Annotated in this window: 117 protein-coding genes, 1 tRNA gene, 1 other RNA gene and 7 pseudogenes (1 of these 126 running past the window's edge); 109 read left to right on the top strand and 17 right to left on the bottom strand. The window is 34.8% G+C overall.

From position 1 onward, the window contains the following. The 11 genes from hisA to ACQCPR_RS14410 all read left to right on the top strand — a co-directional run. Positions 1–571 carry the 3' portion of a 1-(5-phosphoribosyl)-5-[(5-phosphoribosylamino)methylideneamino]imidazole-4-carboxamide isomerase gene (hisA, locus tag ACQCPR_RS14460; RefSeq protein WP_090566748.1) on the top strand. It extends 170 nt beyond the left edge of the window, so only the last 571 of its 741 coding nucleotides appear in the window; its start codon lies off the left edge, out of view; it ends in the stop codon at positions 569–571. 47 nt (positions 572–618) lie between these two features. Further along, complete coding sequence (hisIE, locus tag ACQCPR_RS14455) at positions 619–1,245, top strand: bifunctional phosphoribosyl-AMP cyclohydrolase/phosphoribosyl-ATP diphosphatase HisIE (protein WP_090566751.1); 627 nt, start codon at positions 619–621, stop codon at positions 1,243–1,245. A gap of 78 nt (positions 1,246–1,323) precedes the next feature. Continuing rightward, positions 1,324–2,850, top strand: coding sequence for a tetratricopeptide repeat protein (locus tag ACQCPR_RS14450; RefSeq protein WP_090566753.1), 1,527 nt, complete (start codon positions 1,324–1,326; stop codon positions 2,848–2,850). A gap of 68 nt (positions 2,851–2,918) precedes the next feature. Next, a complete protein-coding gene (trxB, locus tag ACQCPR_RS14445) occupies positions 2,919–3,869 on the top strand; it encodes a thioredoxin-disulfide reductase (protein ID WP_090566756.1) in 951 nt (316 codons plus the stop codon). Between the two features lie 196 nt (positions 3,870–4,065). Next, positions 4,066–4,536: an NUDIX hydrolase gene (locus tag ACQCPR_RS14440; RefSeq protein ID WP_090566759.1), complete on the top strand. Its 471-nt coding sequence runs from the start codon at positions 4,066–4,068 to the stop codon at positions 4,534–4,536. A 3-nt stretch (positions 4,537–4,539) separates the two neighbouring features. Further along, entirely contained in the window at positions 4,540–5,424 is an 885-nt protein-coding gene (rapZ, locus tag ACQCPR_RS14435; protein WP_090566762.1) for an RNase adapter RapZ, read from the top strand. A gap of 4 nt (positions 5,425–5,428) precedes the next feature. Further along, positions 5,429–6,400 carry a gluconeogenesis factor YvcK family protein gene (locus ACQCPR_RS14430; protein ID WP_427137359.1) on the top strand — a complete coding sequence of 324 codons (972 nt, stop codon included), beginning with the start codon at positions 5,429–5,431 and terminating at the stop codon, positions 6,398–6,400. A 28-nt stretch (positions 6,401–6,428) separates the two neighbouring features. Further along, positions 6,429–7,370, top strand: a complete 942-nt coding sequence (whiA, locus tag ACQCPR_RS14425) for a DNA-binding protein WhiA (RefSeq protein ID WP_093495007.1) — start codon at positions 6,429–6,431, stop codon at positions 7,368–7,370. A gap of 18 nt (positions 7,371–7,388) precedes the next feature. Then, positions 7,389–7,646 (top strand): HPr family phosphocarrier protein, encoded by a 258-nt coding sequence (locus ACQCPR_RS14420; RefSeq protein ID WP_090566768.1) that lies wholly within the window; start codon positions 7,389–7,391, stop codon positions 7,644–7,646. A 359-nt stretch (positions 7,647–8,005) separates the two neighbouring features. Continuing rightward, positions 8,006–8,431 (top strand): hypothetical protein, encoded by a 426-nt coding sequence (locus ACQCPR_RS14415; protein WP_427137358.1) that lies wholly within the window; start codon positions 8,006–8,008, stop codon positions 8,429–8,431. 88 nt (positions 8,432–8,519) lie between these two features. Continuing rightward, positions 8,520–8,822 carry a hypothetical protein gene (locus tag ACQCPR_RS14410; protein ID WP_427137357.1) on the top strand — a complete coding sequence of 101 codons (303 nt, stop codon included), beginning with the start codon at positions 8,520–8,522 and terminating at the stop codon, positions 8,820–8,822. Between the two features lie 97 nt (positions 8,823–8,919). Here ACQCPR_RS14410 and clpP read toward each other — a convergent pair whose 3' ends face one another. Next, the gene (gene clpP / locus ACQCPR_RS14405) at positions 8,920–9,516 is read right to left on the bottom strand and encodes an ATP-dependent Clp endopeptidase proteolytic subunit ClpP (protein WP_090566771.1); all 597 of its coding nucleotides are present in this window, start codon (positions 9,514–9,516) and stop codon (positions 8,920–8,922) included. Between the two features lie 165 nt (positions 9,517–9,681). On the opposite strand from clpP, the gene ACQCPR_RS14400 reads away from it, so the two are divergent. Next, positions 9,682–9,753: transfer RNA gene (locus ACQCPR_RS14400), tRNA-Arg, on the top strand. A gap of 100 nt (positions 9,754–9,853) precedes the next feature. Here the strand turns inward: ACQCPR_RS14400 and ACQCPR_RS14395 are convergent. Continuing rightward, on the bottom strand, positions 9,854–10,792 hold the full coding sequence (locus ACQCPR_RS14395; protein WP_090566774.1) for a catalase: 939 nt from the start codon (positions 10,790–10,792) through the stop codon (positions 9,854–9,856). Positions 10,793–11,061: 269 nt separating this feature from the next. Here ACQCPR_RS14395 and ACQCPR_RS14390 point away from each other — a divergent pair, with 269 nt between their 5' ends. The 4 genes from ACQCPR_RS14390 to ACQCPR_RS14375 all read left to right on the top strand — a co-directional run bounded on the left by ACQCPR_RS14390 (position 11,062) and on the right by ACQCPR_RS14375 (position 13,530). Then, positions 11,062–11,220: a hypothetical protein gene (locus ACQCPR_RS14390; RefSeq protein WP_427137356.1), complete on the top strand. Its 159-nt coding sequence runs from the start codon at positions 11,062–11,064 to the stop codon at positions 11,218–11,220. Between the two features lie 65 nt (positions 11,221–11,285). After that, positions 11,286–11,864 (top strand): LemA family protein, encoded by a 579-nt coding sequence (locus ACQCPR_RS14385; protein WP_340880265.1) that lies wholly within the window; start codon positions 11,286–11,288, stop codon positions 11,862–11,864. Further along, positions 11,864–12,664: a TPM domain-containing protein gene (locus tag ACQCPR_RS14380; RefSeq protein ID WP_427137355.1), complete on the top strand. Its 801-nt coding sequence runs from the start codon at positions 11,864–11,866 to the stop codon at positions 12,662–12,664. The genes ACQCPR_RS14385 and ACQCPR_RS14380 overlap by 1 nt, the downstream gene beginning before the upstream one ends. A 419-nt stretch (positions 12,665–13,083) precedes the next feature. Further along, positions 13,084–13,530, top strand: a complete 447-nt coding sequence (locus tag ACQCPR_RS14375; RefSeq protein ID WP_427137354.1) for a GNAT family N-acetyltransferase — start codon at positions 13,084–13,086, stop codon at positions 13,528–13,530. Positions 13,531–13,658: 128 nt separating this feature from the next. Here ACQCPR_RS14375 and ACQCPR_RS14370 read toward each other — a convergent pair whose 3' ends face one another. Further along, positions 13,659–14,417 (bottom strand): hypothetical protein, encoded by a 759-nt coding sequence (locus ACQCPR_RS14370; RefSeq protein ID WP_427137353.1) that lies wholly within the window; start codon positions 14,415–14,417, stop codon positions 13,659–13,661. Further along, on the bottom strand, positions 14,392–14,916 hold the full coding sequence (locus ACQCPR_RS14365) for an RNA polymerase sigma factor (RefSeq protein ID WP_427137352.1): 525 nt from the start codon (positions 14,914–14,916) through the stop codon (positions 14,392–14,394). The genes ACQCPR_RS14370 and ACQCPR_RS14365 overlap by 26 nt, the downstream gene beginning before the upstream one ends. 165 nt (positions 14,917–15,081) lie before the next feature. Here ACQCPR_RS14365 and ACQCPR_RS14360 point away from each other — a divergent pair, with 165 nt between their 5' ends. From ACQCPR_RS14360 to ACQCPR_RS14260, 21 genes are all read left to right on the top strand, one after another. Next, positions 15,082–15,312 (top strand): glutaredoxin family protein, encoded by a 231-nt coding sequence (locus tag ACQCPR_RS14360; RefSeq protein ID WP_241599053.1) that lies wholly within the window; start codon positions 15,082–15,084, stop codon positions 15,310–15,312. 294 nt (positions 15,313–15,606) lie between these two features. After that, positions 15,607–16,644, top strand: coding sequence for a sugar-binding transcriptional regulator (locus ACQCPR_RS14355; RefSeq protein ID WP_427137351.1), 1,038 nt, complete (start codon positions 15,607–15,609; stop codon positions 16,642–16,644). Between the two features lie 12 nt (positions 16,645–16,656). Then, positions 16,657–17,664 (top strand): type I glyceraldehyde-3-phosphate dehydrogenase, encoded by a 1,008-nt coding sequence (gene gap, locus ACQCPR_RS14350; RefSeq protein ID WP_090566796.1) that lies wholly within the window; start codon positions 16,657–16,659, stop codon positions 17,662–17,664. Between the two features lie 262 nt (positions 17,665–17,926). Beyond that, complete coding sequence (locus ACQCPR_RS14345) at positions 17,927–19,111, top strand: phosphoglycerate kinase (RefSeq protein WP_427137350.1); 1,185 nt, start codon at positions 17,927–17,929, stop codon at positions 19,109–19,111. A 15-nt stretch (positions 19,112–19,126) separates the two neighbouring features. After that, the gene (gene tpiA / locus ACQCPR_RS14340; protein WP_090566802.1) at positions 19,127–19,888 is read left to right on the top strand and encodes a triose-phosphate isomerase; all 762 of its coding nucleotides are present in this window, start codon (positions 19,127–19,129) and stop codon (positions 19,886–19,888) included. Next, positions 19,881–21,419 (top strand): 2,3-bisphosphoglycerate-independent phosphoglycerate mutase, encoded by a 1,539-nt coding sequence (gene gpmI, locus ACQCPR_RS14335; protein ID WP_427137349.1) that lies wholly within the window; start codon positions 19,881–19,883, stop codon positions 21,417–21,419. Before tpiA ends, gpmI begins: the two co-directional genes overlap by 8 nt. A gap of 2 nt (positions 21,420–21,421) precedes the next feature. Then, a complete protein-coding gene (gene eno, locus ACQCPR_RS14330; protein WP_269921780.1) occupies positions 21,422–22,717 on the top strand; it encodes a phosphopyruvate hydratase in 1,296 nt (431 codons plus the stop codon). 606 nt (positions 22,718–23,323) lie between these two features. After that, positions 23,324–23,551 carry a preprotein translocase subunit SecG gene (gene secG, locus ACQCPR_RS14325; protein ID WP_090566811.1) on the top strand — a complete coding sequence of 76 codons (228 nt, stop codon included), beginning with the start codon at positions 23,324–23,326 and terminating at the stop codon, positions 23,549–23,551. A 478-nt stretch (positions 23,552–24,029) separates the two neighbouring features. Then, positions 24,030–24,776, top strand: a complete 747-nt coding sequence (locus ACQCPR_RS14320) for an alpha/beta hydrolase (RefSeq protein ID WP_090566814.1) — start codon at positions 24,030–24,032, stop codon at positions 24,774–24,776. Between the two features lie 42 nt (positions 24,777–24,818). Next, positions 24,819–27,131 carry a ribonuclease R gene (rnr, locus tag ACQCPR_RS14315; RefSeq protein ID WP_427137348.1) on the top strand — a complete coding sequence of 771 codons (2,313 nt, stop codon included), beginning with the start codon at positions 24,819–24,821 and terminating at the stop codon, positions 27,129–27,131. Between the two features lie 47 nt (positions 27,132–27,178). Next, positions 27,179–27,646: an SsrA-binding protein SmpB gene (gene smpB / locus ACQCPR_RS14310; RefSeq protein ID WP_427137347.1), complete on the top strand. Its 468-nt coding sequence runs from the start codon at positions 27,179–27,181 to the stop codon at positions 27,644–27,646. A 92-nt stretch (positions 27,647–27,738) separates the two neighbouring features. Further along, positions 27,739–28,093, top strand: a transfer-messenger RNA (tmRNA) gene (gene ssrA, locus ACQCPR_RS14305). A 150-nt stretch (positions 28,094–28,243) separates the two neighbouring features. Further along, positions 28,244–28,759 (top strand): phage integrase N-terminal SAM-like domain-containing protein, encoded by a 516-nt coding sequence (locus ACQCPR_RS14300; protein WP_427137346.1) that lies wholly within the window; start codon positions 28,244–28,246, stop codon positions 28,757–28,759. After that, a complete protein-coding gene (locus ACQCPR_RS14295; protein WP_427138955.1) occupies positions 28,741–29,211 on the top strand; it encodes a tyrosine-type recombinase/integrase in 471 nt (156 codons plus the stop codon). The genes ACQCPR_RS14300 and ACQCPR_RS14295 overlap by 19 nt, the downstream gene beginning before the upstream one ends. A 544-nt stretch (positions 29,212–29,755) precedes the next feature. After that, entirely contained in the window at positions 29,756–29,893 is a 138-nt protein-coding gene (locus ACQCPR_RS14290) for a hypothetical protein (RefSeq protein WP_427137345.1), read from the top strand. Between the two features lie 166 nt (positions 29,894–30,059). Beyond that, entirely contained in the window at positions 30,060–31,202 is a 1,143-nt protein-coding gene (locus tag ACQCPR_RS14285) for a hypothetical protein (RefSeq protein WP_427137344.1), read from the top strand. A 531-nt stretch (positions 31,203–31,733) separates the two neighbouring features. Further along, the gene (locus ACQCPR_RS14280) at positions 31,734–32,681 is read left to right on the top strand and encodes a tyrosine-type recombinase/integrase (RefSeq protein ID WP_427137343.1); all 948 of its coding nucleotides are present in this window, start codon (positions 31,734–31,736) and stop codon (positions 32,679–32,681) included. Between the two features lie 429 nt (positions 32,682–33,110). Further along, complete coding sequence (locus ACQCPR_RS14275) at positions 33,111–34,121, top strand: hypothetical protein (RefSeq protein ID WP_427137342.1); 1,011 nt, start codon at positions 33,111–33,113, stop codon at positions 34,119–34,121. Positions 34,122–34,623: 502 nt separating this feature from the next. After that, positions 34,624–34,797, top strand: a complete 174-nt coding sequence (locus ACQCPR_RS14270) for a hypothetical protein (RefSeq protein WP_427137341.1) — start codon at positions 34,624–34,626, stop codon at positions 34,795–34,797. Between the two features lie 72 nt (positions 34,798–34,869). Beyond that, on the top strand, positions 34,870–35,046 hold the full coding sequence (locus ACQCPR_RS14265) for a hypothetical protein (RefSeq protein ID WP_427137340.1): 177 nt from the start codon (positions 34,870–34,872) through the stop codon (positions 35,044–35,046). Beyond that, positions 35,030–36,340 carry a TOTE conflict system archaeo-eukaryotic primase domain-containing protein gene (locus ACQCPR_RS14260; protein WP_427138954.1) on the top strand — a complete coding sequence of 437 codons (1,311 nt, stop codon included), beginning with the start codon at positions 35,030–35,032 and terminating at the stop codon, positions 36,338–36,340. Before ACQCPR_RS14265 ends, ACQCPR_RS14260 begins: the two co-directional genes overlap by 17 nt. A gap of 202 nt (positions 36,341–36,542) precedes the next feature. Here ACQCPR_RS14260 and ACQCPR_RS14255 read toward each other — a convergent pair whose 3' ends face one another. Both ACQCPR_RS14255 and ACQCPR_RS14250 read right to left on the bottom strand, forming a co-directional pair. Next, a complete protein-coding gene (locus ACQCPR_RS14255; RefSeq protein WP_427137339.1) occupies positions 36,543–37,019 on the bottom strand; it encodes an HNH endonuclease in 477 nt (158 codons plus the stop codon). Positions 37,020–37,054: 35 nt separating this feature from the next. Beyond that, entirely contained in the window at positions 37,055–37,411 is a 357-nt protein-coding gene (locus ACQCPR_RS14250) for a hypothetical protein (protein WP_427137338.1), read from the bottom strand. A 273-nt stretch (positions 37,412–37,684) separates the two neighbouring features. On the opposite strand from ACQCPR_RS14250, the gene ACQCPR_RS14245 reads away from it, so the two are divergent. Then, entirely contained in the window at positions 37,685–38,884 is a 1,200-nt protein-coding gene (locus ACQCPR_RS14245) for a hypothetical protein (protein ID WP_427137337.1), read from the top strand. Between the two features lie 160 nt (positions 38,885–39,044). Next, positions 39,045–39,686, top strand: coding sequence for a hypothetical protein (locus tag ACQCPR_RS14240; protein WP_427137336.1), 642 nt, complete (start codon positions 39,045–39,047; stop codon positions 39,684–39,686). A gap of 240 nt (positions 39,687–39,926) precedes the next feature. Here ACQCPR_RS14240 and ACQCPR_RS14235 read toward each other — a convergent pair whose 3' ends face one another. Next, on the bottom strand, positions 39,927–40,118 hold the full coding sequence (locus ACQCPR_RS14235; protein ID WP_427137335.1) for a hypothetical protein: 192 nt from the start codon (positions 40,116–40,118) through the stop codon (positions 39,927–39,929). A 512-nt stretch (positions 40,119–40,630) separates the two neighbouring features. Between ACQCPR_RS14235 and ACQCPR_RS14230 the strand changes: the two genes are divergently transcribed. The 7 genes from ACQCPR_RS14230 (at position 40,631) to ACQCPR_RS14200 (ending at position 47,596) form a co-directional block, all read left to right on the top strand. Beyond that, the gene (locus tag ACQCPR_RS14230) at positions 40,631–42,901 is read left to right on the top strand and encodes a hypothetical protein (RefSeq protein WP_427137334.1); all 2,271 of its coding nucleotides are present in this window, start codon (positions 40,631–40,633) and stop codon (positions 42,899–42,901) included. Between the two features lie 144 nt (positions 42,902–43,045). After that, on the top strand, positions 43,046–43,204 hold the full coding sequence (locus ACQCPR_RS14225; RefSeq protein ID WP_427138971.1) for a hypothetical protein: 159 nt from the start codon (positions 43,046–43,048) through the stop codon (positions 43,202–43,204). Positions 43,205–43,372: 168 nt separating this feature from the next. Next, entirely contained in the window at positions 43,373–43,504 is a 132-nt protein-coding gene (locus tag ACQCPR_RS14220; protein ID WP_427137333.1) for a recombinase family protein, read from the top strand. A 302-nt stretch (positions 43,505–43,806) separates the two neighbouring features. Then, a complete protein-coding gene (locus tag ACQCPR_RS14215) occupies positions 43,807–44,277 on the top strand; it encodes a tyrosine-type recombinase/integrase (protein ID WP_427137332.1) in 471 nt (156 codons plus the stop codon). A 35-nt stretch (positions 44,278–44,312) separates the two neighbouring features. Further along, positions 44,313–45,026, top strand: a complete 714-nt coding sequence (locus tag ACQCPR_RS14210) for a hypothetical protein (protein WP_427137331.1) — start codon at positions 44,313–44,315, stop codon at positions 45,024–45,026. Positions 45,027–45,414: 388 nt separating this feature from the next. Beyond that, positions 45,415–45,642 (top strand): hypothetical protein, encoded by a 228-nt coding sequence (locus ACQCPR_RS14205; protein WP_427137330.1) that lies wholly within the window; start codon positions 45,415–45,417, stop codon positions 45,640–45,642. 460 nt (positions 45,643–46,102) lie between these two features. Beyond that, positions 46,103–47,596, top strand: coding sequence for a DNA cytosine methyltransferase (locus ACQCPR_RS14200; protein WP_427137329.1), 1,494 nt, complete (start codon positions 46,103–46,105; stop codon positions 47,594–47,596). Between the two features lie 265 nt (positions 47,597–47,861). Here ACQCPR_RS14200 and ACQCPR_RS14195 read toward each other — a convergent pair whose 3' ends face one another. After that, on the bottom strand, positions 47,862–48,014 hold the full coding sequence (locus tag ACQCPR_RS14195) for a hypothetical protein (protein ID WP_427137328.1): 153 nt from the start codon (positions 48,012–48,014) through the stop codon (positions 47,862–47,864). A 105-nt stretch (positions 48,015–48,119) separates the two neighbouring features. Between ACQCPR_RS14195 and ACQCPR_RS14190 the strand changes: the two are divergent. Then, positions 48,120–48,272 (top strand): annotated as a pseudogene (locus ACQCPR_RS14190) (IS66 family transposase); the annotation flags it as partial. A 326-nt stretch (positions 48,273–48,598) separates the two neighbouring features. Further along, positions 48,599–50,530: a DNA/RNA helicase domain-containing protein gene (locus tag ACQCPR_RS14185; RefSeq protein WP_427137327.1), complete on the top strand. Its 1,932-nt coding sequence runs from the start codon at positions 48,599–48,601 to the stop codon at positions 50,528–50,530. A gap of 696 nt (positions 50,531–51,226) precedes the next feature. Here the strand turns inward: ACQCPR_RS14185 and ACQCPR_RS14180 are convergent. Further along, complete coding sequence (locus tag ACQCPR_RS14180) at positions 51,227–51,376, bottom strand: hypothetical protein (protein WP_427137326.1); 150 nt, start codon at positions 51,374–51,376, stop codon at positions 51,227–51,229. 446 nt (positions 51,377–51,822) lie between these two features. On the opposite strand from ACQCPR_RS14180, the gene avs1a reads away from it, so the two are divergent. The 9 genes from avs1a to ACQCPR_RS14135 all read left to right on the top strand — a co-directional run bounded on the left by avs1a (position 51,823) and on the right by ACQCPR_RS14135 (position 62,038). Then, complete coding sequence (gene avs1a, locus ACQCPR_RS14175; RefSeq protein WP_427137325.1) at positions 51,823–53,070, top strand: AVAST type 1 anti-phage system MBL fold metallo-hydrolase Avs1a; 1,248 nt, start codon at positions 51,823–51,825, stop codon at positions 53,068–53,070. A gap of 1 nt (position 53,071) precedes the next feature. Further along, the gene (locus ACQCPR_RS14170) at positions 53,072–54,142 is read left to right on the top strand and encodes a hypothetical protein (protein WP_427137324.1); all 1,071 of its coding nucleotides are present in this window, start codon (positions 53,072–53,074) and stop codon (positions 54,140–54,142) included. After that, positions 54,135–54,623, top strand: coding sequence for an ABC-three component system middle component 2 (locus tag ACQCPR_RS14165; RefSeq protein WP_427137323.1), 489 nt, complete (start codon positions 54,135–54,137; stop codon positions 54,621–54,623). Before ACQCPR_RS14170 ends, ACQCPR_RS14165 begins: the two co-directional genes overlap by 8 nt. Continuing rightward, complete coding sequence (locus tag ACQCPR_RS14160) at positions 54,613–56,547, top strand: AAA family ATPase (RefSeq protein ID WP_427137322.1); 1,935 nt, start codon at positions 54,613–54,615, stop codon at positions 56,545–56,547. The genes ACQCPR_RS14165 and ACQCPR_RS14160 overlap by 11 nt, the downstream gene beginning before the upstream one ends. A gap of 540 nt (positions 56,548–57,087) precedes the next feature. Next, positions 57,088–57,906, top strand: coding sequence for a TIM barrel protein (locus tag ACQCPR_RS14155; RefSeq protein ID WP_427137321.1), 819 nt, complete (start codon positions 57,088–57,090; stop codon positions 57,904–57,906). A gap of 18 nt (positions 57,907–57,924) precedes the next feature. After that, on the top strand, positions 57,925–59,298 hold the full coding sequence (locus ACQCPR_RS14150) for an amino acid permease (protein WP_090566848.1): 1,374 nt from the start codon (positions 57,925–57,927) through the stop codon (positions 59,296–59,298). A gap of 88 nt (positions 59,299–59,386) precedes the next feature. Beyond that, positions 59,387–60,400, top strand: coding sequence for an SIS domain-containing protein (locus tag ACQCPR_RS14145; protein ID WP_427137320.1), 1,014 nt, complete (start codon positions 59,387–59,389; stop codon positions 60,398–60,400). Between the two features lie 62 nt (positions 60,401–60,462). Next, on the top strand, positions 60,463–61,245 hold the full coding sequence (gene frlD / locus ACQCPR_RS14140; protein WP_427137319.1) for a fructoselysine 6-kinase: 783 nt from the start codon (positions 60,463–60,465) through the stop codon (positions 61,243–61,245). Positions 61,246–61,309: 64 nt separating this feature from the next. Then, positions 61,310–62,038 carry a GntR family transcriptional regulator gene (locus ACQCPR_RS14135; RefSeq protein ID WP_090566857.1) on the top strand — a complete coding sequence of 243 codons (729 nt, stop codon included), beginning with the start codon at positions 61,310–61,312 and terminating at the stop codon, positions 62,036–62,038. Positions 62,039–62,550: 512 nt separating this feature from the next. On the opposite strand, the gene ACQCPR_RS14130 is transcribed toward ACQCPR_RS14135, so the two are convergent. After that, complete coding sequence (locus ACQCPR_RS14130; RefSeq protein WP_427137318.1) at positions 62,551–63,090, bottom strand: hypothetical protein; 540 nt, start codon at positions 63,088–63,090, stop codon at positions 62,551–62,553. A gap of 761 nt (positions 63,091–63,851) precedes the next feature. On the opposite strand from ACQCPR_RS14130, the gene ACQCPR_RS14125 reads away from it, so the two are divergent. Then, entirely contained in the window at positions 63,852–64,769 is a 918-nt protein-coding gene (locus ACQCPR_RS14125) for a DNA/RNA non-specific endonuclease (protein ID WP_427137317.1), read from the top strand. 108 nt (positions 64,770–64,877) lie between these two features. On the opposite strand, the gene ACQCPR_RS14120 is transcribed toward ACQCPR_RS14125, so the two are convergent. Continuing rightward, a complete protein-coding gene (locus tag ACQCPR_RS14120) occupies positions 64,878–66,086 on the bottom strand; it encodes an RtcB family protein (protein WP_427137316.1) in 1,209 nt (402 codons plus the stop codon). A 1,122-nt stretch (positions 66,087–67,208) separates the two neighbouring features. On the opposite strand from ACQCPR_RS14120, the gene ACQCPR_RS14115 reads away from it, so the two are divergent. The 20 genes and pseudogenes from ACQCPR_RS14115 (at position 67,209) to ACQCPR_RS14020 (ending at position 81,040) form a co-directional block, all read left to right on the top strand. After that, positions 67,209–68,735 (top strand): ribonuclease YeeF family protein, encoded by a 1,527-nt coding sequence (locus ACQCPR_RS14115; protein WP_427137315.1) that lies wholly within the window; start codon positions 67,209–67,211, stop codon positions 68,733–68,735. A gap of 11 nt (positions 68,736–68,746) precedes the next feature. After that, a complete protein-coding gene (locus ACQCPR_RS14110; protein ID WP_340880242.1) occupies positions 68,747–69,166 on the top strand; it encodes a hypothetical protein in 420 nt (139 codons plus the stop codon). A gap of 135 nt (positions 69,167–69,301) precedes the next feature. Further along, positions 69,302–70,354 (top strand): T7SS effector LXG polymorphic toxin, encoded by a 1,053-nt coding sequence (locus ACQCPR_RS14105; protein ID WP_427137314.1) that lies wholly within the window; start codon positions 69,302–69,304, stop codon positions 70,352–70,354. Between the two features lie 157 nt (positions 70,355–70,511). Continuing rightward, positions 70,512–70,949 (top strand): SMI1/KNR4 family protein, encoded by a 438-nt coding sequence (locus ACQCPR_RS14100; RefSeq protein WP_269921746.1) that lies wholly within the window; start codon positions 70,512–70,514, stop codon positions 70,947–70,949. 383 nt (positions 70,950–71,332) lie between these two features. Further along, positions 71,333–72,022, top strand: a complete 690-nt coding sequence (locus ACQCPR_RS14095) for a hypothetical protein (RefSeq protein WP_427137313.1) — start codon at positions 71,333–71,335, stop codon at positions 72,020–72,022. Between the two features lie 108 nt (positions 72,023–72,130). Continuing rightward, positions 72,131–72,301: a hypothetical protein gene (locus ACQCPR_RS14090; protein WP_427137312.1), complete on the top strand. Its 171-nt coding sequence runs from the start codon at positions 72,131–72,133 to the stop codon at positions 72,299–72,301. Between the two features lie 14 nt (positions 72,302–72,315). Continuing rightward, positions 72,316–72,732 carry an immunity 70 family protein gene (locus tag ACQCPR_RS14085; RefSeq protein ID WP_340880882.1) on the top strand — a complete coding sequence of 139 codons (417 nt, stop codon included), beginning with the start codon at positions 72,316–72,318 and terminating at the stop codon, positions 72,730–72,732. A gap of 318 nt (positions 72,733–73,050) precedes the next feature. After that, positions 73,051–73,443: pseudogene (locus ACQCPR_RS14080) on the top strand (SMI1/KNR4 family protein); the annotation flags it as partial. A gap of 368 nt (positions 73,444–73,811) precedes the next feature. After that, positions 73,812–73,892 (top strand): annotated as a pseudogene (locus tag ACQCPR_RS14075) (hypothetical protein); the annotation flags it as partial. Next, the gene (locus ACQCPR_RS14070; RefSeq protein ID WP_340880237.1) at positions 73,892–74,332 is read left to right on the top strand and encodes an SMI1/KNR4 family protein; all 441 of its coding nucleotides are present in this window, start codon (positions 73,892–73,894) and stop codon (positions 74,330–74,332) included. The pseudogene ACQCPR_RS14075 and the gene ACQCPR_RS14070, both read left to right, overlap by 1 nt. Before the next feature lie 209 nt (positions 74,333–74,541). Then, positions 74,542–74,736, top strand: a complete 195-nt coding sequence (locus ACQCPR_RS14065; protein ID WP_427137311.1) for an AHH domain-containing protein — start codon at positions 74,542–74,544, stop codon at positions 74,734–74,736. A 13-nt stretch (positions 74,737–74,749) separates the two neighbouring features. Beyond that, positions 74,750–75,316, top strand: coding sequence for an imm11 family protein (locus tag ACQCPR_RS14060; protein WP_427137310.1), 567 nt, complete (start codon positions 74,750–74,752; stop codon positions 75,314–75,316). Between the two features lie 543 nt (positions 75,317–75,859). Continuing rightward, on the top strand, positions 75,860–76,210 hold the full coding sequence (locus ACQCPR_RS14055) for a transposase (RefSeq protein ID WP_427137309.1): 351 nt from the start codon (positions 75,860–75,862) through the stop codon (positions 76,208–76,210). 108 nt (positions 76,211–76,318) lie between these two features. Further along, positions 76,319–77,410, top strand: coding sequence for a DNA/RNA non-specific endonuclease (locus ACQCPR_RS14050; RefSeq protein WP_427137308.1), 1,092 nt, complete (start codon positions 76,319–76,321; stop codon positions 77,408–77,410). Then, positions 77,407–77,877 (top strand): antitoxin YezG family protein, encoded by a 471-nt coding sequence (locus tag ACQCPR_RS14045; protein WP_427137307.1) that lies wholly within the window; start codon positions 77,407–77,409, stop codon positions 77,875–77,877. The genes ACQCPR_RS14050 and ACQCPR_RS14045 overlap by 4 nt, the downstream gene beginning before the upstream one ends. Positions 77,878–78,426: 549 nt before the next feature. Then, positions 78,427–78,705, top strand: coding sequence for a cytosolic protein (locus ACQCPR_RS14040; protein ID WP_427137306.1), 279 nt, complete (start codon positions 78,427–78,429; stop codon positions 78,703–78,705). 16 nt (positions 78,706–78,721) lie between these two features. Beyond that, positions 78,722–78,853, top strand: a complete 132-nt coding sequence (locus ACQCPR_RS14035) for a hypothetical protein (RefSeq protein WP_427137305.1) — start codon at positions 78,722–78,724, stop codon at positions 78,851–78,853. 306 nt (positions 78,854–79,159) lie between these two features. Continuing rightward, complete coding sequence (locus tag ACQCPR_RS14030) at positions 79,160–79,510, top strand: transposase (RefSeq protein WP_427137304.1); 351 nt, start codon at positions 79,160–79,162, stop codon at positions 79,508–79,510. A 111-nt stretch (positions 79,511–79,621) separates the two neighbouring features. Then, the gene (locus ACQCPR_RS14025; RefSeq protein WP_427137303.1) at positions 79,622–80,551 is read left to right on the top strand and encodes an HNH/ENDO VII family nuclease; all 930 of its coding nucleotides are present in this window, start codon (positions 79,622–79,624) and stop codon (positions 80,549–80,551) included. 18 nt (positions 80,552–80,569) lie between these two features. Next, positions 80,570–81,040 carry an SMI1/KNR4 family protein gene (locus tag ACQCPR_RS14020; RefSeq protein ID WP_269921750.1) on the top strand — a complete coding sequence of 157 codons (471 nt, stop codon included), beginning with the start codon at positions 80,570–80,572 and terminating at the stop codon, positions 81,038–81,040. Between the two features lie 320 nt (positions 81,041–81,360). On the opposite strand, the gene ACQCPR_RS14015 is transcribed toward ACQCPR_RS14020, so the two are convergent. After that, positions 81,361–81,561 carry a helix-turn-helix domain-containing protein gene (locus ACQCPR_RS14015; RefSeq protein WP_269921749.1) on the bottom strand — a complete coding sequence of 67 codons (201 nt, stop codon included), beginning with the start codon at positions 81,559–81,561 and terminating at the stop codon, positions 81,361–81,363. Between the two features lie 144 nt (positions 81,562–81,705). Here ACQCPR_RS14015 and ACQCPR_RS14010 point away from each other — a divergent pair. From ACQCPR_RS14010 to ACQCPR_RS13925, 18 genes and pseudogenes are all read left to right on the top strand, one after another. Continuing rightward, positions 81,706–82,407: pseudogene (locus ACQCPR_RS14010) on the top strand (transposase); the annotation flags it as partial. Between the two features lie 104 nt (positions 82,408–82,511). After that, positions 82,512–82,997, top strand: coding sequence for a polymorphic toxin type 15 domain-containing protein (locus tag ACQCPR_RS14005; protein ID WP_427138953.1), 486 nt, complete (start codon positions 82,512–82,514; stop codon positions 82,995–82,997). 19 nt (positions 82,998–83,016) lie between these two features. Next, entirely contained in the window at positions 83,017–83,562 is a 546-nt protein-coding gene (locus tag ACQCPR_RS14000) for a T6SS immunity protein Tdi1 domain-containing protein (protein WP_427137302.1), read from the top strand. A 426-nt stretch (positions 83,563–83,988) separates the two neighbouring features. Then, positions 83,989–84,765, top strand: a complete 777-nt coding sequence (locus ACQCPR_RS13995; RefSeq protein ID WP_427137301.1) for a recombinase family protein — start codon at positions 83,989–83,991, stop codon at positions 84,763–84,765. A 335-nt stretch (positions 84,766–85,100) separates the two neighbouring features. After that, on the top strand, positions 85,101–85,337 hold the full coding sequence (locus ACQCPR_RS13990) for a hypothetical protein (RefSeq protein ID WP_427137300.1): 237 nt from the start codon (positions 85,101–85,103) through the stop codon (positions 85,335–85,337). 1 nt (position 85,338) lies between these two features. Next, positions 85,339–85,768, top strand: a pseudogene (locus ACQCPR_RS13985) (SMI1/KNR4 family protein). 341 nt (positions 85,769–86,109) lie between these two features. Next, positions 86,110–86,610, top strand: coding sequence for a hypothetical protein (locus ACQCPR_RS13980; RefSeq protein ID WP_427137299.1), 501 nt, complete (start codon positions 86,110–86,112; stop codon positions 86,608–86,610). Between the two features lie 6 nt (positions 86,611–86,616). After that, positions 86,617–87,315, top strand: a complete 699-nt coding sequence (locus tag ACQCPR_RS13975) for an SMI1/KNR4 family protein (protein ID WP_427137298.1) — start codon at positions 86,617–86,619, stop codon at positions 87,313–87,315. A 422-nt stretch (positions 87,316–87,737) separates the two neighbouring features. Next, positions 87,738–88,271, top strand: coding sequence for an SMI1/KNR4 family protein (locus tag ACQCPR_RS13970; protein ID WP_427137297.1), 534 nt, complete (start codon positions 87,738–87,740; stop codon positions 88,269–88,271). 165 nt (positions 88,272–88,436) lie between these two features. Further along, positions 88,437–88,844, top strand: a complete 408-nt coding sequence (locus ACQCPR_RS13965) for a hypothetical protein (protein WP_427137296.1) — start codon at positions 88,437–88,439, stop codon at positions 88,842–88,844. Between the two features lie 39 nt (positions 88,845–88,883). Then, positions 88,884–89,384 (top strand): annotated as a pseudogene (locus ACQCPR_RS13960) (LXG family T7SS effector ribonuclease toxin YxiD); the annotation flags it as partial. Then, positions 89,384–89,530 (top strand): hypothetical protein, encoded by a 147-nt coding sequence (locus ACQCPR_RS13955; RefSeq protein WP_427137295.1) that lies wholly within the window; start codon positions 89,384–89,386, stop codon positions 89,528–89,530. The pseudogene ACQCPR_RS13960 and the gene ACQCPR_RS13955, both read left to right, overlap by 1 nt. Before the next feature lie 62 nt (positions 89,531–89,592). Beyond that, positions 89,593–90,728 (top strand): IS3 family transposase gene (locus ACQCPR_RS13950; RefSeq protein ID WP_427136950.1). Its coding sequence is split into 2 segments (ribosomal slippage): positions 89,593–89,818 and positions 89,818–90,728, totalling 1,137 coding nucleotides; the frame shifts between segments, so codons are not numbered across the junction. A 196-nt stretch (positions 90,729–90,924) separates the two neighbouring features. After that, positions 90,925–91,236 (top strand): annotated as a pseudogene (locus tag ACQCPR_RS13945) (SMI1/KNR4 family protein); the annotation flags it as partial. Between the two features lie 341 nt (positions 91,237–91,577). Then, entirely contained in the window at positions 91,578–92,000 is a 423-nt protein-coding gene (locus ACQCPR_RS13940) for a hypothetical protein (protein WP_340930297.1), read from the top strand. Positions 92,001–92,392: 392 nt separating this feature from the next. Continuing rightward, positions 92,393–92,830, top strand: coding sequence for a GMC oxidoreductase (locus tag ACQCPR_RS13935; RefSeq protein ID WP_427137294.1), 438 nt, complete (start codon positions 92,393–92,395; stop codon positions 92,828–92,830). 164 nt (positions 92,831–92,994) lie between these two features. Then, complete coding sequence (locus ACQCPR_RS13930; RefSeq protein ID WP_427137293.1) at positions 92,995–95,091, top strand: HelD family protein; 2,097 nt, start codon at positions 92,995–92,997, stop codon at positions 95,089–95,091. Between the two features lie 710 nt (positions 95,092–95,801). Continuing rightward, complete coding sequence (locus ACQCPR_RS13925) at positions 95,802–98,348, top strand: S-layer homology domain-containing protein (RefSeq protein ID WP_427137292.1); 2,547 nt, start codon at positions 95,802–95,804, stop codon at positions 98,346–98,348. Positions 98,349–98,542: 194 nt separating this feature from the next. Here the strand turns inward: ACQCPR_RS13925 and ACQCPR_RS13920 are convergent, their stop codons facing one another. Next, positions 98,543–99,127, bottom strand: coding sequence for a 2OG-Fe(II) oxygenase (locus tag ACQCPR_RS13920; RefSeq protein ID WP_427138952.1), 585 nt, complete (start codon positions 99,125–99,127; stop codon positions 98,543–98,545). A gap of 481 nt (positions 99,128–99,608) precedes the next feature. Between ACQCPR_RS13920 and ACQCPR_RS13915 the strand changes: the two genes are divergently transcribed. Genes ACQCPR_RS13915 through ACQCPR_RS13905 form a run of 3 tightly spaced genes read left to right on the top strand, consistent with a single transcriptional unit; the run spans position 99,609 to position 101,142 of the window. After that, positions 99,609–99,776, top strand: coding sequence for a hypothetical protein (locus ACQCPR_RS13915; RefSeq protein ID WP_340930291.1), 168 nt, complete (start codon positions 99,609–99,611; stop codon positions 99,774–99,776). A gap of 59 nt (positions 99,777–99,835) precedes the next feature. After that, complete coding sequence (locus tag ACQCPR_RS13910) at positions 99,836–100,120, top strand: DUF3219 family protein (protein ID WP_241599532.1); 285 nt, start codon at positions 99,836–99,838, stop codon at positions 100,118–100,120. 17 nt (positions 100,121–100,137) lie between these two features. Further along, positions 100,138–101,142, top strand: a complete 1,005-nt coding sequence (locus tag ACQCPR_RS13905; RefSeq protein WP_340930289.1) for an LLM class flavin-dependent oxidoreductase — start codon at positions 100,138–100,140, stop codon at positions 101,140–101,142. Between the two features lie 127 nt (positions 101,143–101,269). Here the strand turns inward: ACQCPR_RS13905 and ACQCPR_RS13900 are convergent, their stop codons facing one another. From ACQCPR_RS13900 to ACQCPR_RS13885, 4 genes are read right to left on the bottom strand one after another with little or no spacing between them, the layout of a single operon-like run. Beyond that, positions 101,270–102,043 (bottom strand): PHP domain-containing protein, encoded by a 774-nt coding sequence (locus ACQCPR_RS13900; protein ID WP_427137291.1) that lies wholly within the window; start codon positions 102,041–102,043, stop codon positions 101,270–101,272. Between the two features lie 12 nt (positions 102,044–102,055). Then, entirely contained in the window at positions 102,056–102,874 is an 819-nt protein-coding gene (locus ACQCPR_RS13895; protein WP_427137290.1) for an energy-coupling factor transporter transmembrane component T family protein, read from the bottom strand. Further along, the gene (locus ACQCPR_RS13890; RefSeq protein WP_427137289.1) at positions 102,861–104,573 is read right to left on the bottom strand and encodes an ABC transporter ATP-binding protein; all 1,713 of its coding nucleotides are present in this window, start codon (positions 104,571–104,573) and stop codon (positions 102,861–102,863) included. Before ACQCPR_RS13890 ends, ACQCPR_RS13895 begins: the two co-directional genes overlap by 14 nt. Then, positions 104,560–105,417 (bottom strand): cell division protein FtsQ, encoded by an 858-nt coding sequence (locus tag ACQCPR_RS13885; protein ID WP_340930281.1) that lies wholly within the window; start codon positions 105,415–105,417, stop codon positions 104,560–104,562. The genes ACQCPR_RS13890 and ACQCPR_RS13885 overlap by 14 nt, the downstream gene beginning before the upstream one ends. A gap of 151 nt (positions 105,418–105,568) precedes the next feature. Here ACQCPR_RS13885 and ACQCPR_RS13880 point away from each other — a divergent pair, with 151 nt between their 5' ends. The 10 genes from ACQCPR_RS13880 to ACQCPR_RS13835 all read left to right on the top strand — a co-directional run bounded on the left by ACQCPR_RS13880 (position 105,569) and on the right by ACQCPR_RS13835 (position 115,208). Continuing rightward, complete coding sequence (locus tag ACQCPR_RS13880) at positions 105,569–106,399, top strand: MurR/RpiR family transcriptional regulator (RefSeq protein ID WP_427137288.1); 831 nt, start codon at positions 105,569–105,571, stop codon at positions 106,397–106,399. A gap of 323 nt (positions 106,400–106,722) precedes the next feature. After that, positions 106,723–107,070, top strand: coding sequence for a PadR family transcriptional regulator (locus tag ACQCPR_RS13875; protein ID WP_427137287.1), 348 nt, complete (start codon positions 106,723–106,725; stop codon positions 107,068–107,070). Further along, positions 107,057–108,067, top strand: a complete 1,011-nt coding sequence (locus tag ACQCPR_RS13870; RefSeq protein WP_427137286.1) for an HAAS signaling domain-containing protein — start codon at positions 107,057–107,059, stop codon at positions 108,065–108,067. The genes ACQCPR_RS13875 and ACQCPR_RS13870 overlap by 14 nt, the downstream gene beginning before the upstream one ends. Before the next feature lie 96 nt (positions 108,068–108,163). After that, positions 108,164–109,303 (top strand): YibE/F family protein, encoded by a 1,140-nt coding sequence (locus tag ACQCPR_RS13865; protein WP_427137285.1) that lies wholly within the window; start codon positions 108,164–108,166, stop codon positions 109,301–109,303. Further along, positions 109,300–110,064 carry a YibE/F family protein gene (locus ACQCPR_RS13860; protein ID WP_427137284.1) on the top strand — a complete coding sequence of 255 codons (765 nt, stop codon included), beginning with the start codon at positions 109,300–109,302 and terminating at the stop codon, positions 110,062–110,064. The genes ACQCPR_RS13865 and ACQCPR_RS13860 overlap by 4 nt, the downstream gene beginning before the upstream one ends. A gap of 348 nt (positions 110,065–110,412) precedes the next feature. After that, positions 110,413–111,483, top strand: a complete 1,071-nt coding sequence (locus tag ACQCPR_RS13855) for an iron-siderophore ABC transporter substrate-binding protein (RefSeq protein ID WP_427137283.1) — start codon at positions 110,413–110,415, stop codon at positions 111,481–111,483. After that, the gene (locus ACQCPR_RS13850; protein WP_090566915.1) at positions 111,476–112,516 is read left to right on the top strand and encodes a FecCD family ABC transporter permease; all 1,041 of its coding nucleotides are present in this window, start codon (positions 111,476–111,478) and stop codon (positions 112,514–112,516) included. Before ACQCPR_RS13855 ends, ACQCPR_RS13850 begins: the two co-directional genes overlap by 8 nt. Next, positions 112,513–113,550 carry a FecCD family ABC transporter permease gene (locus ACQCPR_RS13845; protein WP_427137282.1) on the top strand — a complete coding sequence of 346 codons (1,038 nt, stop codon included), beginning with the start codon at positions 112,513–112,515 and terminating at the stop codon, positions 113,548–113,550. Before ACQCPR_RS13850 ends, ACQCPR_RS13845 begins: the two co-directional genes overlap by 4 nt. Then, complete coding sequence (locus tag ACQCPR_RS13840) at positions 113,550–114,353, top strand: ABC transporter ATP-binding protein (protein ID WP_090566921.1); 804 nt, start codon at positions 113,550–113,552, stop codon at positions 114,351–114,353. Before ACQCPR_RS13845 ends, ACQCPR_RS13840 begins: the two co-directional genes overlap by 1 nt. 453 nt (positions 114,354–114,806) lie before the next feature. Continuing rightward, positions 114,807–115,208 (top strand): hypothetical protein, encoded by a 402-nt coding sequence (locus ACQCPR_RS13835; RefSeq protein WP_427137281.1) that lies wholly within the window; start codon positions 114,807–114,809, stop codon positions 115,206–115,208. Positions 115,209–115,343 lie beyond the last annotated feature (135 nt).

Here is a 115,343-nt window from a genome sequence, read left to right as displayed (position 1 = left end):
TGCAAAAGACGGTGAGAAAATCCATGCTGATGAAGTTATTCGTATCGCCAAGGAACTGCCAGTTAGTGTGCAAATTGGTGGAGGAATTCGTACGAAGGATGATGTTCAATTTTATTTGAATAACGATGTAAATCGTGTAATTATAGGAAGTCTTGCTATTTCACAACCAGAATTAGTAGTGGGGTTAATAGAAGAATTCGGCGGTGATAGAATTGTCATCGGACTTGATGCAAAGGATGGAATGGTGGCTACACATGGATGGCTAGAAACCTCCACACAATCTGCCGTCGAAGTAGGACAGTATTTTGCTTCTAAAGGTGCTAAGCACGTAATTTTCACGGACATTGCAACAGATGGAACGCTTCAAGGTCCAAACTTAGTGGCAAATAAAGAACTAGCAGAAGAAACTGGACTATCTGTTATTGTATCGGGTGGAATAAGTTCCTTAGAAGATATTACAGCAGTAGCTAAATTAGCACAAACGACGACTGTTGCTGGTGTTATTACGGGTAAAGCATTGTACAATGAACGATTTTCTTTAACTGAAGCTCTACAAGAAGCGGCCAAATAAGTACACAAGCATTCGTATACTTCGAATGAAAGAGGAGTAGAACAATTATGACTAATTTAACTTATGATGAAAAAGGCTTAATACCTGTAATTGTACAGCATGCCATTACAAGAGAAGTGTTAACACTTGCTTACATGAACGAGGTAGCATATGCAAAAACAGTCGAAACTGGAGAAACTTGGTTTTTTAGCCGTAGTAGACAACAACTTTGGCATAAAGGGGAAACCTCAGGGAATACTCAAAAAGTAGTTTCTATTAAGTCAGATTGCGATTCGGATGCATTAGTAGTAGAGGTACTACCAACAGGACCAGCATGCCATACTGGAGAAGATACATGTTTTCATAATATATTAGAAAAACTAGATGACACCGTAGGATATAATACAATAACAACTCTCATCAATACTATAGAAGAAAGACAGCAGTCTATGCCAGAAGGTGCATATACGACGTACCTGTTTGAGAAAGGTGTAGATAAAATTTGTAAGAAAGTTGGAGAAGAAGCATCCGAAGTTATCATCGCTTCCAAAAATAATGATGGGGAAGAGTTGAAATGGGAGGCAGCAGATCTTCTTTATCATCTGTTAGTTCTTCTACAAAACCAACAAGTAAGCTTCTATGATCTACTGCAAGTACTGCAAAAAAGACATGATGCCAAAGCAGATAAAAAGTAAATATATGTGGTATACTGAAGGATATACTAATAAGGGACGTTTTTTTAAACGTTCCTTATTATTTTTCGGAGGATTATATTGAATAAAAAAAGTAAAAAAGTTCTTAGAGAAAATATAATTTCGTTTTTACCTACGGGTGAATACTACTATAAAAAAGCTTTAGATGAACTACAAAAAGAACAATATGAAAAAGCACATAAATATTTAAAACGAGCAGCAGAACTAAGTCCAAATGATCCCATGATATTACTACAGTATGCGATATTACAAATGGAAATAGATAATTTTGAACTAGCCCATGAGCTTTTGAGAAGTGCCCATGCAATTGACCATAACGAATCAGAAATTGTATTCTTTTTGGCGGAGGTAAATGCCCATCTAGGAAATTTTGTTGAAGCGAACAAATTCGCCCAAATGTATTTGGAGATGGATATCCAAGGGGAATACACGGAAGAAGCAATGGAGATTGTAGACTTCACGGAGCAAGAGGATGTGGTATCACTTCAGGTAGATACGCCATCTGGTGAAGCGTTGTTTTTACAAGAAAAATCGAGAAGATTGATGGAGCAAGGTAAGTTTGCTGAGGCGGTAGAATTATTAGAATCCATCGTAGTGGACCATCCAGATTTTTGGGCAGCATTCAATAATTTGGCACTTGCTTATTTTTATATTGGCGAAGAAGAGCAGGCAAAGGCTTTGCTACATGATGTACTCAATGAAAATAGAGGAAATATCCACGCACTATGCAATTTAGCTGTGATTCATTACTATGAAAAAAATGAAGAAGAGCTGGAAGAAATCGTAGGATTACTAACCAAGATAAACCCTTATTTTGTTGAACATCGCTATAAGTTAGGTGCGACATTTGCGTTAATAGGCAAATATGAACAAGCATTTAAGTGGCTTAGAAGTTTACAACGAAAAGGTTTTGAAGGCGATCCAGGATTTTATTTTTGGCTTTCCCATTCGGCTTATTTTTCTGGGCATGAAGAGATAGCTAAAAATGCTTGGAAAGCATTATTGAAGCTAGATCCGGAAAAAGCTGGATTTGAACCGTGGCTACCAGTAAAAAGTGAATCTGATGAAGCTGCATCTAAAATTCAAAAGGAATATATTTTAGAAAAGATAGAGCATAAGCATGTGAGTGAACGTATTTATGGGTTTTACTTATTAGGAAAGTCTAAGCATCGTCAAGAAATTATTTCCCATCCTAAATGGATTGTTGTAGATGACTTAACAACGATGGAGAAACTATTCCTTGCTAATTCTTTAGGACATGATTTTGATGAAAAGTCTCCTGCAGAGAAAGCTTTTTTACGTGTAATTGCAGCAACAGACCTATTGTATGATAAATATAAGCCTTTAGAGCATGAAGACACATTTCTATTTCAAATGTGGTTTGTTCTAGTAGAACGTGGCTTAGAGAAAGCCTATGGTTTCAAAAATCCACGTGCATTAGCAGCAGCAACGGAGTATATGTTTGAATCATCGCGCTCTAAAAATGTAACGAAAAAATATTATGCAGAGCAATATGGCATCACAACAAATACATTGACTAAATATATTAACGAACTTATGCAATTTTTGCCCCTTTTCGACTCCTAAGCAAAATAGTTGAAGCGTATGAAAAAATCCTATAGATTGAAGATAGTAGCAATGTAGGAGGAATCTAAATGACTGAAGATAAAATTTATGATGTAATTATAATTGGGGCTGGACCTGCAGGAATGACAGCTGCAGTATATACATCTCGTGCAAACCTTTCCACATTAATGATCGAACGTGGGATCCCAGGTGGACAAATGGCGAACACAGAGGAAGTGGAAAACTATCCTGGATTTGAAATGATCTTAGGGCCAGAGCTATCTACTAAAATGTTTGAACATGCGAAAAAGTTCGGTGCTGAATACGCATACGGAGATGTTTCGGAAATTGTTAACGGTGAGGATTACAAAACAGTTAAAGTTAGTGGAAAAGAATATAAAGCGTTAGCAGTTATTATTTCCTCTGGTGCGGAATATAAAAAAATGGGTATTCCAGGAGAAACAGAGTTAGGTGGACGTGGAGTTAGTTACTGTGCAGTCTGCGATGGGGCATTCTTCAAACAGAAAAACCTTGTAGTTGTAGGTGGAGGAGACTCTGCTGTTGAAGAAGGTGCATTCCTAACTAAATTTGCGAACAAAGTAACCATCGTGCATCGTCGTGACGAGCTACGTGCGCAAAAAATTCTTCAAGACCGTGCTTTTGCAAATGAGAAAATTGATTTTATCTGGAATACTACATTAAAAGAGATTCATGGAAAAGATGGAAAAGTAGCAAGTGTTACTTTAGTGTCTACTGTAGACGGTACCGAAAGAGAATTTGAAACAGACGGCGTATTCGTATATGTAGGGATGCTTCCATTAACGAAACCTTTCGCGAATTTAGGTATTTTAAATGACGGTGGATATATTGTAACAAACGAGAAAATGGAAACAACTGTACCTGGGATATTCGGCGCAGGGGATGTTCGTGAGAAAATGCTTCGTCAAATTGTCACTGCTACAGGAGATGGAAGTATTGCTGCACAAGCTGCGCAACACTATATTGAAAAATTGAAAGACAAAACAATTACAAACGTTTAATTTAATTTTATCTTAACCGGATTGTAATAGTCTTGAAATAAATAAAGTGTATAGTAAAGAATATAAATTGACCCCCTTTTTATATAAGAAACATTTGGACAGGCTGTTTCGCGATTTTAATCGTGAAGCAGCCTCTTTTTATGAAATTTAATGTATAATATAATTTATGAACATGAAAGATGCGGAGTGATGATTTGTGCAAAGAATAGCAAACCTACTCGTATGTAAAGATGATAAAGTTTTATTATTAAAAAAACCAAGAAGAAATTGGTATGTAGCACCAGGTGGTAAAATGGAGATGGGTGAATCTATTTTAGTTTCCGCAGTACGTGAATTTACAGAAGAAACGAATACAGTGCCTGTACAACCTCATTTAAAAGGAATTTATACAATGGTCATAGAGGAAGATGGAAAGCGTATAGATGAATGGATGTTATTTACTTTTGTCGCTAAAGACATAAAAGGAATACCTTTCGAAGTAACAACAGAAGGTGTATTAGAATGGCATTCCGTCGAAGACTTACACCATCTTCCAATGGCTGAAGGCGATAGAACAAATCTATTATTTGCAGCTCAAGAAAAAGGTACACAATATGGAACATTTGTATATACACCTGATTTTTCTTTGATAAAGGAAACGATTCAGCAATCAACGGAGGGAGAATGAGCAATGGATAGTCTTCAAAAGCACGAAACGGAAGTTGTAATAATTACTGGAATGTCGGGTGCTGGAAAGACAGTGGCTATCCAGAGTTTTGAAGACCTTGGCTATTACTGCATTGATAATTTACCACCGGAATTATTGAGTACGTTCATCAAACTAATGATAGATTCGAATAAACAACCTCGAAATATTGCAGTTGTGATGGACTTGCGTGGTGGGGAAATGTTCCATTCTTTAGCAGACTCTGTTAATGAGCTACAAGAGACAACAACTGTTACGCCTAAATTATTGTTTTTGGATTCCGGTGATGAAGTATTGGTAAGAAGGTATAAGGAAACACGTCGTTCTCATCCACTTGCTAACTCTGGATTACCTTTAGAAGGTATTAAAAAAGAAAGACAAATGCTCTCTGATTTAAAGGGGAGAGCACAATACATTTACAACACTTCCAAGATGAAACCTCGAGAACTGAGAGAAAAAATACAAGAAGAATTTTCTTCTAAAAGCAGTCAAGTATTTACTGTAAACGTTATGTCCTTTGGATTTAAGCATGGTATTCCAATAGATGCGGATTTAGTATTTGATGTACGTTTTCTTCCTAATCCATATTATATAGAAGAGCTACGCTTGAAATCAGGACTTAACGAAGAGGTATCCAGCTACGTATTAAAATGGGTTGACACTAAAACATTAATCGAGAAGCTAACGGATTTGTTCAATTTCATGATTCCTCAATACAAAAGAGAAGGAAAAACCCAACTAGTAATTGCATTTGGATGTACCGGAGGGCAGCATCGCTCTGTTACACTAGCAGAATACTTCGGGAAGTCATTGAGAGCAGAAGACAAAACCATAATTACGCATCGTGATGTCGTCATTAGAAAGGAATGAAGGAATGGAACCTACAAAACGCCGTAAAAAACTAGTTATACTCGGTGGAGGTACGGGTCTATCTACGTTACTTCGTGGCTTGAAAAAATTTCCACTGGATATTACGGCAATCGTAACAGTCGCAGATGACGGAGGAAGCTCTGGGCGACTTCGAGATGAATATGATATACCACCTCCTGGGGATGTTCGAAATGTATTAGCAGCTCTTTCAGATGTCGAGCCATTAGTGGAGGAAATGTTCCAGTATAGATTTTCTCATTCAGCCGAATTGGAAGGGCATTCACTGGGGAATTTGATGCTAGCTGCATTAACATCCATAACAGGTGATTTTGCCCATGCCGTAACTGAAATGAGTCGAGTACTAAATATTCGTGGGAAAGTGCTACCGGCGGCCAATCAAATAGTAACTTTAAATGCTATATTTGAAGATCAAACGACCGTAAAGGGAGAATCTAAAATTCCGTGCTATGGCAAGAAAATTGAAAGAGTATTTATTACTCCTCCAGATGTGAAACCGTTACCAGAAACTATTAATGTCATTCGACAAGCTGATGTTATTGTTATTGGTCCAGGAAGTTTATATACAAGTATTTTGCCGAATTTATTAGTGCAAGATATACAAAAAGCGATTAGAAAATCTAAAGCGAAGAAAGTTTATATTTGTAATTTAATGACACAGGCTGGTGAGACTGGTAATTATTCGGCGTATGATCATGTAAATGCATTGATCGAACATGTCGGTGAGAACTTCTTGGATGCTGTGTTAATAAGTAAGGAAGAAATTCCTGAAAATGTGAGATATTTGTATAAACAAGAACAGGCATCTCCTGTTAGAATAGATATTGACCAATTAGAAAAGTTGAATATTGATATAGTAAAAAAAGACATTTCAGTCGTTCATGACGGTGCTGTTCGGCACGATGCAACGGAAGTAGCGAAATGGCTTGTAGAATACGCAGACGGGTTAAACGTTTAACCGTCGAGGAGAAAGGGGGAAACGGAATATGTCGTTTGCTTCTGAAACTAAAAAAGAGATGACTCAGGAAGAGTCTGAACCTTGTTGTGCACGAGCAGAGCTTTCTGCACTCATACGCATGAATGGTTCACTTTCATTTAGCAACAAAATGTTAAGCTTAGACGTTCAAACAGAAAATGCAGCTATTGCTAGAAGACTATATACATTAATAAAATCGTTATACCCATATCAAGTTGAATTACTTGTTCGAAAGAAAATGAGATTGAAAAAGAATAATATATATATTTGTCGTATTCGCGAAGGGGCAAAAAACCTGTTAGAGGATCTTCAAATTTTAATGGATGGTTTTCAATTTGAATACTCCATTTCCAAAGAGCTTGTGCAAAAGAGTTGCTGTAAACGAGCTTATTTAAGAGGAGCCTTTTTAGCAGGAGGGTCGGTTAATAATCCGGAAACCTCATCTTATCACTTAGAAATTTATTCTTCATATAAAACACATAGTGATGCACTGGTAGATTTGATGAATGAATATGAACTGAATGCGAAAACAATAGAACGAAAAAAAGGGTTTGTCGCATATTTAAAGGAAGCAGAAAAGATTTCTGACTTCTTAAGTATTGTGGGAGCCCATAGAGCTTTACTGAAATTTGAGGATGTCCGTATCATTCGAGATATGCGAAATAGTGTAAACCGTCTTGTTAATTGCGAAACGGCGAATCTGAATAAAACAATCAGTGCAGCCATTCGCCAGGTAGACAATATTCGGTTTATCGAGAATTCTATCGGCTTAGATCAATTACCAGAAAAACTTCGTGAAATAGCTAGGTTACGAGTAGAGTATCAAGATGTTACACTAAAAGAACTAGGTGAAATGGTTTCTACTGGCAATGTGAGTAAATCAGGTGTAAATCACCGATTGCGAAAAATAGATGAAATAGCAGATGCGCTTCGTAATGGAGAGACAATTTAAAGAAATGGGGAGTAGACAATGGCAGAACAGCAGGTAGAAGTAAAATTATCTTCAGGACTTCAAGCAAGACAGGCTGCACTTTTTGTACAGGAAGCAAATCGTTATATCGCAGACGTCTATTTAGAAAAAGATACTAAAAAAGTAAATGCGAAGAGTATTATGGGAATTATGAGCTTGGCAATCAGCAAAGGAACAAAGGTAAGTTTAAGTGCTGATGGTTCCGATGCAAAGGAAGCAGTAGAAGCTCTAGCTAATTTCATCTCGAGTGAATCTTAAAAATGAACGGCCTCACTAGTCAATTTAGACGAAAGGGCGGTTTTTTTTATATTGTGCTTATTTTCGTTTCAGGTGGACGCTTTCCGCGGGCGAGGTCGAGCCTCCTCGGGCGGCGCTACGCTTCTTCCCTGCGGGGTCTCAACTTTCTCGCTTTTCCCGCTGGAGTCGCCACCTTTCACTACAATCAATTAAGTGAGTAGTATCCAAATTGAAGATTTAGTATAGCTTTGCCTTGAACTCTTAACTAAGCTGAATTATCCAATATAAAGGAATTAGAAAGTATTTGCAGAATAACTATTTACATTGGGTGAAATAAACTGCTTACCATTCATTGAAGAGCAAAATAAGGTGGTGGTTGTATGAAAAATACTATAAAAATATTCATTCTTGTGGTAATAACTCTCTTAATCTCAATTGTGTTAGTAAGAATTCAATTATCGAATAATATACAAATAGAAAACGTATTGACTGAGGAGTTTTTCAGAAGCGAAACTAGTTTAAGCATAGAGAAAATAAATAATTTAACTTTTACAGAAATTAATATATCTGAAAAAAATCAAACGGAAATTAAGGAACTATTTAAAGAATTGAAGCTAAAAAGAACGGATGATTCTTATTCTCCACTTGATGCAAAATACAGGATAGTATCAACATCGAATCCGGATGACCAAATGTATATATTTGTTGGTGAAAATAGAATTGTATTTCCCCATAAAATTAGTGCAGGGTATAGCATAAAAAATAATGATGAGCTTATAGAGGAAATAGAAAAGTTATTGAATTAAGTATTTTCATAAAAAGGGTGTATCAAAATTTAGGTGAACTTTTTATGTAGAAATGGAAGTATAACTTGTTTGTTAAAGGAGATATGGATTGGAAAATATTAATAAACCAAATATCGCACTAATTTTAAGTGCGCAAAGAGCACTTTTTCGTGCTATAACTAAAAATACAAAAGCCATTTACGCAAAAATTGAAAATAATAATCTTATTTGGAAAGTATACTTTGATGAAATTCCTACAGAGGAAGAAAAAGAAATGCTTAGTATAGCTGCGACAGAAATTATATGTGATTTTCCAGAAATATATTCTGCTGATGAACAATATATTCACCATCCAGAACCAATAAACTTTAAAGATATTAAATATTATAATTGGCCATATACACGGTATTGATTGAGGATTAGATCCTTATAGTTAGTACCTAAATGAAAAATCAAGAATTATAAAAAACTCCCAAAGGAATATACCTTTGGGAGTTTAAATCAATTTATTATGATTTTTTCATTTCGCTACGATCGATAATGTGATCGATTAAGCCGTATTCTTTTGCGCGTTCAGCTGTCATGAAGTTATCACGATCTGTATCACGTGAAACGACTTCAATTGGTTGACCAGTGCGCTCAGCCATGATGTTATTTAATTTATCGCGTAAGAATAAGATACGTTTTGCAGCAATTTCGATTTCGGTTGCTTGCCCTTGTGCTCCACCAAGTGGTTGGTGAATCATTACTTCAGCATTTGGAAGCGCATAGCGTTTACCTTTTGTACCTGCTGTAAGTAGGAATGCACCCATAGAAGCTGCCATACCGATACAAATTGTTTGTACATCAGGTTTGATGAACTGCATTGTATCGTAAATTGCCATACCAGCTGTGATACTTCCGCCTGGGCTATTAATATAAATAGAGATGTCTTTTTCTGGATCTTCTGCTTCAAGGAATAATAATTGAGCAACGATCGAGTTAGATACGTTATCATCAATACCACTTCCAAGCATAATAATGCGATCTTTTAATAATCGAGAGTAGATGTCATATGCACGCTCTCCACGATTAGTTTGTTCAATAACAGTAGGAATTAAATTCATCCTGATTGCCTCCTTCAAAGGTGGTTTAAATTAGTTAGTTACTGAGAAAGGTTCCCTCAGTTGTAACTTTATCATACACATTATGGTCAAGGAAGGTCAAATATTAAGCTTGAAAAAGTTCGCTTGAATTATATTCCTTCTATTTGTATAATAGATAAGTCGCTTGCCCTTGTAGTGTAATGGATAACACACAAGCCTCCGAAGCTTGGAATGTGAGTTCGATCCTCGCCGAGGGCATAAAGTAAAACTACCAACAGTGGGGATTTTTCATCCCCCACCTACTTTTTTCTTAAAAGTGAAGGTAGGTATAACAAGTTATGTAAAGCACCCTATATGCTTAGGGTGTTTTTTTGTTTTCTTTATTTCTTCTATCGTACGATACTGCATAAGACTCATGTCTAAAATGGAGAATTGGATCATCGGGCAATTCAATGCCTTTTCCAACGATAGTAGGGTCGAACAATAGGCTTTCTGTAGGAAATATTTTATTATTAATTGTTAATTGACCGATTAAAATCTTTTGTCTGTCTGTTGGCCAAGTATCGGTAGGATCATCTGTTGCGTCTGTATCCTCTGCTAAACGTATAAATAACTCGAATGATACAGTTCCTTTATCGAGTCGTTTCTCTAAATCCTCACTCAAATAATTAGTGGACAAATTTATGCTGCTAAGGAAGGAAGATGATTTTTTCTCCTTTAAGGGACGCCACTCGTATTTTATGGCTTGCCGCTTACCTTCAGCATTCACAAGATAGAAAGCATGTATAGGATAATAATGCAGGGCAGCGTAACTAATAGGGGGTTGCTTTAGCTGTTCCTTGAGTGCGAGTAATGTTTTTTTGTGCTCTGGGAAGGTAGTGAGAAGTTGTACAATTCCTAGACCTAGATCAATTGAATGAACCCCCGTTTTATGAGAGCCTAAAATTTTCAGCATTTCAATAAAAGTTTTTGGATCTTTTGTTATGAACATCGGAATGGTGGTACATACTTGATGACTAGTAGAACCATCTGGTTGATGAAAATGAATAGACATTCCTTTTGCCGGAGATAGGAAATCTGCTGCAGTAGGATCTGGTGGGCTATTAGAAAAACGGACTGTAGCGGGCACTGGTTCTGATTGAAGATGGGGTGCTGTTGTATAAGGAATCGCTTTCCCGTTTGGAGTAAAAACTGCTTCATAAAATTCGCCTTTTGCATGTGCACGACGATGGCCAGGGAATTTTCCTTGAAGCTGTTCCAACGTATTAATAGCATCATGTGGTAGTGTATTGCTCATCAAAATCACCTCATTTTTAGAATGAAAAGAAAGATATCATTTAATAATCATTACCACTGAATAAATTAACTAAACAATGAAGTACTGAAAAGTAGTCATTTGCAGCAAAAAGACTGCTCATCTTTGGAAAATCCAAACCTTTTTTATCTTTAATAATGTATTTACTTGCGGAAGATGTTGGCTTACTTGCGCTTAAGAAAGAGTTACTTGCACTCTTTATCGGATACTTGCGTTCTGCCTAAGTTTACTTGCTTTCAAGAGGAGTTTACTTGCTAAACGGAAATTTCATCCAATTGGTATTCACTCTTAACGATGACCACCCGTTTATTGAAGGAATAAAACAATGGATCCAATATTTAAAAGTAGTAATACATCAATTGAACATCATTACGGTAATTGAAACTTATATTTCCTTATTCCGTAAATAATATTAGGTTTTGTATTTTCGAATTAAAGGTACAATAATACTATATTTACTGAAGAGGTGAGAGAAATGAAAAAGTTACTAGTGCCAATTATTATTGTCATTGTAATTATTGCTATTATTGCAGGCGTATTTATGGCAAGCTATAACGGATTTGTTGACAAAGAAGAAAACGTTAATAATGCATATGCACAAGTGGAGAATCAGCTACAAAGAAGAATGGATCTAATCCCAAACTTAGTTAATACTGTTAAAGGTTTTGCAGCACATGAAGAGGAAGTGCTTGGGAATATCGCAGACGCACGAACTAAGTTGGCAGGGGCTGGAACACCAGAAGAACAAGCGGAGGCGAATGATGAATTGTCAGGAGCTTTGAGCAGATTATTAGTAGTTGTGGAGAATTATCCAGATCTTAAGGCGGACGCCAACTTTAAGCAATTGATGGATGAGCTTGCTGGTACAGAAAATAGACTATCTGTAGCTAGACAAGATTATAATACAGTTGTTTCGGATTACAATAAAAAAGTAAAGCGTATGCCAGGGAGTATAGTAGCTTCTATGTTTGGCTTTGATGAGAAAGAATACTTCCAATCAGCCGAGGGAGCGGAGGAAGCACCAGTAGTCGATTTTGAAGGAGATGGAGAGTGATGAAGAAAAGTGCTCGTGTCCTATCATTTGCACTTCTCCTCACTTCATTATTCCCATTATTAGCACTTGCTGAATCTAATTATCCAGCTGCTATACCTGGGGAACTATATGTCCAGGATTTCTATGATGTTCTCTCAGAAGAGCAGGAGCAGGAGATTGAAGCACTTGGACAAAACTTAGAAAATGCTACTGGTTCTCAAATTGTTGTAATGACAGTCGAGTCTTTAGATGGACAGGATGTTGCGACCTATGCAGTAGATGTAATGCGTGGATATGGTATTGGTGATGAGGAAAAAGATAATGGGGTCCTATTAATCCTGGAAATGGATCCAAATAAAAGCGGTAATCGTGATGTTTATATTGGCGTTGGCTACGGTTTAGAGGGTGCCTTACCTGATGGAAAAGTTGGAAGGATATTAGATGAGTACACTTACCCTTTTCTAGAGCAAGGAAATGCACCGGGAGCTATTTTATCTACATACCAACTTTTATATAACCAGGTAGCTACTGAGTATGGTTGGGACGGCGAGTTGGCAAGTCCGGAGGAACCTTCCCCACTTGCAGGTTCTTCAGGTGGTGGATTCTCATTTCCAATGATTATCGTCGGCATAGTTGTTATTTATTTGATTATGCAGATGATGTCTGGAGGCGGTGGTGGTACCGGTTCAGGTAGAAGACGGGTATTCGGTCCAGGAGGCTTCGGTGGAGGTTTTGGCGGAGGAGGAAGAAGTTCTGGTGGTGGCTTTGGAGTTTTCGGCGGCGGTAGCTCCGGAGGTGGAGGAGCAGGTCGTAAATGGTGAATGAAAAAAGCAATATCATTTTAGTAATTTCAGATTTAAAAACTAGCGTTAAAATTAGTTGATTCATGTTAAAAGTCTTTAAACAATAGGGCACTTCTTTCGTTTAGAATTTGGTAGTAGGATACTTAAATTTAAACAGAAGGTGTCCTTTTTTGATACTTGAAATTATGCAGGGATTTTCTTGATATAGAAGGGATAATAGTTGTCTGGAGTGAAGGCGGCGACACCCGTGCCCCCAGGAAAGCGTCCGCTGTACCGGAAAATAATGGCTAAGAAGTATAAATAAAAATAAAGCAGTTCAAATTTTGTGGGTTTTGTACCAACCTCTTTTCTTATTTTGGATCTCCGATTTATGTGATTACTTTAACTATTGTGATAAAGTAAAATAATATTAAAAAGTAATGTATGGGGGATGTAGGATGAAACTAGTAGAGATCAACAAGGATAATTGGCTAAAAACGGTTCTTTTGACGACTAATGAAGATGGGAAGGCTACTGTAGTAGAAAAATTTGTAGCTTCCAATGCGCTGTCTATTGTGCAATCGATTTATGAAACTGGTTGGAATGTTAGAGGTATTGAGTTAGATGATAAGATTATTGGCTTCACCATGTATGGATTAGATGAAGATACTAAGAATTACTGGATATGTCGATTAATGATTGATTACACCCAGCAGAGGAAAGGCTATGGTAGAAAAGTTACTCAATTGATCTTAGACGAAATGAAACAACTACATGATTGTAAATCAATTTATCTATCAACAGAGCCAGACAATGAAGTAGCCATAAAACTATACGAAAGCTTTGGATTCCAAAAAACCGGCAAGATGAATGAAGGAGAGGCCGAGTTTGTATTGAACTTATGAGTAGGATACATATCGATAAGAAAAACAAAAAAACAACAAATAAATGTTGGTTTTTTATTTGAAACCGGAATCCAATGCCGATTAACAGCACCACACAGCCATTGGAGTATGCGTCGATAAATCGCGTATTACTTCCTATTATCTCCAACAAATGTATTAAAGTTCTCTATTTTCTCTCGAAGTTCTAAGCCCCCACCATCTTTAATTCCATTATAGCTCCCTATTTTTCCAGGCTCTGATGTAGAAAATATAAATTCTTCTCTTAAAGTATGAAAAATTTTCTCTCCTTGGCTATTTGTTAGGGAGACCTCTATCGTGGGGCGATAGATATTGGGATGTTCTTTCTCCTGTGCCATTTTGATGTTTTCTAGGTGCATTTCTATATCATTATCTATCAGATAATGATTATATTTGAACACCATAACTGAATTAACTGCTTTTGTGAGCATATCTTCAGTGAAGTACTCACCAAAAGTGGTTGGATAATAATTCATTAAATCTTTATATTCCTTTGATTCTAGAAGTTGATCGTACTCTTCTTGGCTATCTGTTTTAGTTGTACTTTGAAGATTCCACCAATCGTCCATTAAGCGAGAAATCTCCATATTTGGACCATTGTATTCTCTTTCTAGCACTGCTGTAATAACTTCTTCATTGGATAGAGGCGGAGCTGTTTGTTCTGTCTCGGAGGGATTAGTAAAAGTAATGAATAGAAAGGAGGCAATGGCTACAATTGCCAATGAAATAAAAGCTGGAATGATATTGCTTTTTTTCTTTGTTTCAATTCTACCCTTTAAGGCTATCCATGTATTATGCTTTGCTTCCTTTGAGCGCTCTACATCTTTCATTTCCTTAAAAAGCTTATCGAATTCGTTTGATGGTTCCATCTTCACGTCCTCCTTCCTGATGAAATTCCTTTTTAAGTGCCTCAAGTGCTCGTGTCAGTTTCATCTTTACTTTTGCCTCTGTCCAGTCCAAAATATAGGATGTTTCTTGAATCGAACATTCTTGTATCTTGCGTAGCAACAGTACTTCCTGATAATCTTTTTTTAGTTTACTTAGTGAGTCGTACATTTTAATAAGCTGTTCCTTTTGTTCATATCGATTCTCTGGTGATAGTACCTTAGTTTCTATATCATGTTCTTTTTCGAAGGTGAAAAAATGTACCACCCTTTTCCTTCGAAAATAGTCGTAAGTGACATTACGAGCAATTTTTAATAGCCAGGTAGCAGTTGAAGCTTGCTTGTTAAAAGTGTCTAGTCCTTTATATGCTTTATAAAATGTTTCTTGCGTAAGATCTTCAGCACTTTCTCTATGCCGGACAAGAAAGTAAATATAGCTATAAACTCTATCGCTATGCTCTTTGTATAGCTGTTCCATTTCCATCTTCTGACCTCCCCTTATTGCTATAGACGAACGGATGACTGAAAAGTATCGCTATTCCTGTATGTTAAAAACTAATTTGTATTAGAGTAATCATAATAAACGAATTTCTTTGTCAAAAAGACTATAATAAGATGTATAAAATGTTTTTTTGGGAGGGATAGTAAAATGATTGTCCATTTTTACACAAGACCAGGCTGTCATTTATGTGATGATGCAAGACTAATGTTGAAGCTTGTAAGGGAAGATGTTGTATTTGATATAAATGAAGTAAATATTGAAGAAGATGATGCACTGCATGAAAAATATATGCTGATGATTCCTGTCATCGTATTGGAAGACAAAGTTATACAATATGGACAAGTAGATTACGCGACTATTCTGGAAGCATTACTTTGACGGTAGTTAACATGCTCAATCGCAAGATCTATTTTTCAAATCGCAATAAAGGAACTTATAATCGCAATATCCAAGGTGGAAACCGCAATATACGATAGTAGTATCGCAACAAAAACCATTCATAGAGATATACTAAAAGAATTTTTGGGAAAATTGAGCATTTTTAAGTTTCAAAATCTTGCTATTGGGAATATAATACTGTATTCTTAATTTAGAAATTAATTTTTTTTAAGTACATGGGACAAAAAGTGTAGTGGTGGGACAAAAACGTCACAGGTAGTTGGGATGTGAAAAATGGATTCGTTATTACAGGCTCAGTTAAAGTTAATGCCTGAGATGAGTATCTTGTTACAGAAAAGATATCGAATACTTCAAATGATTCAATTATCTGCTGGGTCCGGCCGTCGAGTAATCGGTGAACTTTTAGGGTTGTCGGAAAGAGAAACTAGAAAAGAATTAGACTTTTTGCGCAATCAAGGATTCATTGAAATATCGAGAGATGGAGCTAGTATAACTTCTTCTGGAAATGATTTATTGATAGAGCTTAAAGAAGTTGTACGAGAATGGTCTGGTAGATTGCAGCTCGAACAATCACTTGCAAGTTATTTAAATATAAAAGAAGTGATAATTGTTCCGGGAAATGTAGATACTAATACGAATACTGCGTTGCTCCAGTCAAAAGAAGCAGCAAAATATTTGGAAAGTATATTATCAGATGAGTCCATCATTGCTGTTACTGGCGGAACAACGATCGCTTCCATTTCGAATTATGTTCATCAAACTGACAAGTGGAAGCAACTATTATTTATAGCTGCAAGAGGTGGGGTTGGTAAGGATGTTCGGCTTCAAGCTAACACAATAGCCTCTCTATTTGCGAACAAAATGAATGGTTCATATCGAACATTATACATGCCAGATAGCTTAAGTGAAGAAGCTTATTCTACGATGAAAAATGAACCATTTATAAAAGAAATGATGGATTTATACGAACGTACTAATATCATCATTCATGGTATTGGGGACGCACTTGAGATGGCTCACCGAAGAAATTCTAGTGTAGAAGAAATGCAACGCTTGAAAGAAATTGGTGCAGTTAGTGAAGCTTTTGGGTATTACTTTAATCACCAAGGGGAAGCTGTACACAGAATTCGTACGATTGGTGTACAACTCAAGCAATTAGAAAATATGGAGCATCTTCTGGCAGTAGCTGGGGGCACAAAAAAAGCAAATGCTCTACTTTCATATTTTAAGCAAGCACCAGCCCAAACGGTTTTAGTAACCGATGAAGGTGCCGCACAAGAAATGATGCAAATAATTGAACAAAACAACTAGGAGGAATTTAAAATGACAGTAAAATTAGCGATTAATGGTTTTGGACGTATTGGACGTAAAGTATTCAGAGAAGCTTTAGAACAAACAGAGATTGAAGTAGTAGCGATCAATGACTTAACGGATGCTGCAATGCTTGCTCATTTACTGAAATATGATTCAGTTCACGGAATCTTCAATGCAGAAGTTTCTTCTGAAGGAGATTACCTTGTAGTAAATGGCAAAAACATTCGCGTATTCGCTGAAAAAGATCCTGCGGCATTACCGTGGAAAGAACAACAAGTAGATATCGTTATTGAGTGTACAGGAATTTTTAGTACAACTGATAAAGCTAGCAAGCATATTGAAGCTGGAGCTAAAAAAGTAATTTTATCACAACCTGCTAAAGACGATATGCCGACATTCGTTATGGGTGTAAATGCTGATCAATACAACCCAGCAACTGATCATGTAATTTCAAACGCATCTTGTACGACTAACTGTTTATCACCAATTGCAAAAGTTTTACAAGATCAATTTGGTATCAAACGTGGAATGATGACAACAATCCATTCATACACAAATGACCAACGTATCTTAGACTTACCGCATAGCGATTACCGTCGTGCTCGTGCAGCAGCAGAATCTATGATTCCGACAACAACAGGAGCAGCTGCAGCAGTAGCAAAAGTACTTCCTGAGTTGAAAGGGAAATTAGATGGTATGGCAGTTCGTGTACCAACTCCAAACGTATCAATCGTAGACTTTGTTGCTGAATTAGATAAAAACGTTACAGTAGAAGAATTGAATGCAGCTTTAAAACAAGCTTCTGACAATGAGTTAAAAGGAATCTTGGATTATAATGAACTTCCATTAGTTTCTAGAGACTATAACGGAAATACAGCTTCATCTACAGTTGATGGACTTTCTACTATGGTACTTGAAGATAATTTAGTAAAAGTATTAGCATGGTATGACAATGAATCAGGATATTCTGCACGTTGTATCGACCTAGCACTACTTATGGCTAATAAAGGACTATAAGATTTTCGTATTTGACTAGGAAAGACACATAAGATGAATGTGATTTTACGTGGCGAATCGATAGAATTACCTCTATAATAAAAGAGGGTAAAGGAGCCAGGGATTACCCCTAGCTCCTTTTTTTAACAGAATATCTGTCTAGCTACAGCGCCTAGCCCACAAGATGTGGGGAGTCAGTCATTGCGACATGATGTCACGAACATAAATTGACGTCTAAAGAGTAGGCGCTTGCGCTTTTCAGAAATATAAGGAGGCTTATCTCATGAAGGTAAAACAAACAATGAGCGATGTAGCTTTACAAGGAAAACGTGTATTTTGTCGTGTAGACTTCAACGTACCAATGGAAGATGGAGCAATCACAGATGATACTAGAATTCGTGCAGCATTACCAACGATTAATAATTTAATCGCACAGGGTGCAAAAGTAATTCTTGCAAGTCATATGGGACGTCCTAAAGGTGAAGTAAAGGAAGATTTACGTTTGACTAAAGTTGGAGAGCATTTAGCAAAACTTTTGGATAAGCCAGTAAAAAAACTAGATGAATCTATTGGAGAAACTGTAGAGAATGCAGTTTCAGCTATGAATGATGGAGACATCATATTATTAGAAAATGTTCGCTTTCATGCAGGTGAAGAGAAGAATGATGCGGAGCTAGCAAAGTCTTTTGCAAAGCTTGCTGATGTTTACGTAAATGATGCATTTGGTGCAGCACATCGTGCACATGCTACGACAGAAGGTATCGCAAAATTACTTCCTGCGGTTTCAGGGCTATTGATGCAAAAAGAGTTAGATGTATTAGGCAAAGCTTTAGCAGATCCTGAGCGTCCTTTTACTGCCATTATTGGTGGTGCAAAAGTAAAAGATAAAATCGGTGTAATTGATCATCTATTGGACAAGGTTGATAATATTTTAATAGGTGGCGGCCTTTCTTATACATTTACAAAGGCACAAGGGCATGAGATTGGTACATCTCTTCTAGAAGAAGATAAACTGGACCTTGCAAGAGGCTTCCTTGAAAAAGCAAAAGAAAAAGGTGTTTCTTTCTATTTGCCGGTAGATGTAGTAGTTGCAGATGAATTTTCAAAGGATGCTAAAACAAAAGTAGTAAATATCGATCAAATCCCTTCTGATTGGATGGGATTAGATATTGGTCCAAAAACAAGAGAGCTTTATGCGGACGTTATTAAAAATAGTAACCTAATTATTTGGAATGGACCTATGGGAGTATTCGAAATGGAAGCATTTGCAGAAGGTACAAAAGCGGTAGCAAATGCAATGGCTGAAACAGCAGGTTATACCATTATCGGAGGCGGCGATTCTGCGGCAGCTGTAGAAAAGTTCGAAGTCGGCGAGAAAATGGATCATATTTCGACTGGTGGAGGAGCTTCCTTAGAGTTTATGGAAGGTAAGGATTTACCAGGAGTTACTGCTTTAAACGATAAGTAATGGAGGAGATGTCATATGCGTAAACCAGTAATAGCAGGGAATTGGAAGATGTATAAAACACTTGGTGAGGCAAAGGAATTCGCGCTTCAGTTAAAAGAACTACAAGTGGATAGCACAAAAGTAGATGCAGTAATCTGTGCTCCAGCGCTATTTTTAGATCAGCTTGTTCAAGCGACAAAAGGTTCATTCATTTCTATCGGTGCTCAAACGATGCACGAGGAAAAAGAGGGAGCCTTCACTGGCGAAGTTAGTGGTCATCAGCTGAAAGATTTAGGAGTAGACTATGTAGTGATTGGTCACTCTGAACGTCGTCAGTATTTCAATGAAACAGATGAATCGGTCAATAAAAAAGTAAAATCTGCATTTGAAAATAGCTTAACACCAATCATTTGTGTAGGTGAAACATTAGAGCAACGTGAACAAAATGAAACAGAAACTATTGTTTCCAACCAAGTAATGGCAGCAATTGAAGGATTAACAGAAGAGCAACTAATTCAGTCCATTATTGCGTATGAGCCTATTTGGGCGATTGGAACTGGGAAAACGGCTACTGCAGACGATGCAAATGACGTATGCCAAGCAATTCGTGAAACTATTTTAGATGGTTTTGGAGAAGAAGTGGCAAGTAAAGTTCGCATCCAATATGGTGGTAGTGTGAAACCTGAAAATATTGAAGAACTTCTTTCAAAGGAGCATATTGACGGTGCGTTAGTAGGAGGAGCAAGCCTACAAGCAGATTCTTTTGTAAAACTATTGGAGGCTGGTGCAAATGCCTAAAAGTCCAGTAGCATTAATCATTCTTGATGGCTTCGGATTGCGTCATGAAACCTTTGGAAATGCAGTTGCTCAAGCAAACAAACCCAATTTCGATCGATATTGGAAAAGCTTTCCGAATGCAACACTTACAGCTTCTGGAGAAGCAGTTGGCTTACCAGAAGGTCAAATGGGTAACTCAGAGGTTGGTCATTTAAATATTGGTGCAGGTAGAGTAGTATACCAAAACCTGACACGAATTCATAAATCAATTCGTGAAGGAGAATTTTTCTTAGAACCTAAGCTTTTAGCAGCAATTGAGCATGTGAAGCAAACAGGTGGGAAATTACACTTGATGGGCTTACTTTCAGATGGCGGCGTTCATAGTCACTATACGCATTTATTTGCTTTATTGAAGCTTGCAAAAGAACAAGGACTAGAGGACGTATTTGTCCATGGCTTTTTGGATGGACGCGATGTTGGGCCTCGAACTGCGGTTGGTTATGTAGCAGAAACAGAGAAACAAATGAAGGATATCGGTATAGGAAGGTTTGCTTCCATTAGTGGTAGATACTATGCAATGGATCGGGATCGACGCTGGGAAAGAGTTTTAATAGCATATAAAGCAATAGTAGACGGGTTAGGTAGAACAGCAGAATCAGCAACAGCTGGTATATTAGCTTCTTATGAAGAGGATATTGTGGATGAATTTGTTGTTCCTTTCGTTATTGAAGAAGATGCGAGGCCTGCTGTAACGATTGATACAAATGATGCCGTTATTTTCTTTAATTTCCGCCCTGACCGAGCTATTCAATTATCGATGGCATTGAACACGCCATCATTTGATAGTCTGCCTTTAAGTGACAAGCATCCAACGAATTTAAAATTTGTTACATTTACACATTATAGTGATGATGTTGTGGCAGATGTGGTATTCGAGAAAGCAGATCTCTACAACACAGTAGGAGAAGTTCTTTCAAAGCATGACAAAACACAATTACGTATTGCTGAAACAGAGAAGTATCCACATGTAACATTCTTTATGAGTGGTGGTAGAGAAGCAACCTTCCCAGGAGAAGAGCGTATACTGATCAACTCTCCAAAGGTCGCAACATATGATTTACAGCCTGAAATGAGCGCATATGAAGTAACAGATGCGCTGTTAGATGCAATTGCCAATGATCGCTTTGATGCAATTATCTTAAATTTTGCTAACCCCGATATGGTGGGACATAGTGGAATGCTAGAACCGACGATTAAAGCTATTGAAGCAGTAGACGATTGTTTAGGTAAAGTTGTCGATGCCATTTTAGCTAAGGGCGGACATGCAATTATTACAGCAGATCATGGTAATTCTGATGAAGTAACAACGATGGAAGGGCAACCAATGACAGCCCATACGACAAATCCTGTTCCTGTAGTTGTTACTGTTAAAAATGAAACACTAAGAAGTGATGGAATTTTAGCCGATTTGGCTCCAACCATGTTACACTTATTAGGGATAGAAACACCGCCTGAAATGACAGGTAAAACACTAATCGAAACGGAGAGTTAAAAATGCCAATTATTACACAAATTCAAGCACGTGAAGTATTAGATTCACGCGGTAACCCAACAGTAGAAGTGGAAGTATTTACAGAAAGCGGTGGATTTGGACGCGCAATCGTTCCGTCTGGTGCATCTACTGGTGAATATGAAGCAGTAGAACTTCGTGATGGTGACAAGTCAAGATATCTAGGCAAAGGTGTTTTAAAAGCAGTTGAAAATGTGAATAACATTATTGCAGCTGAATTAGAAGAGAATTACTCCGTATTGGATCAGGTAGAAATTGACCATGCAATGATCGAACTAGACGGAACTGAAAATAAAGGGAATTTAGGTGCAAACGCTATTCTTGGTGTATCTATCGCTGTTGCACATGCAGCTGCAGATTACTTAGATATTCCACTTTATCAATACTTAGGTGGATTCAACTCGAAACAATTACCAGTTCCAATGATGAATATCGTAAACGGTGGAGAACATGCGGATAACAACGTAGATATCCAAGAATTTATGGTAATGCCAGTAGGCGCAGAATCTTTCCGTCATGCACTACGCATGGGTGCTGAAATTTTCCATAGCCTAAAATCAGTATTAAAAGAAGCAGGACTAAACACAGCAGTTGGGGATGAGGGCGGATTTGCTCCGAACTTAAAATCTAACGAAGAAGCTCTTTCTACTATTGTAACTGCGATTGAAAAAGCAGGATATAAACCAGGAGAAGAAGTACTTCTTGCAATGGACGTTGCTGCTTCTGAGCTATTCAACAAAGAAGATGGCAAATACCATTTATCTGGTGAAGGTGTTGTAAAAACTTCTGAGGAAATGGTTGCTTGGTATGAAGAGCTTTGCGAAAAATACCCAATCATTTCAATCGAAGACGGCTTAGACGAAAACGACTGGGATGGTCATAAACTATTAACAGAGCGTTTAGGTAAAAAAGTACAATTGGTTGGCGATGATCTATTCGTAACAAATACGAAAAAATTAGCGCAAGGAATTGAACAAGGTGTAGCTAACTCAATTCTTGTAAAAGTTAACCAAATTGGTACACTTACAGAAACATTTGATGCAATTGAAATGGCAAAACGTGCTGGTTATACAGCAGTTATCTCTCACCGTTCTGGTGAATCAGAGGATGTAACAATTGCAGATATCGCAGTTGCTACAAACGCTGGCCAAATCAAAACAGGTGCACCATCTCGTTCAGACCGTGTAGCAAAATACAACCAACTACTTCGTATTGAAGATCAGTTATATGAAACTGCTCAGTACCTAGGAAAAGAAACATTCTATAACTTAAAAAAATAATAAAACGAAGCAGTTAGCGAAAGTTGCTAACTGCTTTTTTTAATGCTAAAGAAAGTATAAAATTTCCTGAATTCAATGCTACTGCTGATTTCCGTTTCAGGTGGAAGCTTTCCACGGGCGTTGCCTCAGCCTCCTCGCTGCGCTGCGGGGTCTTCGCCTAACGCTTTTCCCGTTGGAGTCCCCACCTTTCACTTCAATCTATGTAGTGAGTATTTCTTAACGATAAGATTTATCACAGGCTATCGTTTAGGTGAATGGATTATATTAAGTCTATGTAGGAAAATACAAACTTGTAATCGTTATTGTCTTCTATACTTGTTGAAGGAGTGAAAGAATAAAAATAGTGGAAAGATTTCCCGTTTCGCAAGTAAAGTATACTTGAGAGCAAGTATTCAAACTGTGAGCGCAAGTAAGTTATGGATGAAGACAAGTAAACTTCTCGTGAACGCAAGTAACGGTCATATAAGAGCAAGTAAATAAACTACTAGCAACAATATAGAGGAGTCAGATTTTTTTAACTAAATATTTTGGCGATAGGTTGTCAATGTTCCTGTTTTTTGGTAAAATTATTTATGTTGTGAACGTTCTTATCAGGAGGTGGAATAAATGCACGCATTATTAATGACTTTACTTGTCATCGTTGCGATCGCATTAATCGTTGTTGTATTGTTACAATCAGGGAAAAGTGCTGGTCTCTCAGGAGCCATCTCTGGTGGGGCTGAACAACTTTTTGGAAAACAAAAAGCTCGAGGTATGGACTTAGTCTTACATAGAGTAACGATTGTACTTGCAGTTCTATTTTTTATATTGACTATTGCCGTAACTAAATTTTAATCCTAATCTTTTGATAGGATAATTTATTCTGGCGAGTGTATTATAGACCAAAGCCTTTTTGAATATAAAACAGATGCGAACCGCCTGACCGACTTCTGATTGGTTAGGCGTTTTCTTTTAAGTAAAATTATTTAAACATATATCAATTTAATTTTAAAACAAGTATTCCGTTGATTTACGCTTCAGGCGGACGCTTTCCGCGTGCACGGCTTCAATCTCCTCGTCACTACGAAAACATATGCTCCTGCGGGGCTTTCAGCTCGCGCTATTCCCGCTGGAGTCGCCGCCTTACGCTTCAAACAACGAGAGCCGCTTAATAACGGAAGATTACATAAATATTTGTGTTTTATTCTTAAAATAAGTATTAATTACATTACATATGAAATATAAGGCAATATTCGGGCATATTAAACTAATTAATGAAATAATTAGTATGGTGAATAATGCGAAAAGCTTATTATTGATGGAGGTTTTACATATGCGAATTTCAACTCCTAAGCCATTTTTCTTTGAAGCTGGAAAACGTGCCGTATTGCTGTTACACGGTTTTACTGGAAATTCCTCAGATGTTCGTATGCTTGGACGTTTTTTAGAAAAAAATGGATACACATCATTGGCTCCACACTACAAAGGACATGGGGTGCCACCGGAAGAGTTGTTGGAAACAGGACCACAAGACTGGTGGAAAGATGTCATGCGAGGATATGACCGACTAAAAGCAGCAGGCTATGAGGAAATTGCTGTTGCTGGATTATCACTTGGAGGAGTATTTTCACTGAAGTTAGGGTATACAGTACCTGTAAAAGGTATTGTCACGATGTGCTCCCCGATGACGATGAAAACGACGGATATTATGTTTGAAGGTGTACTAAAATACGCAAAAGAATATAAGAAATATGAAGGAAAATCCGAACAGCAAATAGAAGAAGAAGTAGAGGCTATTAGAAAAACACCGATGGAAACATTGGCTGAGCTAAGAGAATTTGTTTACAACGTCCGTGATCATGTAGATCATGTGTATGCACCGCTTTTAGTAACTCAAGGGAATGAAGATAAGGTCATCGATATTACTTCTGCCAATTATATCTTTGAACAGGCAGAGTCCTTTGAGAAAAAACTAAATTGGTATGAGAACTCCGGGCATGTAATCACACTTGGCCCAGAAAAAGAACAATTACACGAAGATATATTAAACTTTTTAGAGTCGCTCGATTGGAATGTGTAAAACAGTTCAAATGTGCACACGCTGAAAAAGGAGGGATGTTAGATGGAAAACATGAAAGAACAATTACTCGAATTACTAAACACAGAAGAATATAAACCATTAACAACAAAAGAGTTAGAACAGCATTTTAATCTGGTAGATGCAGATGATTTTAAAGAACTTGTGAAAACGCTTGTTCAAATGGAGGAGCACGGTTTAGTCGTCCGCTCTAGATCCAACAGATATGGGATTCCTTCCCGTATGAATCTAATAGTCGGGAAATTCATAGGACATGCAAAAGGATTCGGTTTCGTTACCCCTGAAGAGAGTGGAATGGATGATATATTCATACCTCCAACGGAAGTAAACGGAGCAGTAAACGGAGACAAAGTACTTGTACGAGTTTCCAAGGATTCATCGGGAGACCGCAGAGAAGGTTCTATTATTAAAATTACCCAACGTGGTATGACGCAAGTTGTTGGAACATTCCAAGACAATAAAGGCTTTGGATTTGTTATACCAGACGATAAGAAGGTCCCTATGGATGTATTTATCGCTAAAGGAGATACATTAGGCGCGATTGAAGGGCATAAGGTAGTCGTAGAAATTACGGAATGGCCGAATGAAAGAAAATCCGCTACTGGGATGGTAACGCAAATTCTAGGGCATAAAAATGATCCAGGTGTTGATATACTTTCTATTATTTATAAGCATGGAATTACGATCGACTTCCCAGAAGAAGTGATCAACCAAGCAGAAGCTGTTCCAGATCAAATTGATGAGAAAGACTTAAACGATCGTAGAGATCTTCGAAATGAAGTAATCGTTACAATTGACGGAGCAGATGCTAAAGACTTAGATGACGCAGTAACCGTTACGAAAAATTCTGATGGTACATATAAACTTGGCGTCCACATCGCTGACGTAAGTCATTATGTAACGGAAGGATCTCCATTAGACCGTGAAGCATATGACCGTGGAACGAGTGTATACTTAGCGGATCGTGTTATTCCAATGATTCCACATCGTCTATCAAACGGAATTTGTTCGTTAAACCCGCAAGTGGATCGTTTAACGCTATCCTGTGAAATGATTATTGATGGTTCCGGTATGGTGACCTCGCATGAAATTTTCCAAAGTGTTATCCGAACAACAGAAAGAATGACGTATTCGGATGTATATAAGATTTTAGAGGAAAAGGACGCAGCGTTAATAGAACGTTATAAAGACTTAGTGCCAATGTTCGAATTAATGGCTGAGCTTGCAGTGGTTCTTCGTACGAAACGTGAGAGACGTGGAGCAATAGACTTCGATTTCCCAGAAGCAAAAATTATTGTCGATGAAGATGGCTGGCCAACAGATATTGCAACAAGAGAACGTACAGTTGCAGAGCGTCTGATTGAGGAGTTTATGCTTGCTGCCAATGAAACAGTCGCTGAGCATTTTAAATGGATGGATGTACCTTTCATCTACCGTATTCATGAAGATCCAAAGCCTGAAAAACTAGAACGATTCTTTAATTTCTTAACGAACTTTGGAATAGTTGTTAAAGGTACCGGAAATGAAGTTCATCCAAAAGCATTACAGGAAATTATCGAAAACATTGAAGGAATGCCAGAAGAACCGGTTATTTCTACAATGCTTTTACGTTCATTACAACAAGCCAAATACTATGCTGAATGTCTAGGACATTTTGGTTTATCAACCGAATTTTATACCCATTTCACTTCACCAATTCGTCGTTATCCGGATTTAATCGTCCATCGTTTAATACGTACTTACTTGGTAAATGAAGACGTGTCACAGCCTACCATTAATCATTGGGGAGCTATTATGGACGATATTGCAGAGCATACGTCTAAACGTGAACGTCGCGCAGTAGATGCAGAACGTGATACTGATGCACTCAAAAAAGCACAATATATGGCTGACAAAATCGGTGAGGAATTTGAAGGTATTGTTAGTTCAGTAACGAACTTTGGTCTGTTTATCGAGCTTCCTAATACAATTGAAGGTCTCGTACATGTTACGAATATGACAGATGATTATTATCGTTTTGACGATCGTCAAATGATGATGATTGGGGAACGTGCTGGTAAGCAGTTCCGTATTGGTGATGAGGTAACGGTTCGAGTATCTGCCGTAAAACCAGAAGAAGCATCAATTGATTTTGAAATCGTAGGCATGAAAAAAGCATTCCAACGTACTAGAAAAGAAACTCCAAAAGTTATACACGCTTCTAAAAAGGGCAGCGGTGGTTCTGGAAAAAGAGAACAATCTCAACCAGGCCCGAAAAAAGGAGCAAAACAGAAGCAAAAGTTTTACGAGTCCGTTGCGAAAAAATCACAACGTCGTAAACGTCCAAAGAAAAAATAAAAGAGCGATGACTGTCGCTCTTTCTCAGTTTTTGAGGGGTGAATGAAATGGCTAAAAAGCATGACGACAAGGTACTTGCACAGAACAAAAAAGCAAACCATGATTATTATATTGAAGAAACGATTGAAGCAGGGATAGTTCTCCAAGGTACAGAGATTAAATCTATTCGTAATGGGAAGGTACAGTTGAAGGATGCTTTCATACGTATTCGCAATAACGAAGCGTGGATCTCCAACATGCATATCAGCCCGTATGAGCAAGGAAATCGTTTTAACCACGATCCGTTACGAGCAAGAAAGCTATTGTTACACAAAAAACAAATCAGTACGTTAATCGGTGAAACAAAAAAAGATGGCTATACCATCGTGCCGTTGAAAATGTACTTGAAAAGTGGCTATGCCAAAGTATTAATCGGTGTCGGTAAAGGGAAGAAAGATTACGATAAACGGGATGTCTTGAAGAAAAAAGAGGCTAAACGTGATATCGAAAGAGCATTTAAAGAACGTAATCAGTAAGACTGTAACCATAACTGGTAGAATGTCTCACTTGAATTTTGACCATATTTGATGTATAGTAAGCTATGTAACTAAGCTTACATTCCATAAACGGGGACGTTATGGATTCGACAGGGATAGTCTGAGCTTGAGTTGCGCGTCGGAGGCTCGGCTCCGTAAAAACGGAACTTATAACAACAGGCAAAACAAACAACAACTTAGCATTCGCAGCGTAAGCTCGGATCTGCTTTATCTATCCATCGCCCATGTGGCTAGGTAGAGCTCAACTTTAGTGGGATACGGTAGCCAGTGCAACTTGAGCTGTCTGCAAGAGATTTCCAAGTTAGCGTACAGGACGCCCGCTTATCGGCATAATGCTACGCGAAACTTTAAATAGGTAAGATACACGCGTAGAAGCTTAAGTGTTAGAGTTTCTGGACGCGGGTTCAAATCCCGCCGTCTCCATATTAAAAACTGCTACAAATGTAGTGGTATCAACGGTTTTAAAAATAAGGGAGTTTGAACGGGTGTTGAACTAGGGAGGAAACTCCCTAATAAATTCCCTATCGAATTTGCGACACTGACCTTCTAATTTATAAAAATTAGGAGGTTTTTTGTATGGGCAGAAAACATGGTATTTTTTCCATTCAATCAGAAGAAGCCAACATCTCAACAAAGAAAAAAGCAGTTAAAAGAAACGGTATAACTATACCACAAGCATTAGAAACCATTTATCAGCAAATGCGAATCGCAGGAAATCGAATTAGAACAATTGAAAGCTACGACTATATTATTAATCAGTTCGTACAGTTTAATAAACTGGAGTATGTAGAGGATATTACAGCTGATAGCATTTACGAGTACCTAGGTTCATTAGAAGTCGCTCAACAGACGAAATTAATACGTCTAAAATCAATTAAAGCTGTTTTAAGCAAATTTCATAATAACGGTTGGATGAAACAAAAATTCTGGAGTACGATTAACATCAAAATTGATAAGCAAATTAAAAAAGGTGCTAAATCAAATGATATTGAAAAACTAATTGAACTTATTGACCAAAACACGTTCATAGGCTTTCGAGATACGGTAGCTATACTGACAATGTATAAGATGGCATTCGTATACAAACATTAGGAGAGCTGAAAGAGAGACATATTGACTATGAAAACCTCTCCTTAAACTTAGACGGCTCTATTTTGAAGAATCATAAGTTTTTAAAACTGCCAATCGACCAAGAATTAGCTGACCTTTTTAAAATATTGATTAAACAAAATGATAAGATACGAAGCTACTACAATTCGGAGAATACAAATATTATCATTACTCAGAACGGCTTACCCATTAATAATAGTAAAACGTCTAATAACGCCATTTCCAAACAACTTAATAAATATTCCAAACGATTCGGTTTGGAAGACATCAATGCACATGCAATACGTAGAGGATATGCTAAGAAGCTACTAGAAGCAGGAGCAAGCATTGCTATAATCTCAAAAGCTTTAGGTCATTCTAACTTGGCTATAACAACACAGTATTTGGATTTAGATGTGGAAGAGGTAGCATCAAGCCTTAGGGAATTCCTATGATGATTATCAAAGAACATCTTATTTGGATAATGAAACTTTGCAATGGAACTAATAGAGAGTATTAAGCACAACACTAACAAGGTAAATTTTGAGAATCCAGTCTTTTAAAAGACTGGATTTTTTATATGTTGTTTAAGATGGCTTGTTGGAACAGTATACGGCAAAGCAAGACTAACATGTCTGGCATTGAATAACACGTGTGAAAAGGACAGGGGCAGGGTTTACAGGATAGACAATAACCACCCTAAGTACAATCCCTTGAACAGTTACCGCCAGAAAAGAGGAATGAAATATAATTACGATACGAAAGGGATTTTAAGTTTTTGCCAAAAAGAGATAACAATTCAATTGCAAAATACTCTTGGAATTACAAAGACGAGATGAAGATGATGAAGTTAAATGAATAACAGTTTACTTTTAAATTGTTATTTTTAAAAAAGCCAAAACAATAGAATTTCATTGCGTAAAGGCTCTTTTAAATTTGAGTGAACATTTTCAGTTGAGTTTACTGAAACATTTAAATTACAACTAAAGGAGCAGTATAATGAGAGATTTATTTTTGGATAAAGGTACTTTTACAGAAGAAGAAGCAATTGAAATTACTATTCGACATGGTTATGATGGTGCAGAATTTAAAACAGCGGTTTGGAAAACAAGAATCATACTAGTAGTAGCTGTATAAAATTCAATTTTTACCTAATCTAAATACCTTTGATAATTTAATATAGAATATATCGAGTTGATTATTAGAATGATACAAGTCTTGGAAATTCATATGATATAATTAATAAGAATTAATACAGTTTTGGGTTAAGCTATTTGTATTTTCAAAACAAGGAGTTGAAGTTATGATTAAAATAGGAAGAAAAATTGAAGAGGAACAAAGTTATTTAGAAAAATTTCTTTTATTAATTAATGATATAGAGATTACAAATGAGTGTGGATATATATGGTACTCTTCATTTAGCAAAGAATATGATGCGAGAATATGGGATTTACAATATGCTACATTAGCTTTTGATTTATCCTTTAGAGATGCAATGCTCGAGATTTCTAAATTAAATTTAATTTACCAAGTTGAATTTACAGAGTTAATTGATGGAGTATCAATAAAAAAAGTACAAAATAATGATAATGACAAATATGTTCTTAGTCTCGAAATAGGTTTTGATAATTTTGAAAATTGGAAAAATCCATATAGTATTCAGGAAATTGCAGATGCTTTAAGTGAGAGAATTAATAAAGATAAGAACTTAGGGTTTAAATGGAAACAAAGTGATGATGAAATAGTTGTAAATGGATGCCAGATTGTTTTTGAAACAAATGATGAGAACGAATCTATTAAATCGTTTATTAATGCTGAATTACCTACTATTAAAAAAATATATGATGAGGTAATTGAAGATTTGCTATCAGAAGAAACTGATGCTGTATTTAGCGTATTTAGTTTCCCTGAACATGTTAGCATACCATGTGAACAGTATCTATTGTATTTTGCTCAATTCCTTAAGGAATTAGGAATTGATGCAACTGCTGATATTAAACATGAAGCAGGGAATGTATTATTTTCTGTAACCCCAACATCTGGACATTCAGCACTTATGCAAATCCGACAAGCCCTTGATATTTACTTGCAGATGCCTGTAATTTTGTCCAATAGTAATTATATGCAAATACCTAATGACCCTAAAGTCCAACAACTATTGGCTAATATCCAACATTTAAACGGTCAACTCATGTTGAGTAATGCAATTCTTCAAGTAAAAGAGCAAACAATTCAGCAACAACAGGTAATTATAAGACAGCACCAACAGATTATAGATGCTACAATACTCCAAAACTCTCTACTTTCAATTAGTCAAAATGAAATGGATGATAAAGAGGATATACTAGGTGGAACAGTTTCCATAAAAAAATTTGAAGGAAAAGGCTTTGAATTAAATCTCCCAACAATTTATCGATGGGTAAGAAATTTAATAACCAAAGATTAGTTTGATTAATAATAATTGGGAACATTTACTATCTAATGGTAAATGTTTTTTTGTTTTTAGAATGATTCTTCTAAAATATTTTGATTTTTTTCATATGTAGTAAGAGAGATAAAATAGGGCCAATACATGTTTTTAACCCATGAACTTTATCTATAATAAGGAGGTTTCAGAAAAGGTTATAGATGAAAATGTATTTGAGTGAAGTATTAAGTTTGGGAAGGTTTCTATTCATTATATGATGCAGGAAAGATAGTATCTAACAATGCTAGGAATAGGTTAGACACGCTAACAAATGAAAACTTCCCTAGATACTTCGGAGGTATTACAAAAGAAGAGCTTGTTCAATTAATTTATTGATAAATGGGAAAGAGTATGACGTATGTTGGGTTTGAGTAAAATGCTCTGTAAACACTGTTATATCAATGCTTTTGTGGTAAGGGGTTCTGACAAGAGACTAGCCAAGGGGGCATCTCCCTTGTACAATTCGGTATGGAAATTGCCTTCTAAAATTATATTTTGGGAGGTATTTTAATGACACAGGTTAATTTAAGAAATTTAGTACAGTTAGATGAGACAGCTAAATTTATGAAGCAAGGAATGACTATTGAGAAAGCACTTACGATACTAAATAGGCAGATGAAGGTAAGTGGACTAAGGGAAAGAACTATAAAGGACTATAACCTATATATTAAGCAGTTCTGTTTGATTACAGGTGTTATCTATCTTTCTGACATTACCTTGGAAAAGATATATGACTGGTTAGATTCTATGAACGTATCTAATACAAGTAAACTCATCAAGTTGAAAAGCTTGAAATCAATACTAGGAAAATGTTTTGATAACGGGTGGATTGAAACGAAGTTTTGGACGGTCATTAAGATTAAAGTGGATAAAAATGTGAAAAAGGGTGCTAAGAGGGATGAAATAGATATTTTATTATCGCTGTTAGATTTAGATACTTTCGTGGGTTTACGTGATGCTGTAGCAGTTTTGACAATGTACACAACAGGAATACGTATCAATACATTGGAGCAGATTGAAGAAACACATATAGACATAGATAACCGTATGTTTACATTAGATGGCTCAATTCTTAAGAATCATAAGCTACTCCAGTTGCCTATTAATGAAAATCTGACCCAATTACTACAAGTGTTAATGCAACAAAATGATAATATTAGAAAAAAGCATAGACAAAGTAATAACTTTTTATTCATAACGCAACAAGGAACAATGTTAAAATCCAAATCAAACAACAATACTATTTCAAAACAGTTAAATAAATACTCTCATGAATTTGGTTTAGAGAATATCAATGCACATGCAATACGTAGAGGATATGCTAAGAAGCTACTAGAAGCAGGAGCAAGCATTGCTATAATCTCAAAAGCTTTAGGTCATTCTAACTTGGCTATAACAACACAGTATTTGGATTTAAATGTGGAAGAGGTAGCATCAAGCCTTAGGGAATTCCTATGATGATTATCAAAGAACATCTTATTTGGATAATGAAACTTTGCAATGGAACTAATAGAGAGTATTAAGCACAACACTAACAAGGTAAATTTTGAGAATCCAGTCTTTTAAAAGACTGGATTTTTTATATGTTGTTTAAGATGGCTTGTTGGAGCAGTAGACGGCAAGCCAAGAATAATCTGTCTGATATTGAATAACACATGTGAAGAGGACATGGGGGAGTGATTACAGGATAGACAGTAACCAACCTAAGTACAAGCGCTATAACAGTTCTAGCCACAAAAGAGGAATGAAATATATTTACGATACGATAGCGTAAAATTGATTCTCATTTTGAATACAAAGTAAAAGTTCAAGGTTTATATCTTAATCTATTTATGTTTTAATTGGAAATATAAGGTGTCGAATTGTTGGTTAGGAGGTATTGAGAAGGTGGTTAATTTAGATAAATACCTTAAGCGACTAGAGCAACAACAGAAGATGGTGGATAGGATAGCAGGTGGGAATACCATTCTGGAACGACTAGAGCAACAACAGAAGATGGTGGATAGGATAGCAGGTGGGAGTACCATTCTGGAACGACTAGAGCAACAACAGAAGATGGTGGATAGGATAGCAGGTGGGAATACCATTCTGGAACGACTAGAGCAACAACAGAAGATGGTGGATAGGATAGCAGGTGGGAATACCATTCTGGAGCGACTAGAGCAACAACAGAAGATGGTGGATAGGATAGCAGGTGGGAATACCATTCTGGAACGACTAGAGCAACAACAGAAGATGGTGGATAGGATAGCAGGTGGGAATACCATTCTGGAGCGACTAGAGCAACAACAGAAGATGGTGGATAGGATAGCAGGTGGGAATACCATTCTGGAACGACTAGAGCAACAACAGAAGATGGTGGATAGGATAGCAGGTGGGAATACCATTCTGGAGCGACTAGAGCAACAACAGAAGATGGTGGAGAAATTAATAATATCACCGATAATACAGACATTTAAAGCAGACACGTTTCAATTTAGTGATGGAATAGCAATCGTGGATAACTTTTTTGAACAGGTTCATTCAGATTTAGAATCTCAGGAAGTTGATAGTTCAAGCCAAAATAATCAAGAATTAAAAGAGTGGCTCATTGAATTTCTCGAAAACTCTATTGAACTAATTAATATTCTTAAAAAGGTATGCAATACAATAGATACAAAAAAGGCAAAAACACATTTAATTACATTGATAAGTTTGGTAGGTTCTATTTTAACAATTATTAGTTTTTTGCAAGGGAATGCCACAGAGATTTATATTCATAATGAATATGAAGATGTAAAGATTGAAATAGAATCAAGTGGTGATAAGACTGATATTTATATTAAGAAGAAAGACTCAACTACTGAAGAGGAACAAGTAAACGAAGATAAGTGGTTATCGGGTGGTGAAAGAACATAATTTAAATAAGTCTAACAACTTTACTCAGTGATGGGTAAAGTTTTGCGTGGATTCATATCTTAAATTTCATATGGTTCTTATGGTGATTTTTGTAACAGAAAATTTTTCATGTTAGCGGTAAGGTTAGACAAGTTAGCTTTATCTTGAAGCTGAACCGTATAAAACATACTTTTATCACAGGCGTATGCTAGTGGTCAAACTGACGAGTTACGAAGCTCGCATGATGTTCAAGATAGTTGAGTTGCTACTTTACCTTTTTAACTAGAATGGATTTTTAATATCGTGAAATGAGAGGTTACATTAGCACTTATACTGAATAGATATACAGATTTCTAATTAGTTATATTTGATTCTGATTGAAGGGCTTTCCAAAATGATGGAACTTACCTCGTTTTCAACACTATCAGTAATAAGAGGATTTTATTCTAACTCTCACGTTTTTTGTGAGAGTTTTTTTATTTGTCTTTTTAAATCACGTTTTATGTGAAGGAGGTTAATTTATTTGAATGATATTGAGCTAAAACAGATGTTGAAGAAGTATAAAGTACGTTATGGTGCTTCAAATGCATATATGGGAAGAAGGTGCGGTGTATCAAGAGAGCATATCAGTAGATGGGTGAATAATGATAATTATCACCTATCTAAGTCATTACAAAAGAAATTATACAAATATTAGTAAATGAATAGATAAGCAAACCTCAGTGATAGAACTGAGGTTTTTTTATTTGAGTAAAAGGAGAAATGAAAAATGAAAGTTACAGACGCACACATCGAACAATTCAATAAACTATTTGTATTAACAAGATGGAAATACATTTATCAATCACCTAAAACTAAAAGTTGGGTGACGTTTGACCATAATAAAAGCAAAAGTAATTTAAAGTTGAATGATTCATTAATAAAGAGCCATCTATCTAAATGGTAAAGGAGCATATGGAGTATTCTCTGCAAAAGATTTTACCAAATTTTTAACATTTGATGTAGATGTTAAAGACGACTTACAAAGAGCCAAATGGATTGCTTTTAGACTAGTTGGATCCTTAAAGGAAGTTGGAATTAAAGATAAAGATATCCATATTTCATTCTCTGGAAATAAGGGTTACCATGTTGATTTATATTTTAATAAACCAATTGGCAATGATATTGCTTATGAATTTTATGAAATGATGTTAAAACATTCAGATTGTACTTCAAAAGAGATTGAATTTAGACCATATATGTTAAAGTATGGTGTCAAACTTCCTTTAGGCATCCATCAAGCTACGGGAAAAAGATGTTGGTACGTGGATTACTATAATTACTTCAAGCCAATTGAATCATTTGACCACATCTTAACAATAGAACAGATGGACGTTGATATACTTTATGCAATTATGGAGAGGGAAAAAGATATTTATGAGGAGCAGGAAATTATAGATATTGAAGAAACTAGAAATATTATTGAAACTAAAATTACAGCTTTAGGCAGTTACAAACAAAATGTAGAAGAGAAAGAAACAATTGAATCTATTGAGAAGTTAGTTCATGAAGGACTACAGATTGTTAGTACAAGACATAATTCGTCTTTTAAAATTGCAAAGTATTTTAGATACCAAGGTTATGACCAAGAGGAAGCATTGGATATGTTAAACGAGTGGATTAGACAGCAAGACGAAACGAAATATTCAACCTCTCTAGAGGGCTGTTACAAGGACAATGAATTAATTGTTCAGTATATATATGAAAAAGAAGTCACTTTGACGATTGAATCGAAAACCATTGAGTTAACCTATGAAGAAATGAAGCAAATAATTAAATTAAAATCATTGAATCAGAAACTAATTGCATATTGTTTATTAATACACTCAAAACGCTATGCTAATCAGCAAGGCGTTTTTTATATGTCCTTTAATCAGATGTCGATAGCTAGCGGACTGTCTGATAAAACAGTTAGAACAAATGTAAATAAACTAGAGGAAATAGGAATTATCAATGTTATCGCTAGGAATCAAATTCTGAAGGATTCAAGAGGTGCATTCGCAGGTAAGAAACCTAACAAATACCAAATTAATATTGAAAAAGTGGTATCTGATGCATTATGTGAGATTAAAATCGAAGGATTAAATTATAATGCTTCATTGAAATTAGTCATTAATAGTCTTTTTGATATGAGTGAATTAAAGAATGTATTACCTAGACGCCAGTACGAACAGTTAAGAGCTACAGAGATATATAAATAATCTATTATAGGTAGATATGTGCAAATGATATTTACCTAAAATGTAGGTGGTCAGTTATGGGGTGCATAAACAAGTAGCCAGAAGCTGAACTACCAGGATACCAGTACCTATACGCTAGTTCCTAAATGCCAATACCAAGAGCTAAGGGCTACAGAGATATATAAATAATCTATTATAGGTAAATTCGTACAAGGGCTAGCTTTTAAATATTCATATTACTCATTGCTCGGTCACTGATTTTCTTGACGTCTTCTTCTATTTCTAAATGATGTATCTTTCTATGGCAGTTAGGACATAGAGCTATGACGTTATCAATGGAATCACTTCCACCTTTAGACAAGTAATGAATATGATGTACTTCTAAAAATGGTTGCCCATGTGTATCATGAAAGGGTGCATCCATGTCGCATAATTGACAAACCCCATTTGAAACCCTTCTTGCAAATTCTCTAATATAGACACTTCTAGAATAAGCTGTAGTTTGGTTTACATTTAACTTCCTATTTTCTTTTGATTCTAGAATAATAAGTTTTTCTGTTAAATGCTTTAACGAGAGACTATCGAAGTATTTTAGTTTTAAGTTACAATAATCTTTATAAATATCATGAAAAAACTTTCCATATTCATAATGATTTATATCTTCTCTCCATGCTTGTTGGTCACTTTTAATTTGCCACATTGAATTATATCTAGTAGACCATGTTTCAGAAAGTTCTATTCCATTTTTTTAGCTTCATTAATAATATCGATTGCTTGTGCTTCTGTTTGGGATAGTAATATTTGATGTCTAAACAAAACACTATATTTTCGTCTAGTTGTTTGTAAAATCATACTTTTTAGGGAATTACAATCATCATAATCCTCAATAAAATGTATTAGAGAGCCATTATAGAATTTAAAAGGAGGATTAATCTTAAGTTCTTCTAACTTAAGACGAAATTCTTTAACTTCCTCGTAATTCTTTAGATAATATAGCATCATCATAAGTTCTACTATTGAAGGTCTTCTTTTCTCTTTTTTTATTAAATCTAAAAATAGTAGAATTTCTGATAAATCCATTTCAATTTTCATGTGTAAACTCCTTTTTCTTTTAAGAATAAATCATTTATATTAGGAATAATAGGAAATGTTTTAGGTAATAATAAAAAAACAAAAAATAATAACTTGATAAGGAGTAATAGTTTATGAAAAGAAGTAGAGTTTTGACCAATCAAATAAAATATCTAAAAACAGGGTAGCCCGTATAGGCTACCCTGTTTTTTATAGTACTTTATTTAGCATTTGTAAAAAACGAGTACTCATTTGAATATTGCTTATTAAAATTAAAGGAGAATGTGAAACCAGATGGATAATTATCATAAGAATAACTATAAAAATAACAATAAAAAGAATACTGATGAAGATTACATTAATGAATTTGTAAGAGTTACAAGTAAATCTGGAAAAAATCTTACAAAAAGAGGATTTGATGAGGATTCACATTTATCTAGTATGAGCATTATTAAAGGATTAAAAAAGAGTTGGAAACAATTAATAGTGGAATTTAATAAGCTTGAGGAACTTTATGATTACGTAATAATTGAGTATCAAAAATATGCTTATCAGAATGGAAAGGCAAATTCGACTAACTTTGTTAGAGAGCATCATTATATGGGGCAATATTTATTTTCTGATGTTCTTGATATTAAACTTGTTAGAAAAGCAGGGGGCTTTATCAATAGTAATTACAATGGAATGTACAATGATTACCTATTGAAAGAACATTTTAATAAAGTAATGGAAAAACTAAAACATATTCCATCAGTATCAGAGTTTCTTAAACATGGAGATATTTTACCATCAATATATTGTGACTATTATGGAGTAAAAGGACAACAGTGGGATAAAGTCTTAGAAATAATGATAGAGGATGAAGCCATACTTGAAAGCTATATAAGAGAAAGGGATAGTGAATATACTATATTAGCTATTAATTCATTAAAAGAATATAGCCTTAAAAATAGGATACCAGAGGCTGTTTTAGAAAAGGAATTTAGGAGAGTTTTTGACTATTTTTATGAGAATTATGGCACTCATCCAACAAGAAGATTATTCAACAAACACTCTATTTTTAATGACATGACATATAGAAAGAGACATGAAATTAGATGGAGTGAAGTTATAAAATTTTATGGTTATACTCCAAGAGAGAGAAATGTATCGGAAAAAGTGTTTTTAGAAATATTAAAAAAAGTCCTTAATTGTGATTATCAAAGAAACAAAACTTTTCCCTGGCTATTAGGTGTAAGAGGTAAACATTTATTTTGTGATGGTTATTTTGTAGACTTAAATTTAATTGTGGAATTTGATGGAAAACATCATAGGGTTTCAATAGAGACTTTTGGAGGTTATGAAAGATTTATCAGAGTCCAACAAAATGATGCAATCAAAGAACAATATGTAAAAGTAAAAGGCTTCAAATTTTTAAGAGTTTCATCTAAAGAAAACTGGGAGAACGTTGAATATTTAAAGAAAAGATTAAGAGTATTAGATATTGATGTTTAGGCTTTATAATATTTATTACTGTTTTTTTATTTATTTATCGATTTGTTTATAAAGTTTTTGTTGATACTTTTTGCTCATTACTACTTACGAAATACATCTGTTTATAAGTAAATTGTATGGTACAATACGAAGGGTTATATTTACTAAAAGGAGTGTTTATATGGAAGAAGTATTGGAAAATAGTAATCAAATTAACTTTAATAATAAAAAAAGAAAAAAGAAAAAAAATACTATTATCTTGGTGACTATTGGGATTTTTCTTGTTATTGGTGTTGTACTTGGAGTAATGAAATATCAACAAAATCAAACAGAAAAGAAAAATGCAGAGTATGCAATTATCTTAGCAGAAACAACTGTTGATATGTATTTTGAATTTATTATCTCAAATTATCTGGTTATAAGTTATTCAGATATTTGGGAGAACGCAATAGATTTAGATATTGATTTTAACGATGCTGTCAACTCTTATAAAGATGCTGTATCAGAAAAAGGAGTTTTTGAAGAAAGAGAAAAAGAAAAAGATGGTTTAAGAAATAATATGAAATTATTACAGAATCCCCCTACAGAATATATGGAATCTTACATAGTATTAAAGCAAATGTATGGTATATATTCAAAAATGTATGAGCAATCACTTTCACCTACTGGTTCACTTGTAGACTTCAATAGAAAGACCAATGACTTAACAAGTCAATATGAACAATTACAAGAGGAATTATTAATTACACTACCCGCTGATGTTAAAGAATTAAAGGATAGATACGAAAAAGAGAAAAATGAAGAAGTAAAAGATGACCTCTAATAAAAATACACTCTCATTAATAGGAGAGTGTATTTTTATTAGGTTAATGATTGTGTGAGGAAATTTATCTTAAATAGAAAAGAATTACAAATAGATTAAAAAACAATATATAAATGAAATCACAATTTTATTTAGAATTTAATTATAAGATGATTGGTTTTATGATTAGCACTTTCAAATAATGACCGTCCTTATCAAATAAAGGGAGGGCATTAAGCGTTCTATTAAGAAAATTACCCTTTATACACGTATTATTCCTGCAGCATTTTCTTTAGCGACTTCAGTTGGATAAAGTTTGTCTGTCTCGCATATTCCGACAGGATTATCTCCAACAATGTATCCAAGCATATCACCTGTAATTTGCTTTCCTATTCCAATATGTTCCGGTACCCCATAAAGCCATGCACCAATCAATCGAACAGTACCATCCATATAGTAAGTTCCTATCGTCCTTATATGAAAGATATGTTTGTTAATAAGAGCATTCATGGTTTTACTAGCTTCATCGTAGGTCGCACATCTACGTTCAAAAGAGCCGATATGTAGATTGCTATTTAAGCGAATTGCTCCTATTAGTTCGTGAAAAACTTGACCATATACTTCCTTCTTACAGTCATACTATAAACCTCCAATCAATTATAATAATGCTTTATTTCTAGAAATTTAACTATAATACCTTTAAAAAGGTATAACCGTTTAATACAAGGGGATTTAATAGATTTTGCTCCCCCAAAAAAAATTTAGATAATTGTCTGTCAAAGGTACTGGTAAATAGATACAATGTTATTAGTGTAACTACTCGAATTGAGAAATGGATGAGGATGTGAAATGGGTATGGGGATGTCTATTCACACAGTGGCGATAAAATATCAAGTCGAAAAGAAGTTTGTGGTTTTATATATAAAAAATGTTTATAATTGTAAAAAATATTGAGGTGAAAATACATGAAAGTATATATTGATATAAAAAAAATTTCTGATGCCCCAATAGACAGTGCAGATATATTCGAAATACCAAAATTTAAAAGACTAAAAAGTGAAATTCTACTTGGAAACCCAACTACTTACCTCGTATCAGGATATAGAGGTGTTGGAAAAACTTCATTTATGAAAACTTTAGTAAATAAAGTGAAGTTAGAACTAGATGAAAAAGATGTTAATGAAAAAAATAAAAAACGTAGCTTATTTTGTGAATTTTTCCATGAAAAGACTAACGTATTTGTAGTAAATGGCACTAACAAATATAAAGTTTTTATACATATTAATGTAGGGAAATATAGTTCTTTTTCAAATGTAGTAAGGAGTTTGGTAAGAGAAATATACTGGAAGGTTACTGAGAAAGAAAAAACTTCAAAAATCTTAAAGAGTAATCTTACATTATTATCTGAGTTAAAGTTGACATATCAAAGGACATTTGAAGACGTAGAAATTAAAGAAAATGATATAGAAACTATAGAATCTATTAAAACATATTTATTTAGTGCAACCTTTCAGAAATTATTAATAAGGCTGTCTACTCTAGTGGTAGGTAGTACCGCTCTTATTGAATATATAAAAGAAGGAAGTGTAGGTTTAAAAATCTTAATTCCTTTATTAATCGTGGCATTTTTCTTATTTTCGTTCGAGTATAAGAAAAATAAATTAAATGCTAAGACTAAAGAAATGAATAGAAAAACATTCTATGATGATGAAATTGCAGAATTTCAGCTAGCTAGAATAATTGATAATTTATATGATAACGGAATAGAAATTGTATTTATAATTGATGAATTGGATAAAATTGAAAAAGATGAGGATATAAATAATTTAATTTCAGAATTAAAGCCTTTAATGTTAAAGGGCAAATCTAATTTTCTATTAATATTTGGTCAGAAGATGTTATATAAATATTTAATGGCAGATATTTTTGATAACAATATTTTGTCTAGCATCTTTTCAAGAAATGTTCATATACCTTTACTTGATAGAAAAGGATTTGAAAATTATTTAAACATGATAACTATTGAACCAAAGGTTATCAGTGAGGAATTGTTAATAAGTGAGTATCTAGATGAAAAAATATTATTATCAAATAGGATATTTAGAAAGTTTATATCTTTGGTAAGGAATGACATTCAATTTGATAGTGATGGCAAAACTTTTATAGAGATAAGTGAAAATAACTTAGTAAGAAATACAAATGCAAATTTAGCAAGGATACTATATTTAGTAGAAGATGAAATTGAAAAGAGTAAAGAGTATGTATTAGATGAAGGAGTTAAAGATTTTCTTATTTCAAATTTATATAACACAATATCTATTATGAAAAGAAAGCAGCATGTGTCTTTTGGTATTGATGAGATTTTAGAAGATAAAAACTTTATTGAAGATGAATTTGCATCAGCTTACTTTAGCTATATAAAAAGGAATGTCCAATCTATAATAAACAAGATGGTTAATAATGGACTATTAAAAGAAGTAGTATCAATTGATATAGAAAATCCTCATTTATACAATAAAGATAATCAAAAACCTGAATATATGTGGGCAAATATTGCTAAGATTGAGAAATTAGACAATGACTATTATTCATATTTAGATGAGTTTATTAAGTTCGAGAATTGGTTGAAGAGCATTTTTAATCAATTGCAAGAATACCTTATTAAAGGAACATATAATAAGACCAATTCTATAAGTAGGATATTAAATATTCTAATGAAGGAAAAAGTTTTATCAGAAGGCATTAATAAAGAATTTTCAAGAATAGCCAAAGTGCGGAATAGTATAGCACATGGTGAAGAATTAAATGAAGACGATAGAAAAACATTATTAACATTTGAAGAAGATTTACACTATTTTAAAGCAAGGATTTTTGAAGAAGTAATGATTTATACAGCTTCTAGAGTTAATAATATTGATAAAAAGTATTTAAACTTAAATAATTCTTTGCAATTATTTGATATGAATATTGACAATATTAATTTTGAGTTTAAACTAATTAATTCAAAATCTACGTTAAAAAATACATTGAAAATGTTAGAAAAAGAAGTTGCAGTTGAAAGATTATATGAAGTTCGAATGGTAATTTTAGTTGATGGTGAAGCAGAATTACAAAAAATCAAAAATAGTATTGAAATAATTATTGGTAATAATCCAAGGATAAAAGTGAAAATTATTGAGAAGGTAAATCTAATTGATTTACAAGATTTTTTGTTAGTTCAGAATATTATGAATTAATATAGTCCATTTCATAAAGAATTAATATAAAATCATTTATCACAATGTAATTAGTTTAGCTTGAAAATTTTGTGAAATACCTAATCCCAAATTACTGCAACTACTTTACAATGAAAAATATAGTATTTTATTGGGAATTGGTAATTGCCCGATAATTGTGAACGGAAAACCCTTCTGAACGTAGTTGACCCAGCAAAAGTAACTCGTTCAGCTCTTCAAAACACTGCATCTGTAGCTGCATTGTTCTTAACAACAGAAGCAGTGTATATAAAGTATAATCCGAAGACTACTTCTTATAAATAGGGGGGTAGTTTTTCTATTTTATTAAAAATGGTATGTACAGAAGTTTGAACTTCTAAACAACATTAAAGTAGTTGAAAAGTGAGTGAAATTGATGCTTTTATTAGTCTTGAAGTTATTCTGTAATAAAAAGTATAGAATGATATAAACTTATAGACTGGAGAGGATGATATGGAAATTATCGGATATGCAAGGGCTTCAATAGCAGGGCAAGATAATGGATTAGAAACGCAGAAGGTACTACTTGAAGAAGCAGGAGCAAAAGAAAATATTTATGAGAAGATAACAGGTACTAGTTATTAAGTTATTCTAGAAATTCTATTAATGCAGTTCATTACGTAGTGAGCGATAGAAAATGGGCAAGATAAGCATATAGAAAGAAAAGCAGTATTTTCTGCTAAAGTTATGCAGAAAGCACAAGAACAGTAGAGAATTGAGTAGACAATAAAATGAGTGCTTCAGATATATCTTTTGTGAGGACAAGCAGAATCAGAGGAGCAGAAGAAGCGTATAGCTCTCTTGCGTCAAATGGACAACGATGTTCAATATGCAGTACAGAAACAAGTGAGTGTTAAAACAGCGCAACCAGAGCACGAGGTTATGCTATGGTTGATAAACCTTATATAAGAGTGAAAGCGATTGCTTTGTTCAATCTGATAACAGCGTGTAGAACTTCTGAAATGGTTGTTATCCAAGTGAAACGAATTGACTTAAAGAATCGTACGGTAAATGTTTATTTGAAGAAGAAGAAAGAACGGAGCACAAATCGACTAACACTAGAGGTTGTTAATGCAATCAAAGAACATATCAACACTTATGACTTAGAATTGGAGAGTTACCTAGTAGGTAAAGTGGATAAGTATAACGACTGTACAACTATACAGGTATCTGATGTTGCTTATAGGAGGTCAATTCACAAGTGGTTACACACTATACTCAAGACTCGGGTTTCCGCCATGCACGAAGCAGGAGCAAGCCCAGCGACAAACGCAAAACAAAGTGGTCACAAGAACTTTGAAACAATCAGTAAGCACTATTTATCAGTCAATGATAAGACGATTGAGAAACATTTTTAGATATAAATTATTCATAAAAAGAAAGGATTGTAAAAGTGTTTAAAAAAATATCAAGGCAACTAGAAAATAAATATGTACTTATAATAGGAATTTTTATCGCTCCCTTTTTTTTAATACCAATTGTATCAGGAGTTTTGAAATTATCTTTATTGTTGGGAGAGTTATTACCTAGCTATTTAATATTGTTAGAGATAGATACAAGTGAGAAAGTGAGTATTTCAACGTTTATTTATTACTATACATGTTTTTTAGCGATTGAAGTGACAGGGATATTAAGCAACGCAGTTTATAAATTAAGTAGTTACAAAGAGAAAAAAGAAAAGAAAGATGAGCTTCTAGAAAAAATAATCATTGTAAATCGAGAACTGAGAGAAAATTTATTTGTATATAGAATGGAATTATATACGGTAGGAGTGGAGTCATATAATTTAAAAAAGATTATTCAAAAAGAACAAATGGATGATTTTTGGCAGCATTTGAGAAGGAGAGGTTTAAGTTTTAATACAATAGCATGGGAAAAATATAAATACGAATTAGATGCTATATTAGAAAAGAATAACGAGGTGGTATTAAGTAAGGAAATTAATGAAATTTATCATTCCATAGATATACTTAATAAAACAAAATGGTCTTATAGTTTACACGCTAGGGATTTTGAAGAGTTCGATGTAATAATTGAAAATATAAATATTAAATTAGAAAAGATTGTGCAAGATATTATGGATGATAAGATTAAAGTACATAATTAAATTCTACATTAAAATCATTCTTTATCCAATGTCATAGGGCATCCCTAGAACTAAAGTTGATACATCAGTAGACGGAGGTTTGAAACTTGTCGCAGTGCCGTGTAATTGGAATCACTGATAAGCAGACTAGATGTAACAGTCAGATTGAATTATATAAACGGAGGAATTTAAATAATAGAAGAAAGGTAATTAATGAACCGAGTTGGTAAAAGGTTAGGCTCTCTTACTTGGCTCAGGAGATATTGAAGAGATAGAAAAATTGTTAACTGGTAAACCTTACAGCAAACAAGCATTTGAACTAATCGATATACTTTGCAAGAAAAAGAGTTTTTTTAATTGTATAATGATTCGCTTATTTAATTGAAAATAGGGGGATAACCTGCTACTATTGAGTTACAGAAATAGCGTAAATAACAAAGTGTATATTTATATAGAAGAAAACTATTTTAGTTGCAGAAACGTAACTTCTATCGACGGCATGACTTCTGACTGGGCAAGTATCCCTTGGGACGTACTTGAGAAAGTAAGTGTACGTCTAGTGAATGAAGTGCAACACATCAACCGTGTGCTGTATGATATTACGAGTAAACCACCAGCTACTATTGAGTGGGAATAATGTTTGACGAATTTTTTTAGGAGAATCTTAATAAAGGATTCTCATTTTATTTTGCAACTATATGTTATATACTAGTAGCAGAAGGTTTTTGGACCAAGTTCGTAAATATGTAATACTCCCTAGCGAGAAAAATCGTAAATTAAATAAAAATGGAAGTGGCTCAATACTTATGGTTCTAAGGTCGGCATAATGCTACGCGAAACTTTAAATAGGTAAGATACACGCGTAGAAGCTTAAGTGTTAGAGTTTCTGGACACGGGTTCAAATCCCGCCGTCTCCATATTACGATTTCAATGGAAATCAGATAAAGTCAAAATCCTTATATATCAAGGGTTTTGGCTTTTTTCTTTTGTCATTGAATTTCATCTAATAGCATTCAGTCGTAGTTAAAAACGTAGTTAAAATTTATATAGTGTGAAATATAGATTTCTTGTATTCTTAGTGTAGAGAGGTGTTAAGTATGAATGGAAATCGACCAACGGTAGTTTCTTTATTGTGTGGGGCAGGTGGAATGGATTATGGATTTAAGCTTGCTGGATTTAAAGTTATTTTAGGAGTAGATAGAGATAAAGCTAGTTGTGATACATATAAAAAAAACATAGATGCTAATGTTTACAATACAGATATATTTCAACTCGATCCGAATGAATTGCCGGATTCAGATGTAATAATTTCTTCTATTATAACTCCTAGCTTTAGCGTAACAAGAAATGTACAGAATGATGTTAGTGTACAGTACCTAGATACCATTCTAAAAATAATTAGTTTTAAGCAGCCGAAGAGTATAGTGCTGGAATGTGTTAAACCATCTAGGAGTTATAAAAAAAATAGTCAGTTTGATGAACTATTAATGTCGTTGGAGAATTTAGGTTATAACGTATTTTATCAAAATCTTAATACTATTAATTATAATATTCCTCAAAATAAGTCGAGGTTAGTCGTTATAGGTGTAAAGCGTGACTTTACTAATGTCAGATATGAATTCCCAATACCGCAGACAAACACAACAACTTTGAGTGAAATTCTAAGCGATATAGATTTATCAAATAATTCTACTGTAGCACCAATTCTAAATAATAGACGATCGAAGATTTTAAATTTAAATGGAGTTTCAAATGCTATAGTGTCAAACATGCATTATTATTTAGATTTTAATACTTATTTGAAGAAACTAACATCAAGAGAGATAGGGTTAATTCAATCCTTTCCAAAAGAATATGTTTTTGAGGGAAATGAAAGGTCACGTCTAAGACAAATCTGCATAGCATTTCCTCCAACTTTAGCTTACCATGTTGCAAAAGAATTACTGATTTTATTCGATTTTGATGAAAGGAATATCATGGATAATAGTGAGTCGAATAGTTTAGATCTTTATAAAGCTAACGTAAACTTAAATGAAAATTCTGAAATGGATGAGACGTTTCTGAAGCAAAGCGTACCAACTTTGGATTTAAGTGAGATTCAAAGTGGGAAAGATGGTGCATATATATTTGAAGACCGTGCTTTCGAAGCATTAGAGTATATTTTTGGACATCAACTTATATTAGGGGAAAAACAGTATAATCTTAATGATGGAAGAAAACGTGTTGATATTATATTTAATAATCAATTAGGAGAAGGTTTTTTTATTTCTTTAAAAGCCCTTTTTGATATTAAAAGTGGAGTAATATTTGTTGAGTGTAAAAATTATACTGGAGAATTAAAAAATCCTGATTTTGATCAATTATGTGGAAGGTTTAATAGACATTCAGAGTTTGGAATTCTAATTTGTAGAAAAATAGAAAATAAAGATAAGGCGCTTCGGACATGCAAAGATATAGCACACAACGGTAGAGGATATGTATTGGTACTTGATGCAGATGATATTTCTTATTTAATATCTTTAAGAAAAAAAGAAGATTATCCAGCTATTGATAAATATATGCTTAAACTGTTAAACAATTTATTATTTTAAATAGAAAGTGCGACGATTGAATAAATCTCGCACTTTACTAAATATATTAACTTAGATAAGTTTCAAACTTTTTAATGGCATCTTCTTTCGCACTAGCCGTAACATGCGCATAAACATCCATCTTCGTCTTTACATAAGAATGTCCTAAACGATCTTGAACAGATTTTATTGTAGCACCAGCTTCAAATAATCAAGAACAGTGCGTATGTCTAAATCCATGTGTTGAAATAGCAGGTAAACTATTTTTATTAATAATTGATTTCAGCTAATCATTCGTTTTAGCTGGCTGAATAAAGCTATTTTTAGTATTGCTGAATACTAATTGATTTCTCTGCATGACATTGAAGCCTAGCATTAAATGCGCTTGACGTTGCTGCTTCTTCCACTCTTTTAAAATGACCATTGTAGCTTCATCCATTTTAATTGTACGGCTTGTATCGGTCTTTGTAGGCTTTATTTATAACCTTTGTGAAATACCTTGTCCAAGTGCTTTATTAATACTAATAAAGGGACAAAGATACAGATTGTCACAGCGAAAATGCCTGCCCCAATGTATCGCGGAAGTTTAGCTTCGCTATCGGCAATGGCTTATTTAATGAGCAGAAAATACGTAGAGGGGCTGCGTCTTTATCGGCAAGAGAAGCAATTAGAACATATAGGAGTTAGCCTATCGCGCTAAAGGATGGCAAATTGGTTGAAGCATGGCTGTCTTATCCCTAAAAAATCTACACAAGTAGCATAATAATCGTGCCCCCTGGAAAACAGGTAAGTGCAATTTGGCGCATAAGGATATCTACAAAATAGTAAAGTGTATCAAAGCGAAGCTAAATCCGGTGAGTTTCCTTATATATCCATTTACAATTATTTCCTGCAACTATCTATTAAATATGGTAAAATTGTATTGATTAGAAAACTAAATTATGGAGCTAATTTATCATGTTGATATGAATATAAATGACACATTCATAGATAGAGACCTAAAAGACTAAGGCTGGTGCACAAATGATAATTTATGAATCTACAAAAGAACAATTCGTAGGAGATATTGTAAATGAATTGCTCATAGACCGCTTATACAATTCATTTCAGGAGAAAATTGGTCGGACATCTAAGAATGAGATTCGTTCCTGGGAGAACTCGTTGCAAAAGATGTCAAATGTAATGCAAGACAGGGAAATCCCGAATGATGCATCAGTTGCAATCGAGTTTAATATTCCTAATACATCGAAGCGTGTGGATTTTTTAATTGCAGGAAACGATGGAATTCAAGATCATGTGGTCATTGTGGAATTAAAACAATGGGAAAGTGTTGAAAAGATTGCGTCTAGAGATGGTATCGTCAAAACGTTTGTTGGTAAAGCGAATCGAGAAACGACGCATCCATCCTATCAAGCGTGGTCTTATGCAGCGATGATTGAGGATTTTAATGTAAATGTCCAACAACAAGAAATCCAATTAAAGCCCTGTGCATACCTGCATAACTATCGAAAGGTTGAAAATGATCCTTTGACGGATGTCCATTATGGGGATCATCTAGAAAAAGCACCTGTATTCACAAAGGGTGAAATTGAAAAACTACGTTCATTTATTAAGAAATTCATTAAAAAAGGGGACCGGAACCAACTTCTATACCAAATTGAAAATGGGAAAATTCGTCCCTCAAAATCTTTGCAAGACTCATTAAATAGCATGTTAAAAGGTAATTTAGAATTCATTATGATCGACGAACAAAAAGTATTCTTTGAAGAAGCACTTCATCAGGCGATGGATAGTGTAAAAAATGGCATAAAACAAGTCATGATAGTGCAAGGGGGTCCTGGCACAGGAAAATCGGTTCTTGCCATTAACTTATTGGTAAAACTAATTGACCAAGGACTCGTAACAATGTATGTAACAAAAAACTCTGCTCCTCGCAATATTTACTCTACAAAACTGAAAGGTGATTTTACAAAGACGCATATTGATAATTTATTTAAAGGATCCGGTAGTTTTACAGAAGTAGAAGAAAATGAATTTGACGTACTGATTGTAGATGAAGCACATCGGTTGAACGAGAAGTCCGGCATGTTTCGGAATAAAGGTGAAAACCAAGTAAAGGAGCTAATCAAGGGCTCAAAATTCACAATATTTTTTATTGATGAAAACCAAAAGGTCACACTAAGTGATATTGGAAGTGTCGATTTGATAAAACACTATGCTGAGCAATACAAAGCTAACATTATTGCGTGTGGTTTAACATCCCAGTTCCGTTGTGATGGTTCAGACGGCTATATCGCTTGGTTGGATGATGTATTGCAGATAAGAAATACAGCCAATATGCATGAACTAGGGATGGATTATGACATCAGGCTTTTTGAAGACCCAAATGAGATGCTTGCTGAAATTGAAGAACTTAATAGAAGAAACAACAAATCTCGTGTTATGGCTGGCTATTGTTGGGAATGGCCAAAGCAAAATCGGCAGGACGTCAATCATCACGACATCGCCATTCCTGTACATAACTTTGGTATTAGCTGGAACATCGAAAACACCTGGGCTATTGAAAACTCTTCAGTTAGAGAAGCAGGCTGTATCCATACCGCCCAAGGATTGGAGTTTGACTATGTAGGCGTCATTATCGGCGATGACATGCGCTTTGAGAATGGACAAATCATCACAGATTACACAAAGCGTGCCAAGACAGACCAATCTTTAAAAGGAATTAAAAAGATTGCTAAAGAAGATCCAGAGGCAGCGCATGCATTGGCAGATCCTATTATTCGTAATACGTATCGGACATTAATGACGCGTGGTCAGAAGGGGTGTTTTGTATTTTGTACGGATTCTGCGCTGCAGGAGTATTTGAATGAGCGGTTGGAGAAGATGACGTTTTATCGGAAGAAAAGGCAAGAGGCGTTGTATTTAGTGGATGAGAGGGAGGGGTATGGGCATTAGAGAATCTTAAAACAAAAGTATCATGATTAGAGTTGTATTATTTCAAAGAGCTGATTGTTGCTGCACAACTAGACTTCTTAATTTAACTTGGTGTGTTTTTGGTTAATAAATTCTTTCACAAGAAGGTAATAATAAGTTTAAAAACATAATTATTTCCAGTAATTAGAATTTTGACCTCGATGCAATGTAATATCCAGCCTTCTACAATTATTAATCAAAACCACTAATAATAGATTCTTTTAAGGGGAACTGTTTTTGTTTTTTAGTTTCGGTTATGAATATATATAAAGGTTTAATTACGAAATTTACAAATCATTATCGAAAATTTAATCTTAATAAAAAAACTTGCCCCTGCAACGTTTTTTTGGGCATTCGTAGTCAAAGATTTTTAATAGATATCGCAATCCTTATAAATACTGCTATTACAACCTATTAGGAGATGACGGTTCGACTCCCCAACCGTCTCCATCCTTGATTTATACATTAAGATTGGTTCCAAGTGATACAAAACGACAATTTTAGTAAACAGAAAATCATTTCTACAGTAATTGTTCGAGTTTCCTTACTTAGTAAAAATACTTTTAAATCGTTGTTTAATATTGTTAGGGGGTTTGATAGGAGTTGAACTCTTGTTGAATATCCCGGTTTTGTTACTTGGATGAATTACATATTATTTCTTGTTGGAGCATCAACTCATTAGTTCTTGCTTAGTCTCTCTAATGTATTGCCATGAGTTTTTACTGCTTTTTTAAAGATCTCCTGAATCTCTTTTTTACTTGCAGTTTGTTTTGTTGTTTTCTTTGATGTTAGGTTCGTATCTTTACCTTCCTTTTTCTCCTTCTCCATTTTCATAACCTCCTATAATTGAGATTTAGCAATAATAAAAATAAGTTATCTCTTTAAAATAAATTAACTAATTTTATCATACTAGAATTATAATATTGACTTTTACCAAGTGTTACTCCTAATCAAGACTTAAACAGACACTGTCTATAAATCTAAACAACGAAATAAATACAATTACAGTAAATGTAAAAGATAAATAAATAGTACTATTGTGCTATCTTACCGCTCATAACATCGATTATGGGCGGTTTTAATCTGATTGAAACAATAGTATATCTCTTCAAGTAGATAAAGCATTCAACAAAATAATCAATGTTAAGGAATCAAATATTTACTCAGTAAAAAAAATATAGAAAATATAAACGTGGGAGTTATAATATAATTGTATGTATATAATTTCCAATACAGGAAATATAATTGGTTAGCTTAGGGAGGTAGTGTTCAAATTGAGTCATATAAAGGTGGAAGCATTTCCCTCATTAGAGGGCGATTGTATATTAATAAGTTTAGGAGATAATTCCCCTCAAACACATATTTTAATAGACGGTGGTTTTAAAGAAACATATGAGAAGTATCTTAAAAAGAGATTATTAGAAATGTCTAAAAAAGGTGAAAAACTTTCATTAGTAGTAGTTTCACATATAGATTCAGACCATATAGAAGGAATTTTAGAATTATTTAAAGAAAACGAATCCGCAGATAACCCTATAATAATCCATATTGAGGAAGTATGGCATAACAGCTATAGACATTTACAAGCAGATATATTAGATAACTCAACAGATTTGGGATGGCAAGAACAATACATACTTGAAGATATAATAACAAAGGCAACTACAAAAATAAGTCATGATTCCAATGAAGATAAGGATATAAGTGCGGAACAAGGATCCTCGCTAGCTGCTTTATTATATAAAGGAAAATATAAATGGAATAATAAATTTAATGGAAAAGCGATAAGTAATGATAATCAGAAATACATTAAGCTAAATGCAGATACATCAATTTATATGTTGTCACCTAATAATAAAAAACTTGAAAAGCTAAAAGATTATTGGTTGAATGAACTGCAAAAATTAAAGCATGATTTTAAATTAACTAATGATAAATTGTTTGATGATGCTTATGAGTTTTATTTAATGGAAAAAAACGAAGAAGAGGCAAATGAAGAAATTAAAGAAATATCTTTTAAACAAGAAGAAAAGGATTTAGGAAATTATTTAATGATGAAGGATACATATGATTCCTCAGTAGCAAATGGTTCTTCTATTTCATTCATTTTAGAATATAAAGGTAGGAAAATGCTATTTCTTGGAGATTCACATCACACAATAATTAAAGAAGAATTGGTGAATTTGAAAGAAGAAGATTCAAACATATTTTTTGATTTAATAAAAGTTTCACATCACGGTAGTAAGAACAATACAAGCAAAAAGTTACTTGAAATTATAGACTCAAATATATACCTAATTTCAACTAATGGTGGGAGAAATAAGCATCCAGATAAAGAAACGATTGCAAAGATAGTATGTAGACAGAGTAAAGAAAAAAGGAACATAGTGTTTAATTATTTTCAAGATCAAATTTGGAATGATGAGCATAACAAGGAAATATATAATTTTAATGTTTTTTATCCTAGCCAGGAAAATTCCATAACTATCTCTTATGGCAATTCAGGAATAAAGGTGGAATAACATGAATATAGTTGGAAGTCAAATTTATGAAAAAGTTATTTGTAGATTAAATTGTGGTCCAGAAAAGGCTACAGCATTTTTGATTAGTAATAACCAAGCAATAACTGCTACTCATGCTATTAAAAAACATTATCCAAATAATGAAATTGTTTTAGAATTTATGAATTTAGATAGCTTTCCTATTAAAGTAAGAGCTGTACCTGTAGAAGGGTTGCCACATTCTCCTATAACTATTTTACAGCTAGTAAGAAACATAGACAGTGAATTTTACTGTGTATTTTATAATCATCCTGTAAATAAAGATGATAATTATGAAATCTTTGGCTATCCATCTACAAAATGGGCAACGGGGAATTGGATACTAAGCACTGTTAGCAGAAGGATTACTGATCAAATGGCACAACCATATGATTGGGATATAGATTTAAATCACAATTCCAATATTGAGGATTTTTCTGGTTTGTCAGGTTCACCGCTTTTTATTAATAAAAGGTTAGTGGGGGTTATTTTAACTGAAAATAATGCAAAAGGAAAAGCAATTTCACTAGGAGCTATTAGTATTGCAAAAATAGAAGATATAATAACAGCAGCAAATATAAAAATTGAAGAATCTATTATGTATGACAAATATGAAATATATAAAATGGAAGATAGTATAGACTACTCGGAATGTAGGTTCATTGCTATGTTAGAATCTGCGAATATTTTTGATCATGAAGATTGTCAACAAGAATTTTTTAATGCTGAAATTGCTAAAAGTTCTATTGGAAGTAAAGAAATTGGGAATGAGATTAAAAAATTCAAATCATTGCAGACTAATGTACGAAGTGTTTGGAAAACACTCCATAGATCATATCTTAATGAAATAGATGGGAACATTTTATTATCTGATGTATATCAAAGAATTGAAGATTTGAGTGAAACTACATTAAAAGGAGATGATAACTTCTCTCTAGTTGTTAAAAAAGGACTTCTGCATCAACTTTCTGATGAAGGGAAACTAGGGTGGGTAAGAGACTATGAGAGACGGGTGCGAGACTACTTAAAAGAAAGAGGCAGTGTAGATGAATAAAGATTTAGATAAAGTAAATAGCGATTTAATCTTAAATTCAACAAGGTTATTAATATTACTTTCTAAGTACGAAACAAAAAAATCTTTTAAAATGAACATCAATAAAATAATGTTGCTGGATTTTTATATGAAATTCCCTAAAACTATGATTTCAAATGAGGTAATAATTAAAAAAAAATATGACTTTAACGAATATTATTCTTTTTACCATTGGCAGCCTGATAGAGATTTATATAATTTTTTCCTTAGATATTTATTGAGTAAGAGATTAATAGAGAAGAAAATAATAAAAAATGATTTTATATATTTCATAACGAGAAAAGGTATTGAAACTATTTTAAGTTTAAAGAGTGACTACTCTAATCAACTTCACATAATCGCAAATTACGTAAAGAAAAATGTATCTATATTAAGCGATGAAAAAATAGAAGAAACAATAATAAAGAAATCATTCAGTGAGGAATTAATCTATGATAAATAAGATTTTTCTAGAAAGCTTAACATTGAAGGGGTTTAGAAAAAATTATGAGATAAAATTTAAAGAAGGGTTAAATTTTATTTCTGGTCCTCTTTCTACTGGTAAATCTTCCATTGCAGAAATGATTAACTATGCTTTGGGAAGCGAGAACCATAAGTCTTATATTGAAATTAGACAAAGTTGTAAAGATGTTGAATTGGTAATCTTTATTGGGAAAAAAAAGTTCAGAATTATACGACCTTTATTTGATTTTAATAGGCCCGTTAAGCTTTTTGAGTGGAATAATGAATTGGATGCTTTTAATGAAGAATTTATTCTTCTAGAGATTGATATATCCTCTAATAAAAAGTCATTATCTTACTTTCTATTAAATGAATTAGGATTGCCTAATATTAAAGTAGTTAATCAAGATTTTAGTTTTAGAGATCTATTCAAGTATTGTTATGTAAGTCAGTCTAATATTGATTCTGAAAACTTACTAATGGAGAAGACTTATGGACCTAATTTAAAGAGAAAGCCAACATTTGAAATTATTTTTAGTATATATGATGAATTATTAGGAGAGCTTAGACAACAATTAAAAGAAAAAAATCTAGAAATAAGTTCACTAATGAAAAAACAAGAAGGTATCTATGAATTTCTTAAAGATTTTAAATTGTTAGAGAGAGATAGATATTATATTGAAAAACAGCATCTAGGAAAAATGGTGGAAGATAAGTCTGCAGAACTAGCAGGGCTAAAGGAAAAAGGAACATATAATAATGACTATACCTTACAATTAGAGGATCTCATTCATCACTTAAAAGATAAAATAATTGAAATAAACACTAAAATAACTGAAAAGAAAAAGTATATAGATAAATTGAGCTTACTAAGAAATCAGTATGTAAGTGATTTACAAAAAATAGAATTTATTATTGAAGGTGCGGTAATACTAAATAGTGTTGATTTTGAAATTTGTCCTTCATGTTTAAATGAAATTGCACAAAAAAACGGATGCGGTTTATGTGGAAGTGAATTTCAAGATTTATCAGATGAAGAAACTAAAGCTTTTAAAAGTGAACTTAAAAGAATTAAAATCAAGAGTAACAGTTTGTTAGGATTTATTGAAAAGCAGCAAAATCAATTAGTGGCATTAGAAAAAGAAAAAGAAGATATTATTTTACAGTTGAAAGATATGCAGCGAGAAATTGAACATTTACGCAAACAGTATATTAGTCCATATGTTGAACAAATTGGAAAGCTTAATTATGAAATTGGTATTCTAATTAATAATATTGATCAATTAGAAAAAGATTTAAATTTAATAAATCAATTTGATAAAATCAAAGATAATATTTCTATAGAAAATTCAAATTTAAAAGACATTATTAAAAGAATAGAGGAAATTGAAGGAGATAATATTACAAAAGAAGGTATAATTCAAAATCTTAGTAAGTTATTTGAAGATATCTTGAAAAAGTTTTCATTTCCGAAACTTTCTGATGCCTACATTAAAGAAAAAGATTATCTGCCTTATGTAAGAAATATAAAATATGACCAACTAGGAAGTGGCGGAGCAGTTACAATGACCACCATGGCATATTTTTTATCAATTGCTCTTTTAAAATCTAAAAATAAAAATCATCCGGGGATACTAATTATCGATTCACCAAGAAAGAATTTAGGTGCTGATGCTAAAGTTGTAGATGAATTTAAAGATGAAGCTATTTTTAATTCAATAATAAAATACTTTATCTCAATTTTTAAAGAATCGAAAAATGAAGAAGTTGAGGAAGTAGATAGAATACAATTAATTGTAATCAACAATGGTGATCCAGAGTATCTGAATAAAGATGATGTAATAGTCAAATTTGACGGAGATGGAACAAAGGGACTTCCGTATGGATTAATTGATGACACAGAAAGTGTAGATGGAGATTTTTGAAAGTTTAATATTACTCACTAACTTTAAACAAAACATTGTCTAAGAAAAGCTAAATAGTTTATGGCTCTGGTAATAACAAGTTAACTGGTTTTATTTGCCCCCGCAAACCTTATTTCTTATTTAACGTAGTCAAAAACGTAGTCAAAAATTTTAAAAGATGATATAAACCTCTGCAAACACTTATACTAAAGCGTTTTGTGAAACGGTTGGTTCGACTCCCGCCGTCCCATATTACGAAATCATATATTTCATACATTGTCTGTGACGTAAAGCATAAAATTTCCTTTTGGAAAATTTATGCTTTTTTTTATTTTAGGCTCCCGTCCGATTTAGATATCTTTGGTATACCAAGGCTTAAAAATAGAAAAAACCCCCAAATATGGTCACTTTATTAAAGTGTCTCCAATTTGGGGTTCAGTTGGTTCAGAGAAAAGCATCTTTTTATTGAAATTTCTTAAAATTTAGATTGTTTTTAATGTATTGTTAAATTATAATACAAGACATAACAAATAAAACGTTTTCATGAAGGAGGTGAACTATTTGCATGTCGCAGGAATGAATATTACCTTTAAGCATTTTCCTTTTCTTTATTTTTTAGAGTCTATGAAACGATTGGATATTGAAAATATTGAATTATGGGCTGGAGAGCCTCATCTATTTGTTTATCGAAACGCACTTGGAGATATTAGAACTATGAAAAAAGAGATACGATCCAGAGGCTTGAAAATTGTCTGCTATACTCCAGAACAATGCGTTTATCCGTATAATATTGCGGCTTCCGACTCCCACTGGCGAAAAATAAGCATTGATTATTTCATAGATAACTTATATGCAGCTTTGGAATTGGGTACCGATAAAATGTTGGTCACTTCAGGAATTGGGGATTTTTCTGTATCACAAGAAGAGTCGTGGAAATACGCAAGTGACTCTATCTATCAATTAACTAGAGTGGCTGAGAAGGAAGGGCTAACGCTTGCTTTAGAGCCTTTAACCCGTTTTGAATCTAATCTAATTACCAACTTCAAAGGTTTAAAAAAGATGATAGAAAAAATCCAATCGCCTTCGTTAATAGGAATGATTGATGCAGTGGCGATGCAGTTAGCTGATGAAACGCCGGATGATTATTTTTCGATGTTGCCCGAGTTGAGTCACTTTCATTTAATAGATGGGGATGGCCAAAGTGATGCCCATTTATCTTTGGACGATGGTGTCCAAGACTGGCGAGAGCATTTAAAAAGCCTTCATAGCCATGGATATGAAGGAATTTGTACCTTGGAAATAATGGGTTCGGCTTATTATCAAGATCCTCAAACCGCACTTATGAACTCCCTTATAAAATTAAAAGAATTTAGAATCTAACCATTTGGAGGAACTCGTATGAACAATGGCGTACTAACAAGAAAGCTTGGTTTTTGGGCAGCTTTAGCAATTGCGGTCGGAACGACAATAGGATCGGGTATTTTTGTATCATCAGGAGATGTTGCCCGTGCTGCTGGAAGCCCTTCACTTTCAATTCTTGCTTGGGTAATAGGCGGGCTGATCGCCATTCCACAAGTTATGGTATTGGCCGAATTATCAACTGCCTATCCGCAAAATGGAAGCGGTTACGTTTACTTGAACAAAGCCGGGTGGCGGCCTTTAGGCTTCCTGTATGGCTGGGCAACATTTTGGGCTTTAGATCCTCCTTCTATTGCAATTATGGCGTTAGCGCTTGTTTCGTATATATCGACGTTTCTGCCATTTTTCGATGGTCTGCCTGGAAAGTTGCTTGGCATCGCCATTATTTTAGCTATTACTGCTATTCATTACCGCAGTGTCAAAGAAGGAGGGTTGTTCCAGGTTATTATTACAGTGGTTAAAATCGTTCCCTTTTTGATTGTTATCGGTTTAGGGTTAATGTATATGAATCCTGGGAATTTTTCATATACACCTCCTTCTGGATCGGGGCCAACAAGTTTAATCGGCGGTGTATCTGCAACTACTTGGGCTTACACAGGAATGGCCGCAATTTGCTTTATGGCAGGGGAATTCAAAAACCCGGGCAAGGTCCTCCCGCGTGCCCTAATCTCCTCCATCTTAATAGTTATGTCTTTATATACCTTGCTTGCGATTTGTGTTATCGGATTAATGCCTTTCGAGAGTCTTCTTGCTTCCAATGCGGCGTTGTCAGACGCTGTAAAGTTTATACCGGGACTGTCTGATATTGCTTCGTCATTTGTGGCGGTTACCGCCATTATTGTGATCTTGGGATCTTTGAGCTCATGCATCATGTTCCAGCCGCGCTTGGAATATGCGATGGCAAAAGACGGTTTATTCTTTCAACGTTTTGCGAAAGTCCATCCAAAATACGAAACGCCTAGCTTCTCGATTATTGTTCAAGTGACTTATGCATGTATTCTAGTTATGTTCAGCAACCTGACTGCTTTGTTAGGATATTTCACACTTATACAACTACTTATTAATATTATGGATTTTGCTGCGGTTTACAAATGCCGTAAAAGAGGAGATTATAAACCGGTTTATCGCATGCCAATGTGGAGAGCGACTACGATGCTGGCAATTCTGGGTGCCGCTTGGCTTGCATGGGGTACATTCACTTGGGCTCCGATTGAAGGCATGATTGCTGCCTTAATCGTTGTTGCAACAGGTCTACCCGTCTATTACTACTGGGAAAAGAAATATGGCGGCAGAACAAGCGAGAATACAGTAGCTTGGCAAGTTGAAGCAGAAAAAGTCAGTCCAGCTGAATAAGAAAGAAGAAATAAAAATAATTGTATAATTTGTTATACTAGACTATAATACAAGACATAACAAATGTTGTATGAGGAGGAAAATAGTAATGCTAAAATATGATGAAGAATTATTTTTGAGGCTTGTCGAAGAAGAAGGCCTTGCTTACCGAGAACAAATTGAAAATTTTGTAGATGAGATTTGCAAGAAAGGATATAGCAATATTTTTTTGATCGGTGCTGGTGGAACGATTGCTATGATGTATCCTTACGAATATATTTTGAAATCTAATTCAACAATTGAAGTGCAGGCGGAAATAGCAGCAGAATTTATGGTGATGAACAATAAACGCTTTAGCAAAGACTCTGTTTGTATTTTCACATCCGTGTCTGGAACAACTGAAGAAACAGTCGCAGCGGCTAAACTTTGCAAGGAAAGAGGCGCTACTACGATTGCATTGGTAGCAGAGCCAAACACACCGCTAACTCAAGTTGTCGACTATTGCATCACGACTGGATCTGAAACACATTCGTTTGATACCTTCTTCATGCTTCTCTATATGGTAGTTTTCCGGTTCATGTATAATAACAATGAATTTCCGCAATATGAGCAATTTACAAACGAAGTTGCGTTGCTGCCAAAAGCGATTTTAAATTCCGTGAAGGCGTTTGATGCGAAAGCTGAAGAGTTTGCCAGTAAGCATAAAGATACCGATTATCATATGATGGTTGGTTCCGGTAACTTGTGGGGCAATACGTATTCCTATGCAATGTGCATCCTGGAAGAAATGCAATGGATTCATGCAAAATCGATTCATGCAGCCGAGTTCTTCCACGGAACACTCGAATTGGTTGTTGAAGACACGAGTGTCATTTTGCTGAAAGGCGAGGATGAGACTAGACCACTGATGGATCGTGTAGAGAGATTTGCTGAAAAGATTACAAAACAGCTTACTGTTATCGACACAAAAGATTTTGAAATGGAAGGAATCAGTGAAGAATTCAGAAACCACTTTTCTGTCAGCATCAACTGGGCTTTATTAAGCCGGATCAGTGTTCATCTGGAGCGTGAAAGAAATCATCCATTAACCCTTAGAAGATATTACCGACAAATGGCATATTAAGAAACTGATGGGCGCTACTTTGTAGTGCTCATTCCTTAATAAGAGAGAAAGTAGGGGGACTGATGAAAATTGTGACGGTCGGGGACAATTGCATGGATGTATATCAGCCAAATGATAGAGCATACCCCGGAGGAAATTCAGTAAATGTGGCAGTATATTTAAAGGGATTAGGCGCTGACTCCGCTTATATCGGCTGGGTAGGCTCTGATAAATACGGAGACTTGATGAGGGAGAAAATCCAAGAAAAGGGTGTAAATATTACTCATCTTTCAAAGAAAGAAGGGAAAACGGCAGTCACACAGGTTGAGTTAAATGGAAATGACCGTTGTTTTGGAGACTATGATGAAGGTGTCATGGCTAGCTTCTTCTTAACGAGTGAAGAAGTAGATTTCGTTGGAACACACCAACTTGTACACGCAGGAATTTGGGGACATGTCGATAAAAAATATCCCCTTTTCAAAGAGATGGGTTTGCTTACTTCCTTTGACTTTTCCGATCAACTCGACCATGACTTGGTAAAAAGCTTATCGCCATTTGTAAACTATTCTTTTTTCTCATATATAAAGGACGATGACTATATCCGCCAATTCTTAAAGAGTGTAAAAAATCAAGGATCTAAGATCGCAATAGCAACTTTAGGTGAGAACGGTGCCCTTGCCTATGATGGGAAACGATTCTATCGAAGCGAGATAGTGGAAACGGAGGTAGTAGATACAATGGGAGCGGGAGACTCTTTTATAGCAGGTTTCCTTTGTGGGATATTAAAAGGGTTTTCTATTGATGAATGCATGGAATTGGGATCTAAAACGGCAGTCAAAACAATTCGCTATTTCGGTGCTTGGTGACGGGCTTTGGAAATCTATGTATAATAGAGAATATATAATCTATTATGGATAAGGATGAGTAAGTATGAATTTAAATCCTTCAACTCCCCAGCCGTTATATATGCAAATAAGGCAAATGTTGAAGAATGATGTCCAGCAGGGAAAATACAAACCAGATGAACAAATTCCAACTGAAGCTGAACTTTGTGAGATCTATAATGTAAGCCGTATCACAATCCGAAAAGCTATTGAGGAATTGGTGAAGGAAGGGACTTTGACGCGTGTTCCACGCAGGGGCACCTTTGTTACAACTAATAAATTCCACAATGAATTATTGTCTGTAAGCGGATTCTCAGAGTTTAGCCATCAGTTAGGCATGATTCCGAACTCCCGTATTTTAAGAAGCGAAGTTATACCGGCATCGGAAGAAGTTGCAGGCCACCTTTTAATTGATGAAGGAAGTCCTGTTTTGGAGCTGGAGCGTCTCATGTATGTAAATGATCATCCGCTTTTTTATGATATCGCTCATTTTCCTTTAATTCGTTTTCCCGATTTAGAAAAGAAAATTGCAATGGATGAATCAACTTACAAAACTCTTTCCAAAGAGTATCAAACTGAAATTATTAGTAACGATAAAATCATTGATGTAATTGGCGCCACAACAGAATATGCAAAATTATTGGAATGTGACGTTGGTGCAAACTTGTTTAGAATTTTAAAGATTGCTTTTGATGCAGATGACGAACCTGTTCATCTTTCTACTTTTATGTGCGAAACAAACAAGGTGAATCTAACTATCCATCGGGCAAAATAAAAAAATGAAGCAAGTTTTGAGGTTTTTGATGGAAAGGGCATTATTCAGGCAGTTTAATAAAAGCAACCTGTCTTACACAATTAATATTGAAGCACAATTATTAAATGCTGGTATTTTAGATATATATACCATTTCAGATACTTTAGATTTTAATGATTATACTTGTTTAAAAATGATTCATCATTATTAAGAGTGGTTATTAATGTAGTCGTACCAAAGGTTTTCACGACAGGGAGTTTAAACGGGTGTTGCAAGAAAGATTAAAAAGCGAATTGCTCCTGATATATTTACGGTTTAAAAGTTTTCCTCTGTAATGAACAGTTCAGACTATTTTCTGCAAGAGAAATTTTAAAAATATGAGATATAAAAGTTAGTAGAATTCTAACCTGTAAAAGTCGTTCTGAGTTACTCAGAACGGCTTTTCTATTCAGTCAACTTGTAATTTGGTCCATCACAAAATAACTTTAATAGTATAATCTTCATGTTTTCGAGCGGAGTCGTACTCATTCCTCCTACTCTTGAAAGAATTCAAATAACTTTTGTTTGCATAATTCTTCAAAAACACCAACAAAGTAACCAGCGAGATTATAGACTTTCTTCTTTTTCGTATCATGTAAAGCAATTGTCAGTGCTTGATAACCAACACCTTCGTAAAACATTTGTTCCTGCGGGAGCAGCTGAATGATACGGTAAGTGAGACTTCGATAAACTCCGTATAAACTGCTGACTAATTGCTGATCAGCTCCCAGCATGGCGAAAACAGTAGACTTGAGGTGCTGGTAGAATGTAGGTTTTTTACTTGAGTTATCCACAGGACCTAGTGAACAGACGTTTTCTGTAGAATACGTATTATGTAATAATTCTTTTTTAGAGATTAAAGAGATATCGGTTTCTTTTCCCGAAATGATAGCCGAAACCCTTTGTGTGACTAGGTTCTCCTGCTCCCCCCGAACTGTCAAACTCGACTGGTCATTGAAACGTAAAATGACTATAATATTAGCGCCATAGCCCTTAGAAACTCTTCGAATGGTCGGAATCTTCTTGATGATCAATAGCTTTTCTAATTTACGTAGGGTTCTTCTAACCGGCGCCTCTGATTTATCCGACGCAACTCAAATCGTTGACACCTTCAAATGAGCAGCACCAGGAAACTTACAAGCATATTGCGCTACCAGAGACCAGTATATGTTTTTCTACATGCATATCCATTTCTGCAACTGTTTTAAAAGTTTGATAATCCATAAGATAACTAGTCATCTATTCCTTCCTCCCATTTCACGAATGATAAGTCGCTGTCATTAGTTAAATAGAAGTGTTTTGGAAGAAAGGATACATGAATGAGAGAGAAATTTCATTCATTATTATAATTATTTACTAATGTATGGCTAGTAATCACATTCTTTTAAAAGCCGAGAGGTTCATGTCCGGTTCTGAGAGGGGCTATTTTGGAGGCTCCGGTCTACTTGCCTTGTTTGTTGTTTCCAATATAAGAGCAAAGCTCAGTGGTCGGGAATTTCAGGAGAAGTCTTAACGATTTCGTTTAATTATTAAATAGTCAAATTCCATAATCGGGCGCAATTCTTGAAAAGAAATTGTGACTTTTTCAATCACTGGCTATATTTTAGATTCGAATAATATAATGCAATGGACTCTACTAATCTTTATTGAAATTTAACACTACATAATTCCATCTTAGTATTTAAAGTAATAAAACTAATATTGTAATATACTATTATAGATAGGTTAACATGTTAATTTATGTTTTATTCCAAGATCCATAGAATGATCAGTAAAAAATACGAGGAGTCCTAAAATGAAAAAGAAAATAAATTATTTAATCTTACTTTTAACGGCCATCTTTATAGTTGGTTGTACTAACGTAGAAGATGCATCAGTTACAGATAAAGAAACAGTTTCACAAGAAGTAACAACAAATAATAGTGATACAGAAAAAACGGTAACTGAAGAATCAGTATCAGAAAAAACATCAACTCAGCCAAAAGAGGAACTGTTCAAAGGATATAGACTGATTGAAGTTAATGGTGGTGATTTGTCTGGATATCGTGAACCTAATGTCGTCGTGGACATTGGTTTTGGGGACCGAAAGAATTATTCTTTCACCAACGAATATGGCCAAGTAATCCGTGTCATTGCTGACGAAATTGTTTTACAAGATGATCGTACCGAACCTGTAACATCTTCGGGAAGATACTACTCCGATGAAGCAAAAGTTCCTGGTGTCGAGAGAGCGAATTTAGATGAAGGACATATTATTGCAGATTCTCTTGGTGGGGTATCAAACGCTTATAATATTACGCCACAAGATAGTATGCTTAATCGACATGGTGATCAAGCATATATGGAAGACGCTATTCGTAAAGCCGGTGGAGCTAATAATTTCGAAGCAATTATTACATATTCAAATACGGAAACGCAGATTCCTTCAAGTTATCAATATACCTATACTTTAAAGGGCAACGTAATCGTGGATACATTTGACAATGTGAACCCTGATGAAGTAAATGCATCACTCGGTTTAACAGGAAGTGAACCTTCTGATTCGACTAGCTCAAACACAAGCGGTGATGTTTCTAGTGTTGATACAAACGGTAATGGACAGGTGACGATTAAAGAGGCAAAAGCAGCCGGTTTTAGTATGCCAATAATGAGTGATCATTGGTTGTATCCACACATGCAAGACAATGATAAGGACGGTATGGTAGGAGAGTAAGACCTTAGAGAGCAATTCTAAAAATAATAAGTTAAATGGAATTAAAAATGTAATAAGCAAAAAAGGAGCAGGGATCAATTCCCTTCTCCTTTATTTTTATTATATTTACTATTTTCTATACCCAATATACTCAGAAGACTTAAAATTGTAAATTGGTTTTAGAATATGCTTCACTTCAATAGTTTCCTTAGTGTTTTCAATAATTTCATTCATTGTTTTGTAAGCAAATGGAGATTCATCGATCGTGTCAATATCAACAGAAGTGGTGAATACATCTTTCATGGTTTCCTTAAAGTCTTCCATATTGAGAGTAGCTCTAGCTTTTGTTCTACTAAATATCCGCCCCGCTCCGTGAGGGCCCGAGTAATTCCAGTCTTCGTTTCCTTTCCCTTCGGCCAATAAAGAACCATCTCGCATATTGATGGGAATCAATACAAGTTCACCTTTTTGAGCAGATATTGCCCCTTTTCTTAATATCATATTGTCTAGGTCTACATAGTTATGAACTGTATCTATTCTGCCGACTTCTACGAAATTCATATTTTCTAAGATAACCTGTGCCATTGCTGCGCGATTCCACTTAGCATAATCCTGTGCTATTTTTAAATCGTGAAAGTACTCTTCCATTTGTAATCCTTCCAGATAAGATAGTTCTGTCGGAACAGTTACTTCTTTTGTTTTAAAAGATTGAATGGCTTTTTGTATTTCTTTTTGTTTTCCTTCTTTTTTCAAGTTCGCTATTATTTCTTTTAATTCTTCTTTATTGAATCTTAAAGTATCTATTGCACGTTTTTGGTGAAATCTTGCTACTTTAGCTCCTAAATGTCTAGAACCAGAGTGGATAACTATAAATATTCTTCCATCTTCCGTTTGATTTACTTCGATAAAGTGGTTGCCACCACCAAGTGTACCTAACGAAAGGTTAGCAGTATCAAGTGAGAAGGGAGCAATTACATTAGAAAGTTCAATATTGGATGTAAATGAGTGAGGGTTCTGTCTAATACCTTGACCTGCTGGTACAAAGTGACGAATTACTCGATCAAGTTTTTCAAAATCTATATCACTTTTCTGAATCTCCATACATAACATGCCGCAACCAATATCGACTCCTACTAGATTAGGAACGATTTTGTCTTTTATTTTCATTGTAGTACCAATAACTGCCCCTTTTCCTGCATGGCAGTCTGGCATAATACGAACATTACCACCAGCCACAAACTGCTGATCTAAGAAGGTGCTAATCTGTTCAATTGTCACATCATCAATATTTTCTGTAAATACTTTTGCATTATCAAATTTACCTTTAATTATTTTCATCGCTTCAAAACTCCTCCTTTTAAACTCCTATGTAACCATTCGGGTTCGGAGCAGGAATCCCTTTTTCTTTTTTGCTACTTTAAAAAATAATAAAAAAGCGTAGGGGGAAAAGTACTTGCCTCCGCAATGTAAATTTTATCAAACGTAGACAATTTTATGTTAGCTAAAAACCTTCTAATCCAAAGCGAGAATTAGAAGGTTTTAGAAGTATAATAGTAAATGGTATGCTCTACAAGAATAACTATTCCGATGTAACATTTCACTATAGTATACTACAACAGATTAATTGAAATAAAAAAAGAACATACGTGTGGTGTAATGAGAAGATAATAGCAGGTGACTCAAAAGGTGGTTGGCTCACTCCCATTTCGTGTTAGAAAAGGGCGGATTAAGTGCACCACATCCTGTGGCAACATCCGCATGACCCGCATCGTGCAGGCCTGTGGTGCCGGTGACAGTATTTGAAGCATTAATGTTCGTAGTAACATTCGCAGCATTGATTGTATCAATTCTTTCATTTAACCATAAAAAATAACCCATCCTTGAGTTGAGTGCACTGATGGGTTATTACCTAATCAATAGTCAATCCCCCTTGAAGGGAACCTGCTCCTGCGATTACTCGTCGCAAAAAGAATTTTTCTATTATACTTGGCCGATTGATGCGCAAACATCAATTGGTCTTTTTTATTGTACTCTGATGTTAATGTTAGTATACGTTTTTATTTCACCTTTTCAAGTGTGATGGGTGCCAGGTACTCAAACAAGACTTTTACAACTTTACTTTATAAAGGTACTTTACAAGTTTCTGTTCTAGACTCAGTTTTGTCTTTTCTGGGATGGGCGAAGAAAGTACTTAATGAATTCATTTAAATTGTTTCAATTTAACCACTATTTTCCTTGGAAAGTAGTGTAAGAGTCACAGGTGATTTTATTATATTAATCCGTAAGGTTTATCTTTTCAAATATTGTAACTTTTCCCTTTACCTTCCTGATTAAAAATGGAATATTATAACTATTGTTAGTTTACTAGAGGAGGAGAAGAATGTTCACCTGTGGGGTAATAATGTATAATAAAGAATATTGTGAATTGATTATTTGTACATGCTCGATGAGGCAAATCCTATGAAAATATTGGATGTAGATTTATTTCAAGATGGGATACAGCGCAATATTACTATGTTAGATAGGCTAAGTAGTGAAATGGAAGCAATTCATCATGCGGTGAATGGTCTAGTTCAGATGGAGGATCAACTAAAGGGAGCGGGAGGTAATGCCATCCGCTCTTTTTACCAGGAATGCCATTTACCGTTTCTTCACTTTTTCCAGTTGTTTTCTGAACAGTTTAAACAAGTGCTTAACCAGATGGAGGCAGCGCTTCATTCACTGGAACCTGATTCCTCCGGTTACATACTCGAAACATTCCTTGATGGAGAGCTAGAACAGGGACTTACGCTTATTGGTGAACTCACTGCTAGCTTAACAGATGAGGCAAATAGTATCATGAATCAAGTGAGTGATATTGTTGCCCTGCCGCATCTAGATGATAGCGGAGTGCAGGAGGGAGTCATTAGTTCTAAGAGAAAACGTGATGATACCTTAATGCAACTTTATGAATTTGATGCTCTCCAGACATTTGCACTAAATCCAATTGAACATGGTTTGCAGACGATGGACACGTGGCTGACAGATATAGAAGGACTGTTTACGGACGGAGTCACGGACATAGATTTTCGATCGAACCAATGGGCTGCGATATCAATGAATAGTGGATTGAAGACGGCTATTGAACAACAGACCTCTCGGGTTAATGGAGGCCTAGAGTCCAGCAATCAGGAAAATCTGATAGGTACGGAAATCACGCCAGGAACGTTTCGGGCACTCGAGGGTAAAAAGACCAAGACAATCCATAGAGGTGCTTATGGAAGCTTTAACCTGTTAAAATTCCACCTGTACGAAAATGGTCTGATCATCAAAGAATACCAGCTTGGGACAAGCAAGCCAATTCAATATGTAGTGGTCAAAGAAGTAGAAGAGGAATTCGAAGACGGTGGTGTCCGAGAGCTCGATGGGTACTTTGAAGGTACAAAACTTGCATTTGTTGATTATCTAAGACCGCATGCGATTGTCAAAAAAGGCTTCAAGCTCGCTTTCATTTCCGGAGCCAAGATATCTAAATATAAAGGGGATCTTTCTGTAAGGAAGACTCCTACGGTTGAAAACAAGTCTAAGGGTAGTGTGAATGGTAGTAAAGAGGCGGGAAACCCTAATAAAGGTACGGGTAAAGCAGCTACCAAGCAAACTATTAAGCAAAACGAAGTTACTACTTATAAGGATTTTGTTGATAGGTCTGTTGTTGGGGATAATTTAGAAGGGCATGAAGTTTGGCAACATGCAAATCTGAAGGCGAACGGTCTTGCTACTAATAGACTTTCTACTGAAGCATCGAAGAACAATCCAGTAATAGCGTTAGAGCGTGAACATCACAAGCTTATAAATAAAGTACAAAGAGGTATTGACGCAACCAATCAATTACCATTAGATAATATTACGAGTAATTCTAAAATTTTGCGAGATGCTGGTATTTCAGAAGATATTGTAAACGATATTACAAATAAAGCGTTAAATCATATGAAAAATACTCTAGAATAAGGAATGATAAGATGCAAAATGAATTAAAACAATTAATGATGAAGTTAGAAAAATCAATTATGAATGAGGATTTTATTGATGTTACATATGATGTTGTTGAAGAAATAGAAGAAAGGGAGGATGCTTTTGAAGCTATTCTGCCCATTTTTAAGTTGATGGAAAAATATCCAAATATAAATTTCGGTAGACCTGGGCCTCTTGTGCATTTTGTTGAAAAATTTTATAAAAATGGATATGAAGAAAAGCTTGTTGAATCACTCAAAAGGGAACCTACACAACATACTGTTTGGATGTTAAATAGAGTTATCAATGGTTCTCAAGGGGACAGAAAAGCATATTTTATAAATGTATTGGATAATATTATTGCGTTTCCTAATCTTGATGAAGAAATTGTATCACTTGCTAGCCATTTTAAGTCTTTACATGAATAAGTATTAAGTTAAAACTTTAATTTTCTTGGCACTGACTATCCATTTGCAGAGCGGAATAAAATACCCTATTATGCAGCCAATTGACGGTATTAAACGCGCGATTGGCTTATTAATTTCATTTGTATCATGAATCAAGTGAGTGATATTGTTGCCCTGCCGCATCTAGATGATAGCGGAGTGCAGGAGGGAGTCATTAGTTCTAAGAGAAAACGTGATGATACGTTAAACCAACTCTATGAATTTGATTCTACCCAGACATACGCACTGAATCCTATAGAACAAGGTTTGCAGACGATGGACACGTGGCTGACAGATATAGAAGGACTGTTTACGGACGGAGTCACGGACATAGATTTTCGATCGAACCAATGGGCTGCGATATCAATGAATAGTGGATTGAAGACGGCTATTGAACAACAGACCTCTCGGGTTAATGGAGGCCTAGAGTCCAGCAATCAGGAAAATCTGATAGGTACGGAAATCACGCCAGGAACGTTTCGGGCACTCGAGGGTAAAAAGACCAAGACAATCCATAGAGGTGCTTATGGAAGCTTTAACCTGTTAAAATTCCACCTGTACGAAAATGGTCTGATCATCAAAGAATACCAGCTTGGGACAAGCAAGCCAATTCAATATGTAGTGGTCAAAGAAGTAGAAGAGGAATTCGAAGACGGTGGTGTCCGAGAGCTCGATGGGTACTTTGAAGGTACAAAACTTGCATTTGTTGATTATCTAAGACCGCATGCGATTGTCAAAAAAGGCTTCAAGCTCGCTTTTATCTCCGGAGCCAAGATATCTAAATATAAAGGGGATCTTTCTGTAAAGAAGACTCCTACGGTTGAAAACAAGTCTAAGGGTAGTGTGAATGGTAGTAAAGAGGCGGGAAACTCTAATAAGGGTAAGGTAAAAATTGATTACGATCTAGCTAAAGGTTATATTAGAGATGTTGAGTCAAAAACTGGATTGAAACTTCATAAAACACAAATAGAAAAATTAAAGGTCACTTTAAGAGAAAATATATATGAAAAAATGACACCATTGGAAACTTTAAAACACAGAAATAAATTTAATAGTGTAAAAAATAAATTGATTAAAGAATGGGAAGAAAACACGGGACAAAATTGGCCAAGATACACTGAGGAAATTTATGATAAAAAAGGTAGATTAGCAAGGGATATTGGGATATAGGTCAACCATATGATGCTCATCATATTATAGAAAATAATTTTGGCGGTCCTCACGAATGGTGGAATATACACCCTGCTAAATTTCCTGATGAACACCAGGCGGGAATTCATGGTAAAGGTTCGCCATCAAACAAGTTATTTCCAAGGAGGTAGTTTTAATGGCTACATTTGATTTTTTGAAAAATGAGAAACATAAATTTATTAGACTACAAGAAAACGAACTGTTAAATGCGGAAGAAAGACTTGGGTTTGAGTTACCTAAAGAACTTAGAGATTTTTACTTAGAAGTTGGCTATGGCTTTATTAAAGGAAGCAATGGGAACGCAATAAATAGATTTATGGATCCAGATACTATAGCTGATATTACTTTGAGAGAAGGTATTTACGAGTTTGATCCAGATTTAGAAGGAATATATGAGGAGGATGATAAATTAGTGTTTTTTGAAGTAAACGAGGGGGTATATTTAACTCTTGATTTAAATAATCCAAAACAAACTCCTGTATATTTTTTTGATGCCCAAATTGCTGGTTCATTGGAAGAATTTATAAGAAAAATTGATGAGGATGCAGAGTACTTTATGGATATGGCTGATTAATACTTCAGGTTCTCAGTAAAATATAAAAGTAAGGGTAAAATAGTCCATACCTAGTACTCATGAATGGACTGTTACATTGAAGAGTTGTTGATGACGGTAATGTAGATGTTTTTAATAATTCCTTATGGATTATTTACAAAAATCTTAAGGTTTCACAACTAAGCTATACAGGAAGGAAAGCATTGAATAAAGCGCTTGATTGTCTACAATTGGCAACAGGTGCTTTTTGTTTTTTAATTTTAAGTGCCAGGTTATTAAAAAGATGATTTATTTTTTAGTAAAAGTAAGAGATTACGAAAAATTAACACGTGCATCTGGAACAGTTGAATGGCTCAGCGCTCAATTACCTTGATTGGCTAAATGCCTTTCAAGGTTTCTTTTTTGTGGGGCTACCCAGTGCTGAACAAACCACTTTTTATTCAGATATTAGAAGAGGTATCCCTTGTAACCCCTATATGGTGTTAGATCAAATCGTGATGGGTTTCAGGTACTCAAACAATAGAGACGTACAGTCCAGCAATCAGGAAAATCTGATAGGTACGGAAATCACGCCAGGAACGTTTCGGGCACTCGAGGGTAAAAAGACCAAGACAATCCATAGAGGTGCTTATGGAAGCTTTAACCTGTTAAAATTCCACCTGTACGAAAATGGTCTGATCATCAAAGAATACCAGCTTGGGACAAGCAAGCCAATTCAATATGAAGTGGTCCACGAAGTAGAAGAGGAATTCGAAGACGGTGGTGTCCGAGAGCTCGATGGGTACTTTGAAGGTACAAAACTTGCATTTGTTGATTATCTAAGACCGCATGCGATTGTCAAAAAAGGCTTCAAGCTCGCTTTCATCTCTGGAGCCAATATATCTAAATATAAAGGGGATCTTTCTGTAAAGAAGACTCCTACGGTTGAAAACAAGTCTAAGGGTAGTGTGAATGGTAGTAAAGAGGCAGGACACCCTAATAAGGGTATAGATAAAGCTAGACCATCATGGAGACAATCTGAAATTGATGTGGAGAAGGATTTCCCAGAGTATAATGCTCAAAAGTCTTTTAAAGATGGTAAAGAAGTACCTTAAAGAGAAAAAGGTAGTTCTAGACCAGATTTGTATCAGACTGGGCATAGCATTGAGGTGAAAAATTATAAGATTACTACTTCAAGCTGACGGAGTAGATTGGTTAATAACGTGTCAAAACAGGTAGAAAAAAGATTAAGCGAATTACCTAACAGTACAAAACAGTCTGTTATAATTGATATTAGAGGACAGAATGTATCAGATGAAATACTAGATGAATTGTATGAAAAGATTATGAATAAAACAAATGGTAAAGTAGATATAAGATTTAAAACGAATTGATTGAGGTGAGAGAAATGGCTGTGGGATTTAAGGTGAAATATTATTGGTATCAAGTTGGGCATGGTGATTTCGTACATTCTTTTTTCTCTACAATAAGCTATCATTTAGAGCAAAATGGATGGGGAAATGAATTTCCCTATTTATTAAATGACCTCTATAACGGAAAACTTGAAAATAAGAATATTGATAGTGCAATAAATGAATTAGAAGAAATAAAAAAGAAATTACAGAATTATAGTCCATCACAAGTAATATGGGATATTGAAGACCTATCTAAAAGACCACCTTGGGGTGATAATATTAGTAAGGATATCACAAACTTATCTAATTACTTTGTCACAAGTGAGGGAGAAGACTTAATAGGTATGTTAATGAAAGCATTAGAGAAAGGACTAAAAACTAATTCAGATGTTTATATAGAAAGTTTATAAGTAATATCCTTCGATTAATGACCTTGATAAACGTATGAACTATATCAAGGTCATTTTTTATTTGAAAGTGATACGGAGTGTCGTATAAACGGTTTTATTTATAAAATAATGTTATACCTTTTGTAAGCCCTATAATGTTTTGCTGAATAATAAAGTGCGTACAAATACTTTAAAATGTATGCCTTATTTACTCCTTATTATGTTAAGCAAATACCATAATATTATCAGTTACCACCATTTCTATTCTTCAAAGCCATACCTTCGCTTTCTCCCTGCCTTTTAAATTTTTCGCAACTTTTACGTACATAAAACGATGATAAGGTACCTGAAGATGATATATTAAAAGCTGAACAAAGAATGGACATCAGTTTTTCAAATGATTTAAAACAGCTATATTTAGAAGTTGGATATGGTTTTATTAAAGGTCAAAGTGCTAATTCAATAAATAGAATATTGGGACCAGGGGCTGTAGCAGACATTAGATTAAGAGAAGGTATTTTTTAATTTGACCCAGATTTAGATGAACTTTTTGATGATGAAGATAAACTAATTTTTTTGGAAGTAAACGAGGGTGTTTATATTTCAATAGATTTACAATTAGTTAATAATCCAATATTTTATTTCGATATTCAAATAGCTGAATCGTTAGAGGAGTTTTTTAAAAAATTTCTCAATAATAATGAATATTATATAGATTTAATTGAGGATTAGGCTTAATTGGTAGAAGAAGTAAAAAATAATTGACCTTGATTGGCTATGAAATGCCTTTCAAGGTTTTTTACTTTATTTGAATCATCTACTGTTAAGTAGACAAAGACAAAGACAAAGACAAAGACAAAGACAAAGACAAAGACAAAGACAAAGACAAAGACAAAGACAAAGACAAAGACAAAGACAAAGACAAAGACAAAGACAAAGACAAAGAGAAAATGATTAAATTGAAAATCGAAAGATCATGATGGTTGTACCAACCTTTTAGAACGTGCTATATGTCGCAGCTTCTAGAGGGGAATTAGCAATTGTTAAAAAACTAATAGAACTTGGTATATATGTGAATGTCCTTGGAAAAGTTTATGGTAAAATTCCCAAATGAGCATCAAGCTGGTATTCATGGAGCAGGTTCACCAGCAAGTACACTATTTAAAGGAGGTAAAAAATAATGAGCTATGAATTTATTAAGGCAAACCAAGCAAATAGTTTTTATCCAGTGACTGAAAACGAAATAAAAGAGGTTGAGAAGGAACTTGATTTAAAATTTCCTAAGGAGTTAGTTAAATTTTATATAGAGGTTGGCTACGGATTTATTAAAGGTTCAGAGTTTAATATTAATCGTATTATGGACCCATATTCAGTAAGGGATTTTCGATTAAAAGTTAATGATTTTGAGTTTTATCCCGACATAGAAATCTATCATGAATTTGAGAATAACAAACTAATATTTTTTGAGGGCAGTGAATCAGCTTTAATGTCAATAGAATTGAATGAAAATAATAGAAATGCAGTTTACTATTATGATATTCAAATTGCGACTTCTCTTGAAGAATTTTTAAGAAAGATAGAAGAAAATGATAAATATTACTTGGAGTTACTAGCTGATTAAAGAACGATAATAAAACATACCTTGAATGGTTTTCGACTTTCAAGGTTTTTTTCTTTCATTTATATTAAAATAATTGGTATTTGAGTGAGACAAAAAGAAAATAATTTGTTTGAGAATCGAGAGCTCATGATGGTAGTACCATCAAGGCATTATGTTTTAATACTTGGTTTGTGAAAATAATACGATAATTAGGCGAGATGACATTTTATATGCAGGAATTATTGCCTCATCAAGGTAGACATCCGAACGCATATCATGAATATATGTTAGACAGGATAAATGAATATGATGCTATTGCACGTGGGAATCAAGAAATTTTTTTAGAGCTATTTGAAGGTTTAAAGAAAGAAGTCAGGGAAAATCCCGATATGCTTTACAAAGAGTATTGGTTAAGTAAAAAATAGGTAGGGGATACAGATGAAATTTTATAAGTTAAGCATAGAAGTTTCGGGTGAAAATGATATAGTTTGTCATTATAAGGATGATTTAGGTATTCAACAATATGAATTTAAAACTGGGCAGCCGTTTAATAGATGGGATGGTAGTTTTAAATTTTACTATGATAAAAGTGAAGGAGAAATGCCTACAGACTATCTTGCAAATGATATGGGATGGTTTGTGGTATCTAGTAGATTGAAAACTATTATGGAAACTTTGAATACAAAAATTGAGTACTTTCCAGTTGACATTGTTGAGTTGAAAAGTGGAGATAGTTTAGAAGGATATTATATTGCTAATATTCTTAAAGTCGTTAATGCACTATGTCTAGAAGAATCAGACTACCGTGAAATACAGACTAAAAGTGTTGGGACGGTATATAATGTACGAAAATATGCAATTTATGAGAGTAAAGTAGAAAATAGTGATATTTTTAAATTGGGAAATAGACAGGAAATACCTATTTTTGTTTCAGAAATATTTAAAAAAGAAATTGAAAATAATGAATTAACAGGTATGGAATTTTACGAAATTAAAGCTATCTAAATTTTAGAATAGGAATTTTTCACTAGAATATATCTGAATTAATTAAGATGTTCGAAAATAATGACTCCATGAAGGTAATACCATCATGGAGTTTATTTCTATAGGATTGGTAAGAGAAAGTACGAGAAATGTTCGATTTGGCATTTTACATGTTATCGGTACTTACTGCAAAAACAATAAAATAACGAGATTGTAAAAGCTCTTAGTGCTAAAGGTGATAAAGATACGGATAAATAAAGATGGTGAATAGAAAGAAAGTGAGAATTTTTTGGGTGAGACAATAAGAGAATGATTTTTGAAAATCAAGAGCTCATGAAGGTAGTACTATCATGGAGTATCGTATTAATACTTGGACAGTAAGAAAAGTACGATAGTTAGACGAGATGGATATTTTCATAGAAGAAGTAGTTATGACATGGCATAATTAACAAACTAACGAGATTGACAACGCTCGTGGCGATAAACAAGAGATCCTAGCCAATATAATAAGGTTTCGCCTAAGGAGAGAATTTTAAAAAATGTATCCAGAAATGAGGAAATTAAATGAATGATATATTTGTTAAATCACTTTATGAGTCTATCGTGAAAGAGAACTTTCAACTTTACAAAGACTTGTATGAAACAACGTATGTTACTTCTAAAACAGATGATTATTGGAAAAAGACTATTGGTTTTTACGATAGTTTAACTGACGGAAATAAAGATACATTAATGAAGATAATTGAACAAACTATGATTGATACTATTTCAAACATGCTAGGAGTAATTGATGGAAGTTCAACTTTAAAAGATTGTTCCTTAGAACCTAAATTACTGCTTGATTCTATTGATACGGAAGGAAAACTGCAAGATTCGTTTTTAGAATTCATAGAGGAAAGGGATAGTAACAGCTAATTCGATTTTTTATTACAAAGGTCTTTATAAAGAGCACAGTTAAAATTAAATAGTTTAAATGAATTCAATTACCTTGATTGGCTAAATGCCTTTCAAGGTTTCTTTTTTGTGGGGCTACCCAGTGCTGAACAAACCACTTTTTATTCAGATATTAGAAGAGGTATCCCTTGTAACCCCTATATGGTGTTAGATCAAATCGTGATGGGTTTCAGTTACTCAAACAATAGAGGCGTAGAGTCCAGCAATCAGGAAAATCTGATAGGTACGGAAATCACGCCAGGAACGTTTCAGACACTCGAGGGGAAAAAGACCAAGACAATCAATAGAGAAGCTTATGAAAGCTTTAACCTGTTAAAATTCCACCTGTACGAAAATGGTCTGATCATCAAAGAATACCAGCTTGGGATAAACAATCCAATTCAATATGAAGTGGTCAACGAAGTAGAAGAGGAATTCGAAGACGGTGGTGTCCGCGAGCTTGATGGGTACTTTGAAGGTACAAAACTTGCATTTGTTGATTATCTAAGACCGCATGCGATTGTCAAAAAAGGCTTCAAGCTCGCTTTTATCTCCGGAGCCAAGATATCTAAATATAAAGGGGATCTTTCTGTAAAGAAGACTCCTACGGTTGAAAACAAGTCTAAAGGTAGTGTGAATGGTAGTAAAGAGGCGGGAAATCCTAATAAGGTTACGGGTAAAGACATTACAAAAGTCAAATATGGTGACCAATATACTAAAAATGGACGTAAAAAAGTATTAAAACCGAATGTTGAGTATACAAGTAAAGAAGGATACAATTATAAAACAGATGATCTCGGTCGGATAAATAGTGCTGAAGGAACGCTAAAATTAGGAGATGGAAAAAGAAATAACTATGCCCAAAAGGTAGTAGGAAGAGAAGATCGAAAACCTGATGATGATGGTGGTCATTTAATTGCAAGTATTTTCAAAGGTTCCGGAGATCTTGATAACCTTGTTCCAATGAATGGAAATTTAAATAAAGGTGAGTGGAAAAAACTTGAGAATACATGGGCAGATGCACTTAAACATGGGGACGAGGTAAAGGTGAAGATAACACCAAACTATAAGACTAATTCACAACGTCCAGAAAGTTTTAATGTTAAATATAGAATTGGTGATGATGAATGGGAAATTAGACGATTTGATAATGCACTAGGAGGGAGGGAGGAAGTTAGATGAATGAGCAACAATTAGATAGATTATATCAGCGGATAGCTGAGGGTGTGGCAGAAACTATTCCAGAAGAATGGTCTAAGGTTTATTTATACGGTGAGGTTGTTGAAGGGGCTCAGACTGCTTACTTTTATTATTATCCGGAACATATTGGTAAACCTATATACAGTCATGAAATAACTGAACTATTTATAGTTAGTGAACTTGAATACACAGAAAAATGGCATCGGTTAGTAAATTTAATTCAAGAACTTTGGAGAGCATTTAAAGATAATGGTCAAGAGACTTGGACAAATCTTACTATGGTTTTTGATAAGGTAGGAAAGTTTAACATTGATTTTAATTATGATGATCTTTCAAAAATAGACTCTCATGAAAGGAAAACTATTTGGAAGTATAAGCATCTTGGCATTATACCAAAAAGTAATTCTGGGAAAAAGCATTTAGAAAAATATCTCTCCACACTGGAATAATGTCTAAATGTGGTTAAGGGTGAAAAAACGAGAGATAAGCGAGTTGACATTTTAAGCTTCGAAGTAGAGTTTTAGGGAGCAAGACAAAAAAAGCTTGATTAAATAAGTTTTAGTATCAAATAGAATTATTTTTAGATTATATTATATAGCTTACTATAAAACACTTGATTGCAATTTATGCAACAAGTGTTTTTTTGGGACGCCCGGCATGCTCATGAACTCTAGAGTGCAAGTCCCGAGCCTTGAAGGCAGAAGTAGAGGTTATCCAAGAGCAAGGTTGTCCGTGGTGACGTGGAATCTGAAGGAAGCTGTAGGCAAAACACCGATCCGAGGGACAAGAATCTCATATAAGACTAGTATGATTAGATGAGATTGCCAAATATAAATGATAGTTTAAGCATGTACAGAAACGCTTGTTTAACTGTGTACATTTTTGATTTCTCCTGCATATTACAACTTTATATGGAGTGGCGGGTATGATAGCCTTTTTGAATTAGTCTTGATAGGGTTACTAGTTTAGATGATAATATAGTCCAAGGAATAGATGGAGTGTACGAAAGTTCTAGTCTTCCACCTAAATATATAATTGGTGAAGCGAAATATGGTAGATCTCAATTAAGTAAGACTAAAACAGGTAAGCAGATGAGTGATGAATGGGTGGATAGTAAAAATAGATTAGACAATGCATTGGGTCGAGAAAAAGCTGATGAAATTAGAATGGAATTATTACTTAATCCCGAGAACATTGAAAGCGTACTCGTAAAAGTAGGTAAGGATGGCGAAGTATCGCAATTAATTCTTGATGAGTTCGGTAAAAAAAAGAAATAAGAATAGAGGTTGTACTATGAGAGATACTATAAAAAATAACAATTATTTTAAGGGATATTTAGAATATGAGTTCGCTAGAATTGAAAAATTTGAAATAGCGGTTAATAAAGTAATTAGTGCTAAAGGTGATAAAGATACGGATAAATAAAGATGGTGAATAGAAAGAAAGTGAGAATTTTATGTGTGAGACAATAAGAGAATGATTTTTGAAAATCAAGAGCTCATGAAGGTAGTACTATCATGGAGTATCGTATTAATACTTGGACAGTAAGAAAAGTACGATAGTTAGACGAGATGGATATTTTCATAGAAGAAGTAGTTATGACATGGCATAATTAACAAACTAACGAGATTGACAACGCTCGTGGCGATAAACAAGAGATCCTAGCCAATATAATAAGGTTTCGCCTAAGGAGAGAATTTTAAAAAATGTATCCAGAAATGAGGAAATTAAATGAATGATATATTTGTTAAATCACTTTATGAGTCTATCGTGAAAGAGAACTTTAAACTTTACAAAGACTTGTATGAAACAACGTATGTTACTTCTAAAACAGATGATTATTGGAAAAAGACTATTGGTTTTTACGATAGTTTAGCTGACGGAAATAAAGATACATTAATGAAGATAATTGAACAAACTATGATTGATACTATTTCAAACATGCTAGGAGTAATTGATGGAAGTTCAACTTTAAAAGATTGTTCCTTAGAACCTAAATTACTGCTTGATTCTATTGATACGGAAGGAGAACTGCAAGATTCGTTTTTAGAATTCATAGAGGAAAGGGATAGTAACAGCTAATTCGATTTTTTATTACAAAGGTCTTTATAAAGAGCACAGTTAAAATATATAAATAGTTTAAATGAATTCAATTACCTTGATTGGCTAAATGCCTTTCAAGGTTTCTTTTTTGTGGGGCTACCCAGTGCTGAACAAACCACTTTTTATTCAGATATTAGAAGAGGTATCCCTTGTAACCCCTATATGGTGTTAGATCAAATCGTGATGGGTTTCAGGTACTCAAACAATAGAGACGTAGAGTCCAGCAATCAGGAAAATCTGATAGGTACGGAAATCACGCCAGGAACGTTTCGGGCACTCGAGGGTAAAAAGACCAAGACAATCCATAGAGGTGCTTATGGAAGCTTTAACCTGTTAAAATTCCACCTGTACGAAAATGGTCTGATCATCAAAGAATACCAGCTTGGGACAAGCAAGCCAATTCAATATGAAGTGGTCCACGAAGTAGAAGAGGAATTCGAAGACGGTGGTGTCCGAGAGCTCGATGGGTACTTTGAAGGTACAAAACTTGCATTTGTTGATTATCTAAGACCGCATGCTATTGTCAAAAAAGGCTTCAAGCTTGCTTTTATCTCCGGAGCCAAGATATCTAAATATAAAGGGGATCTTTCTGTAAAGAAGACTCCTACGGTTGAAAACAAGTCTAAAGGTAGTGTGAATGGTAGTAAAGAGGTGGGAAATCCTAATAAGGGTATAGGAAATGGTTATCACTACTGGAATAAAACCACCCAATTTAAAAACGTGAAAGTTTACCAAAGAGATGATATTATAAATCCAAATATGAAAGACGCACGAGGTAGAACTAACCTTGAAAGGATGCAGAAGGGATTAGCCCCACTTGGTCCAGATGGAAAGTCTATAAACCTTCATCACATGACACAAAGAAATGAAAGTTCGATAGCAGAGGTTACACAGACGTTTCATAAAGATAACAGTTCTGTAATTCACATCAATCCTAATACTATACCTTCAGGTATAAATAGGTCTGAGTTTAATAAATGGCGAACTGATTACTGGAAAAATAGAGCCAATGACTTTTAATGTTAAAGGGGAATGGAAATGAGTGTAGAAAATTATCAAAAAGCAAAGGAAATTATTGTGAGTGAAGAAGAGATTGCAGACTTTGTGGGTGGTCATACAGATGAATTAATTAGTTTGGCTGAAGAAAAATTAGGGTTAAAGTTTACTGGTTTATATCTTGATTATTTAAAGACATTTGGAGCAGGTAATTTCGGAGCACAAGAAATATACGGAATTATTAATGCTGATTTTGAAAATTCATCAGTTCCAGACGCTATATGGTACACTTTAACAGAACGAAGAGAAATTAATCTACCTAATAATCTACTGGTTATATATGATACAGGGAGTGACGAAATTTTTTGTTTAGACTATAATCAACTTGATGATAATGGTGAACCAAAAGTAGTATCTTTTGTACCTGGAGTTGACTTAGAGAGTCAAACATATGAAATAATAGCTAATGACTTTGGTGATTTTTTATTAGACTTAGTTAAGCTAGAAGTATAGATTTGAAAAACCTTGATTGGCTATATGCCTTTCAAGGTTTCTTTTTTATTGGGGGGCTATCCAGTGACGAATAGTTCACTTTTTATTCAGAGAATATGAGTAACTCTTGTAAGCCCTATAGTATGTTCTTACAAATTATAAAGTACGTACAACACCTATAAAACGTATAACCTATTTAATGTATCCTAGCTATTAGAAGTAATCACAAAACCATCAGTTACCACCATCTATATTCTCCAATACTATACCTTTGCTTTCCCCCTGCCTTTTAAATTTTTCGCAACTTTTACGTACAAAAGAACGATTACTATGGCGAGAGGCTACTCCACCTCGATTAACTCCTGAATGTCGATGTCTAACACTTTGCATACTCTTTCTAATGTTGAGAGGTAAACTCTGTCCACATTGTCTGAACAAAGATGGCTTATTGTATTAGGGCGTAGCCCTGTCATTCGTGCCAATTCACGCTGTGAAAGGTCTCGTTCTTTAAGGATTTCCTTTAGCTTGATTGTAATAGGCATGGTACTTCCCTTCCTCTTATTCATGTTACCTTTTACGATACATCACAAACTTGTATCGGTAAAGGGGTTGATTGTATCGCTAAAGCCGCATACAATGAATTTATATTAATTATAGCGGCTAAGCGTTACGTTAATTGAGATTAGCGTAACGGACTAGCCTTTTGGGAAAGCTATCCTTCACCATCCCATTTGGAAGGGGAAACAATGGAGGGGTTACGAACATTCCTTCTAGAAGCAAGTAACAATGCTTGTTCCACTAGAAAAGCAGAACAAATTCTATCACTCATTCAAGCTGATGGAGAGGTAAAGCGTGAATACCAAACATCTAGAGACTTTATCATTCAAAGCATGGTTAGAAATATCAGCTTTAACAAACAGGAGATTAAGAAGATGGATAAAGAGTTAAAGATAACCATTCAAAAGCTAGGTATGCAGCTTGATACCATGCCAGGAATTGATACCGTTACTTCATCCGCTTTAATTGCAGAGATTGGTGACATTCATCGGTTCGCAAACTCTGATAAACTTGCAAGATATGCAGGAATAGCCCCTATCAGAATGGGGTCGGGCGGTAAAGAAACGATGAAGAAAACAAAACAAGGTAATCGAAAGCTATATGATGTCTTTTACAACCTAGCTGTCCAACAAGTCCAAGTCTGTAAAGGAAGTAAAATACCTCGTAATCCTGTCTTTTACGATTACTATAATCGTAAGCTAAGTGAAGGGAAATCCAAGTCACAAGCCCTTCTTTGCATTATGAGAAGATTAGTCAGAATAATCTATGGTATGATGAAAAGTAAAACGGCTTATATGATTCCTGAAATGCCTGAAACAATAGCAAGTTAAACAATTTGGGTGGTGGTTGAATAACTGCCATCCTTTCATAAAGTACATTATTAGATATTCCTAAGGGTACGGGTAATGTAAAGCATTTAGATGATGTACCAAGAATAAAAGAAGTTGAAGTTAATTTTAAAAGAAATGATAAACATGACTCCGAAGAGTTTGCAAGACAATTGAAATACCAAGAAAAAGGTATGAATGAATTAACGGTTGACGAGTATCTGAAAAATAGAGACAGATATATTGCTGAAGGTAGAGCAATAGAAGGAAATGCAGCTCAAAAAATGGCTAGACAAGAAGCACTTAAAGATAAAATTACTGAACTGCGAAAACAAGGACTTTCCAGAGCAGATGCGACAAAGCAAGCTTCAGAATGGCTGGAAACAAAAGCAGCACTTAATAATCCAGATCAAATAGCTGGAGGAAGAGCAGACATTATTGGAGGTTTGGGGGATAAAAGAGTAAATTCCTCGATAGGTTCACAGTGGAAATATAGAATTGATGTTGTTGATGAGCAAATTAAAGAAATTGCGAAGAATATGTCACCTGAACAGCTAAAGAATACTTATTTAAATGTGAAATTAACTGAATAATCAAAGGAGGAAATTTTAATTGGAAACTATATTTAGCAATTTTATAAAACATGAAACAGTTGATGAAGATGTTATTTTAAAATATAAGGATAAACTTCCTGAAGAATTAATAGAAACATGGAAAAAATATGGTTTTGGTACTTTCGCAAATGACTTTTTAAAAGTTATTAATCCAGACGATTATTTAGATATTTTAGAGAGAAGTTATCTAAGGCATGAGCAGGCGATTCCTATTTTTACAACCGCAATGGGTGATATTATAGTATGGGAAAAAGATAAGTATGTAAATTTATTAAACTTTAGGAAAGGATATGTTAATGTTGTTTCATCCGGATTTGAATTCTTTTTTGATGACTTAAAAGATAATGACTTTATGAACAATGAATTAATGTGGAAACCTTATCCTGAAGCGATTAGTAAATACAGTGCTCCGAACTATGACGAGTGTTTTGGATACACCCCTTTATTAGGTTTAGGTGGCTCAGAAAAAGTAGAGAATCTAAAAAAAGTCAAATTGAAGGAACATATTCTTATTATTACTGAATTTATGGGACCAGTTCAGTAATGTTCAGGATTATGATACAGAATTAACTATAAGCACTTGATTGCCTTTTTAGGCAACAGGTGTTTTTGTTTTTTGTTAGAAATATAAACTTTGGACGACATTGGATGATCCTTTACTGAAATTCATAACTCATGATGGTTGTACCATCATGGAGTATCGTTTTAACACATTGGGGAACTGAACAAGAACGAGAAAGGGGCGAGATGACATTTTATATGGCAGGGGTGTTATGACATGGAATAGCTAATAAACTATCGAGAATGACAAAGCTCGTGGCGATAAACAAAGGATATTAAAAGGTGTTCGTACCCTGTGTTAACTAAATAAATTATGGGTTGTATTTTTACAAGAGACGGTCGTATAATACTCGCTATTCGCTAAAAAGCGTTACGAAAATTAAAATTTATGTAACGGTAGGGGGAGAAGTTGAACGTTGTTGGGTATATACGTGTCTCGACACAAGGGCAAGCAAAAGATGGATACAGCTTGAAATATCAAGAAGATGAAATTAAAGGGTATTGTAAAGAACAAGGCTGGAACTTGATCCATATTTTTAGAGATGAAGGAATTAGTGGTGCAAAACTGAATGAAGAAGCATTAGAAATTGACAGGGTGGGCTTACAGGAAATGTTGGCTCACCTTTCGTCTGTCCAAGTTGATTATGTGGTAGTACTGAACACAAGCCGATTATGGAGGTCGGATATAGTGAAGGTACTCATACAACGAGAGCTGAAGAAATATGACTGTGACATTAAAAGCATTGAACAACCTATGTACAGTATCCATAAGAAAGACCCCAATGACTTTTTGGTAAATGGCTTAATGGAGTTATTAGACCAATATCAACGGCTTGAAATAGCGCTAAAGCTAACAAAAGGAAGAAACAAGAAAGCGAAGGAAGGTGGATATGCAGGAGGAAGGGCGACATTTGGCTATATCAAACAAAAGGGTGAAAAAGAACTAAAAATACATAACGGGCATGCAGAAGTAGTAAAACGGTTGTTGGAACTGAAACAGATACATAAAAAATGGTCACTGTCTAAGTTGGCAGAAGCATTGAATAAAGAAGGTTATCAAACAACGCAAGGGAAAGCATTTACGAAAGTACTAGTGAAACGCATTTTAGACCGACAGAGCTTTTATCAAGGGATTTATACATACGGACAAATAAAAGCAAGTGGCAAACATGATGCAATAATTTAATAGGTGACTTAAAAAAGGGACTCATTTTCTTATAAGTTACTATGTAACGATGAAAATGGATAGGCTTTCGTACCAATGCGCACCAATAGGTGAACGCTCGAACTAAGGTTGCCGGCATTTTCATTTAATTGAATAGGGGATGAGAAAATGCATGAAAAATAGAAATACTTGTATGTTGGAGTAGACTTGCATAAACAGCATCATGTGGCAGTGATCAAAATAAAACGGCTTATCTCATGCCTGAAATGCCTGAAACAATAGCTAGTTAATCAATTTGGCTGGTGGTTGAATAAACTGCCACCTTTTATAGTACAATTTTAGATATTCCTAAGGGTATGGGTAAAGCAGCTACCAAGCAAACTATTAAGAAAAATGAAGTTACTACTTATAAGGATTTTGTTGATAGGTCTGTTGTTGGGGATAATTTAGAAGGTCATGAAACACTACATCCTTATAAAGGAAAGTTAAACCCATTTTATCCAATGGATGAGACAACTAGAGGGGCATTTCAAAAAGTAGATTCTATTAATTATTGGAAAATACGAGGAGAAGAAGCTTTAGGAGGAAAATAATATGAGTATTTTGCCTGAGAGACTAGATGAAGTTCTGGAAGAAGAAATATATAAACGTGAAGATAGCAAACTAGTACAGGATGCTTTAATAAGGCTAGGTGTAAACGCATCAGATACTTTCCAAGAATTTTATTATCCAATATGCAGGACCCTTTTGGGAAGAACATGTACCCTTTGAATTACTAGATATAGCAGATGAAGAAAATAATATTGAATCATACACACTCATTTCTAGAAAAGAACATGGTTTTCCGAAGCAATATCTTGTATTAAGTGAAATGTCAGCAAATGCTGTATTAGTGCTGGATACTGTAACAGATAAAGTTTATATAGTTAATTTTGAGGGTGGAGATGAACTGCTTTTAAAAGGAGAGTTAAAAGAAACTTGGTCATCGTTTTTTGATTTCTTGAAGGCATATTTTAATTGTTAATTATTGTTCAATAAAAGATAATTCATAGACACTTAAAACCTTGATTGGTAATATGCCTTTCAAGGTTTTTTAACTTATGAACTCTATGATTAAAAATCAATATCATTTTTGAATCAAAAACTCATGATGGTTAGCAAACTTACGAGATTGGTTGCAGTGACATTTAAATAAAACAACCACACTTACTACTCGATTTAAATTTACACGATTATCTAAGACCGCATGCGATTGTCAAAAAAGGCTTCAAGCTCGCTTTTATTTCCGGAGCCAAGATATCTAAATATAAAGGGGATCTTTCTGTAAGGAAGACTCCTACGGTTGAAAACAAGTCTAAAGGTAGTGTGAATGGTAGTAAAGAGGCGGGAAACCCTAATAAGGGTAAAGACATTACGCAAGGTGCAAGATATGGCGAAAGGAAAATTTCCGATGAGACATATGCTAAATTAAGAAGAGCATCGCCATCTTCTAAAATACAAAAAGAAGTCAATAAAAATATTGATGATATTTTTGGAACTGAGGATTTTGCTTTACCTGGAAAAATAATTAATAAAAAACTGCATGCAGACCATATTGTTTCTCTAGAGAAAATAGCTCGTTTGGAAGGTTTTGAGTCATTGACTTACCAGCAACAGAAAGAAATTGCCAATTTTGTAGAGAATTTTATAAGTCTTAGTGAAGCAGCTAATACATCAAAAGGTTCAAAATCATTTGCAGATTGGAACATCTACAAAAAAGAAAATATTCCGGTAAATCCTGTAAAAATGATATTAAAAGAAAAAGAACTAGAAATTGAGATACAAAAGATGACAGATGAATTTAATAGGATTAATAAAAAGGAGTGATTTAGGGTGAATAAGTTATCTTTTTTAAAACAATACAGAAAAAGTATTGAGTTTGTATCTAACAAAGACTTACTCAATATAGAAAAGGAAAATATGCCTGAAAAATGGATAGAGATATTTAAAGAAACAGATAAAACTAGAAAGCAAGATAAATTAATAGCTTTATGGAATAATGTGTGTAAAAAAGAATTGAGTAATACTATATCATACTTGAAGGAGAATTTATTAGAATTTGAATTAATTGTAGATAATGGACAATATGCGGTATTATACAGCGTAAAGAGTGAAAATGACGAAATTCTTTATTACGAAGGAGGTATACCGACTAATTCTGCTTATATTTCAGAAATGAAAAAAGATTGGTCGAATGTTCCAGAATCAATTATGGAGTTCTACGAAAAGTTACATAATGGGTTTTATTATCTGCCAAGTAGTGCTATGGGACTTTTACCAGTGGAACGCATTACTCATTTTGAGGATCATGAATGGGGAATACTTGAAGAATTAGATGAACCATTAGGAATTAATATGTCTACAACATATGGATTTTTTGAAAATGGCATGGGGGGATATGTTGCTATAGATTTAAACAACTGTATTGGTGATGTAGCGACATTATGGTTTACCAATGATAAGCCTGAATATAATTTGAATTTCTGGGATATTGTCGATGAATGGATTGTAATAGGGCTTCAAGATAATTAAAAAATAATTTGGATATGGCAATATTTTTTAGTCTACTACTCACAAAGTAATCTAACTCAGGTTATTCAAAATCAATAACTCATGAAGGTTGTACCAAAGAATACTTTGTTTATGAAATGAAAAATAAGTATGATAACTGGGCGATACGACATTTTAAACTTACGAAATATTGTTACAGGGAACAAGCCAAAAACTTACGAAATTAAAAAGGCTCATGGGTTTACAGATAGAAATAGTAATGAGTTGCTTTATATAGCTAACCATAAAACACTTGGTTGATAGAGGTGAAGATGTAAGATATCTATCAATTCCAATTTATGAAGGCAATACTTTAATGCCAAAAGTGTTACATTAAAAGCAAGGGAACAAATGGCTTTTCTTTAGATGTAACAATATTAAATAAAAAGTAGGAGTGTATATATTTGGAAAAATTAGTTAAAATTCTTCCTCCCCCAGAATTCCCACAAAAAACTGGAGATATAGAACAATGGCGAAATTTTTTTGATACACTTGGTACGGAATTGCCTTCAGATTATGTGGAATTTATCGAAAATTATGGTACTGGTGGTATTGACCGATTTTTGTGGATATTAACTCCATTTGTAAATGATGAAAATCTAAATTATCTTGTTAGGCAGAAGGAAATGAAGGATGCTTATATTCAATCTAAAAATAGTTTTCCTCAATACTATAAACATGATGTTTACCCTTCAAACGGTGGCTTACTTCCTTGGGGATACACAGATAACGGTGATGAATTATACTGGTTAACCAATGGAGAGCCTGACAAGTGGGAAATTGTGGTGTATGAATCAAGATCACCTGAGAATTATACTTATCCAATTACAATGGTAGAGTTTTTATATCAAATACTAACGAAAGAATTAGTATGCAATGCTTTTCCAGATGACTTTCCAAGTGATGAAACTGCTTTTATTTCAGTAAAAGTTGAATAGTTTACTTTAACCTTGATTGGCTTATGCCTTTCGAGGTTTTTTTACTTTAAAAAAGACTAATATAGAAGTAGAAGTATGAGAAAGGTTGCATTGTTATTTATATTTATATTACAGTGCATGTATTGTTATCAAAAATTTCGGAAATACTAAACGTCGCCTATTGGATTGAAAACAGCCATTGAACAACAGACCTCTCTGGTTAATGGAGGCCTAGAGTCCAGCCATCAGGAAAATCTGATAGGTACGGAAATCACGCCAGGAACGTTTCGGGCACTCGAGGGGAAAAGGACCAAGACCATCAATAGAGAAGCATATGGAAGCTTTAACCTGTTAAAATTCCACCTGTACGAAAATGGTCTGATCATCAAAGAATACCAGATTGGGATAAGCAATCTAATTCAATATGAAGTGGTCAACGAAGTAGAAGAGGAATTCGTTGACGGTGGTGTCCGAGTGCTCGATGGGTACTTTGAAGAGACACCCCTTGCCTCTCTTGATTATCTAAGACCGCATGCACTTCTCAAAAAAGGCTTAAAGAGCGCTTTTGTCACCTTGACCAAGCCATCTAAGTAAAAAGGGGATCTTTCTGTACAGAAGACTCCTACGGTTGAAAACAAGTCTAAGGGTAGTGTGAATGGTAGTAAAGAGGCGGGAAATCCTAATAAGGGTACGGGTAAAAAGATAGATTCTGATACAATAAAAAAATATATTAGAGATATTGAAGGGCGTACTGGCAGAGAGTTACCTAAAAACCAAATAGAAAAGTTGAAGGAAGCTTTAAGAGATAAAGAATATAAAAAAATGTCACCAATAGAAACAGCTAAGCATAGGGCAGAATTTGATAAAGTGAAAAATAAAGTAATCAAAGAGTGGGAAGAAAATACTGGGCAAAAGTGGCCCGTGTATAATGAAAATGTTATTTCAGAAAAAACAGGTAAAATAATTAGGAAACACGGAGATAAGTATGATGCTCATCATATAATTGAAAATACTTTTGGAGGAGAACATGAATGGTGGAATATGCATCCTGCAAAATTCCCAAATGAGCATCAAGCTGGTATTCATGGAACAGGATCACCAGCAAATACACTATTTAAAGGGGGTAAAAAATAATGGGTTATGAACTTATTAAGGCAAACGAAGAAAACAGTTTTTATCCAGTGACTGAAAACGAAATAAAAGTAGTTGAGAAGGAACTCGATTTAAAATTTCCTAAGGAGTTAGTTAATTTTTATATAGAGGTTGTGAATGTAGAATAGATGTATGGACACATCTTGGTTAAGTCAATAAAATTGAACTAACGAAAGGTCGTGTCTGTATTATGAGTAAAAAACGGTATAACCAAGAATTTAAACAAACAGTAGTGGAGCTTCACAGCTCAGGTACCCCGGTCAGCCAACTATCTAGCGAATATGGTGTTTCAGAAGTAACCATCTATAAATGGATTAAACAGTTCTCTACAATCGAAGGGACAAAGGAATTAACTGTATCCGATGTAGAAATGATTCAAAAAGAAAACCTCCGGTTAAAACAGGAGCTTGAAATCCTAAAAAAGGCTATGACCATATTCGCGAGAAAATAGAGGACGAAGAACTGATCAACTACATTACAAATGAAAGCGGGCATCATCCAGTACAAGTGATGTGTCGCATTTTAAAGATGCCTAAAAGTACTTATTATCATTCATTTCATAAGAAACCGAACAGCTACCACGTGGCCAATGAGGCAATATTGGATCGTATAATAGCCATTCATAAAGGAAGCAAAGGTATCTATGGCGCTCCCAAAATACATCGAGTACTTTTAAAAGAAGGCTATTCTTGCAGTATAAAAAGAGTCCAACGTCTGATGAAACAAGCAGGCATCCAGTCAAACATTGTGAAGAAATACCGTCCAGCAAGCACACAGACACCAGTGGAAGAACGAGAAAATGTGTTGAAGCAAGATTTTACAACAACCACAATCAATGAAAAATGGGTGGCAGATATCACGTATATCCATACACTTCGAGATGGCTGGTGTTATCTAGCGTCTGTCCTCGATTTGCATTCAAAGAAAATAGTAGGCTACAAGTTTTCCCATACGATGACCACAGAAATCGTGTTGTATGCTTTAAAAAGTGCCGTCGATTCCCAAAATCCTTCACCGGGATTGATCATCCATACGGATCTAGGTACCCAATATACAAGTGAGGCATTTCAAGAACAGTTAAAAAAATATGAAATGATTGCATCATTCAGTCGTAAAGGATGCCCTTATGACAATGCATGCATCGAGTCCTTTCATGCCACACTCAAAAAAGAAGAGGTCTATCGGAAACGATATGAAGATTTTGAGAATGCGAGAATCTCCCTATTTCAATATATAGAAGGCTGGTATAATCGTAGACGAATTCATGGAAGCATCGGCTTTGTAACGCCAGAGGCGTATGAAATAATGTGTCGCGCAGCAGCCTGAGTCTTAAGGGTAAAAGCCAATCCCCCTCCACATTTTTCATGCACAACATCCATTGGTTAATCTCTCCACGTCCCAAGTAGATTGTCAAAGGCTCTTTTCACTTTGACGATCTACTTGGGATGTGGAACACTCCATGAATGGTGGTTGTGCAGAAAAAACTTAATCTTTTTGTGTCCAGAATCTTGACGTAGATCCAGTTGGCTACGGGTTTATTAAAGGTTCAGAGTTTAATATTAATCGTATTATGGACCCTTATTCCGTAAGAGATTTTCGGTTAAGAGTTAATGATTTTGAGTTTTACCCCGACATAGAAATTTATGATGAATTTGAAAATAACAAACTAATATTTTTTGAAGGTAGTGAATCAGCTTTAATGTCAATCGACTTGAAAGGAAAGAATAGCAGTCCGGTTTACTATTATGATATTCAAATTGCGACTTCTCTTGAAGAATTTTTAAGAAAAATAGAAGAAAATGATAAATATTACTTGGAGTTACTAGTTGATTAAAAAACATAATAATATTCATACCTTGATTGGCTATATGCCTATTAAGGTTTTTTTACTTTAATTTATAGAAAGTCAGATGACGACCAGGCTTCAAACATTTTTAGCTGGAGCATGTCCATGAGGGTGCAAAATATGAATTTATACTTGCCGATGGACAAAAGGCTATTATTCGATGGCATTCTCCAGACCCTGTAGCGGCAAGCAAATATCCAGGATCAGCATCAGGTTCAAAATGGATTGCACAGATAAAAATCGGAAATAAACAGCTAAAATCTGACGGAACATGGACAAAAAATCAATCTTTAAATGAGGTTCATATTCCAATAGAAGGGAAATAAAATATGGATATAAATGAAATTAAGAATCTACCTGATAGAATACCAACTGGAACCCTAATATCAATGTTTCAAAATGCATTAGATCAATTTAGAAATAATAAAATTGAAAAAGCTGGTTTTTTAGTAATACTTAGTCAACTAACAGACCGGCAAGTTATGACATACGAGTTATTAAGAAGTGATATAAGATATGATATTGATAGAACTCTCTCTAGATTATGGAATACAGAGTCCTATGATGAAGTAGATATTATTCTTTCTATTGTAGTAAATCTTGGTCTAGAAATTTGCTTTAATAAAATAAAAGAATCACTGGAACAGTATAAGGGTATAGATAAATCAATCCTAGATGAAATACAGGAAACAATAGATGAAGTAGGCGAGAATATCTCTAATCCGTATTATAGTTTGGAAAAATTTAAATAGTCTGTTACTAGTGTGGAATGCCAAACAACAAATTTACAATGGTTAAAATGGATCTTTAATTACTATCTTCCCTAAATTTAAAGAGAAGTATACAATTGCTGAGGAATACATTGATTAAATTTAGGGTATCAGAGTTTTGAATCCTAAAGTTTCTTTAGAAGATACAAATAATGAATTTTTATAGCAAGTGTAATTAACCCTGACTCGAAGCAAACCTTGATTTGCTAGATGCCTTTCAAGGTTTTTTTATTATACTGAAAACTGATAGAATGTATAATTTATTGAATTAATAATTATTAATTAATGGTGGACAGCAATGACACTTGAAAATGCTTTCTGTTAGAAAAGACTAAGATGACATTTAAGGACGTAAAAGATAGTGGGACAAAGCTATGATGCCGAACCGCTACAACTACTTAAGCTTAGACCCAATCTATAAAGATGAATATGGGATGCCTTTACTTCGTATGACGGTTAATTACGCTCAAACAGATCATAATGCTCATAAATTCATGACTCAAAAATGTTTAGAAATTATGGAGAATTTGGGTGCTGATCAAACGATGGCATTTGATCAAATGGGTGATTATAATATCGGTGCGTTTGTTCCAGAGCATAGCGTTGGAGGAACAATTATGGGGCCAGATCCAGAAACCTCTGTAGTGAATAATTACTCGCAGGTTTGGGATGTGAATAACATATTTGTATTAGGAGCATCTACTTTCGCAAACCAATCCGGTGTTAATCCAACAGATACTCTAGGTGCTCTTGCTTATCGTGCTGCTGAAGGCATTGAAAAATATTTTAAAGAAGGTAACTTATTAGTTTAGTTTTTACAATGTATAAAAATGGGATCAGGTACAGCCTGATCCTTTTTTTTGTCTTTTGTTAATTGTTTCTGACACAGGGACCGAATTTTATTGACTTTGTACATACATATTTTATACAATTGTAACTCGACTGAAATTTTAGAAAGTTTAGGGGGAGTATCATAATGAGCAATATATATGAAGAGGAATTAAAGAGATTGCAGGAAGTTTTATCTACACTGGATGACCGAATACACAAGCTAGAAAGTATTCCAGTTTATCACGGGGATAACTATACTGAGCAAGTACTTGAAAGTATGAGGGAGTTAAATCGGCAAAACTTACGAATTGGTGTACAAGAGCCATACTTTGGTCGGTTAGATTTTAGGGAGGATGGCCATTTAGAGCCAAATCCATTATATATTGGGAAAGTCGGTGTTTCGGATGAGGAAGCGAAGAAGCCAATAGTGATTGATTGGCGTGCACCAGTTGCCAGTATGTTTTACTCCTTCAATGGCGGAGAGGAGCTGGCTTATTATCAATCGCCTGATGGATTGGTAGAGGGAGAAGTGTATTTAAAAAGAAACATAGCCATTCGTAAACGAGAGCTAGAGCGTGTTGTTGATACGTATGTAAAGGGGAGTGAAGATGTATCCCTGACAGACGAATTTCTCTTATACCGATTAGGTGAAAATAAAGATAATAAATTAAAAGATATCGTTTCAACGATACAATCTGAGCAAAATGAAATTATCCGAGCTGAGAAAAATATACCGTTATTGATCCAAGGGGTTGCAGGGAGTGGGAAAACAACTGTCGCTTTACATCGCCTTGCTTTTTTGATATATGAATATCGTGAACAGCTACAAGCAGATAGAATGATCATTTTCGCTCCAAACAGTTTGTTTATAGACTATATTTCTGGTGTACTTCCTGAACTGGGAGTAGGAAATATTAAACAAACAACTTTTCCAGAGTGGGCGTTAAGTCTTTTAGATAATACGGTGAAATTAAAACATCCAGAAGAAAAGTTAAATGAAGCTTTTTCCATGAATCGAGACAATCATAAAGTTATGCAGGGTAAATTAAAGGGGTCAATCAAGTTTAAGTCATTTATTGAAAGAAGTCTCATTCAATTTGAAGAAAATCTAGTACCAACAACTAATCTCGAACTATGGGATCAAGCTGTGATAACAGTAGATGAAATTAAGAAGTGGTTATTGGTTGAATATAAGCATTATCCATTAACAAAGCGCAGGGAACGATTAGTTGCACGAATCAAGCGTTGGATAGAGATAGAACTTAAAAAGGTCGAAGGAACCGATGAGAAGAAGCTATTGAAAAAAGAAGCGAACAATAGATTGAATGTATATATGAAGTTTTGGCCAAAAATGAGTGCATTATCATTTTATACATCTTTGATGAATCAAAAAGAAATAATAGAATTATTACCTGAAGCACTTGTCCAAGAAACAGCGAAGAATTGCCAAAAGAAAGAAGTAAATTTAGAAGATTTAGCACTACTCGTCTATATTTATCATCAGCTAACAGGAATAGAAGGCAAACAAAAATTTCATCATGTTGTGATTGATGAAGCACAAGACTTTTCGCCTTTTCAAATTTCTATACTGAAAGAGATTACACAAGGTAATTCTTTTACTATTTTAGGTGATTTATCTCAGGCAATCTATAATTATCAGGGAATAGAGGACTGGAATGACTTTAAAGAAGTGTTTCAAGAAACGGGTTATTATGAACTGACGAGAAGCTACCGTTCTACAAAGGAAATTATCGAATTTGCCAATGAGGTCATTAAGCATGCCGAAGTTCCCGTGGGACTTGCAACACCAGTTTTCCGTAGCGGTGAAAAAGTGAAAGTGATTGCTACAGATGATCAAATTACCGAAATCATTAAGGTACTACAAGATTTACAAAAAGAAAATCTCAAGACGATTGCGATTATTGGTAGAACAGAAGCTGAATGCCGTTCCATACATAAGCAGTTACAAATAGCAGGGATTGACGTGAACGTCATTGAAGCAAATCAAAAGAAATACGAAGGTGGTATTTCTGTAGTTCCTGTGTATTTAGCTAAGGGATTGGAATTTGATGCAGTGTTACTTATAGATGTGGACGCAAGTCACTATAAAGATTCAAAGTATGATGCCAAATTATTATACGTAGGCTGCACGAGGTCACTCCACGATTTACGTATTTTCTATACTGGTGAACCATCACCATTAATTCAAGGAATACCAAAAGAATTTTACGAAAGTAATTAATAGATCTTTGAAGAAGATTACTCAGTGATATGTTAGAGGACCATCTTTTTTGCGTTAATTTAGCGAGAGTAGTTGGTCTTCTTGGAGAAACTGTAACTTTTCATGTCCTTGTGTCAGAAAAATTCATGTTAATTCAAACAAACGTCAATCTTGTGATTTATGTATATCTTTGCTAAATAGTTCAAGAACATTAGAGTTTCGCCTAATCGTTCTTCAACATCCGCATGAGCCATATTGTGTGGGCCTAAGGTGCCGGTGACAGTATATCGAAGATTATTGTTTGCAGTAAATTTCGCAGCGTTGCTTGTATCAATTCTTTCATTTAACCATAAAAAATAACCCATCCTTGAGTTCACTCAGATGGGATAAGACCTATTCAATAGCCAATCCAATTGAAGGGAACCTGCTCCTGCGATTACTCGTCGTAAAAAGGATTTGACTATTTTATTGGACCGTTCTATGCGCAAACATCGAATGGTCTTTTTTATTTACTCTGACATTAGTTTTAATTCAGAATTCAATAACAACCTGGTACCTTTTGCCAAGTTTCTGTCAATAACCTATGTTTCAATCCAGTTTCCTCATGTGTATCCATCATATGGTTGTACTGGGTTACTTTTGTGATTTCAATTATTTTTTATATAGATTACTATAAACACCTAGGTTGTTAAGACCTAGCAAACAATTAACCTTAGGGGGAACTTAGTAAGATGAATAAAAAGACGGTAATTAATGTACTTAGCGCAACAGTTATTGCAGCATCAGCATTGACAGCAGCGGCACCAGCTCAAGGTGCTTCTAATTTAGATGCCTTAGTGCAAAAGGCAGTTAACGCGGGTACAGTTTTAAAATGGGCGATTTCTTTAGAAGGTTCTGCAGATGGTACTACTCGTCCATATCCTGAATATAATGCAGCTAAAAAAGCTCGTGATGCTGCTGTTGTAGCTGTAAGTAAGTCACCAGCTGCACAAAAGAAAGTATATATGGATAAAATCGGAAAGGATGTAAATATTCATATCACCCGTACAATGCAGTACATAGATGCTATTACAGCCGGTGAAAAAATGCAAGATAAACAAACTGTTCTAGAAGCACAAATTGAAAAAGGTCTAATTGTTGATGAAACGGAGAAAGCGTATCATGAATTATCAAATGAAATTCGTAAACAAGCGATTCTTTTAGATCGTGTATACGGTAAATCAACACGTGATGCGATCCGTGACCAATACAAAGAGGCTGCTCAAGATGTACGCGACAGTGTTATGCATGCCGTAACTGTTAAAATGAAACTCGATTTAGCAAATGAAGCTCTTGAAGCTAACAATATGGATGAAGTTGAAAAATATTTAGCTCAAGCGAATGAAAACATTGGTCAAGTTCAAAATGCTAAAATGAAAGCTACATTAATTGCCTCAATTGAAGCAGTAGAAGCTGGGTTAACTCCAGTAGTTAAATCAGTTCGTGGTGCGAATGCTAAAGAACTAGTTGTTGTTTTCAATAAAGCTGTTAACAAAACAGAAGCTGAAAAAATAGCTAATTATTCTTTAGAAGGCGAAAAATTTACTAAAGCTGTTCTTTCAGAAGATGAAAATACAGTTACATTAACAACAAAAGATGAATTAAATGTAAACAATGCAAAATTATCAATTGCTGCTATCCCTACTAAGGCTGACGATAAGGTTAAAACAGAAGCACATAATACATTATTCACTTTTGCTGACAAAACTGCACCAGTTGTAGCTTCTGTTGAAGCAAAAGGAACTACAGCGAAAATCACTTTTGCTGAACCAGTTCAATCCGAAGGTACAGTTAGCTTAAACGGTGCTGTAACAAGCAACTATACTGTGTCTGAAGACAACAAAACAGTAACAATAACAGGTGTAGAAGCTGAAAAATCTTACAAAGTTGCAATTGTCGGTGCAAAAGACTATGCGAACAATGTGGCAAATCCAATATCTGTAGACTTTACAGTTGAAAAGCCAGTAGTGGATGAAGTAAAACCAAGTGCAACTGTATCAGTTTTAAATAATGAAATAATAATTGATTTTACAGAAGAAGTAACAGTTGGTACGGTAAAAATCAATGGTACAGACTATGCAAATAAATTAGTTCAAGATGCGGAAGTTAAAACAAAATATGTTTTAGATGCACAAACAGCTGGAGCTCTAACTGGAGTTAACTTCTTAAATAATGCGCAAATTATTGTTGAAGGATTTAAGGATAAAGCTAATAATGTTGGTGAGAAAGTTTCTGTTACTGGAACTCTAAAAGCAGATAAAAATGCACCTTCATTTGTTTCTGCAAATGTTAACGGTGATAGTAATAAAATCTTATTAACATTTGATGATGCTGTATCTAAAGGGAATCTTGAAGAAACGAACGAGCTAGTTCTTAAAGTAAAAGATGGAGTACACCAAACAAACAGTGTAGTTGATCTAAAAGCAACTGACTCTGCAAATATTGCCTATGGATACGATTTAGATGGAAAAGATGGAATTAAAGGCAATGAAAAGAATATCGTTGCGATTGACTACACTCTTGTAAAAGATTCAACGTATTCTTTCGAACTAGCAGGTAAGGTTGTTGAAGATCGTTATGGAAATCAGGTGGCTGACACTCTAACGTTTGCAGTTACTGGAATTGAACATGTACAAGCACCTGCTCAACCTGAAGCTACAGTAGTACTTTCAGATGTAAATGTATCAGGTAAAGTGCTGACTGTTAAGTATAATGAAGATATGAGTGATTCTGCATTAGTAGCATCAAATTACAAATTAGGTGGAAAAGCTCTAACTGGCGATGCACAGCTTAAATTTGTAAATGATAGAAAAACAGTTGAAATTACTTTACCAGAGGGTTCAATTACAGCTAACGGAACTTATGTATTTGAAGTTACTAGTGTAACAGCTAAAAATGGCAATACTTTATTGAATAACAAAGCTACTTCAACTGAAACACTGACTGAAAATATTGCTCCAGTAGCTTCTAACATAACTGTTCTTAATAGCAAAACCTTTACAGTTAGTTTCTCAGAAGCTATTAATAATGCTGCTGCTAATACAGTGACAGGTGTGAATGTTGAAATCGATGGCAAGAAAGTAACACCTGCATCAGTTTCTGCTGCAAATGGACAATTAACTGTAACAACAACAGCAGACTTTGCTTTAAATGCAGCTATTTCTGTTGAATTCAACTCAACAACGAACCTTGTTGACGCTAACGGAAACGCAGTAAAACAAGGCATTGTTTCTAAATAAGGATTAATGGAACAGGTACCTTGTGCGGTTGATAATAGATAACAAGGTATTTACACATTTTAAAAACCTCTAATTCAAATGATGAATTAGAGGTTTTTTCTATTTGAGCTAATACTAACCTGGTTTAGGATAAAGTTTTAAAACTATCTCTTGCATACTAATCTTTTATTTAATTAGTCGAACTAGGGCATCTTTTATCTTACTTTTTGCTTTCTTATCCACTGTGTTGCAACCCATTTTTCACCAGTTATAACTGGTGCTCCACCATGTAAAGTTAAATCGTTTAGGTTTTGCTCGTTATAGAAATACTCGAAATAAACGGCCATACCTTTTTTGGGTGTTACTGAAAAGTTCAGTTTAGGGAAAAAAGTTTCCCCGCCTTGTTCTACGTCGTTTAAGTACATTACGAGTGTACTAATTCTATTATTGCTTGCTACTTTACTTGTTGATGAAAAGAAATCATGATGAGCTTTATATTCCTGACCAGGGGTATACCGAAGAATTTGAAGACCTTCTCCATGTTCAATTGGGATATTCATAATAGATGAGACCCTTTTTTCGACTCTAGCTATAATTTCATTTTCACTTTCTTCCAAAAACATACTACTACTTGTTCTCAGTTCATTTTCTTCTCGTGTCGTTCCAATTTTTGAACGTTTCATTTTGTCCTTAGACAATCTGACTAGTTCATCGCATTCCTCGTTACTTAAAACATTGCCTAAAATCACTATCAGTGGCTCCTCTAATCTAGTGACTATGTCAATCTCTCTATCTGTCATTATTTTGTTCCCAGCGTGATCAAATATAGTTTGCTCTTTTTTCTTCGTTATCAACTTGAAACCACCCTAAACTATTAAATTTTCAAAACTAGTACGTTTACTTGTCGTAATATTTTATGTGAAAATGATTTTTCTTTTACTTCAATTACTTGAATAAAAAGGTAAATTGTTATTATTTAATTTGGAATTAATTTCAATTTATTTTATCATACTGTTTTTATAAATCTAAAATATGAGAATATTATAACAATATATTTTACAGCAATAGTTGTTGGTTGAGGATGAAAATAGCTATAAATAAATTCGCTTCATTGGTTCTAATAAAATACTTCATGTATGCTTAAGATAGAGAATTAACAAACCTTGTCTGGTATCGTACGGTATAGAAGAATGGTCATAAATAAGAGAAAGGTGTGCCAAATATAACCTCAATTTTATTTGATGTCATACTACAGAAATCTGTTTAATGAGGAGGATGCTCATGAAATGCGGAGCGAAATGCTTTATAGTTGAGGCTGAAATTAACGGTAAAGTGCAAACAATACCCGTGACAGCGAGAACTACAATACAAGCTAGAAAAGTTGTATCCCTCGAGTATAGTGATCAATTAAAGATTATTGGCGTGAAGGTTAACAAAGATACACTGTGACCTATATCCAGTATATAAATCAGGAGGTGTTAGGGATGAGCGAAAACGTAGAAGATAATATGGTGAAGGAAATAATTTTAGATAATACATTAATCAAAGTGAATCACTATGAAGAAGAAAAAGTAAATGGTTTACACCAAATTTCAGTCGTATTTGATGTAACAAGTGAAGATTATCATGATATTGCTACTTTACTGTATAGAGGTACTTTTGAAGTTACTGTTCCGGACGCTGTTTTATTTTTCCGAGGAACGATTATTAATTACTCTACATCCATTACTAACTTATATGAGGAAGGGCAAGTTGGAGAATATAAGCTGAGTTTGCTGGAGACGGAGATATAAGAAGGGGGAATGGACAGTTGAAGTTAAGTATTCTAGATCAATCACCGATCTCTTCAAATCAAACAGCCAAAGAGGCTCTGGATGAATCGTTGAAGTTAGCACAGGCCGGAGAGGCCCTAGGTTATACTCGCTATTGGGTTACGGAACATCATGACTTACCTGGATTAGCAAGTTCAGTTCCTGAGGTGATTTTAAGTTATATCGGGGCAAATACAAAAACAATTCGCATTGGTTCGGGAGCTGTTTTATTGCCTCATTATAAACCGTTTAAAGTTGCAGAAATTTATAATACACTTGCTACTTTATTTCCTAATCGTATTGATGTGGGTATAGGACGTGCTTCAGGAGGATCAGCTGAAGTAACGAATGCTTTATCGGATAACTTTTTACAGAACGTCTATAAAATGCCTAGCTTAGTGAAAGATTTACTCCATTTTCTAGATGATGATTTTCCAGCTGAACAGGAGTACTCTAAAATTTCTGCTACACCAATTCCAGAGGTGTCACCGCTACCCTGGCTGCTTGGGACTAGTAAAAAAAGTGCTTTACTTGCTGCGGAAAATGGGATTGCTTATGCATTCGGTCAATTTATGAGTAACAATGATGGGATTTCTATTATTCAGGATTACCTAGATGCTTTTACTCCTAGAAAACAAGGACAAACAGCTCAAGTTATCATAACCGTTTCAGTCATTTGTGCAGAAACAACTGAAAAAGCTAATGAAATATCATTAAGTGCACTCATCTGGGAACTGCAAAAAGCTAAAGGTGAAGGTGGTAGGGGAATTCCTTCTATAAAAGAAGCAATGCAATATAAGTTGGACGATCGAGAGAAAGATACATTCGATAAAATGAAAAAGAACATAATCATCGGTAATCCGCAGGTAGTAAAACAGAAATTAATCGAGTTGCAAGCTACATACAAAGCAGATGAAATCATGCTAAGTACCATTACATATTCTGCTGAGGATCGAAGAAATTCATATAAGCTAATAGCAAATGAATTACTTATGGAAGATTAATCAGGTTAGTGCAGTTACCCAGTATGTATTAAGTGAACTACAATCAAGGTAAGCGCCAAAAATGCTCGTGAAGTTAATACTTCACAAGCCTTTTATTTATGTTCAATGAAGGTACAGGGGTTTCTTATTACTTTCCGCTTTGTGTAAGAATCATCTCATTTTTGGCAATGTCCTTTAAGCGGACAGCTTCGGCAACGTGAATTGGTAGGTTTTCGTCAATATTGATAGTGAAAGCTTGGTCGAGAATTTGTTTTTTTAGCTGTGCTACTGTTTCACATGTTGTGTGGAAGGTATTATATACGACCCCATATTGCATATAGTGATGGGTGTCGCTACCTGCGACTACCGGTTTATTTATTTGTTTACTGAGCGCTTTTAAATCGGCGCAATTTTGTTTGATGCCACGGCTATATAAATCCTTGCCATTTAAATCGATAGCGTCGAGCTGACCAAGAAGTGCAGGGTCTAGATCTATTAAAGGTGTGCTTTCTCTAAACGGATGTGCTCCAATTACAAGCATGTCAGGATAACTCGCAGTTAACTGCAAAAGTGCAGCAAAGGGAATGAATTGTCGCTTAGTCTCATGACTATTCAGTGCCTCACGTAGTGCACGAATTTGTCCAAGCTCTCCTATGCACAATATATGACCGACCTCTCCGATATCAACCTCCATACCTGGAAATACCTTTAAGCCCTCCATTTCATAATAATTACCATTATAATGATAGTGCTCATCTAATGTACGATAAACGTCTGCAAAGTTTTTCGTATTAAAATGCTCTGTAATAGCAATCGCGTCCAATCCGCGCTGTACGGCAACCTTCACCATTTCCTGAAAATACGCTAAAGAAAAATCAACCTTTTTAGATAACTTTGCATGCGTATGAAGATCTATATTCATCGTTTTCGCTCCTTAAAGTATAAGTTGTAGGCTGTGTACTATCACTACATAGCACACTGTTAATAGTAGGAACAGCCAGTCCATTTGTGATGTTTGTAAGTAATTTGTTTTCATCTTTAATACCCGTTTATCCTTTGCAGCATAGCTAAAGCCTTTAATTTCTAACGCTTCCACTGTTGTACGCGAGCGTTTAGCGCTGTTTAAAATGAGCGGATAAAACGATTTAATAAGCATCGTGATATAATAATAAATTTTCCGAAAGTAGAGCACACCATTCTTACTTGGTGCTAATCCACGTAGGCGATATGAAAGTATAATCTGCTGAAATTCCTCTAGTAATGTAGGTAAAATTCGATAGGCATACGCTACACTAAATGAAAACTGAGCTGGTGCACCAAGACGGAGGAGTGCATCGCTAAATTTCTCCGGATTAATGCTTGAAAATACAGTCACGCTTGCTAAAGATATAACAGCAAGTTTAATGGAGAGCCAAAACATTGGTGCAACAATACTTAAATCTCCACCAAATAGGAGCGCAATAAAGCCGAGGAGTAGTATTTCACCAGCTAGACCAACTGCAAGAACAGTCAAGATTAAAGGACTTATCCGAGCGATAACCGTTAAAATGACCATGAATAGCAAGTAACCAACTAGTGTAACATGCTCATAAATAAACCAAGGCACAATCGAAAAGTAGCCATACCATGCCAATAAAATGCGTGGGTCGAGCTGTGTGAAGAAACTTTTTTCGGTACTAAAAGCCGTACGCAGCAATTCCTGTTTGATATATTCTAGTGAAATCTTATCCTCTAGTTTTTTAACCCATTCCAACGTGCACACCTCGCTCTAATTGCTGTAAATAGCCGGCTATAAATTGGCTAACCGATGAACAATAAGGTAGATTAAGCGCCGTTGTAAGCTCTACAACTTGAGGGGCTCTAATATGACCAGCAGCCATAATGCCGTGGTTTTGGAAAATGCGCTCGCTCGTATCATCAGCAAGTATACAGCCATTCGATAGCACAACGACACGGCTTGACCATTCTGCTACTAGCTCCATATCATGTGTTGCAATGACAATTGTCTGCACATATTTCTTCAACTCCAGTAGCATGGTAAGAACGTGCTGCTTCGTAGCGATATCGAGATTTGCAGTAGGCTCATCCAACAATAAAATTTTAGGGCGCATTGCAGCACCTATAGCTAACGAAACACGACGCTGCTGTCCACCGCTCAAAAGCCGAGCATCTTGATCCTGTAAATCAACTAGCTCAAATGTTTCCAATAATTCATCCACATAGGTTTCATAATCATTAACTTTGCGTGATTTTAAATAGAAGCTAATTTCCTTTCGCACACTATCCTCAATAAACATTTCTTCTGGGTTTTGAAAAATAAAACCCACATCTTGAGCTAGTCTTTCAGGCATTGCGCGTGCAATTAATTGCTCCTGAATGTACATTTCTCCACTTGTCGGTCGAACAATACCTGCAATGACCTTCAACAAAGTGGATTTCCCTGCGCCGTTATTGCCGACGAGTGCGATATGCTCATGCGTAGAAAGCTCTAAAGAGATATTTTGTAACACGAGTTTATTGTTCTCAAGCCTTTGGTTATAGGCTAACTCAATATTGTTGAGCTGTACCATTGGCTTTGTATGCTGGGCTATATGATGCACAGTAGCCTTCTGCTTCCACGGACTAGCTTCAAATTTTTGGATTGACTGCTTTAAGGTAACAGGGTATGGCTGCTTTAGCTGTAGGGAATGAGCGATTTGCGTAACCTGTGGTGGGAAAATATTCCGTTCCAATAATTCCTCTACGCAATTGAGAGCAGCAACTGTTTCTTTCTTCCATAGAACCTGACCCTTATCAAGTAGCATCACATGACTACAATACTCTGCAATAAAGTCAGTATGATGCTCGATTACAACAATTGTCATACCGTAGTCTGTATGAAGTTTTTTTAACACTTCATAAATTTGCTCTGCATGATGTGGGTCGAGCTGTGCAATCGGTTCGTCAATAACTAATAGTTTTGGTCGCATTGCAATTGCACCGGCAAGTGCTAATAAGTGCTGCTGACCGCCACTTAGGCGCCAAATGAATTCGTTCTTTACATCGAGAAGGCCAGTAACTTCGAGAGCCCATAAACCACGCTCTTTATAATCGTCCAGTCCATAGTTCAAGGGCATAAAGCAAGCATCTTCTAAAGCGGTAGGACGTAGCAATTGGTTTTGAAAATCCTGATACACATAGCCAATTGACTGGGAAAGGGTGGCGACATCAGTTGTAGTAGTACAAACTCCGTCTAAAGTCACTTGTCCCGTATAATCGCCAACGTAAAAGTGTGGGATTAGCCCATTGAATGCCTTACATAATGTCGATTTTCCAGATCCATTGCAACCGATAATCGCTAGAAATTCCCCTTCATTAATTGTGCATGTGAGATCCTTTAATATAAATTTTTCTTCCCCAGGATAGCGAAAGGTCAAGTCTTGGCATTCAATTAGTGGTTTAAGAGAGTTCATGTGAATCTTCCCGTCCTTTTTTCATCATTAACCAAAGCGTTATACACACACATATAACAGCGACGCAAATAACTCCCCAAATAACCCCAATGCCATAAGTATCTACAAACTCTGGCTCCCAACTCCCTATGTTGAAGTCCATTTCAGATAACAAAGCAATACCAAATGCTAACAGGGAAAGAAGGGCACTCATGACTAAAAATTTTGGTGTAATTACATCACTCACTCGGAAATTGGTAGCAGTTCGTGGCTTTAATCCGAGCAATGGCTCCACTTTACCGTAAAGACGTGGCACTAAGTAAAGGGCAGGTAAAACTGTAAATAAAGTACCTGTTAATAAAAGATCCGTTAAAAACTCGACACCCTCCACAATGAAAATACTTTCTGCAAGACCAGATACAGCCTCGAATTCTTCTACCCCAATGACAACCTTTAAAATATCTACAATTGTGCTTAGAACAAGGAATAGTCCATAGCCTAAAATCGCCCCAACAGCGACCTGTGCTTTGCTTTTCGGATTTCGAACAAGCAAGCCGCCTACAATCATCCCAACTGAGAATAAGATGAATTTCTCGATTTCTCCGATTCCACCAAACTGTCCAAGCATAAGTTCACCAAAAATAATTTCTCCAGTTGCAGCACCGATTGCTGCGTAGAATGGGTGGAACAACATACAAAGTGCTAATGGAATAAATGCAAAACAATCAATTTGGAGTTCAATCGGACCGAGCTGAACAGATGGTATCAATTCTGTAAACATGTTACTTAATCCATAAAGCGACATAGACAAAATAAAGATCATCATTTTTTGAGACTGTGTAAAAGTTGCTTGTTCTTTTAACATATAAATCCTCCTCTAATATTTTTGAATTTATAGTCAGTATGAAGGTGCAATGTAAATGATTGATTACTAGAATATTTTTGATTTGTAAATTTTCAAAAAAATCATAAATGAAAAATATTTTTCATTTATACTATATAAAGAGGTGATCGATATGAATAATCAACAAAACTTTTCTGATTTTACGAAAAGTGAGCGGAAAATAGCCGACTTCATTGAAAAAAATAAGAATGCTGTCATGTATTTAAACGAAACGGAGCTAGCGTCCACTCTAGGGAGCAGCAATGCCACACTCTCCCGATTTTGGCGTAAAATTGGATACCGAAATTTTAAGGAATTCAAGAAAAGATATTTAGAGCAACAGGTGATCACTCCGAAAACAAAATTTGAACGTATTTTGGCAAAGGTAGAAGACAATGGCAAGTCACTTCAGCAATCGATATTCGATTTTGTACAATACCAGCTAACAGATACACTTGAACATATCGACGAAACGCAAAGTCAAATTTGTGTTAAGCGTATTGCTACATGTCGCAAGCTCTTTATCTATGCACCAACCTCATCAACAGGATTAGGCTTTTTACTGAAGCATCGGCTAATGCGTTTTGGAATTGATGTAGTAATATTAGCGAGCTATGATCAGGAGCTTTTTGAGCAAATTCTCCATTTACAAGAAAATGATTGTGTATTCGTATTTGGCTTTGTGAAGCTGACGAGGGAAGCGGCGATTTTACTGGATCATGCGAAAGAAATAAAGAGCCATAGCATAGTTCTTACCGATAACATCGTGCATGAATTTCAAACACGTTGTACGCAAACTTTCTATGTGAACCGCGGCGATTTAGAGGAATTCCACTCTATGGTAGCAGCGACTTTTTTTATCGAACATTTAATCGTCTCTTTAGGACAAATGAAAAGTGAGAAAGCATTGGGCAATCTAGAGTATTTGAATAATTTACGTGAAAAATATAAAAATGGGAGGTAAGGGGAAGAATACGCTTGTCTTAATGTTCTAAGTGAACAACACCCATGATTAAATTAAATGTAAGCCACATATGAAAATGCTCAGGAAGTTATTAACTTCACGGGCATTTTTTCGTTCGTGAATTAGTTTCATAATTACTTAATCCAATTAATACTTTTTAGTCTTTTTTAGAGAGGTCGATCCAGTTGATTGGAGGGGGAGGAGGCGGCTCCAGCCTCCAGCGGAAACACTGTAATTAAAATATTGTTTTAAATTATATAATAGTGTATTATACACAGTATAAGATAGTGTACGACGCATAGTATAAAGTAGTGAGGTGAAATATGGAAAAATTGCTAGGTTCATTAATAACTGAGTTACGCAGAGGAACATTGACGCTTGCTGTATTGAGTCAGCTCCGAACACCGCAATATGGATATTCTTTAGTGCAATTACTAGAAGAATCGAGTGTTACTATCGAGCAAAGTACCTTATATCCTTTGCTTCGCCGATTAGAAAAACAAGAATTAGTCGAGAGCAGCTGGGATACAACGGAGAGCAGACCAAGAAAATATTACGTATTAAGCGACTATGGTGTTGAGATTTTGGAGCAGCTAAAAGCCGAGTGGGAAAAATCAACGAAGGAACTTCAAAATTTATTAAAAGGAGATGTGGGGAATGCAACTGATTGATATTTATATACAGGAAGTGACGAGAAGACTTCCGGAAAAAAGTCGTGGTGACATAGCTCTTGAATTAAGGTCAACCATTGAAGATATACTCCCAGAAAATTACTCGGAGAAAGAAGTGAAAGAGGTTCTCAAAAATCTAGGAAATCCAGCATCACTTGCTAGTGAATACTCGGAACGACCGATGCATTTAATAGGTCCAAGATATTTTGATATGTATACGACTCTTTTGAAAATAGTTACACCAATCGTGGCGATACTAACATTTTTTGTTTTTATTGTGGAAAATATCATAACTTATGGTGGAGAAGAAGACATTGTTAGCGGTAGTATTAACGTGATCATACTGATTCTAGGGCATGGTACTTGGAGTATAATCAGTGCAGTGATTCAGACTTTCTTTTGGATTACGCTCGTTTTTGCTATTTTGGAGCGCACGGATACTTCGAAAGAAAAATCACCGCTTACACCGGGTTGGACAGAATGGACACCTGATGATTTAAAAAGTCTTCCACTTATTTCAAAAGAGAAAAAAATTTCCACTTTAGATATTTTTGGCAGCCTGTTGTGGATTGCGATTTTTATCGGAGCTTATTTTAATGCTAGTCATTTAATAGGTATTTATGAAAAAGTACAAGGCAAAATACAGCTAATTATCCCTACATTCAATCAGGAAGTATTACAATCCTTTTGGCTAATCATAATAGTTGCTTTAATAATAGAAATTGCTTTTGTATTTTATAAACTCATCGCTCGTCAATGGACATCTAAATTGGCAATTATGAATACGGTTAGAAATATAGTCTCTACCATTGTATTTATCGTTATTATTAGTACTGATCAGCTTATAAATGATGAGTTTTATATGTATTTAGAGGATTTGTTGAATCTATCATTTGAACTAAAAAACTCTGTCATCATCATTAGTATTGTGCTGTGGTTATTCTTTAGCATTCTCGATATTGTGCAAGGATTTAGAAAAGGTAAGACGAAATTGTAATCTCCCCTGTGTAAGAAACATTCATGTTAATTCAAACAAACGTGAATGTTGTAATTTTCACGTTTGTTTCTTACACAGGGAACCGGAGGTCTATTCATGTATTTCTTTAGAAGCATATTTAAAAAGGTGAGCTTCAAGCAGAAAATCTTTTTTACTTTACTCCTATGTTGTTTTATAGGTTCAGTTATTTTTGTTTTTAATAACCACTCTTTCTATGAACGCCCACTAGCTAAGGTAGTAAAAACCACTATAGAAGATGTGGCGAAAGTAAATAGTATAAATGGTATTGAAGATAAATTATATACACAGCATATTATTGCTGAATTAAGAAATGGTGAGAATAAAGGCAAGGAGATTCACTTGATAAATGAATACTCCCAATCTAAAGCCTATGACCATGAGTTTCAAATTGGAAATGAATTATTTATTAAAATAGATGAGCAGATGGAAAAAGATTCGGAATTAACTGGGACCATTCTGGAAGTTAAGCGTGATAAATATTTGTTGCTAGTTGGATGGTTATTTATTTTTATATTGTTGATAGTAGGTAAAAAGCAGGGGCTATTTTCTTTCATTAGTTTAGCTTTTAATGCTGTAATATTATCATTTGCATTGGATATCTACATCCAAACCTCCAATCAAAGTCTATTGTGGATTTGCGGGATTAGTGTAATTATATTTACGGTTGTTTCTCTTTTACTAGCTAACGGCTTAAACGATAAAACCTATGCAGCGATTATAGCAACTTTGCTAGGAACTTTTATTTCACTGTTGATTACATACCTGGTTCTATTAATAACAGGAGAAAAGGGGCTTCGATATGAGGAAATGCAGTTTATCACCCGCCCATATCGGCTAGTTTTTATGGCAGGGCTGTTCCTCGGCTCTTTAGGGGCTGTGATGGATGTAGCTATTACCATGTCTTCTTCAATTTTCGGATTGTATGAGAAAAATAATGACATCACAGTAAAAGCACTTATAACTTCAGGAATGGAAATTGGAAAAGATATTATGGGTACGATGACTAATATTTTGTTTTTTGCCTATGTAAGTGGTTCGATTCCCACTCTTGTTTTGTATTTTAAGAACGCCGCTCCGTTTGGTTATACGCTTTCCCTAACTCTTTCGTTGGAATTGGCTCGTGCGTTAGCTGGAGGAATTGGAATTGTGTTAACCATTCCTATTGGTCTCTATACGACATTATTTTTCGTGAATAGAAAGAGGGCAAGACAATGAATGTATTAGTGCTACTGGCAGGGATACTACTCTTCTTGATGACCCTTATTGGAGGGAGAAAAGGAGTACGATCTTTTTTCGCTATATTTTTCAACTTTGGTGTCATCATGATCACGGTCGTTTTGATGAACGATCCGACTATTGATCCAGTGATATTAACAATAATTGCTTGTGTAGTAATTAGCTGTATCAATCTTTTCTATATTAATGGAGTGAACAGCAAAACAAAAACAGCTTTTCTCTCAACGATTATCTGTACCGTTATCTTACTTTTGTTTATTATCTATATAACTAACAAGGCAATGATCCAAGGATTCGGGGAAGAAGAAATAGGGGAACTTGGAATGTTCTCTTTATTAGTAGAAGTGGATTTTGTGAAAATTACTGTATCTGTAATTATTATGAGTACGATTGGTGCTATAACCGATACAGCCATAGCCGTTTCATCTCCTATGCGGGAAATCCATTTTCATCATCCGAACATTACCCGAAAAGATTTGTTTCTTTCGGGATTAAGTATTGGTAGAGATATATTAGGAACAAGTGCAAATACATTGTTTTTTGCCTTCTTTGGAGGTTATTTAGCATTACTTATATGGTTTAAAGATTTATCTTACTCTATAGGGGAAGTTGTGAATTCCAAGATCTTTAGTTCCGAAATGATTACAATCCTTTGTGCTGGAATTGGAGTAACACTGGTTATCCCAATTACCACGTGGATTACTGCATACTTTTTTGTGAGGAACAAAGAAAATAGCTAAGAATATTAGGTGAAAGTACCCTTATGAAGGGGATGTATTAAAATACAACATATTTAACCTCCAAACTATTCAGTTTGGAGGTTTTCTTTGTAGTCTTCCCTGTGTAAGAAACATTCGTGTTAATTCAAACAAACGTGAATGTTGTAATTTTCACGTTTGTTTCTTACACAGGGAACATTAAGTTTAAATTTTTCTAAAAGAATATATTGACATGTTAACCAAAAAACATTAAATTTAAATGAGAATGATAATCAATATTATTTCATTGTATATGAGTATATTTAAGCATTAATAGAAATTATACATTTTAATATAGTTGATAATTTTATAGAAGAGGAAGGGTTACATATGCAAAACAAAAAATCTTTTATACTAATGCTTGCAATGGCTATTTTCGCTATTTTAGTACTAGTAGGATGTTCAGATGAGTCATCAACTAAAGAGGTAGATAGCAAAGAGAAAGATACTTCAACTGAAACTGAAAAAGCAACTGAAACAGAATCACAATATCCGATCACTATTAAACACGCTTTAGGGGAAGCAGTGCTTGAAAGTAAACCAGAGCGTGTTGTAACGATACAATGGGCAAACCACGATATCGCTTTAGCACTTGGTGTTGTTCCTGTTGGTTTTTCAGCAGCAAACTTCGGTGTTCAAGATGATAGTGGTTTATTACCATGGACGAAAGAAAAGTTAGATGAACTTAAAGTTACAGAACCAAACGTTTTTCAAGATACGGATGGTCTAGATTTTGAAGCCATTTCAGATGCAAAGCCAGACGTAATTCTTGCTGCATACTCAGGTATTACTCCAGAAGATTATGAAACATTAACACAAATTGCACCAGTTGTAGCTTATCCAACTTCACCATGGACAACTACTTGGCGTGAACAGGTTGAATTTAATGCAGCAGGAATGGGAATGAAAGAAGAAGGCGAACAATTAATTAAAGACACAGAAAACTTAGTTGCTGAAAAATTAAAAGCTTATCCACAAATCGAAGGCAAAAAAGTAGTATGGGTTAACTTCTCAGCGCAAGATTTATCACAATTACACATTTATACACCAGTTGATTCACGTGTAGCGTTTTTAGAGGAATTAGGGCTAACAATTCCTGAAAGCATTTCATCATTAATTACGGATCCAAAAAGCTACTCATTAAATTTAAGTACAGAAAATGTGGAAGCTTTGTTTGATGCAGATATCATCGTTGGATATGGTGATGAGGAATTATACAATACAATTAAAGCGGATCCTTTACTTGGGAAAATTCCTGCAGTTGAAAGAGGTTCTGTAGCGTTTATTACAAGTGATACTCCATTGGTAGCAGCTGGAACTCCAAATCCACTTTCTATCGCATATACAATTGACGAGTACCTAGAACTAATCGGAGGAGCTATAGACAAAATCAATGAATAGCACCACTGATTCCAAGAAGAAGCGATTAGATTTACATTTTCCAAAGCATTTTACGATAATTTTGGTAATTGCGATTATATTGCTAGTTGTTAGTATCATTACCTCGCTAATGTTAGGGGCACGGGTTGTAAGTTACCAAGAGTTAATGGATGGCTTATTTTATACAAACCAAGATTCATATGGCGCAAACGTAGTGCGCAAACGAATTTCCCGTACTATTTTTAGTTTATGTTGCGGTGTTGCCTTAGGAATTGCAGGAGTGCTGATGCAAGCAGTTACGCGCAACCCATTAGCTGACCCTAGTATTCTAGGGGTAAATACAGGGGCAACCTTATTCGTAGTATGTGGTATAACATTTTTCAATATCACAACAGCGGGGGAATATATTTGGTTAGCTTTAATCGGAGCGAGCATTACAGCAGTTTTCGTTTTTGGAATAGGTTCAATGGGGCGTGGTGGTGCTACGCCTATAAAGTTACTATTAGCAGGGGCTGCAACAAGTGCAGCTCTTTCTTCACTTGTAACCGCAATTATCATTCCAAGCGCCTATGCCCAAGATCAGTTTAGATTTTGGCAAGTGGGAAGTGTTGGGTCGGGAAACTGGGATTCCATCAAGATTTTTATCCCGTTTTTAATCGTTGGACTCTTCATCGCGTTTCTTTCAGCACCTGCTTTGAATGCTTTAGCCTTAGGGGACGATGTGGCAACTAGTTTAGGTATACGACCTGGTGTACTTCGTTTTTTTGCGATTGTTGCTGGTGTTGTTTTATGTGGGACTGCTACTGCATTAGCAGGTCCAATCGGATTTATAGGTCTCTTGGCAACTCATGCTATGCGTTTTGTCATCGGGCCGGATTTACGCTTCTTAATACCTATGTCAGCACTAGCAGGAGCAATTATTTTAACGTTCTCTGATGTTGTTGGTCGACTTATAGCTAGTCCCGGAGAGCTCGAAGTTGGTATTCTTACAGCGTTTATTGGTGCACCAATACTCATCATTTTAGCTAAGAAATCGAAAGTGCGGTCATTATGAAAAATCAATCTGTTGAAGTTAATTTTATTATGGAAGGTATGCGTCGGAGAAAACGACGATGGCTTTTTGTTACGACGCTCCTCGTCATTTTAGCAGGAGTGCTTTGCTGTGCAATGCTGTTGCTTGGCAATACAATTTATCCAATACATATTGTTGTCCGCTCCCTATTAGGAGAAGAGATTTCGGGAGCCAATTTTGCGGTGAATACTATTCGGCTTCCTAGAATGTTAGCAGGGGTATTTGCTGGGTTTGCTTTCGGTGTTGCAGGATATGTTTTTCAAACGATGCTTCGAAATCCTTTGGCAAATCCAAATATTTTAGGGATTACTTCTGGTTCTAGTGTAGCAGCGGTATTTTGTATTACTGTTCTTCATTCGAGTAATTCAGTGACATCTATTGCAGCAGTTATAGGCGGTTTACTTACTGTTATTGCTATGTATTTATTAGCCCGTGGTGGAGCATTTTCTATTGGTCGTATAATCATTATTGGGATTGGTATTCAAGCGATGTTAGATGCCGTCATTTCTTTTTTATTGCTTAAGAGTGCTCAACAAGATATTGCAGGAGCTATTAGATGGCTCGGTGGTAGTTTGAATGGCTCTAAAATGAGCGAGTTACCTCCATTAATATTAGTTGTCTTGCTCTTCACACCTGTAATTATTATATTTGGGAAGCAATTAAGTATTCTAGAGCTCGGTGAGCAAATGGCTTCTTCTCTTGGAGTTTCGACCGATAGAATGCGTATTATTTTAATAGTAAGTTCAGTTTTTATGATTGCTATTGCAACAGCAACAACGGGACCAATTGCCTTTGTATCATTTTTAGCGGGACCAATCGCAAATCGACTAGTTGGTGTTAGCTCATCTAATATTCTTCCAGCAGGGTTAGTAGGGGTCAATCTTGTCTTATTTGCGGATCTTATTGGGCAATTTGCATTTGAATATAGATTTCCTGTAGGTGTTATAACTGGATTGCTAGGGGCTCCGTATTTAATATATTTACTAATCCGTATGAACCGAAAAGGGGAATTGTAATGGGGAACACACACAGTTTTCGAGCCGATAAATTGTTTTCTGGCTATGACAATAAAACAATTATTCAAGGAATTGACCTTGAAATACCTAAAAATAAAATTAGTGTAATTATTGGTGCAAATGGTTGTGGAAAATCTACTCTTCTTAAAACGGTGGCTAAGCTAATTAAGCCTTCAGAAGGTGATGTTACGCTCGATGGTAAAGCTATAAACAAATATCCACCTAAGCAATTAGCACGTATTTTAGGTATACTTCCACAATCACCTGTTGTTCCAGAAGGGATTACTGTAGCCGATTTAGTTGGAAGAGGACGGTTTCCACACCAATCCTTGTTTAGTGGGTGGTCGAAGAAGGATTATGAGGCAGTAGAGGAAGCAATGGAGTTTATGAATATTACTGAGTTTGCTAATCATGACATCGATGAGCTATCCGGTGGTCAAAGGCAGCGCGTTTGGATTGCCATGGCGCTTGCACAGCAAACGGATATTTTACTCCTTGATGAACCAACCACGTTTCTAGATATCACATATCAAGTAGAAATTTTAGATTTACTTACTAGTCTTAATCGGAAGTATGGTACTACCATAGTTATGGTACTTCATGATATCAATCTATCTGCTCGTTATGCAGATTATATATTCGCACTTCATAAAGGTGAGCTTGTTGCAGAGGGAAAACCATCAGATGTCATAACAACTGACTTGGTAAAATCGATTTTTGACTTGAATTGTGTTGTGATACAAGATCCAATCTCAGATACACCTCTAGTTATACCAAAAGGTCGCTATCATGTGAAAAGTTAATAAAAGTAAGAAGACCAGTTGAACTAACTACTGGTCTTTTTTTATATGCGGGAACGAACTAGTGTAAAAAACAATTATTTAGTAAGTAAGTCAATTTCATAATTACTTGTTTCATTTAAAAATACGAATGTTTACTTAATATCGCAAATATATTATTCGTTTTTTTTAGCGATCCCGTTGATTGGAGTGGCACGCGACGAGTAACCGCAGGAGCATATGTTTTCCTAGTGACGAGGAGATTGAAGCCGTGGCAGCTGAAAGAGTCCGCCTAGAGCGGAAATCAGCGTTGTTCCGATTTAACTATATAATATTCTTTATGAAAGTGATTCAAGTAAAACTAAATTGAATTGACGCTTTTAATGGTTGTCATATACAATAATAAATGAAAGTGATAATCATTATCATTTGTTTGTTTGCAAACTGAGAAAACCAAAAACGAGGGAGGAACCTCTAGTGAATGAAAATTTTATAATACTAGAAATGTTTAAACAAGAAGTATTCTGTTGCTGTCCGGGACAGAAACACCAACATATGATTGAGTTCCATCAAGGTGATGTTTGGACAATAACAAATGAGCAGAAGTTCGATGATGTTCTAGGATGGCATTTTCTAGTGGCCGTTAATAGGGAGTTTCAATTTCTAATTCAAGTGGATGATATTGAGAAACTGTTTAGCGAAGGTAGAATTTGCTCCATCTTGGACTTGGAACTAAAAATTATTCATTTGAATTATCAAGTGAATAAAGCGCTCGATGAACATGATAAGGAGTCATTTAGTTTATATGCAAATGAACTCAGCAACGCTAAGAAAGTCATCGATAATGGATATTTCACTGTAGGTATACAAGCTTTTTAAATAAAAGAATTAATGAATACTCGTCTAAATATTATGAGTAAAATATAAAAAAATATGTACTTTTAAACAACTAGATCCGAACGTCTCCAACAATTGCTAATAATAATTATCTCCATTTTGGCAATCATAATTCTT

The organism is Psychrobacillus psychrodurans, assembly GCF_050209195.1.
Taxonomy (GTDB): Bacteria; Bacillota; Bacilli; order Bacillales_A; family Planococcaceae; genus Psychrobacillus; species Psychrobacillus psychrodurans.
This window is presented reverse-complemented; position numbering and strand designations above follow the sequence as displayed.

Bases quoted from the DNA above. Each gene is read 5' to 3' on its own strand.
- hisIE (WP_090566751.1), top strand. From the start codon at position 619: ATGACTAATTTAACTTATGATGAAAAAGGCTTAATACCTGTAATTGTA.
- trxB (WP_090566756.1), top strand. From the start codon at position 2,919: ATGACTGAAGATAAAATTTATGATGTAATTATAATTGGGGCTGGACCT.
- rapZ (WP_090566762.1), top strand. From the start codon at position 4,540: ATGGATAGTCTTCAAAAGCACGAAACGGAAGTTGTAATAATTACTGGA.
- ACQCPR_RS14430 (WP_427137359.1), top strand. From the start codon at position 5,429: ATGGAACCTACAAAACGCCGTAAAAAACTAGTTATACTCGGTGGAGGT.
- whiA (WP_093495007.1), top strand. From the start codon at position 6,429: ATGTCGTTTGCTTCTGAAACTAAAAAAGAGATGACTCAGGAAGAGTCT.
- ACQCPR_RS14420 (WP_090566768.1), top strand. From the start codon at position 7,389: ATGGCAGAACAGCAGGTAGAAGTAAAATTATCTTCAGGACTTCAAGCA.
- ACQCPR_RS14415 (WP_427137358.1), top strand. From the start codon at position 8,006: ATGAAAAATACTATAAAAATATTCATTCTTGTGGTAATAACTCTCTTA.
- clpP (WP_090566771.1), bottom strand. From the start codon at position 9,516: ATGAATTTAATTCCTACTGTTATTGAACAAACTAATCGTGGAGAGCGT.
- ACQCPR_RS14395 (WP_090566774.1), bottom strand. From the start codon at position 10,792: ATGAGCAATACACTACCACATGATGCTATTAATACGTTGGAACAGCTT.
- ACQCPR_RS14385 (WP_340880265.1), top strand. From the start codon at position 11,286: ATGAAAAAGTTACTAGTGCCAATTATTATTGTCATTGTAATTATTGCT.
- ACQCPR_RS14380 (WP_427137355.1), top strand. From the start codon at position 11,864: ATGAAGAAAAGTGCTCGTGTCCTATCATTTGCACTTCTCCTCACTTCA.
- ACQCPR_RS14375 (WP_427137354.1), top strand. From the start codon at position 13,084: ATGAAACTAGTAGAGATCAACAAGGATAATTGGCTAAAAACGGTTCTT.
- ACQCPR_RS14370 (WP_427137353.1), bottom strand. From the start codon at position 14,417: ATGGAACCATCAAACGAATTCGATAAGCTTTTTAAGGAAATGAAAGAT.
- ACQCPR_RS14365 (WP_427137352.1), bottom strand. From the start codon at position 14,916: ATGGAAATGGAACAGCTATACAAAGAGCATAGCGATAGAGTTTATAGC.
- ACQCPR_RS14360 (WP_241599053.1), top strand. From the start codon at position 15,082: ATGATTGTCCATTTTTACACAAGACCAGGCTGTCATTTATGTGATGAT.
- ACQCPR_RS14355 (WP_427137351.1), top strand. From the start codon at position 15,607: ATGGATTCGTTATTACAGGCTCAGTTAAAGTTAATGCCTGAGATGAGT.
- gap (WP_090566796.1), top strand. From the start codon at position 16,657: ATGACAGTAAAATTAGCGATTAATGGTTTTGGACGTATTGGACGTAAA.
- ACQCPR_RS14345 (WP_427137350.1), top strand. From the start codon at position 17,927: ATGAAGGTAAAACAAACAATGAGCGATGTAGCTTTACAAGGAAAACGT.
- tpiA (WP_090566802.1), top strand. From the start codon at position 19,127: ATGCGTAAACCAGTAATAGCAGGGAATTGGAAGATGTATAAAACACTT.
- gpmI (WP_427137349.1), top strand. From the start codon at position 19,881: ATGCCTAAAAGTCCAGTAGCATTAATCATTCTTGATGGCTTCGGATTG.
- eno (WP_269921780.1), top strand. From the start codon at position 21,422: ATGCCAATTATTACACAAATTCAAGCACGTGAAGTATTAGATTCACGC.
- secG (WP_090566811.1), top strand. From the start codon at position 23,324: ATGCACGCATTATTAATGACTTTACTTGTCATCGTTGCGATCGCATTA.
- ACQCPR_RS14320 (WP_090566814.1), top strand. From the start codon at position 24,030: ATGCGAATTTCAACTCCTAAGCCATTTTTCTTTGAAGCTGGAAAACGT.
- rnr (WP_427137348.1), top strand. From the start codon at position 24,819: ATGGAAAACATGAAAGAACAATTACTCGAATTACTAAACACAGAAGAA.
- smpB (WP_427137347.1), top strand. From the start codon at position 27,179: ATGGCTAAAAAGCATGACGACAAGGTACTTGCACAGAACAAAAAAGCA.
- ACQCPR_RS14300 (WP_427137346.1), top strand. From the start codon at position 28,244: ATGGGCAGAAAACATGGTATTTTTTCCATTCAATCAGAAGAAGCCAAC.
- ACQCPR_RS14290 (WP_427137345.1), top strand. From the start codon at position 29,756: ATGAGAGATTTATTTTTGGATAAAGGTACTTTTACAGAAGAAGAAGCA.
- ACQCPR_RS14285 (WP_427137344.1), top strand. From the start codon at position 30,060: ATGATTAAAATAGGAAGAAAAATTGAAGAGGAACAAAGTTATTTAGAA.
- ACQCPR_RS14280 (WP_427137343.1), top strand. From the start codon at position 31,734: ATGACACAGGTTAATTTAAGAAATTTAGTACAGTTAGATGAGACAGCT.
- ACQCPR_RS14265 (WP_427137340.1), top strand. From the start codon at position 34,870: ATGAAAGTTACAGACGCACACATCGAACAATTCAATAAACTATTTGTA.
- ACQCPR_RS14255 (WP_427137339.1), bottom strand. From the start codon at position 37,019: ATGTGGCAAATTAAAAGTGACCAACAAGCATGGAGAGAAGATATAAAT.
- ACQCPR_RS14250 (WP_427137338.1), bottom strand. From the start codon at position 37,411: ATGAAAATTGAAATGGATTTATCAGAAATTCTACTATTTTTAGATTTA.
- ACQCPR_RS14245 (WP_427137337.1), top strand. From the start codon at position 37,685: ATGGATAATTATCATAAGAATAACTATAAAAATAACAATAAAAAGAAT.
- ACQCPR_RS14240 (WP_427137336.1), top strand. From the start codon at position 39,045: ATGGAAGAAGTATTGGAAAATAGTAATCAAATTAACTTTAATAATAAA.
- ACQCPR_RS14235 (WP_427137335.1), bottom strand. From the start codon at position 40,118: ATGGATGGTACTGTTCGATTGATTGGTGCATGGCTTTATGGGGTACCG.
- ACQCPR_RS14230 (WP_427137334.1), top strand. From the start codon at position 40,631: ATGAAAGTATATATTGATATAAAAAAAATTTCTGATGCCCCAATAGAC.
- ACQCPR_RS14220 (WP_427137333.1), top strand. From the start codon at position 43,373: ATGGAAATTATCGGATATGCAAGGGCTTCAATAGCAGGGCAAGATAAT.
- ACQCPR_RS14215 (WP_427137332.1), top strand. From the start codon at position 43,807: ATGGTTGATAAACCTTATATAAGAGTGAAAGCGATTGCTTTGTTCAAT.
- ACQCPR_RS14200 (WP_427137329.1), top strand. From the start codon at position 46,103: ATGAATGGAAATCGACCAACGGTAGTTTCTTTATTGTGTGGGGCAGGT.
- ACQCPR_RS14195 (WP_427137328.1), bottom strand. From the start codon at position 48,014: ATGGATGAAGCTACAATGGTCATTTTAAAAGAGTGGAAGAAGCAGCAA.
- ACQCPR_RS14185 (WP_427137327.1), top strand. From the start codon at position 48,599: ATGATAATTTATGAATCTACAAAAGAACAATTCGTAGGAGATATTGTA.
- ACQCPR_RS14180 (WP_427137326.1), bottom strand. From the start codon at position 51,376: ATGGAGAAGGAGAAAAAGGAAGGTAAAGATACGAACCTAACATCAAAG.
- ACQCPR_RS14170 (WP_427137324.1), top strand. From the start codon at position 53,072: ATGAATATAGTTGGAAGTCAAATTTATGAAAAAGTTATTTGTAGATTA.
- ACQCPR_RS14165 (WP_427137323.1), top strand. From the start codon at position 54,135: ATGAATAAAGATTTAGATAAAGTAAATAGCGATTTAATCTTAAATTCA.
- ACQCPR_RS14160 (WP_427137322.1), top strand. From the start codon at position 54,613: ATGATAAATAAGATTTTTCTAGAAAGCTTAACATTGAAGGGGTTTAGA.
- ACQCPR_RS14150 (WP_090566848.1), top strand. From the start codon at position 57,925: ATGAACAATGGCGTACTAACAAGAAAGCTTGGTTTTTGGGCAGCTTTA.
- ACQCPR_RS14145 (WP_427137320.1), top strand. From the start codon at position 59,387: ATGCTAAAATATGATGAAGAATTATTTTTGAGGCTTGTCGAAGAAGAA.
- frlD (WP_427137319.1), top strand. From the start codon at position 60,463: ATGAAAATTGTGACGGTCGGGGACAATTGCATGGATGTATATCAGCCA.
- ACQCPR_RS14135 (WP_090566857.1), top strand. From the start codon at position 61,310: ATGAATTTAAATCCTTCAACTCCCCAGCCGTTATATATGCAAATAAGG.
- ACQCPR_RS14125 (WP_427137317.1), top strand. From the start codon at position 63,852: ATGAAAAAGAAAATAAATTATTTAATCTTACTTTTAACGGCCATCTTT.
- ACQCPR_RS14120 (WP_427137316.1), bottom strand. From the start codon at position 66,086: ATGAAAATAATTAAAGGTAAATTTGATAATGCAAAAGTATTTACAGAA.
- ACQCPR_RS14115 (WP_427137315.1), top strand. From the start codon at position 67,209: ATGAAAATATTGGATGTAGATTTATTTCAAGATGGGATACAGCGCAAT.
- ACQCPR_RS14110 (WP_340880242.1), top strand. From the start codon at position 68,747: ATGCAAAATGAATTAAAACAATTAATGATGAAGTTAGAAAAATCAATT.
- ACQCPR_RS14100 (WP_269921746.1), top strand. From the start codon at position 70,512: ATGGCTACATTTGATTTTTTGAAAAATGAGAAACATAAATTTATTAGA.
- ACQCPR_RS14085 (WP_340880882.1), top strand. From the start codon at position 72,316: ATGGCTGTGGGATTTAAGGTGAAATATTATTGGTATCAAGTTGGGCAT.
- ACQCPR_RS14070 (WP_340880237.1), top strand. From the start codon at position 73,892: ATGAGCTATGAATTTATTAAGGCAAACCAAGCAAATAGTTTTTATCCA.
- ACQCPR_RS14065 (WP_427137311.1), top strand. From the start codon at position 74,542: ATGCAGGAATTATTGCCTCATCAAGGTAGACATCCGAACGCATATCAT.
- ACQCPR_RS14060 (WP_427137310.1), top strand. From the start codon at position 74,750: ATGAAATTTTATAAGTTAAGCATAGAAGTTTCGGGTGAAAATGATATA.
- ACQCPR_RS14055 (WP_427137309.1), top strand. From the start codon at position 75,860: ATGAATGATATATTTGTTAAATCACTTTATGAGTCTATCGTGAAAGAG.
- ACQCPR_RS14045 (WP_427137307.1), top strand. From the start codon at position 77,407: ATGAATGAGCAACAATTAGATAGATTATATCAGCGGATAGCTGAGGGT.
- ACQCPR_RS14035 (WP_427137305.1), top strand. From the start codon at position 78,722: ATGAGAGATACTATAAAAAATAACAATTATTTTAAGGGATATTTAGAA.
- ACQCPR_RS14030 (WP_427137304.1), top strand. From the start codon at position 79,160: ATGAATGATATATTTGTTAAATCACTTTATGAGTCTATCGTGAAAGAG.
- ACQCPR_RS14020 (WP_269921750.1), top strand. From the start codon at position 80,570: ATGAGTGTAGAAAATTATCAAAAAGCAAAGGAAATTATTGTGAGTGAA.
- ACQCPR_RS14015 (WP_269921749.1), bottom strand. From the start codon at position 81,561: ATGCCTATTACAATCAAGCTAAAGGAAATCCTTAAAGAACGAGACCTT.
- ACQCPR_RS13990 (WP_427137300.1), top strand. From the start codon at position 85,101: ATGGGTAAAGCAGCTACCAAGCAAACTATTAAGAAAAATGAAGTTACT.
- ACQCPR_RS13955 (WP_427137295.1), top strand. From the start codon at position 89,384: ATGGGTTATGAACTTATTAAGGCAAACGAAGAAAACAGTTTTTATCCA.
- ACQCPR_RS13940 (WP_340930297.1), top strand. From the start codon at position 91,578: ATGGATATAAATGAAATTAAGAATCTACCTGATAGAATACCAACTGGA.
- ACQCPR_RS13935 (WP_427137294.1), top strand. From the start codon at position 92,393: ATGATGCCGAACCGCTACAACTACTTAAGCTTAGACCCAATCTATAAA.
- ACQCPR_RS13930 (WP_427137293.1), top strand. From the start codon at position 92,995: ATGAGCAATATATATGAAGAGGAATTAAAGAGATTGCAGGAAGTTTTA.
- ACQCPR_RS13925 (WP_427137292.1), top strand. From the start codon at position 95,802: ATGAATAAAAAGACGGTAATTAATGTACTTAGCGCAACAGTTATTGCA.
- ACQCPR_RS13920 (WP_427138952.1), bottom strand. From the start codon at position 99,127: ATGACAGATAGAGAGATTGACATAGTCACTAGATTAGAGGAGCCACTG.
- ACQCPR_RS13915 (WP_340930291.1), top strand. From the start codon at position 99,609: ATGAAATGCGGAGCGAAATGCTTTATAGTTGAGGCTGAAATTAACGGT.
- ACQCPR_RS13910 (WP_241599532.1), top strand. From the start codon at position 99,836: ATGGTGAAGGAAATAATTTTAGATAATACATTAATCAAAGTGAATCAC.
- ACQCPR_RS13900 (WP_427137291.1), bottom strand. From the start codon at position 102,043: ATGAATATAGATCTTCATACGCATGCAAAGTTATCTAAAAAGGTTGAT.
- ACQCPR_RS13890 (WP_427137289.1), bottom strand. From the start codon at position 104,573: ATGAACTCTCTTAAACCACTAATTGAATGCCAAGACTTGACCTTTCGC.
- ACQCPR_RS13885 (WP_340930281.1), bottom strand. From the start codon at position 105,417: ATGTTAAAAGAACAAGCAACTTTTACACAGTCTCAAAAAATGATGATC.
- ACQCPR_RS13880 (WP_427137288.1), top strand. From the start codon at position 105,569: ATGAATAATCAACAAAACTTTTCTGATTTTACGAAAAGTGAGCGGAAA.
- ACQCPR_RS13875 (WP_427137287.1), top strand. From the start codon at position 106,723: ATGGAAAAATTGCTAGGTTCATTAATAACTGAGTTACGCAGAGGAACA.
- ACQCPR_RS13870 (WP_427137286.1), top strand. From the start codon at position 107,057: ATGCAACTGATTGATATTTATATACAGGAAGTGACGAGAAGACTTCCG.
- ACQCPR_RS13865 (WP_427137285.1), top strand. From the start codon at position 108,164: ATGTATTTCTTTAGAAGCATATTTAAAAAGGTGAGCTTCAAGCAGAAA.
- ACQCPR_RS13860 (WP_427137284.1), top strand. From the start codon at position 109,300: ATGAATGTATTAGTGCTACTGGCAGGGATACTACTCTTCTTGATGACC.
- ACQCPR_RS13855 (WP_427137283.1), top strand. From the start codon at position 110,413: ATGCAAAACAAAAAATCTTTTATACTAATGCTTGCAATGGCTATTTTC.
- ACQCPR_RS13850 (WP_090566915.1), top strand. From the start codon at position 111,476: ATGAATAGCACCACTGATTCCAAGAAGAAGCGATTAGATTTACATTTT.
- ACQCPR_RS13845 (WP_427137282.1), top strand. From the start codon at position 112,513: ATGAAAAATCAATCTGTTGAAGTTAATTTTATTATGGAAGGTATGCGT.
- ACQCPR_RS13840 (WP_090566921.1), top strand. From the start codon at position 113,550: ATGGGGAACACACACAGTTTTCGAGCCGATAAATTGTTTTCTGGCTAT.